This window comes from Bacillota bacterium, from assembly GCA_018333655.1.
Taxonomy (GTDB): domain Bacteria; phylum Bacillota; class UBA994; order UBA994; family UBA994; genus BS524.
Map to the genome: position 1 here is coordinate 1 of JAGXTJ010000023.1, position 114246 is coordinate 114246.

The 114246-nt window shown below is 54.1% G+C and carries 127 protein-coding genes and 1 pseudogene (1 of these 128 only partly in view); 123 read left to right on the plus strand and 5 right to left on the minus strand.

Features of this window, described 5'->3' with window-relative positions; translation table 11 throughout:
- Positions 1 to 142 precede the first annotated feature (142 nt).
- The 13 genes from KGZ92_04375 (at position 143) to KGZ92_04435 (ending at position 13734) form a co-directional block, all read left to right on the plus strand.
- Positions 143 to 886: a prolipoprotein diacylglyceryl transferase gene (locus tag KGZ92_04375; GenBank protein ID MBS3888520.1), complete on the plus strand. Its 744-nt coding sequence runs from the start codon at positions 143 to 145 to the stop codon at positions 884 to 886.
- Between the two features lie 53 nt (positions 887 to 939).
- Positions 940 to 1494, plus strand: coding sequence for an outer spore coat protein CotE (gene cotE, locus KGZ92_04380; protein MBS3888521.1), 555 nt, complete (start codon positions 940 to 942; stop codon positions 1492 to 1494).
- A gap of 111 nt (positions 1495 to 1605) precedes the next feature.
- A complete protein-coding gene (locus KGZ92_04385; GenBank protein ID MBS3888522.1) occupies positions 1606 to 2958 on the plus strand; it encodes a YheC/YheD family protein in 1353 nt (450 codons plus the stop codon).
- A 13-nt stretch (positions 2959 to 2971) separates the two neighbouring features.
- Complete coding sequence (locus KGZ92_04390) at positions 2972 to 4375, plus strand: hypothetical protein (protein MBS3888523.1); 1404 nt, start codon at positions 2972 to 2974, stop codon at positions 4373 to 4375.
- A gap of 69 nt (positions 4376 to 4444) precedes the next feature.
- Positions 4445 to 5512, plus strand: a complete 1068-nt coding sequence (locus KGZ92_04395) for a YheC/YheD family protein (GenBank protein ID MBS3888524.1) — start codon at positions 4445 to 4447, stop codon at positions 5510 to 5512.
- Positions 5505 to 6842, plus strand: a complete 1338-nt coding sequence (locus tag KGZ92_04400; protein ID MBS3888525.1) for a YheC/YheD family protein — start codon at positions 5505 to 5507, stop codon at positions 6840 to 6842. Before KGZ92_04395 ends, KGZ92_04400 begins: the two co-directional genes overlap by 8 nt.
- Before the next feature lie 12 nt (positions 6843 to 6854).
- Positions 6855 to 8180 carry a YheC/YheD family protein gene (locus tag KGZ92_04405; protein ID MBS3888526.1) on the plus strand — a complete coding sequence of 442 codons (1326 nt, stop codon included), beginning with the start codon at positions 6855 to 6857 and terminating at the stop codon, positions 8178 to 8180.
- Positions 8167 to 8613, plus strand: a complete 447-nt coding sequence (locus KGZ92_04410; protein MBS3888527.1) for a hypothetical protein — start codon at positions 8167 to 8169, stop codon at positions 8611 to 8613. The genes KGZ92_04405 and KGZ92_04410 overlap by 14 nt, the downstream gene beginning before the upstream one ends.
- 85 nt (positions 8614 to 8698) lie before the next feature.
- Positions 8699 to 9814, plus strand: coding sequence for a hypothetical protein (locus KGZ92_04415; GenBank protein ID MBS3888528.1), 1116 nt, complete (start codon positions 8699 to 8701; stop codon positions 9812 to 9814).
- Between the two features lie 47 nt (positions 9815 to 9861).
- Positions 9862 to 10545, plus strand: coding sequence for a DUF421 domain-containing protein (locus tag KGZ92_04420; GenBank protein ID MBS3888529.1), 684 nt, complete (start codon positions 9862 to 9864; stop codon positions 10543 to 10545).
- 166 nt (positions 10546 to 10711) lie between these two features.
- Positions 10712 to 11725, plus strand: coding sequence for a hypothetical protein (locus KGZ92_04425; protein ID MBS3888530.1), 1014 nt, complete (start codon positions 10712 to 10714; stop codon positions 11723 to 11725).
- Positions 11667 to 12773 (plus strand): CoA protein activase, encoded by a 1107-nt coding sequence (locus KGZ92_04430; protein MBS3888531.1) that lies wholly within the window; start codon positions 11667 to 11669, stop codon positions 12771 to 12773. Before KGZ92_04425 ends, KGZ92_04430 begins: the two co-directional genes overlap by 59 nt.
- Positions 12763 to 13734, plus strand: a complete 972-nt coding sequence (locus KGZ92_04435; protein ID MBS3888532.1) for a 2-hydroxyglutaryl-CoA dehydratase — start codon at positions 12763 to 12765, stop codon at positions 13732 to 13734. Before KGZ92_04430 ends, KGZ92_04435 begins: the two co-directional genes overlap by 11 nt.
- Here KGZ92_04435 and KGZ92_04440 read toward each other — a convergent pair whose 3' ends face one another.
- Positions 13735 to 14373, minus strand: coding sequence for an HAD family hydrolase (locus tag KGZ92_04440; protein ID MBS3888533.1), 639 nt, complete (start codon positions 14371 to 14373; stop codon positions 13735 to 13737).
- Between the two features lie 114 nt (positions 14374 to 14487).
- On the opposite strand from KGZ92_04440, the gene KGZ92_04445 reads away from it, so the two are divergent.
- The 36 genes from KGZ92_04445 (at position 14488) to pyrR (ending at position 46321) form a co-directional block, all read left to right on the plus strand.
- Complete coding sequence (locus KGZ92_04445; protein MBS3888534.1) at positions 14488 to 14664, plus strand: protein sspF; 177 nt, start codon at positions 14488 to 14490, stop codon at positions 14662 to 14664.
- Positions 14665 to 14827: 163 nt separating this feature from the next.
- Complete coding sequence (locus KGZ92_04450) at positions 14828 to 15976, plus strand: molybdopterin molybdotransferase MoeA (protein ID MBS3888535.1); 1149 nt, start codon at positions 14828 to 14830, stop codon at positions 15974 to 15976.
- The gene (locus KGZ92_04455; GenBank protein ID MBS3888536.1) at positions 15973 to 17871 is read left to right on the plus strand and encodes a molybdopterin biosynthesis protein; all 1899 of its coding nucleotides are present in this window, start codon (positions 15973 to 15975) and stop codon (positions 17869 to 17871) included. Before KGZ92_04450 ends, KGZ92_04455 begins: the two co-directional genes overlap by 4 nt.
- The gene (moaA, locus tag KGZ92_04460; GenBank protein ID MBS3888537.1) at positions 17861 to 18799 is read left to right on the plus strand and encodes a GTP 3',8-cyclase MoaA; all 939 of its coding nucleotides are present in this window, start codon (positions 17861 to 17863) and stop codon (positions 18797 to 18799) included. Before KGZ92_04455 ends, moaA begins: the two co-directional genes overlap by 11 nt.
- 6 nt (positions 18800 to 18805) lie before the next feature.
- Positions 18806 to 19297 (plus strand): cyclic pyranopterin monophosphate synthase MoaC, encoded by a 492-nt coding sequence (gene moaC / locus KGZ92_04465; GenBank protein ID MBS3888538.1) that lies wholly within the window; start codon positions 18806 to 18808, stop codon positions 19295 to 19297.
- Positions 19282 to 20226 carry a molybdenum cofactor biosynthesis protein gene (locus tag KGZ92_04470; protein MBS3888539.1) on the plus strand — a complete coding sequence of 315 codons (945 nt, stop codon included), beginning with the start codon at positions 19282 to 19284 and terminating at the stop codon, positions 20224 to 20226. Before moaC ends, KGZ92_04470 begins: the two co-directional genes overlap by 16 nt.
- A gap of 245 nt (positions 20227 to 20471) precedes the next feature.
- A complete protein-coding gene (gene mraZ / locus KGZ92_04475) occupies positions 20472 to 20900 on the plus strand; it encodes a division/cell wall cluster transcriptional repressor MraZ (GenBank protein MBS3888540.1) in 429 nt (142 codons plus the stop codon).
- Positions 20901 to 20915: 15 nt separating this feature from the next.
- The gene (rsmH, locus tag KGZ92_04480; GenBank protein ID MBS3888541.1) at positions 20916 to 21854 is read left to right on the plus strand and encodes a 16S rRNA (cytosine(1402)-N(4))-methyltransferase RsmH; all 939 of its coding nucleotides are present in this window, start codon (positions 20916 to 20918) and stop codon (positions 21852 to 21854) included.
- Positions 21855 to 21873: 19 nt separating this feature from the next.
- Complete coding sequence (locus KGZ92_04485) at positions 21874 to 22245, plus strand: septum formation initiator family protein (GenBank protein ID MBS3888542.1); 372 nt, start codon at positions 21874 to 21876, stop codon at positions 22243 to 22245.
- Positions 22246 to 22268: 23 nt separating this feature from the next.
- Entirely contained in the window at positions 22269 to 24347 is a 2079-nt protein-coding gene (locus KGZ92_04490; GenBank protein MBS3888543.1) for a PASTA domain-containing protein, read from the plus strand.
- A gap of 17 nt (positions 24348 to 24364) precedes the next feature.
- Entirely contained in the window at positions 24365 to 25840 is a 1476-nt protein-coding gene (locus KGZ92_04495) for a UDP-N-acetylmuramoyl-L-alanyl-D-glutamate--2,6-diaminopimelate ligase (GenBank protein ID MBS3888544.1), read from the plus strand.
- A complete protein-coding gene (locus KGZ92_04500) occupies positions 25833 to 27191 on the plus strand; it encodes a UDP-N-acetylmuramoyl-tripeptide--D-alanyl-D-alanine ligase (GenBank protein ID MBS3888545.1) in 1359 nt (452 codons plus the stop codon). Before KGZ92_04495 ends, KGZ92_04500 begins: the two co-directional genes overlap by 8 nt.
- Positions 27184 to 28173 (plus strand): phospho-N-acetylmuramoyl-pentapeptide-transferase, encoded by a 990-nt coding sequence (gene mraY / locus KGZ92_04505; protein MBS3888546.1) that lies wholly within the window; start codon positions 27184 to 27186, stop codon positions 28171 to 28173. The genes KGZ92_04500 and mraY overlap by 8 nt, the downstream gene beginning before the upstream one ends.
- Positions 28174 to 28175: 2 nt before the next feature.
- A complete protein-coding gene (gene ftsW / locus KGZ92_04510) occupies positions 28176 to 29273 on the plus strand; it encodes a putative lipid II flippase FtsW (GenBank protein MBS3888547.1) in 1098 nt (365 codons plus the stop codon).
- 8 nt (positions 29274 to 29281) lie between these two features.
- Positions 29282 to 30373, plus strand: a complete 1092-nt coding sequence (gene murG, locus KGZ92_04515; protein ID MBS3888548.1) for an undecaprenyldiphospho-muramoylpentapeptide beta-N-acetylglucosaminyltransferase — start codon at positions 29282 to 29284, stop codon at positions 30371 to 30373.
- Positions 30374 to 30459: 86 nt separating this feature from the next.
- Positions 30460 to 31716, plus strand: a complete 1257-nt coding sequence (murA, locus tag KGZ92_04520; GenBank protein ID MBS3888549.1) for a UDP-N-acetylglucosamine 1-carboxyvinyltransferase — start codon at positions 30460 to 30462, stop codon at positions 31714 to 31716.
- Positions 31717 to 31729: 13 nt separating this feature from the next.
- Positions 31730 to 32434 (plus strand): FtsQ-type POTRA domain-containing protein, encoded by a 705-nt coding sequence (locus tag KGZ92_04525; GenBank protein MBS3888550.1) that lies wholly within the window; start codon positions 31730 to 31732, stop codon positions 32432 to 32434.
- Positions 32435 to 32437: 3 nt separating this feature from the next.
- Positions 32438 to 33154: a DUF881 domain-containing protein gene (locus tag KGZ92_04530; GenBank protein MBS3888551.1), complete on the plus strand. Its 717-nt coding sequence runs from the start codon at positions 32438 to 32440 to the stop codon at positions 33152 to 33154.
- A 4-nt stretch (positions 33155 to 33158) separates the two neighbouring features.
- Positions 33159 to 33491: a small basic family protein gene (locus tag KGZ92_04535; GenBank protein MBS3888552.1), complete on the plus strand. Its 333-nt coding sequence runs from the start codon at positions 33159 to 33161 to the stop codon at positions 33489 to 33491.
- Positions 33492 to 33526: 35 nt separating this feature from the next.
- The gene (ftsA, locus tag KGZ92_04540; GenBank protein ID MBS3888553.1) at positions 33527 to 34735 is read left to right on the plus strand and encodes a cell division protein FtsA; all 1209 of its coding nucleotides are present in this window, start codon (positions 33527 to 33529) and stop codon (positions 34733 to 34735) included.
- 18 nt (positions 34736 to 34753) lie between these two features.
- Entirely contained in the window at positions 34754 to 35812 is a 1059-nt protein-coding gene (ftsZ, locus tag KGZ92_04545) for a cell division protein FtsZ (GenBank protein MBS3888554.1), read from the plus strand.
- A 70-nt stretch (positions 35813 to 35882) separates the two neighbouring features.
- Entirely contained in the window at positions 35883 to 36752 is an 870-nt protein-coding gene (locus KGZ92_04550; protein ID MBS3888555.1) for a sigma-E processing peptidase SpoIIGA, read from the plus strand.
- 13 nt (positions 36753 to 36765) lie between these two features.
- Positions 36766 to 37503 carry an RNA polymerase sporulation sigma factor SigE gene (gene sigE / locus KGZ92_04555; protein ID MBS3888556.1) on the plus strand — a complete coding sequence of 246 codons (738 nt, stop codon included), beginning with the start codon at positions 36766 to 36768 and terminating at the stop codon, positions 37501 to 37503.
- 45 nt (positions 37504 to 37548) lie between these two features.
- Positions 37549 to 38376 carry an RNA polymerase sporulation sigma factor SigG gene (sigG, locus tag KGZ92_04560; protein MBS3888557.1) on the plus strand — a complete coding sequence of 276 codons (828 nt, stop codon included), beginning with the start codon at positions 37549 to 37551 and terminating at the stop codon, positions 38374 to 38376.
- Positions 38373 to 38912 (plus strand): stage II sporulation protein R, encoded by a 540-nt coding sequence (locus KGZ92_04565; GenBank protein MBS3888558.1) that lies wholly within the window; start codon positions 38373 to 38375, stop codon positions 38910 to 38912. Before sigG ends, KGZ92_04565 begins: the two co-directional genes overlap by 4 nt.
- A 59-nt stretch (positions 38913 to 38971) precedes the next feature.
- Positions 38972 to 39241 carry a YlmC/YmxH family sporulation protein gene (locus KGZ92_04570; protein ID MBS3888559.1) on the plus strand — a complete coding sequence of 90 codons (270 nt, stop codon included), beginning with the start codon at positions 38972 to 38974 and terminating at the stop codon, positions 39239 to 39241.
- A gap of 57 nt (positions 39242 to 39298) precedes the next feature.
- Positions 39299 to 39760 (plus strand): transcriptional regulator NrdR, encoded by a 462-nt coding sequence (gene nrdR / locus KGZ92_04575; GenBank protein MBS3888560.1) that lies wholly within the window; start codon positions 39299 to 39301, stop codon positions 39758 to 39760.
- A complete protein-coding gene (locus KGZ92_04580) occupies positions 39757 to 41043 on the plus strand; it encodes a hypothetical protein (GenBank protein MBS3888561.1) in 1287 nt (428 codons plus the stop codon). The genes nrdR and KGZ92_04580 overlap by 4 nt, the downstream gene beginning before the upstream one ends.
- An 86-nt stretch (positions 41044 to 41129) precedes the next feature.
- Positions 41130 to 42374 carry a hypothetical protein gene (locus KGZ92_04585; protein MBS3888562.1) on the plus strand — a complete coding sequence of 415 codons (1245 nt, stop codon included), beginning with the start codon at positions 41130 to 41132 and terminating at the stop codon, positions 42372 to 42374.
- Positions 42371 to 43027 carry a YggS family pyridoxal phosphate-dependent enzyme gene (locus KGZ92_04590; protein ID MBS3888563.1) on the plus strand — a complete coding sequence of 219 codons (657 nt, stop codon included), beginning with the start codon at positions 42371 to 42373 and terminating at the stop codon, positions 43025 to 43027. Before KGZ92_04585 ends, KGZ92_04590 begins: the two co-directional genes overlap by 4 nt.
- Positions 43028 to 43044: 17 nt before the next feature.
- A complete protein-coding gene (locus tag KGZ92_04595; protein MBS3888564.1) occupies positions 43045 to 43509 on the plus strand; it encodes a cell division protein SepF in 465 nt (154 codons plus the stop codon).
- Positions 43510 to 43545: 36 nt separating this feature from the next.
- Positions 43546 to 44007, plus strand: coding sequence for a DivIVA domain-containing protein (locus KGZ92_04600; GenBank protein ID MBS3888565.1), 462 nt, complete (start codon positions 43546 to 43548; stop codon positions 44005 to 44007).
- A gap of 69 nt (positions 44008 to 44076) precedes the next feature.
- Positions 44077 to 44367: a hypothetical protein gene (locus KGZ92_04605; GenBank protein ID MBS3888566.1), complete on the plus strand. Its 291-nt coding sequence runs from the start codon at positions 44077 to 44079 to the stop codon at positions 44365 to 44367.
- A 37-nt stretch (positions 44368 to 44404) separates the two neighbouring features.
- A complete protein-coding gene (gene lspA / locus KGZ92_04610; protein ID MBS3888567.1) occupies positions 44405 to 44842 on the plus strand; it encodes a signal peptidase II in 438 nt (145 codons plus the stop codon).
- Positions 44839 to 45756 carry an RluA family pseudouridine synthase gene (locus tag KGZ92_04615; protein ID MBS3888568.1) on the plus strand — a complete coding sequence of 306 codons (918 nt, stop codon included), beginning with the start codon at positions 44839 to 44841 and terminating at the stop codon, positions 45754 to 45756. Before lspA ends, KGZ92_04615 begins: the two co-directional genes overlap by 4 nt.
- 22 nt (positions 45757 to 45778) lie before the next feature.
- Complete coding sequence (gene pyrR, locus KGZ92_04620; GenBank protein MBS3888569.1) at positions 45779 to 46321, plus strand: bifunctional pyr operon transcriptional regulator/uracil phosphoribosyltransferase PyrR; 543 nt, start codon at positions 45779 to 45781, stop codon at positions 46319 to 46321.
- On the opposite strand, the gene KGZ92_04625 is transcribed toward pyrR, so the two are convergent.
- On the minus strand, positions 46318 to 48048 hold the full coding sequence (locus KGZ92_04625) for an NFACT family protein (GenBank protein ID MBS3888570.1): 1731 nt from the start codon (positions 48046 to 48048) through the stop codon (positions 46318 to 46320). The genes pyrR and KGZ92_04625 overlap by 4 nt on opposite strands.
- Before the next feature lie 95 nt (positions 48049 to 48143).
- On the opposite strand from KGZ92_04625, the pseudogene KGZ92_04630 reads away from it, so the two are divergent.
- The 14 genes and pseudogenes from KGZ92_04630 (at position 48144) to rpe (ending at position 62941) form a co-directional block, all read left to right on the plus strand.
- Positions 48144 to 50783, plus strand: a pseudogene (locus KGZ92_04630) (cation-translocating P-type ATPase).
- A gap of 62 nt (positions 50784 to 50845) precedes the next feature.
- Complete coding sequence (locus KGZ92_04635) at positions 50846 to 51727, plus strand: YicC family protein (protein ID MBS3888571.1); 882 nt, start codon at positions 50846 to 50848, stop codon at positions 51725 to 51727.
- A 24-nt stretch (positions 51728 to 51751) separates the two neighbouring features.
- A complete protein-coding gene (locus KGZ92_04640) occupies positions 51752 to 52051 on the plus strand; it encodes a DUF370 domain-containing protein (GenBank protein MBS3888572.1) in 300 nt (99 codons plus the stop codon).
- Positions 52052 to 52067: 16 nt separating this feature from the next.
- Positions 52068 to 52262, plus strand: a complete 195-nt coding sequence (locus KGZ92_04645; GenBank protein ID MBS3888573.1) for a DNA-directed RNA polymerase subunit omega — start codon at positions 52068 to 52070, stop codon at positions 52260 to 52262.
- 36 nt (positions 52263 to 52298) lie between these two features.
- A complete protein-coding gene (gene priA, locus KGZ92_04650) occupies positions 52299 to 54284 on the plus strand; it encodes a primosomal protein N' (protein ID MBS3888574.1) in 1986 nt (661 codons plus the stop codon).
- Between the two features lie 12 nt (positions 54285 to 54296).
- Positions 54297 to 54776 carry a peptide deformylase gene (gene def, locus KGZ92_04655; GenBank protein ID MBS3888575.1) on the plus strand — a complete coding sequence of 160 codons (480 nt, stop codon included), beginning with the start codon at positions 54297 to 54299 and terminating at the stop codon, positions 54774 to 54776.
- On the plus strand, positions 54769 to 55707 hold the full coding sequence (fmt, locus tag KGZ92_04660; protein ID MBS3888576.1) for a methionyl-tRNA formyltransferase: 939 nt from the start codon (positions 54769 to 54771) through the stop codon (positions 55705 to 55707). Before def ends, fmt begins: the two co-directional genes overlap by 8 nt.
- 14 nt (positions 55708 to 55721) lie before the next feature.
- On the plus strand, positions 55722 to 56411 hold the full coding sequence (locus KGZ92_04665) for a zinc metallopeptidase (protein MBS3888577.1): 690 nt from the start codon (positions 55722 to 55724) through the stop codon (positions 56409 to 56411).
- Positions 56412 to 56413: 2 nt separating this feature from the next.
- A complete protein-coding gene (rsmB, locus tag KGZ92_04670; GenBank protein ID MBS3888578.1) occupies positions 56414 to 57715 on the plus strand; it encodes a 16S rRNA (cytosine(967)-C(5))-methyltransferase RsmB in 1302 nt (433 codons plus the stop codon).
- 18 nt (positions 57716 to 57733) lie between these two features.
- Positions 57734 to 58765 carry a 23S rRNA (adenine(2503)-C(2))-methyltransferase RlmN gene (gene rlmN, locus KGZ92_04675; GenBank protein ID MBS3888579.1) on the plus strand — a complete coding sequence of 344 codons (1032 nt, stop codon included), beginning with the start codon at positions 57734 to 57736 and terminating at the stop codon, positions 58763 to 58765.
- A 19-nt stretch (positions 58766 to 58784) separates the two neighbouring features.
- The gene (locus KGZ92_04680; protein ID MBS3888580.1) at positions 58785 to 59540 is read left to right on the plus strand and encodes a Stp1/IreP family PP2C-type Ser/Thr phosphatase; all 756 of its coding nucleotides are present in this window, start codon (positions 58785 to 58787) and stop codon (positions 59538 to 59540) included.
- Positions 59530 to 61401, plus strand: coding sequence for a Stk1 family PASTA domain-containing Ser/Thr kinase (pknB, locus tag KGZ92_04685; GenBank protein MBS3888581.1), 1872 nt, complete (start codon positions 59530 to 59532; stop codon positions 61399 to 61401). The genes KGZ92_04680 and pknB overlap by 11 nt, the downstream gene beginning before the upstream one ends.
- 14 nt (positions 61402 to 61415) lie before the next feature.
- On the plus strand, positions 61416 to 62294 hold the full coding sequence (gene rsgA / locus KGZ92_04690) for a ribosome small subunit-dependent GTPase A (protein MBS3888582.1): 879 nt from the start codon (positions 61416 to 61418) through the stop codon (positions 62292 to 62294).
- Positions 62291 to 62941, plus strand: a complete 651-nt coding sequence (gene rpe / locus KGZ92_04695) for a ribulose-phosphate 3-epimerase (protein ID MBS3888583.1) — start codon at positions 62291 to 62293, stop codon at positions 62939 to 62941. Before rsgA ends, rpe begins: the two co-directional genes overlap by 4 nt.
- A 39-nt stretch (positions 62942 to 62980) precedes the next feature.
- Here rpe and rpmB read toward each other — a convergent pair whose 3' ends face one another.
- Complete coding sequence (gene rpmB, locus KGZ92_04700) at positions 62981 to 63181, minus strand: 50S ribosomal protein L28 (protein MBS3888584.1); 201 nt, start codon at positions 63179 to 63181, stop codon at positions 62981 to 62983.
- 156 nt (positions 63182 to 63337) lie between these two features.
- Between rpmB and KGZ92_04705 the strand changes: the two genes are divergently transcribed.
- From KGZ92_04705 to coaD, 7 genes are all read left to right on the plus strand, one after another.
- Positions 63338 to 63703, plus strand: a complete 366-nt coding sequence (locus tag KGZ92_04705; protein ID MBS3888585.1) for an Asp23/Gls24 family envelope stress response protein — start codon at positions 63338 to 63340, stop codon at positions 63701 to 63703.
- An 18-nt stretch (positions 63704 to 63721) separates the two neighbouring features.
- Positions 63722 to 65374 (plus strand): DAK2 domain-containing protein, encoded by a 1653-nt coding sequence (locus KGZ92_04710; protein MBS3888586.1) that lies wholly within the window; start codon positions 63722 to 63724, stop codon positions 65372 to 65374.
- A gap of 1 nt (position 65375) precedes the next feature.
- Entirely contained in the window at positions 65376 to 66026 is a 651-nt protein-coding gene (sdaAB, locus tag KGZ92_04715; GenBank protein MBS3888587.1) for an L-serine ammonia-lyase, iron-sulfur-dependent subunit beta, read from the plus strand.
- Between the two features lie 10 nt (positions 66027 to 66036).
- A complete protein-coding gene (gene sdaAA / locus KGZ92_04720) occupies positions 66037 to 66891 on the plus strand; it encodes an L-serine ammonia-lyase, iron-sulfur-dependent, subunit alpha (GenBank protein MBS3888588.1) in 855 nt (284 codons plus the stop codon).
- Between the two features lie 103 nt (positions 66892 to 66994).
- Positions 66995 to 67222: an alpha/beta-type small acid-soluble spore protein gene (locus KGZ92_04725; protein MBS3888589.1), complete on the plus strand. Its 228-nt coding sequence runs from the start codon at positions 66995 to 66997 to the stop codon at positions 67220 to 67222.
- A gap of 256 nt (positions 67223 to 67478) precedes the next feature.
- Positions 67479 to 68039 (plus strand): 16S rRNA (guanine(966)-N(2))-methyltransferase RsmD, encoded by a 561-nt coding sequence (gene rsmD / locus KGZ92_04730; protein ID MBS3888590.1) that lies wholly within the window; start codon positions 67479 to 67481, stop codon positions 68037 to 68039.
- Positions 68039 to 68527, plus strand: coding sequence for a pantetheine-phosphate adenylyltransferase (coaD, locus tag KGZ92_04735; GenBank protein ID MBS3888591.1), 489 nt, complete (start codon positions 68039 to 68041; stop codon positions 68525 to 68527). The genes rsmD and coaD overlap by 1 nt, the downstream gene beginning before the upstream one ends.
- Here coaD and ylbJ read toward each other — a convergent pair.
- Entirely contained in the window at positions 68502 to 69743 is a 1242-nt protein-coding gene (gene ylbJ, locus KGZ92_04740; protein ID MBS3888592.1) for a sporulation integral membrane protein YlbJ, read from the minus strand. The two genes, coaD and ylbJ, sit on opposite strands and share 26 nt — an antisense overlap.
- A 157-nt stretch (positions 69744 to 69900) precedes the next feature.
- On the opposite strand from ylbJ, the gene KGZ92_04745 reads away from it, so the two are divergent.
- The 26 genes from KGZ92_04745 to KGZ92_04870 all read left to right on the plus strand — a co-directional run bounded on the left by KGZ92_04745 (position 69901) and on the right by KGZ92_04870 (position 88811).
- On the plus strand, positions 69901 to 71100 hold the full coding sequence (locus KGZ92_04745) for an acetate kinase (GenBank protein MBS3888593.1): 1200 nt from the start codon (positions 69901 to 69903) through the stop codon (positions 71098 to 71100).
- Between the two features lie 47 nt (positions 71101 to 71147).
- Positions 71148 to 71720: a DUF177 domain-containing protein gene (locus KGZ92_04750; protein MBS3888594.1), complete on the plus strand. Its 573-nt coding sequence runs from the start codon at positions 71148 to 71150 to the stop codon at positions 71718 to 71720.
- Positions 71677 to 71853, plus strand: a complete 177-nt coding sequence (gene rpmF / locus KGZ92_04755) for a 50S ribosomal protein L32 (protein MBS3888595.1) — start codon at positions 71677 to 71679, stop codon at positions 71851 to 71853. The genes KGZ92_04750 and rpmF overlap by 44 nt, the downstream gene beginning before the upstream one ends.
- A 125-nt stretch (positions 71854 to 71978) precedes the next feature.
- Positions 71979 to 72968, plus strand: a complete 990-nt coding sequence (gene plsX / locus KGZ92_04760) for a phosphate acyltransferase PlsX (GenBank protein ID MBS3888596.1) — start codon at positions 71979 to 71981, stop codon at positions 72966 to 72968.
- Between the two features lie 30 nt (positions 72969 to 72998).
- Positions 72999 to 73853 carry a DegV family protein gene (locus tag KGZ92_04765; protein ID MBS3888597.1) on the plus strand — a complete coding sequence of 285 codons (855 nt, stop codon included), beginning with the start codon at positions 72999 to 73001 and terminating at the stop codon, positions 73851 to 73853.
- 16 nt (positions 73854 to 73869) lie between these two features.
- On the plus strand, positions 73870 to 74103 hold the full coding sequence (gene acpP / locus KGZ92_04770; protein ID MBS3888598.1) for an acyl carrier protein: 234 nt from the start codon (positions 73870 to 73872) through the stop codon (positions 74101 to 74103).
- Positions 74104 to 74114: 11 nt separating this feature from the next.
- Positions 74115 to 74792: a ribonuclease III gene (gene rnc, locus KGZ92_04775; GenBank protein MBS3888599.1), complete on the plus strand. Its 678-nt coding sequence runs from the start codon at positions 74115 to 74117 to the stop codon at positions 74790 to 74792.
- Between the two features lie 59 nt (positions 74793 to 74851).
- Positions 74852 to 75112 carry a stage V sporulation protein S gene (locus tag KGZ92_04780; protein ID MBS3888600.1) on the plus strand — a complete coding sequence of 87 codons (261 nt, stop codon included), beginning with the start codon at positions 74852 to 74854 and terminating at the stop codon, positions 75110 to 75112.
- A gap of 179 nt (positions 75113 to 75291) precedes the next feature.
- A complete protein-coding gene (gene smc / locus KGZ92_04785; protein MBS3888601.1) occupies positions 75292 to 78816 on the plus strand; it encodes a chromosome segregation protein SMC in 3525 nt (1174 codons plus the stop codon).
- 32 nt (positions 78817 to 78848) lie between these two features.
- Positions 78849 to 79757, plus strand: a complete 909-nt coding sequence (gene ftsY, locus KGZ92_04790) for a signal recognition particle-docking protein FtsY (protein ID MBS3888602.1) — start codon at positions 78849 to 78851, stop codon at positions 79755 to 79757.
- 88 nt (positions 79758 to 79845) lie between these two features.
- Positions 79846 to 80163: a YlxM family DNA-binding protein gene (locus tag KGZ92_04795; GenBank protein MBS3888603.1), complete on the plus strand. Its 318-nt coding sequence runs from the start codon at positions 79846 to 79848 to the stop codon at positions 80161 to 80163.
- Positions 80164 to 80169: 6 nt separating this feature from the next.
- A complete protein-coding gene (gene ffh / locus KGZ92_04800; protein MBS3888604.1) occupies positions 80170 to 81507 on the plus strand; it encodes a signal recognition particle protein in 1338 nt (445 codons plus the stop codon).
- A gap of 87 nt (positions 81508 to 81594) precedes the next feature.
- Entirely contained in the window at positions 81595 to 81846 is a 252-nt protein-coding gene (gene rpsP / locus KGZ92_04805; protein ID MBS3888605.1) for a 30S ribosomal protein S16, read from the plus strand.
- A 15-nt stretch (positions 81847 to 81861) separates the two neighbouring features.
- Entirely contained in the window at positions 81862 to 82086 is a 225-nt protein-coding gene (locus KGZ92_04810; GenBank protein MBS3888606.1) for a KH domain-containing protein, read from the plus strand.
- Positions 82087 to 82110: 24 nt separating this feature from the next.
- Entirely contained in the window at positions 82111 to 82632 is a 522-nt protein-coding gene (rimM, locus tag KGZ92_04815) for a 16S rRNA processing protein RimM (GenBank protein MBS3888607.1), read from the plus strand.
- Positions 82629 to 83390 carry a tRNA (guanosine(37)-N1)-methyltransferase TrmD gene (gene trmD / locus KGZ92_04820; protein ID MBS3888608.1) on the plus strand — a complete coding sequence of 254 codons (762 nt, stop codon included), beginning with the start codon at positions 82629 to 82631 and terminating at the stop codon, positions 83388 to 83390. Before rimM ends, trmD begins: the two co-directional genes overlap by 4 nt.
- Entirely contained in the window at positions 83390 to 83734 is a 345-nt protein-coding gene (rplS, locus tag KGZ92_04825) for a 50S ribosomal protein L19 (protein MBS3888609.1), read from the plus strand. The genes trmD and rplS overlap by 1 nt, the downstream gene beginning before the upstream one ends.
- A 58-nt stretch (positions 83735 to 83792) precedes the next feature.
- Positions 83793 to 84320, plus strand: a complete 528-nt coding sequence (lepB, locus tag KGZ92_04830; protein ID MBS3888610.1) for a signal peptidase I — start codon at positions 83793 to 83795, stop codon at positions 84318 to 84320.
- A gap of 11 nt (positions 84321 to 84331) precedes the next feature.
- Positions 84332 to 85189, plus strand: coding sequence for a ribosome biogenesis GTPase YlqF (ylqF, locus tag KGZ92_04835; protein ID MBS3888611.1), 858 nt, complete (start codon positions 84332 to 84334; stop codon positions 85187 to 85189).
- On the plus strand, positions 85182 to 85823 hold the full coding sequence (locus KGZ92_04840; protein MBS3888612.1) for a ribonuclease HII: 642 nt from the start codon (positions 85182 to 85184) through the stop codon (positions 85821 to 85823). The genes ylqF and KGZ92_04840 overlap by 8 nt, the downstream gene beginning before the upstream one ends.
- An 83-nt stretch (positions 85824 to 85906) precedes the next feature.
- Positions 85907 to 86161 carry a toxin HicA gene (locus KGZ92_04845; GenBank protein MBS3888613.1) on the plus strand — a complete coding sequence of 85 codons (255 nt, stop codon included), beginning with the start codon at positions 85907 to 85909 and terminating at the stop codon, positions 86159 to 86161.
- Positions 86148 to 86552: a type II toxin-antitoxin system HicB family antitoxin gene (locus KGZ92_04850; GenBank protein ID MBS3888614.1), complete on the plus strand. Its 405-nt coding sequence runs from the start codon at positions 86148 to 86150 to the stop codon at positions 86550 to 86552. Before KGZ92_04845 ends, KGZ92_04850 begins: the two co-directional genes overlap by 14 nt.
- Positions 86553 to 86660: 108 nt before the next feature.
- A complete protein-coding gene (locus KGZ92_04855; GenBank protein ID MBS3888615.1) occupies positions 86661 to 86855 on the plus strand; it encodes a hypothetical protein in 195 nt (64 codons plus the stop codon).
- A 94-nt stretch (positions 86856 to 86949) separates the two neighbouring features.
- Positions 86950 to 88077: a M20/M25/M40 family metallo-hydrolase gene (locus KGZ92_04860; GenBank protein MBS3888616.1), complete on the plus strand. Its 1128-nt coding sequence runs from the start codon at positions 86950 to 86952 to the stop codon at positions 88075 to 88077.
- 3 nt (positions 88078 to 88080) lie between these two features.
- Positions 88081 to 88410 carry a nucleotidyltransferase domain-containing protein gene (locus KGZ92_04865; protein ID MBS3888617.1) on the plus strand — a complete coding sequence of 110 codons (330 nt, stop codon included), beginning with the start codon at positions 88081 to 88083 and terminating at the stop codon, positions 88408 to 88410.
- Complete coding sequence (locus tag KGZ92_04870; protein ID MBS3888618.1) at positions 88398 to 88811, plus strand: HI0074 family nucleotidyltransferase substrate-binding subunit; 414 nt, start codon at positions 88398 to 88400, stop codon at positions 88809 to 88811. Before KGZ92_04865 ends, KGZ92_04870 begins: the two co-directional genes overlap by 13 nt.
- A gap of 427 nt (positions 88812 to 89238) precedes the next feature.
- On the opposite strand, the gene KGZ92_04875 is transcribed toward KGZ92_04870, so the two are convergent.
- A complete protein-coding gene (locus KGZ92_04875; GenBank protein MBS3888619.1) occupies positions 89239 to 91077 on the minus strand; it encodes a methyl-accepting chemotaxis protein in 1839 nt (612 codons plus the stop codon).
- Positions 91078 to 91259: 182 nt separating this feature from the next.
- On the opposite strand from KGZ92_04875, the gene KGZ92_04880 reads away from it, so the two are divergent.
- The 27 genes from KGZ92_04880 to KGZ92_05010 all read left to right on the plus strand — a co-directional run.
- Entirely contained in the window at positions 91260 to 92414 is a 1155-nt protein-coding gene (locus KGZ92_04880) for a chemotaxis protein CheW (protein ID MBS3888620.1), read from the plus strand.
- Positions 92411 to 94357 (plus strand): chemotaxis protein CheA, encoded by a 1947-nt coding sequence (locus KGZ92_04885; GenBank protein ID MBS3888621.1) that lies wholly within the window; start codon positions 92411 to 92413, stop codon positions 94355 to 94357. Before KGZ92_04880 ends, KGZ92_04885 begins: the two co-directional genes overlap by 4 nt.
- Before the next feature lie 2 nt (positions 94358 to 94359).
- Complete coding sequence (locus KGZ92_04890) at positions 94360 to 95385, plus strand: chemotaxis response regulator protein-glutamate methylesterase (GenBank protein ID MBS3888622.1); 1026 nt, start codon at positions 94360 to 94362, stop codon at positions 95383 to 95385.
- An 11-nt stretch (positions 95386 to 95396) separates the two neighbouring features.
- Positions 95397 to 95681: a flagellar biosynthesis anti-sigma factor FlgM gene (flgM, locus tag KGZ92_04895; protein ID MBS3888623.1), complete on the plus strand. Its 285-nt coding sequence runs from the start codon at positions 95397 to 95399 to the stop codon at positions 95679 to 95681.
- Complete coding sequence (locus KGZ92_04900; protein ID MBS3888624.1) at positions 95678 to 96016, plus strand: hypothetical protein; 339 nt, start codon at positions 95678 to 95680, stop codon at positions 96014 to 96016. The genes flgM and KGZ92_04900 overlap by 4 nt, the downstream gene beginning before the upstream one ends.
- 12 nt (positions 96017 to 96028) lie before the next feature.
- On the plus strand, positions 96029 to 97444 hold the full coding sequence (gene flgK, locus KGZ92_04905; GenBank protein ID MBS3888625.1) for a flagellar hook-associated protein FlgK: 1416 nt from the start codon (positions 96029 to 96031) through the stop codon (positions 97442 to 97444).
- Positions 97445 to 97446: 2 nt separating this feature from the next.
- Positions 97447 to 98367, plus strand: coding sequence for a flagellar hook-associated protein FlgL (gene flgL, locus KGZ92_04910; GenBank protein MBS3888626.1), 921 nt, complete (start codon positions 97447 to 97449; stop codon positions 98365 to 98367).
- Positions 98368 to 98376: 9 nt separating this feature from the next.
- Positions 98377 to 98805 (plus strand): flagellar assembly protein FliW, encoded by a 429-nt coding sequence (fliW, locus tag KGZ92_04915; GenBank protein MBS3888627.1) that lies wholly within the window; start codon positions 98377 to 98379, stop codon positions 98803 to 98805.
- On the plus strand, positions 98799 to 99053 hold the full coding sequence (csrA, locus tag KGZ92_04920) for a carbon storage regulator CsrA (protein ID MBS3888628.1): 255 nt from the start codon (positions 98799 to 98801) through the stop codon (positions 99051 to 99053). The genes fliW and csrA overlap by 7 nt, the downstream gene beginning before the upstream one ends.
- A gap of 75 nt (positions 99054 to 99128) precedes the next feature.
- Positions 99129 to 100646, plus strand: coding sequence for a flagellin (locus tag KGZ92_04925; GenBank protein ID MBS3888629.1), 1518 nt, complete (start codon positions 99129 to 99131; stop codon positions 100644 to 100646).
- 567 nt (positions 100647 to 101213) lie between these two features.
- Positions 101214 to 102755, plus strand: coding sequence for a flagellar filament capping protein FliD (gene fliD, locus KGZ92_04930; protein MBS3888630.1), 1542 nt, complete (start codon positions 101214 to 101216; stop codon positions 102753 to 102755).
- A gap of 38 nt (positions 102756 to 102793) precedes the next feature.
- Positions 102794 to 103171, plus strand: a complete 378-nt coding sequence (fliS, locus tag KGZ92_04935; protein ID MBS3888631.1) for a flagellar export chaperone FliS — start codon at positions 102794 to 102796, stop codon at positions 103169 to 103171.
- A complete protein-coding gene (locus tag KGZ92_04940; GenBank protein ID MBS3888632.1) occupies positions 103161 to 103616 on the plus strand; it encodes a hypothetical protein in 456 nt (151 codons plus the stop codon). Before fliS ends, KGZ92_04940 begins: the two co-directional genes overlap by 11 nt.
- 15 nt (positions 103617 to 103631) lie before the next feature.
- Positions 103632 to 104003, plus strand: a complete 372-nt coding sequence (locus KGZ92_04945; protein ID MBS3888633.1) for a flagellar protein FlaG — start codon at positions 103632 to 103634, stop codon at positions 104001 to 104003.
- Positions 104004 to 104123: 120 nt separating this feature from the next.
- Positions 104124 to 104480: a flagellar basal body rod protein FlgB gene (flgB, locus tag KGZ92_04950; GenBank protein MBS3888634.1), complete on the plus strand. Its 357-nt coding sequence runs from the start codon at positions 104124 to 104126 to the stop codon at positions 104478 to 104480.
- Positions 104481 to 104482: 2 nt separating this feature from the next.
- On the plus strand, positions 104483 to 104923 hold the full coding sequence (gene flgC / locus KGZ92_04955; protein ID MBS3888635.1) for a flagellar basal body rod protein FlgC: 441 nt from the start codon (positions 104483 to 104485) through the stop codon (positions 104921 to 104923).
- Between the two features lie 9 nt (positions 104924 to 104932).
- Complete coding sequence (fliE, locus tag KGZ92_04960) at positions 104933 to 105235, plus strand: flagellar hook-basal body complex protein FliE (protein MBS3888636.1); 303 nt, start codon at positions 104933 to 104935, stop codon at positions 105233 to 105235.
- 13 nt (positions 105236 to 105248) lie between these two features.
- A complete protein-coding gene (fliF, locus tag KGZ92_04965; protein ID MBS3888637.1) occupies positions 105249 to 106784 on the plus strand; it encodes a flagellar M-ring protein FliF in 1536 nt (511 codons plus the stop codon).
- Between the two features lie 12 nt (positions 106785 to 106796).
- Positions 106797 to 107807, plus strand: coding sequence for a flagellar motor switch protein FliG (gene fliG / locus KGZ92_04970; protein ID MBS3888638.1), 1011 nt, complete (start codon positions 106797 to 106799; stop codon positions 107805 to 107807).
- Positions 107791 to 108489, plus strand: a complete 699-nt coding sequence (locus KGZ92_04975) for a hypothetical protein (protein ID MBS3888639.1) — start codon at positions 107791 to 107793, stop codon at positions 108487 to 108489. Before fliG ends, KGZ92_04975 begins: the two co-directional genes overlap by 17 nt.
- Positions 108486 to 109802: a flagellar protein export ATPase FliI gene (gene fliI / locus KGZ92_04980; GenBank protein ID MBS3888640.1), complete on the plus strand. Its 1317-nt coding sequence runs from the start codon at positions 108486 to 108488 to the stop codon at positions 109800 to 109802. The genes KGZ92_04975 and fliI overlap by 4 nt, the downstream gene beginning before the upstream one ends.
- Positions 109803 to 109806: 4 nt before the next feature.
- Complete coding sequence (locus KGZ92_04985) at positions 109807 to 110238, plus strand: hypothetical protein (protein MBS3888641.1); 432 nt, start codon at positions 109807 to 109809, stop codon at positions 110236 to 110238.
- Positions 110235 to 111662, plus strand: coding sequence for a hypothetical protein (locus KGZ92_04990; GenBank protein ID MBS3888642.1), 1428 nt, complete (start codon positions 110235 to 110237; stop codon positions 111660 to 111662). The genes KGZ92_04985 and KGZ92_04990 overlap by 4 nt, the downstream gene beginning before the upstream one ends.
- Positions 111663 to 111667: 5 nt before the next feature.
- Complete coding sequence (locus KGZ92_04995; protein MBS3888643.1) at positions 111668 to 112084, plus strand: flagellar hook capping protein; 417 nt, start codon at positions 111668 to 111670, stop codon at positions 112082 to 112084.
- A gap of 1 nt (position 112085) precedes the next feature.
- Complete coding sequence (locus tag KGZ92_05000) at positions 112086 to 113330, plus strand: flagellar hook protein FlgE (protein ID MBS3888644.1); 1245 nt, start codon at positions 112086 to 112088, stop codon at positions 113328 to 113330.
- 11 nt (positions 113331 to 113341) lie between these two features.
- The gene (locus KGZ92_05005; protein MBS3888645.1) at positions 113342 to 114136 is read left to right on the plus strand and encodes a motility protein A; all 795 of its coding nucleotides are present in this window, start codon (positions 113342 to 113344) and stop codon (positions 114134 to 114136) included.
- Positions 114129 to 114246, plus strand: partial view of an OmpA family protein gene (locus KGZ92_05010; GenBank protein MBS3888646.1) — the beginning only. Its footprint extends 593 nt past the window's final position; only the first 118 of its 711 coding nucleotides appear in the window; its start codon is at positions 114129 to 114131; the stop codon falls past the right edge of the window. Before KGZ92_05005 ends, KGZ92_05010 begins: the two co-directional genes overlap by 8 nt.

The following is a 114246-nucleotide window of genomic DNA, read 5'->3' on the forward strand; positions in this document are numbered from 1 at the left end:
CATACTCTGTGTACTCTGTGGTTAATAAACGTACCTTCTCTCTTGTCTCTTGCCTCTCGCCTCTTGCCTCTTGCCTCTTGTCTTATGTGCGGTAATCGTATAGCATGAGCATGAAAAAGTAGAGAGTGAGATGATGGGTGCTATGAATCCCATAGCTTTTGAGGTGCTCGGCGTGAGCATTCGGTGGTACGGAATTTTTATTACGGCGGGGATGCTTCTCGGCATAGCCCTAGCCTTGCGCGAGGTGCGGCGTCAAGGGGAGAATGAGAGCTGGTATCTCGATATGCTCCTTTTAGCCATTCCAGCTGGGCTACTTGGGGCTAGACTCTACTATGTAATCTTTAACTTTAGCAGCTATGAAACGTGGGCGGCAGCACTAAACTTTCGCGAGGGAGGGCTGGCCATCCACGGCGGGGTTATGGGCGCTGCCCTTGTCGCCTTTCTCTATGTGCGTTACAGAAAGGTTGACTTCTGGCAGTGGGCGGACATCGCCGCCCCTAGCCTCATCTTAGCGCAAGCCATCGGCAGGTGGGGTAATTTCTTTAATGAGGAGGCGTACGGCATTCCCACGCGCTTGCCCTGGGCGATGTACATCGCCAATGAATACCGGCATCCGGCTTTTCTCTACGAATCGCTGTGGAATATCGCGGTGTTCGTTTTGCTGCTTTGGATGTCGCGCCGGAGAAGCTTTAGAGGACAAATCGCCACTCTCTACGTCACCTTGTATTCTGTAGGCCGACTGTGGATCGAACAAATTAGGGCAGACAGCCTCATGCTCGGGCCTTTCAAGGTTGCACAACTAGTGAGCGTGCTTTTGATTGTACTCGGCGCTTACTGCTATGTTCGCCTGAAGCGGCAGCAGTACGGGCAGAGCAAGGCTCTGTAACAAGTTGCTACCCTCCTTCATACTATGGTCTAACCGAAGGGGGTGAATAGTTTATGTGGAACCGCCAAGATTCTTTAGGGCTTCGGGACATCATTGCTCGTACCACCTGTGCCAAAGGGCAAAAACGCTTCAAACAGACGTTCTCCATACATACGACTCATGTTCCCGACACGGTTCTTGGCTACCGGATAACCAACCACAGCTTTGTGGCCTTGCCCGAGCGCAACTACGTGGTCATTACGGGTCAGTACGATGGGCATGTTTGGTATGCGTATGATCGTGGTAATCAGACGTATGTGGACAAGAAGACCATCTGCTACACCGAACACGTGCCGGTAGTTGACTTAGAAGGCGTGCGTCTCCTTGTAGGAGAGCACGTGCAGGCTGCGGTCGTCAAAGAACCTCGCATTACGGATGCCCATTTGCGGCGTGGGGTAGTCGAAGTGACGGCCATGCTGGAGTACTACGCCGAAATAGTCGGCGAAGCGAAGTTGTGGGTTAAGGTCTTCGAGCCGCCAGATTGTGTGGACGACAAGAAGCACGTTGATTTCACCGAAACCGAAGAGGAAGAATTTGATGACTTCCCTGAGGATGAAGAAGATTTCTAGAGCCATCAAGCCATAGTCTGGGAGCCGCCTGCGTAGGCGGTTTTTTTTGCACACTTCATCCGTTCTCCTTCATATGTTGGAGTGACCCGCTAGTTGGAACGGAGGTTGAGAGTGCTTGTAAGAGTAGAATTGGCGGCGCTTCTTGAGGACGTAGGCGGTAGTATTATGCGAATGCCTTGGAGTCTGATGAGGGATCTGGGCGTTAGTGAATCTACACTAGAAGTCTGTTTGGGCCAGTCGATGGCGCAGGCACAGGTGGAAAGACTCTCTGCGGAAGATGATGACAGACGAGTCTATCTTAGCAAACCACTCCTAATGTCCCTACATCTTAATGAGTGTATGCGTCTTGGTTTCTGGCGAGAGCAAGGCAGCAATAGGCTGCGCTTAGGCCCCGTGCTAGGTATACTGGTTGGACTTCACAGTGACAAAATGCTGGGCTTACGCGAGAAAAATATCAGGGACTTCGCCCGCTTGGCCAGGCAAAGAGGTGCCCTGACCTATGCCTTCGGAGCAAGCGATATCGACTGGCAGCGGTCTTGCATCACCGGGTGGGTTTTTAATCGCCATAAGCTAGTGAGGATGGAGTGTCCGCTACCCGATGTTGTTTACGACAAAGTGTCTAGCCGCCGGGTGGAGAATTCGGGCGCCGTAATCGAGATGAAGGATAGGCTGCGCGAGTATCCTCGCCTTAAGTACTACAACCTAGCCTTCTTCAACAAATGGGACGTGCATTGTCTGCTCGCGGCGCACCCACTGCTTAGTAAGTTCTTGCCGAGTACGGCGGAGCTTACGCCTGAACGGCTACTAGAGTACCTGGGGCGATACAGAGCGGTTTTTGTTAAGCCTACAGAGGGCTCGCTAGGAAGCGGCATTCTCCGTATTGGCAGGGTTGGTACTCTCTACTCTTACCGTTTTACGCGCCTAAATCGTCCTGACCTGCAGGGGGTTTGTTACAGCAGTGACAAGGTTGTGCGCTTAATTAAGAAGCTGATGCAGCAAGGGCAGTACGTGGTACAAAGAGGACTTCGGCTAGCTCGCGTGAATGGCGGGCCCTTTGACTGCAGGGTGCTGCTGCAAAAAAACCTGCGTAACAAATGGGTTGTAGAAAGTATAGTTGCGCGGGTTGCTGAGCCTGGCAATATAATTTCGAACATGTCAGATGGAGCGTACTTACTGCATCCGCGGCAGGCGCTACTCTTATCTTTTGGGCCACAGGGTAACTCGTCGATGCTTATCCGCACTATGAGAAGGATAGCTAGAGCCACAGCTCTAGCTATAGAGAAGGGGATGGGCATGGAATTTGCGGAGATGGGCGTAGATCTAGCCTTTGACACGAACGGTAGACTGTGGATACTAGAGGCCAATTCGCGGCCCGGTCGCCAAACCAATGACCTTAGAGAGCGACATGTCTCGAGTTCAGTTGTAAGGTTTGTCGGATATCTTTGCAGCCGCGGCAGGCTGTAAAGGAGGGGTGATTATGTCAGTCGTCATCCTTCATCCTGATCCTAGTAGGTTGGCCTACTTGCGGCAACTTCTGCCCGAAGTGGATGTGCAGAAGAGCCTGGTCCCTAGTATAGTTCCCAAGCTCGTCATTCGATGGGGGGTCAGTGACGTAGCTGACCCCACGGGAGCAGTAGTCATTAATAGGGCTCAGTCTATGGCGCTCGTTTCTCGCGCCACGGAAGTTTGGCGGCAGAGTATGTTGAGGCTAGCTACTGGCACTAGTTTTCGCCGTTACCGGATCTACTTGTTTGATCTCTTGCCTGTCTTAGTTTATAGGCAAGAGATTGGCAGTCGAACCATTGTAGAAGTTAATCCCGAAGGGTCTAAAGAGATACGTGATGCTATCGCCTTGGCAGTGAGGGCTTTGCATGTACTGGGCCTAGACTTTGCTGTCGTGGAAATTCATCGCTCTAGTCAAGGGCGTTTGGGAGTGCGTACGGTCGATGTGGCACCTAAGATGACTAAGCGACTGGCAAATGCTCTGGTCTCCCATGTTCGCCAGCGCTTGCGTGAGGTAGACCTCAGGCAGACCATGGTGGTCTTTCAAAAAGCCAACCCGGCCTACTTGGACAAAGTGGTGAGCATCGGGGCTGACCCTGAGTTTATGCTGCGCGACTCTACCACCATGACCATGATCATGGCTTCTAAGTTCTTTCCGCGCGAGGGTTCGGTAGGATGTGATTCACTTTTCATAAGAGGTCGTGAATCAGGCTACCCCTTGGCAGAACTGAGGCCTGCGCCAAGCTACTCTCCCCTGCAGCTCCTAACGAACATTCGTATCGCAATGGAGTTAGCCTTGCGTCTCGCTCCTTTCCATAATGTAGAGTGGTGTGCTGGGAGTCTGCCCTTTGGCAAGTTCCCCATCGGAGGGCATATTCACTTCGCTGGGGTGGTGATGAGTGGCCAGCTCTTAAGAGCCCTCGATACCTATCTCTCAGTGCCCTTGCTTATGATTGAGAACATTAGAACAGCTATCGTGCGGAGAGCCAAATTTGGCTACCTCGGTGATTATAGGTTGAAAGAGCATGGCGGTTTTGAGTACCGTACTCCCGCAAGCTGGCTGGTAGCCCCCGACATTGCCTTGGCAACGCTGTGCTTAGCGAAAGTGGTCGTCAGTGAGTACCATCTTCTCAAGCGCGATGTCTTCTCCCAAGCAGAAGCACGTACCGCCTTCTCAGCGGGTGACCGCAAGTACTTTGCAGGTGTCTTTAGCCAGTTATGGCAGGACCTTAAAGCGACATCCACATACAGACTCTATGAGAGTGAATTGCAGAATCTTGAAGATAAGATCAGTGTGGGGTGGACTTGGTCCGAAAGAGCGGATATACGGCGGGCATGGGGCCTGCGTGTGCCGCGGACGCGATTCTTCAGGAATTAAGAGAGAGAGGTGAGTAGGGTGCGTTCCGTCGCAGTAGGAATAATGTCCTTTCGCAACCGTACAGGGGGGATGCCTTTTGCCGAGACAGGGTACTTTCGCCAATCACTCCAGGCCGCAAAGAAGCTGTCAATGCGGGCGTTTGTCTTTTGTCCCCTCGATATCGACTGGCGTAGCCGCAGTATCTACGGCTACGTATATGACGACGCTGCCGGAGCCTGGCAGGCTAAACACTTTCCTTTTCCTGACGTGGTGTACGACCGACTATTCCCGCCGCGCGGCAGGCTGGCGAACCTTTTGTTTGCCGCCGCTAAGCGCTTACGAACCCAAGGCCAGGTACAGATGTTCGGCCGAGCCTTCCGAGGCAAGTGGGAGGTGTACAGCGCGCTGGCTAAACATGATGATGTAAAAGAACATCTTCCTGAGACAAGGCCCCTTCACAAACTTGCTGATTTAGACCTGCTTCTACGTAAACATGGCTATGTGTTCGTCAAGCCTGACATGGGTAGTCAAGGCGCGGGCGTGGTGTCCATTAGAGCCACAACCAATGGTTACCGTTGTCGCGGCAGAAACCACCGCAACGTTCCATACGCAGTAAACACACATTCCCTAGCCCATGTTCTGGCGGTAGCTAAGTCCGCCAGTATGCGCCGGCGGCTATTGGTGCAACAAGGGCTTGAGCTTAGTTTCTTACAGGGACGTACCTTTGATGTGAGGGCAGTTGTGCAAAAGGACCACGAAGGAAAGTGGCAGTTGACGGGCGCGGCGGTGAGAATCGGCCGCCCGGGTAGCGTGACCTCAAACTTGCATGGTGGTGGTCATGCTGCGCGCCCGGAGGCGCTGCTTAAACGTGCGTTTCCCGCAAGTTACAGCGAGATTATGGAAACATTAGTCCGGCTTGCCCTGAGAATACCTGCCGTCATTGACCAAGAGCTAGGCCGATACGGCGAGCTAGGACTAGACTTTGGGGTGGACAATAACGGCAAAATTTGGCTTATTGAGGCTAATAGTAAGCCTGGCCGCACCGTCTTTTTACGCACAGGGGACTATGCCTTACGAAGAACTAGCATCGCGCGGCCCATGCAGTACTCGCGGTATCTCGCTCTGCAAAAACGAAGTGGTGGTGAAGAAGTTGTTTGAGCTATCTCACAGTGGCAGTGTGCTGTATATAACTAGTGACGAGGCCAGTAAATGGAGTTTGGTGCATGGTCAAGAAGTCTCTGTCAGGTTTGGCTGTTGTGTGGCGCCTGCCGCCCTACATGTAGAGGAACATAGGCAACGGCAGCGCATGAGTGTGTTGCTTAGGGCACGACTTCATTTTCCCTCTGCCTACAGGGGTAATTTGCTCTACCATGCCGAGCGGAAGGAAGTGCAAATTGGGCCTCTGATTGGTTTTTTGACGATGCCGCAGGGAGGTAAGTCTGGAGCGTGGGATAGTAACCTCTACAGTGGCTTGCAGGCGGCCGCTCGCCATGTAGATGCTTTCACCTATGCCTTTAGCCCTAGAGATGTAGACTGGTCGTCGCGCTTGGTGCGTGGCCATTACAGGGGTAGGGGCGCTGTTAAGCAGCTTATCGTTCCCCTGGCAGATGTGATCTATAATCGGGTGTCAAATCGCAGCCAAGAGCGAACCGCCCTTTATCGACACTTTTTGAAACGCGTGGCGGACAATAAGCATCCTTACTTGTTCAACCCCCACTTCTTTAATAAATGGCAAGTGCATCGTTGGCTTTCTTCTGATGGAGAGGTGCGTCAATATCTTCCCGAGACGCGTTTGTTAGGTGGAGTGCGCGACATGGAGCGGATAGTGTCTCGCCATGGGCATGCCTATGTCAAACCTTTGGGCGGAAGCCAAGGCAAAGGCATTGTCCGCGTCGCAGGTCTTAAGGAAGGCGGTTATGCCGTTCATTATCGCACTGGTGCCAGCAATGTGCTGCATTATCACGCTAATTTTGCCGAGGCAGCGTCAGAGGTTCTGGCTGCTAAAGAGCGGCGAGGCTACCTCGTTCAGCAGGGCTTGACTTTAGCCAAGTATCGCGGCAGCACCTTTGATGTCAGGGTAACCATGCACAAGCAGGGTAGTGGAGAATGGGAGGTAGTGGGGCCTGCGGCAAAAGTTGCAGTAACAGGGGCAGTCACTACGCATGTACATAATGGCGGTAGGGTCTACCCGCTAAAGAAAGTGTTGCGCGAGGTTTTTCCGCAGCATGAAGCAGATATCTTTCTTCGCCTAGTCGTGGCCAGCAAGAAAATTGCCGTGGCGCTAGAGCGCGCCTGCAAACTGCGCTTAGGGGAATTAGGCCTAGACCTCGGTATAACACCAAGGGGGGAGGTTTATCTCTTTGAGGTGAACGCGCGGCCTGGGCGCATGGTGTTTGCTCCCGGCTGGGCCAGAAAAGATGGTAGGCACTCCTTGCGCTGTCTCACTGCGTTTGCGCACTACGCAGCCGGCTTTGGCGAAGTAGATTAGGGGGTGCAGAAATTGCTACTAGTGAAATTGTCGGCACATGCGCCACAACAGCAAGGGGATAGCAGGACTGTCAAAGGCGGAATGAGTGTTCTGCGCGGAACGCTGTGCACTAAGTTAGGTCACTCTGTACTACACCTGAGCCCTGAGGCTATCAAGGGGCTGGGGCTAGAGATGGGGCGAGAGGTGGCTTTGTGGCGTGATGGAAACGGTTACAGATTAGGGCCTTACATTGGCATTATGACTGTGAGGCGCCCGCAGGCGCAGCCGGGGTTTGCTGGAATCGGTGGCAGGCGAGATAATTTCGTGGGGTTATCGCGTATGGGGCAGAAAATGGGTGCTGTTGTCTTTGTTTTTGCGGCCGAGGATGTAGATTATCAGGCCCAGAGAATTACGGGCTTCTGCCTAGAGGGTAGCGGACAATGGACTCGCGTGAGTCTGCCTTGGCCTGACGTCATCTACAACCGGGTTCCTGATCGCCAATCGGAAGAAAAGGCAGCGGTAGCGCTACTTAAGAAGAGATTTGTCGCAGCAGGGGGGGCTCTCTTCAATTCCGGGTTTTTTCATAAGTGGCAGATCACTGAGGCCCTCATTCGTCAAGGGGCAGTAAAGCACTACCTCCCTGAAACGAAATTGCTAGAGACAGCCCGCGATTTTCTTAGCATGTTGGCAGAACATAGTCTGCTCTACCTTAAGCCTGTCAGCAGCTTTGCCGGACAGGGAATCCTCCAAGTTAGCCGCTTGCCTCACCGGTTGCTTTTGCGCTACCGCGCGGGAGATGAGGTGAAAGAGGAGCACTATGGGAATGTAGAAAGCCTCTTAAGAGCAGTAAAGCAGCATAAAATACCTGGCCAGTACCTAGTCCAGCAGGGCTTGGCGCTAGCGAAGTATCGTGGGGCAATATTTGACGCACGTGCCCTGGTACAAAAGACGAGTGAGGGCGACTGGGATCTAACTGGTGTCGGCATACGGGTAGCGAGCCGCGGGGGGATAACAACTCATGTGCCCTGTGGTGGCCATATTGCCTCCTTAGAAAATGTGCTGCAAGAAGTCTATGGCGAGACAGAAGTGAAGTCGAGTGGTGTCTGGCTGCGGGTTAAAAATCTCGCGCTAGCGATTGCACCGGCCATAGAAAAAAGCCTTGGGCAGACTCTAGGGGAGATGTCCATGGATATCGGCATCACCTCTGCCGGGCACTGCTACTTCTTAGAAGCAAATGCCAAGCCTATGAAGTTCGATGAACCCCACATTTGGCGCCGTTCTTTGCGTAGACGCGTCGAGTACTGCAGGTTCCTGGCGGGATGGCGGGGCGACGAGGTACACAGCTATGCGGGTAACTAAGGTATCTTCTGCGCGCTGGGAGAGGATAAAAACGCGGGTGATAGAGTTTGTGGCCACCCACAAAGACCGACACATCACCAAAGAGGCGAGCAGCAAGCTCAAGAATCTGAGCGGACTAGACCTTGAACAACCGGGCACCTTGGTCTTACTGGTAACAGCGCATAAACGCTTGCTGGGAGTGTTGGCTTGTCAGACCTATGGCGAGGTTTTTTCTATAGCCGTGGTGAGGAGGGGCGAGAGAAGCCGAGGCGTCGGAAAGCTGCTGCTCGGTAATGCCCTAAACACCTTAGGCAAGATGCATGTAGAAATTGCTTCAGATAATGTCCCGAGCATAAAACTGGCCTTCGCCTGCGGGCTACTTGGCTACGGGGCCTTTGTCAGAGATAACGGGCAGGTGGTGCTGCGCTTAAAGACTTTTGAGGAGCTCGCCTAAAACGGGCTCCTTTTGTTAGCAGTAATAGGTTGGCGGTATGGGTGAATAGAGTATACAGGAGCATGAGGTAGGGAGAGGACTTTTGATGAGTATTCTCGTGGCGCACCTAGCTGAGATCATGGCCTGTTACGGTTTGCACGGCAACCCCGTGACTGTTGACAATCAGTTGTGTATCAGCACCAAGGATGGTCTATTGGCGGTGCACATTCACTCTGGCGACAAGGAGGAAGTAGCATGGGCTGGAAGATGCCTCTCTGAACTCCGCCATCGGGGAGTAAGGGGCCTTGGCGCTATCCAGAGGACTTTAAGCGAGCACTTTTCTGTAGAAATTAACAAGGTAAAGCTCTACCTGACTGAGTATACCCCTGGAGGGGCATGTGACAGCAGTAGTATCTTTGAGGTGAGGGCCATTGGACGCCTGCTAGGACAAGTACACAGGGCTTCAGAGGAAATACTCTACTTGTCTGCCTGCCCGGCCATTCGCGTGGCACCCCTTTGGCGGGATGCCGCACGTGAGCGGGTGGCCTACTGGGGGCTAGCGGCACATCGCTATCGCAAGGGGGAGCGTGGCGAGGCCGTCAGAGAACTGCTGCGGCAGGCCGAAGAAGCTCTCAGTCGCGCTGACGAACTGGCCTTGCGGCACGACGGGGTGAGAGTTATTTCTTTTGCGGGGCTTTCTTACGGTCAATTTGTCTACATGAATGCGGAACATCAAGTGTATCTTAATCAGTCTCATGCCTGTAATACGGACTGGGCCTATACCTCTGTCGGGAGCTTGCTCCTAGATGGGAGCTTCGCCCATGACAGGGGCTTGCACTTCTTGGCGGCCTACCTCGCGGTTCACCCCTTGAGTGAAGTCGAATGGCAGCTCCTCTTAGCCTACCTACTCTACCCGCACGAATGGGCCACAGCCCTAGATGAGTTGGTGAGAGGGCGTCCCGCTCTTAATAGCCGGGAAGCTATAGTGGATTTGCGGCGGAAGAACGAATGGATGGACTGGCTCAATGAAGAAGGTAGCGCCTTACGGAGGGGAGTGCAGCAAAATCCACCTGCACTACTATCTTTGCCACCACTAGAGAGTGTGGAAAAGAGTGCCATTGTGCCTGCGCTAGAAGTTCCCCTAGAGGTAGAAAAGCCAGTTTCTCGTCCCGAAGGCAAAATCACATGGAAAAGATTTCCGAGTAGTCCGCGACGCTCATAGTCATTCGCAGAGCAGGGCAGGGTAGTATAGAGGTGAGCTAAGTGCTTATGCAAATTGCCCTGCGCACTGTTTTTTTCTATGTCGCTGTAGTCATAGTGCTACGCATTATGGGGAAGCGCGAACTAGGCCATTTGTCGCCCTTTGATTTAGTGGTGTCTATTATGATTGCCGAGTTAGCGGCGCTTCCCATCGAGAATACGGACAAGCCCCTACTAGAGGGAGTCATTCCGCTTGTGGTGCTGCTTCTACTAGAGGTGCTTCTTTCCTACGCTGCTCTAAAGTCGGAAACAGTTCGCGGCATCGTCAACGGCAAGCCAAGCATGGTCATTATTAAGGGTAAAATTATGGAGAGAGAAATGCGCAAGCTGCGCTACAACCTCAATGACTTGCTCGTGGGTCTGCGCAGTCAGGGGATCGTGGACCTGGCGGAGGTGGATTATGCCATTCTTGAGCCTTCAGGCACTTTGAGCGTCATACCCATAGTAGATAAAAGACCCGTGACCCCGGCTGACCTCAAGCTAGAACTCCCTCGCGAAGAGTTGCCCTTGGTGCTCATTACAGACGGTAGAATTCACTGGGTGAGTGTAAAGAAGGGTGGCTATGACGAGGGGTCTTTTCGCGCTTTACTTCACTCCCAGGGTATTCACTCAGAACAAGCAGTACTCTTTGCCTACCTTGATGGGCGGGGTAACTTGCAAATTCAGCTCAAGGACGCACATAGACAATCATAGGCGTAGCGAAACAATGCGTTCATGACGGGGAAATAAGGCAAAAACTTAATATTTTCTACCTGCGAGTCGTAATATCTTGCTGCTACAATGAACCGATTGGGTTACTGAATGTAGAGCACCAAGGCGGTGCATACTACAATGCACTCTGTTATTGGGAGGTAGATTGATGATCGTTATTGGCATACCGCGGGCCTTGCTCTACTATATTTACTTTCCTCTATGGCGGCGTTTTTTCTCTGAGCTTGGGGTTAAGGTGGTTCTTTCTGCTCCCACCAGTGAGGAATTTCTGACCGCAGGTGCACGAGCGGTGGTCGACGAAGTTTGTGCCCCAGTGAAGATCGCCATGGGGCATATCTTATCGCTAGCTCCCCATGTCGACTATGTTCTCGTTCCGCGTTTCGTAAGCGTAGAGCCGCGTGCCTACATTTGTCCGAAATTAATGGGCCTGCCAGATATGATTCGCCATAACGGACTAAAGATGCCCCCTGTACTCGCCCCGGATATTGACTTGAGTCGTGGCTACCTAGGGTTACTGCGGGTTCTTACGGAAGTAAGCCGTGTTCTTGGCAAGGGGTGGTGGCCGAGTGCCCGCGCTTTCTACCAGGCACTCTCTGAGGTGAAGAGGACTAGGCGCAAGCTTATGACAGGGCTGACGCCTGAGGAGGCCTTTCATGGCACAATGCGGCGACGTAAACCAGGGCGGCGCATGCGTATCGCCGTTCTCGGTCATCCATACAGCATTTATGACCCCCTGCTGAGCATGAATATTATCGACAGATTGCGCTCCCACGGCATTGATGTAGTCACAGCAGAGATGCTGCCAGAAGAACACATTGCCCTTGGCCTGCGAAGACTCAAGAAGAAGCTGTTCTGGACGCAGAGCAAAATGGTGCTAGGGGCAGGGCTCTACTTTCTGCATGACGACGACGATGTAGAAGGGATTATCGTCCTAAGCTCTTTTGGTTGTGGCTTAGAGTCATTAGTAGCCGACATGTTAGAGCGCTTCGCCCGCCGTAAAGAGTTTCCGTTGCTGCACCTTACCGTAGATGAACATAGTGCTGAAGCTGGTTTAGTTACGCGGCTAGAGGCTTTCGTTGAAACAGTGCGAGGGAGGATAAGGCATGCGCGTTACCTTTCCCCACATGGGGACGCTGAGTTTAGCAATGCGAGCGCTCCTTGAAAACTTGGGACTTCAGGTGGTGATGCCTCCCCCTATTACTAGCCGTACTTTGGCACTGGGGGCGAAGTATTCGCCAGAGTGTGTTTGTCTGCCTTTCAAAGTGAACGTCGGGAATTACATAGAGGCCATAGAGTTAGGGGCGGACACCGTGGTCATGGCGGGCGGCATTGGACCATGTCGCTTTGGCTACTATGCAGAGTTACAGCGCGAAATATTGGCGGACCTTGGCCTCTCGGCCAACATGATCGTACTCGAGCCGCCCCAAGGCATGGTGACGGAGCTTTGGCGTAAAATCTCAAGCTTAACCCGGGGCCATTCATTTATGTCCGTGGCGCAAGTCTTTTACTTTGCTTGGCGTCTTGCCAAGGGGCTCGACGGCATCGAAAAGACTCTTCACCAGGTGCGCGCCCTCGAGAAAACTAGGGGTTCTTGCGACATAATCTGGAACGAGGCACAGAACAGCATTGGCCAAACGCGAACCCTACGAGGACTATGGGCTGCCGAAAGACTGATCAAAGAGCGCATCGCGGCCTTGCCAAAAAAAACCTGTGTGCACCCTCTGCGCGTAGGGCTGGTCGGCGAAATCTACATGCTGCTAGAGCCGAAGGTCAACCTAGGTCTCGCCGAGCGCCTCGGCTACCTAGGGGTAGAGGTTCACCGTAGTATGTCTGTGAGTGACTGGGTGACACAGCACCTGGTGCCAGATCCTAGAGCGCAAGTTTTGGTCCGAAAAATTAGGCAGGCGGCAAAGCCGTACTTGCGCGGCCATGTGGGGGGACATGGCCTTGAGACGATAGGCCATAGTGTTCTCTACGCCGAAGAAGGAATGGATGGCATCATTCAAGTCTTGCCTCTGACCTGCATGCCTGAAATCGTAGCGCAGAGTATCTTGCCTACGATTAGTGAGAAATATGGCATCCCTATCCTCACCCTCGTGTTGGATGAGCATGCCGGCGAGGGAGGCTTGCAGACACGACTGGAAGCATTTGTCGATATGTTGCGCGCACGCCAAAGACGAGGGAGGGCGATAACTAGTCATGGGAACTAATGTGTACCTAGGGGTTGATGTCGGGTCGGTCAGCACCAAGCTAGTAGCTATCGATAGCAAGGGTCAAGTTCTCGGGCACTGCTACTTAGAGACTCAGGGGCAACCGATCGCCGCCATTCAGAAAGGCCTCGATTTAATTAAACATGCACTCACTGGAAGTAACACAGTGGCGGGAGTAGCGACTACCGGTAGCGGCAGAGTAATTGCCGCGGCCCTGCTAGGTGCAGATGTAGTAAAAAACGAGATTACGGCACATGCCACAGCTACTTTGCGGGTGCTACCCGAGGCTCGCGCCATTATTGAAATTGGTGGGCAAGATTCTAAAATGATACTGATTAATCATGGAGTGGTCACCGACTTTGCGATGAACACGGTATGTGCTGCTGGGACCGGGTCTTTCTTGGACCGACAAGCGCATCGTCTCGGCTTGCCTGTAGGGTCCTTGGGAGAACTTGCCTTGCAAGCCAAAACACCCACCCGCATTGCCGGTAGGTGTGCCGTTTTTGCTGAGTCCGACATGATCCACAAACAGCAAGCCGGTCACAACCTCGCTGACATTGTGGCCGGGCTGTGTGAAGCCTTAGTACGTAATTACCTGAACAATGTGGGCAAGGGAAAAACAGTAAAGGGGCCGGTCTCTTTCCAGGGCGGCGTGGCGGCTAATATCGGTATCCGCAAGGCCTTGGAGGCGGCCCTAGAGCTGGCCGTGGTCGTCCCCGAACACTACAAAGTAATGGGAGCCTTAGGAGCGGCTTACTTGGCAGTGGAGACGATTGGCAAGTCTGCTTTTCGCGGGTTCGGTGTGGCAGGAGCCCATTGTCTCGCCTCTTCAGAACCCTGTCTCGGTTGCGGCAATGCCTGCGAGGTGGTGCGGTTTGCTATGGAAGGCCGAGTTTTGGCACACTGGGGAGACCGTTGTGGCAAGTACAGTCAAAAACAACTTTCGTCAGCTGGGTCTTGATTAAATTGGGGCAATGACACTCTTGAGCTCGGCGAAGGTTGCGATAGTGAAGTCGGCACGAGCAAGTTCCGTGGTCTGGCCAGTGCCAAACAAGCACCCGACAGTAAAGAGGGAGTTAGCCTGACCTGCCAGCATGTCGTGAAAGCGGTCACCCACCATGTAGCCTCCCGTAATGTGGTGACGTTCTTTGACGAGAGCTACTAAGTCGACTTTTGTCAGGCCATGGAACTGTCCCGCGCAGTAGCGGGCATCAAAAAGTTCAACTAAGCCTAAATGGTGAGTTACTGACTCAAGGTAGTTGGGGGCGCAGTTTGAACAGATATATGTTTTGTAGCCTAAGCTCCGCACATGGGAAAGTGTCTCGCGTACACCTGGGAAGGGCTGGGCTTGCGACTCTACTAGCAGGCGCAGCTCTGCTTTTTCCATCAATTGATCGGCATGCTCTGCGTGATGACGATGTTCTGAGGGCAGGAGCATTTCCCAGATTTCGTGTAGTGGGTAGCCGAGGGTATTAGCGAGGACCGCATCGCTCGGCACGGTAAGCGCAAGCTCGATAAGCACCTCGCGAAAAGCCGGAATGGCAACTTGTCGTGCATCCCATAGTGTTCCATCAAGATCAAAAATAACAGCTTTAACCAATTTATCATCCCCTTCTCACCTATATTTTGCATCGAGAATGCTTACATAGCAATACGCTCTTTGTTCAAAACTATAAGTGCCGGCAATTGTTTGCGGCGAAGGGGTGGTAGTGCATTGGCACGTGGACGCAAAGTAATGTCTGAACAGCTGAAGCTGAAGTTGGCAGAGGAGCTTGGCTTTGCCGATACTGTGCGCTCCCGCGGATGGGGTGCGGTGTCGACCAAGGAGACAGGCGATATGGTAAGACTGGCTATCGCCAAGGCGGAGCAACAGATGAAAGGTTTTCGTTAGACTGGAGCCATCCTTTCAAGGATGGCTTCTCAATTTGAAATGTTCCAGTTCGTGGCGAGAACGGCAGGATTCAAGAGTCTGCTGTAGAAAGACATTATGTCAGATGCGGAAGGGGCGGATAGACATTCTTAAAAAAATATGGCGCATTGAAGACGCTATGGATTTGGTCAAAAAACATATCACCATCTCTGATAAAAGCGTATTGACCCCCCTAACGGAGCTTGTTGGCAGCATCATCGGCGAGGATGTGTACGCGCCCTGCCCTGTGCCTCACTTTAGGCGCTCTACTATGGACGGCTATGCTGTAGTTGCTGCGGACACCCATGGGGCGAGCGAGTCGTTGCCGGCCATGCTGCACCTTAGTGATTCCAAGTTACCCATGTGTGAGCGCGTATACACCGGCGACCTTGTTCGCGAGGCTTTTGACGCGGTGATGATGCTTGAGTATGCAGAGGAGCTTCTCGATGGCACCGTTCTTCTGTCACGCCCTATCGCCGCGGGAGACAACATTATGGGCGTGGGCGAGGACATAGCGGCAAACAGTCTGGCCCTTGGTCAAGGGGGACAAGCGACCTCGCACGATGTTGGTGTCTTGGCGGCCCTCGGTAAGACTGGCGTTAAGACGCGTGATTTTCGTGTCGGCATTATCTCGACCGGCAACGAGATAGTCCCTTATGAGTGCCTTCCGCAGGTAGGACAGATGAGGGACATCAATTCGCCTCTCTTGACGAGTCTCTTTCAGACAGCAGGTTTCAGGGTGCAGTACTATGGTATTTTTCGTGATGATGAAGTGTCGTTGACGAAAGCTCTGGCCATGGCCTTGGAACAAACAGATGCCGTCGTGCTTTCTGGCGGTAGTTCTGCTGGGGCACTCGATTTTACGGAGCGAGCCGTGAACAACCTCGGTCTGCCGGGCGTGCTTGTGCATGGGCTGGCAGTGAAACCTGGTAAACCAACAATTCTTGGCGCAGTACGAGGCAGACTCGTGGTGGGCCTGCCAGGCCACCCTCTGTCTTGCGCCGTCATGGCGCACATGGTAGCGCTGCCCTTGTTGCGCTTTGCGGCGGGGGCCAAGGCCTCGATGCCTATGTACGCGAGTGTCGTGCTTGCGCGACCCCTGGCCAGCTTGCCCGGACGCAGGGACTTTATCCCCTGTCGCCTCTCTGGTCAAGAAGCATGGCCACAACAGTCAAAGTCAGCGGCCATTCAAGTTCTGGCTGCTTCGCAAGGTTTGCTGGTGGTGCCTGAGGAGTGTGAAGGATACAGTGCCGGCACAACGGTCAATGTGCGGCTTTGGGGAGGTTCAGTGTGAGACAGCGCTACTTAAATAGTGTTTCCAAGGAAGTTGCCTTGAAGATGTGGCTGGAGTCATTCCCCTTGAGAGCGTTAGAAGGCGAAGTGGTGGCGACGAACAAGTCGCTTGGCCGCGTCACGGCGCGTCCCGTGCGCGCGGTGCAGTCATCACCGCACTATGCCGCCTCGGCTATGGACGGGATTGCCGTCTTGGCGAGGGACACCGTTCATGCGGCTCCTCTGCGACCCGTAAGGCTCGAAATAGGCCTCAACTGCTCTGTCGTTGATACAGGCGACCCCCTGCCGCAGGGTAGCGACGCGGTCATTATGATTGAGAATGTAGTGATCGAGGGCACTAGTTGCTACATAGAGCAGAGCGTAGCGCCCTTCACTAATGTGCGCCCTGTGGGCGAAGACATTGTAGCGGGGGAGATACTGCTGCCACGTTTTCGGCACATCACGCCCGTGGACATGGGTGCGCTCTTGGCAGCAGGTGTGGGCGAGGTGGCCGTCTTGGCTAAGCCGCGCGTGACAATCATACCCACAGGGGATGAAATGGTGCCGCCCGGTAGTGTCCTCAAGCAAGGGGATATAGTTGAATATAATTCCGCCATCATTAGCGGCGAAGTAGAGCTTTGGGGAGGCCAACCTATAGTTTTAGCACCTGTTGCTGATGATGCGAAACTCCTCAGTAAGGCTGTAGAAGAGGCCGCCACTCATAGCGATATCATCCTCATTATCGCCGGTTCTTCCACTGGCCGGGGAGATTTTACGGTAGAGGTCTTAGAAAAAATAGGGACTGTCTTGGTGCACGGGGTGGCCATGCGGCCAGGTAAGCCGGTAATTTTAGCCAAAGTGGGTAGTGCGCCGGTAGTGGGACTGCCTGGATACCCTGTGTCCATGCACCTTTGTCTCGAGACCTTTGTCAAGCCCCTGCTTTTTTCCTACAACCGCCAGCCCCTGCCCTCGTCTGTACAAGTAGAGGGAGTTTTGACCCGTCGCCTAGTATCGCCTTTCGGTGTCGAAGAGCAGGTTAGGGTTCAGGCAGGATGCGTGGGGGGGCAGGTCATTGTCACGCCGCTAGGGCGTGGCGCGGGCGTTGTTTCCTCATTGATGCGTGCCGATGGCTTGGTCACTGTGCCTGCTCAGTCGGAGGGCTTGGCCGAGGGGGAAGTGGTGAGTGTTACTCTTAGGAGACCGCCCGCGACTATCAATGATACCTTGGTATGTATCGGTAGCCACGACCTAGCCCTCGACGTGCTGGCGGATATACTGCGCGTTTCAGAAGATATGCACTTGCAGACGAGCCATGTGGGAAGCATGGGTGGGCTACTTTCTCTAAAACGCAATTTTGCCCATCTTGCTACTACTCATCTCCTAGATGAAACTAGCGGCAAGTACAATATTGACGTTGTCAGGCGACTCTTTCCGGATGAGGACATGGTTATTGTAAATCTCGTGGAGCGGTGGCAGGGTTTCATTCATCGCTGGGAGCGAGCCATTAGTGGCTGGCAGGACCTCACCAAGGGCAGGTTTGTCAATCGCCAGAGGGGTGCAGGTACTCGCGCCTTGCTAGACTACCACCTAAAGCTACAAGGCATAGAGCCCCGCGATATCGAAGGCTACGGCCGCGAAGAGAGCACTCACCTTGCTGTGGCCTGTGCGGTGGATGCAGGTAGCGCCGACGTAGGTCTAGGTATTTTATCAGCGGCAGAGAATTTTGGGCTGTCATTTACGCCACTGTGCTTGGAGCAGTTTGATATCGTTTTACGGCGCGATTCCCTCTCTGACCCTCGCGTTGTGGCACTGTTAAGGGTAGTTCGCTCGCCCGAGTTTGCTGCCCGTGTCGGAGAGCTTGGTGGGTATGAAACCAAAATGAGCGGAGAGGTAGTGTGGTCGACGCATGCGAGATAAGGCGGGGCGCGTTATAGACTACCTCAGGCTCTCTATCACCGAGGAATGCGATTTGCGCTGTCGTTACTGCCAGCCAGAGGGAGAAATTACTTACCCTGCGGAGCTTACTCTTGACGACTTTCTCTTCGTTATTCGGGTGGCCAGCACGCTTGGCATCAGGAGGGTGCGCCTTACGGGTGGCGAGCCTCTGCGCAGGGCGGGCTTGCCAGATTTTATCCAAAGCGTCGCGGCTATCCCTGGCATTGACGATGTTTCTCTGACCACAAACGGGGTCTTGTTGGCGGAAATGGCGACAGTTCTCAAAGACAAAGGGCTCAATCGGGTCAATATCAGCCTAGATTCGCTACAGCCGGAGCGCTATGCTTACATGACGCGCGGTGGTGTGCTGCACAAGGTTTTGGCGGGTGTTACGGCCGCTCTTTCGGCTAAACTCACGCCCGTCAAAATTAACTGTGTCGTTATCCGTGGCTTTAACGACGACGAAGTCGAGGCTTTTGCTGCACTCACTTGGCGACAAGACATCGCCGTGCGCTTCCTTGAGCTGATGTCCTTTGGCGAAGGCAGTAACTTTGCCCCCGAGGCCTTAGTTCCGATACAAGAGATAAAGAAGAGACTAGGGCCCCTCATAGCGGCAGAAGAGGTTGGGGCAGGGCCGGCAAAGGTTTTTCGTTTCCCCGGCGCGCAGGGGACACTAGGCTTTATAAGTGGTACCAGCGAGTATTTTTGTCGCGGCTGCAATAGATTACGCATTACGGCGCAGGGTAAGGTCCGCTCATGTCTCTTTGCCGATGCCGAGGGTGACATTAGAGAATTAATCGTCACCAGACGAGAAGAAGCGCTGCGCAGGGCCTTAGAGCAGGCGGTAACCACCAAGCCAGAGCGAGAAAAAAGCATCGACAATCGCCGCATGGCAGAGATAGGGGGCTAGACTTAGTTGTTAACGCATATCGATGAGGCAGGAAGAGCCTCCATGGTAGATGTATCGGCCAAGGCCGCCACTAGGCGTGTCGCTACAGCCCGCGCTTCGGTGTGTATGAGAAAAGAGACGATGGCGCTTATCTTAAGCGGGCAAGTTCCCAAGGGAGATGTCTTAGCTGCCCTGCGTCTAGCAGGTATCATGGCGGCCAAAAAGACTCCCGAGCTGATTTTTCTTTGCCATCCCCTGCGCATTTCGACGGTTAGGGTAGAGGCGCGTGAGGCGTCCCCCTGCGAACTAGAAATTATATCTGAAGTAGTGGCCTTTGATAGTACTGGGGTCGAAATGGAAGCCTTGACCGCGGTAACAGTGGCAGCGCTTACCGTGGTTGATATGTGCAAGGCGGTTGATAAAGGCTTAATAATACAAAATGTTCATTTGCTATCAAAATTTGGTGGCAAAAGTGGGGACTTTGTCTGGGGAGGTGAAAATCCATGCGCGGAAAGATAGAGGCAGTTTCCACTAGCCCAAGTAAAGGTATGCGCAAAGTTCCGCAACCTGTAGCTACGTTGTTGGCAGGACAGGGCGTGGCAGGAGATGCCCATGCTGGTTTTTCGCATCGGCAGGTTAGTCTCTTGGCAGTGGAGAGTATTCGCAAGATGCAGGCTATGGGAGTAGCCGTAACAGCGGGAGACTTTGCGGAGAACATTACCCTCAGTGCCATAGACTTGTCGCGGGTGTCCGTAGGCACTCGACTGACTCTAGGCGGCTCCGCCGTACTCTCTATCACGCAACTAGGAAAAGAATGTCATGAACGTTGTGCCATTTATTATCAAGCGGGTGACTGTGTGATGCCCCGCGAGGGGGTTTTCGCCGAGGTGCTACGTGGCGGTCAAGTCATGCCCGGTGATTCGGTAATCGTGTGGCCGAAGCTACAAGTCTTAGTGATTACTCTAAGCGATCGGTGCGCACGAGGGGAGACACAAGACGAGAGTGGCCCCGCTATAGCGAACGAGCTCACCCTGCTAGGTGCCACAGTGCAAGCAACTCTTCTCGCCGATGATTACGATCAACTTGTGCAGCAATTGCGATCCGCTTGTGACTGCGGCGACTTCGATGTCGTGCTTACCACAGGGGGGACAGGGCTCGCCCCGCGCGACATAACTCCTGAAGCAACATTAGCGGTGGTAGAGCGTGAGGTGCCCGGCATGGCAGAAGCCATGCGAGCTCTTAGCCTTAGTAAAACCCCCATGGCTATGCTCAGCCGGGCCGTAGTCGGGGTGCGCAAGAGGACCATGATCATCAATCTACCCGGGAGTAAGAAGGGGGCACTAGAGTGCCTCGGCATTGTGCTCCCCGTCTTGCCTCATGCGCAAGAAGTGATGCGCGGCCATAGCCTAGACTGTGGCCGTAGCCACAGTACTCGACTGTGGCCGTAGCCACAGTACTCGACTGTGGCCGTAGCCACAGTACTCGACTGTGGCCGTAGCCACAGTACTCGACTGTGGCCGTAGCCACAGTCTAGTAGACTGATAAACAAACGCAGACTTGCGGCGCGGACCTAAGGGTTCGCGCTTTTTTTGTAAAAAGAAAAAAATATTTTCGCCGCAGAGAAGGAACAGCACCTTGAGGGGAGAATAATAGTGGGTGAAAGTGGTGCATTGTGGTGGAAGGGGGCAAGACAGTGTTTTTAGGGCAACATGAACATAGCGTTGACGACAAAGGCAGGCTGTTCTTGCCCGCTAAATTTCGCGAACGTTTGGGCTCTCCCTTTGTGGTGACGAAAGGTTTAGATGGCTGTCTCTTTATCTATCCCTTGCGAGAATGGGAAGTTATCTCGCAGCGTTTGCAAGAAATGACGACTTCCCGCAGTGATGCACGGGCGTTCACGCGGCTCTTCTTCTCTGGTGCCGCCGAGCTCGATTTCGACAAACAAGGACGCATTAATATCCCAGAACCACTGCGGCAACATGCCATGCTAGCTAAAGATGCTGTAGTCATCGGAGCCGGACGGAGAGTTGAAGTGTGGAGTGCCGCCTCTTGGCAGGACTACTCTAGTAATGCACTCAAAAACTACGAACAAGTGGCGGAAGAACTGGAGACCATACTCTAAAGGACGGTGGGGAGCATTAACGCGCATGTACCTGTTCTACTGGAGGAGTCCGTAAGGGCTCTCGACCTACGTAAAGGCGAGGTAGTGCTAGATTGTACCTTTGGCCGTGGTGGTCACACGCGGCGTTTTCTTGAGGCAGTTGGGCCTACTGGCTTGGTGTTGGGCCTTGATGTAGATAGTGCCGCCCTCTTAGCCGCTAAGGAGATTACAGCCCCAAATTTTCGTTTCGTGGCCCTGAATTTTCGCAACTTAGATATAGCCCTGCGCACAGCTGGTATAGAAGAAGTGGACAAGGTGTTTTTTGACCTCGGTGTCTCTAGCCCTCAGTTAGACGAGGCGGCACGGGGTTTCTCTTACAGGACAGAGGCGCCTCTAGATATGCGCCTAGACAAGGATCTCGTGACGAGTGCAGAAGAGCTCTTGCAGCAGAGTAGCGAAGGGGAGCTAGCACAAATTCTTTGGGATTTTGGGGAGGAACGCTGGGCCAAACGAATTGCTTCCTTTATTGTGCTGGCGCGAGCCAAGGCTCCCATCAAGACGACCCTAGAGTTAGTGGAGATTATTAAGGCGGCTGTGCCCAAGGCGGTGCGGCAAGCCGAAGATCAGCATCCGGCCCGCCGTACTTTTCAGGCTCTGCGCATTGCCGTAAACGACGAGTTAGGTGCCCTCAAAGAAGGTTTAGAAAAAGGCCTGGTGGCGCTTAAAAATGGCGGAAGACTCGGCTGCATTGCCTTTCACTCTCTCGAGGACCGCATAGTGAAGCAATTTATGATTCACCATGCACGTGAGTGTCTGTGTCCGCAGGGCCTACCGCAGTGCGTGTGTAATCACCGACCACAAGTCAAGTTAATTACTAAGAAGCCCCTGGTGCCTACGCCAGACGAAGTGCGTGACAACCCCCGCAGTCGCAGTGCGCACTTGCGAGTGATCGAGAAATTGCCTAGGTTCTATTAAGCTGAGGGAGTGAATAACTGTGATACCAGCAAGAAAGCCTCTGCCTCTTGCTCCAGAACCCATATTAGAGAGAAGACGGCTTCCCGCCAAGAGGAGCAAAACTTCTCTCCTGCCGCGCTTTGTCAGGCGTGCCGCCTTGACACTGGCGATATGCGGCTTGTTGTTTGGCTACTCAGTGCATCGCCACGCGCAAATCGCTAGTTCGGAGCGAGATATCGCTCATTTGACAGCAGAGATCGCTGAAATGGAAGCTCAGAATGCCAAGCTGCAGATAGAGGTGCTGGCATTATCATCCCTACCGCGCCTTGAGCGCGTGGCACGCCAAGAGCTAGGCATGATGAACCCCCAAGGCAGGCAGATTATTTTGGTCGGAGTGACTGGTGGCAACTAGGTGCGACAAAGGGGGGCGAATGAGTGTCTACTCCCATGGGTATGAAGCTTAGGGTAGCTAATTTGTTAGTGCTTTTCATCCTAGGCTGCGTGGTCTTGGTCTTGCGACTTGGTTTTCTGCAGTTTGTTCGTGGGCCCGAATTAGAGAGGTGGGCCATGGCACAATGGAGCAGGGATGTGGCTGTCTCACCTAGCCGCGGCGTTATCTATGATCGCAACCTGAGACCTCTTGCCGTCAGTGCTAATGCTGACACCTTGGTCGCACTCCCTGCCAAAATTGAGAATCCGGATGAAACTGCTGCCAAATTGGCTGCAGTTCTTGGTATTTCTCCGGAAGTGATTCATCGCGGCATTACGCGGCGTCTTGACCAAGTGTATATCGCGCGCCAGATCTCCCGCGAGCAGGCGGCGGCGGTGCGGGCTCTAAATTTGCCCGGCATTGACTTCAAAATTGAAACAGATCGCTACTATCCAAATGCTAATTTGGCTAGTCACCTACTAGGCTTTGTGGGTATAGATAACCAGGGGCTGGGTGGGCTGGAGCATAAGTATGATGCCACCCTGCGCGGTACTCCGGGTGAAGTTAGAAATCCTGCCGATGGCCGAAGAAACCCCCTGCAAAACGTAAGCCCTGAATATGTGCCGCCAGTGCCCGGCCAGAGCATCGTCCTGACCATTGATGAAGTCATACAACATATAGTGGAAAGAGAACTTGATGCTGCCATGACGCGTCACCAGGCCACCGCGGCTCTCGCTGTGGCCATGAATCCCCAAACGGGTGAAATCCTCGCCATGGCCAATCGCCCCGACTTTGACCCTAATGCCTTTAACCGCTACACTGAGGCCTTGTGGCGTAACACCGCCGTCAGTGACAGCTTTGAGCCTGGTTCCACTTTCAAGGTTGTCACGGCCGCAGCTGCCTTGAACGAGGGCGTTGTGAACGAGGAAGACCGTTTTTTTTGTACGGGCTCTGTTTCTGTAGCGGGCGTTAGGCTCGGTTGTTGGCGGGCTGGCGGGCATGGCAGTCAGAATTTCGCCGAGGTGTTTTGGCAGTCTTGCAACCCAGGTTTTGTCGATGTCGGCATGAAGCTAGGCCGAGAAACTCTCCAGGCCTACATCGACAAATTTGGCTTCGGCAGACGCACCGGCATTGATCTGCCTGGGGAAGCGCCTGGCGTTATGTTTCGGCGGATGGGGCCGGTCGAACTAGCGACGACAAGTTTCGGCCAAGGTCCTGCAGTGACCGCCTTGCAGCAAGTAGTGGCGCTCTCGGCCGCTGTCAATGGGGGCATAGTATATCGTCCCCGCCTTGTTAAGGAGATTAGAGACCAACAAGGTGTTGTGGTGCAAACGTTTCCTAAGGAAGTTGTAGGGCAAGCTATAACTGCCGATACTTCGGCGAGAGTACGCACGCTGCTCGAAGGAGCGGTGCTCTATGGGTCAGGACGAAATGCCTTTATAGAGGGCCAAAGAGTAGGCGGCAAGACCGGTACAGCCCAGATGGTTAGGGCGGGCGGGGGCTACTATGATGGCAGATACATCGCCTCATTCATCGGCATGGCACCCGCAGACGACCCCTCGATAGCCTTGCTAGTGATTGTAAGGGATCCACAGGGGCCCTATGGTTACTATGGTAGCCAAGTTGCCGCACCCGCTTTTCGGGCTATGATGGTTGATATTTTGCGCTACCTGAACGTAGAGCCCCACAGTGGGGGTTCGGTTTTGGCCGAGCCTGCTCTCGTTACGGTGCCAGAGCTACGGGGTCTTAGTACTACGGCTGCTCTTGCCCATCTCCGCGACCTTGGGTTAAACTTACGTATGGAGAAGGTGGGCGATCGTGTCATTTCGCAAACGCCTACGCCGGGGGCCGCAGTTTCTGTGGGGACAACGGTCATCGTTGAACTAGGAACCGCACAAGATCCCCTGGGGCGAATCGTCGTTCCTGATGTGCGCGGTCTCTCCATGCGCGACGCCAGCCTTAAAATGTCCGCTGCGGGACTACGTATTGTGGTGACTGGGACGGGGCTGGCCGTAACTCAAGACCCACTTCCTGGAGAAGAAGTCGATATATCTACCATCGTAAGAGTCACTTTTCGCCCGTGAGAGAAGGAGTGGACAAGGTGCAATTTGACAGCCTGCTACAGGGGATTACAGCTATAGCACGCGAAGGCGATGCCGAGGTTGTGGGTGTCACCGACGTGTTACAACAAGTGCGCCCGGGGTACCTGTTTGTCGCCATCAAGGGGAAGCGGGTCGACGGGCATGATTTAGTAGCAGAGGCTCTGTCGCGCGGCGCAGTGGCAATTGTGTGCTCGCGGGGGGTGTCTTTGCCCATAGGCATCGCCTCTGCACAGGTTCCCGATACTAGGGTCGCCCTAGCTCATCTCGTTTCTAATTTTTATGGAACACCCGCCGCCAAGATGCGCATGGTAGGTGTTACTGGTACTAATGGTAAGACCACTACCTCTTTTCTTATACAGTCCATTTTGCGTGAGGCCGGCTTCAAGGTAGGGTTACTCGGCACCGTGCATGTAGACAATGGCGACTATGTAGAACCCGCGACCTTGACTACCCCCGATGCGCCTCTTCTGTATGCGAGCTTGGCGCGCATGGTCGAAAACGGGGTGGACCATGCCGTCATGGAGGTTTCTTCGCACTCGCTCGTACTCGGCCGTGTAGAGGCCATAGAGTACGACACGGCGGTATTTCTCAACCTCACCCAAGATCATCTTGATCTGCATGGAACTATGGAGGCGTACTTTGAGGCCAAGGCAGGGTTGTTTACACATCTAGGTAAGGTCGCCAAGAAAGCCCCCAAAACCGCGGTCATCAATCTAGATGACGCGTATGGTCAGCGCTTAGTAGGCCTGTGCGATAGCAAGGTGCTCACCTATGCCCTAGACCAAGCGGCTGACTTTTTTGCACGTGATGTGCGTGGGGACGCCAGCGGCGCCTCCTTTTGCCTGGTGACGCCTTCTGGCGAGTGCGAGGTAACCATTTCTACCCCAGGCCGGCATAGTATATATAATGCGCTGGCCGCAGCCGGAGCTGCATGGGCCGAAGGAGTCGAGCTGGCAGCTATAGCGCGGGGGCTGGCTCGGCCGACTGTGCCTGGCCGCATGGAGCGTGTGGACGCGGGGCAGCCTTTTGACGTCTTCATAGACTATGCCCATACTCCTGATGGTCTAGATAACGTCTTGCGGGCGGCGAGATCGTTCACGCGCCATCGTCTGATCGTAGTGTTTGGTTGTGGTGGGGATCGTGACCGAGGCAAGAGGCCTCTCATGGGTGAGATTGCGGCTCGTCTGGCCGACCTCGTTATTCTTACCTCAGATAATCCGCGTCGGGAAGAACCGACCTCTATTTTGCAGGAGATATTGTCTGGCATTACAGAGACCGACGCTCGCGAGAGAGTACTGGTGGAAGTTTCTCGGGCGGAAGCCATTCGTAAGGCCATTTTTATGGCCCGTCAAGGTGATGTTGTCCTTCTGGCGGGCAAGGGCCACGAGAACTACCAGATTTTTCGGGATGAAACCATTCACTTTGATGATCGCGAAGTGGCAAGCTTGGCCCTAGGAGAGATGAGCGATGCCTAAGTTATCTCTGTTGGCGCTCTGCGCGGCTGTCGATGGGGTTCTCATCGGCAGGGACTGCGAGCTCTCGGGAGCCGTGGCGGATCACAGGCAAGTTAAACCCGGCAACGTGTTCTTTGCCTTGCCAGGGGCGCGCCATGACGGGCATGACTATGTGGCAGAGGCCGTAAAACTTGGCGCAGCCGCGGCCATCGTCTCGCGCGGTGGTGAATACCCTTGCCCTGTAGTCATGGTGCCTGATACCAGAGAGGCGCTAGGTAGGATGGCCAGAGAGCACCTAGCCAGTAGCAGTGCCAAGGTGGTGGCCATCACAGGCAGTGTCGGCAAGACGAGTGTCAAAGAATTAACTGCAGCGGCTCTCGCTGGGACGATGAAGGTGTACCGTAGCCCGGGCAATTTTAATACCGAAGTAGGCCTGCCACTTAGCGTTCTCAATCATGTCGATGAAGAAGTCTTGGTGCTCGAGATGGGGATGCGCGGTTTGGGGCAGATTGCTGCCTTGACCGCAATTGCGCCCCCTGATGTCGTAATCATGACTAATGTCGGTGAAGCTCATATTGAACTTTTGGGTTCACGCGCGAACATTGCTCGTGCCAAGGGAGAAATTCTGCTCGGTATGAATGTAGGTGGCACCGCTATCTTGAATCGCGATGACGACTTCTATGACTTTCACCTGCTTTTGGCCACAGGACCGGTGCTTTCCGTAGGTTCTCATAAGGAAGCCGACTTGCGGCTTACCGAAGTGGTGATGGATGAAAAAGGGAATAGCCACTACACTCTCTGTAGCGGTACGGAAGCCTGGCAAGTACACACCCCCTGGCCAGGGCGTCACAATGCACAGAACTCAGCCATGGCCATTGCCGCCGCTGTTGTACTGGGCGTGGACATCGCGCAGGCCATAAAAGGGCTAGAAGCCTGTCAGATCGCCAGTCAGAGACTTGAAATACTCGTTGTGCCCCGTGGCTACACCCTCATCGACGATACCTACAATGCCAGCCCGTCCTCTGTGGTGGCGGCACTTTGCACCCTAGACGAATATGCTGGAGTGCGACGCAAAATTGCTGTGCTAGGCAGCATGTTTGAACTCGGCGAACGCTCGGCGGCCGCGCATCAAGAGGTGGGGGAAGTGGCAGCTAGGGTATGTGACCTAGTGCTGACTTTGGGCCGGGAGGCCGAAGAAGTAGCGCGGGTGGCAGAAGCTAGGGGCGTTCGCAGTATACACTGCGAAAGTGTTGCGCAAGTACTTCTGGTCTTGCAAAAAGAACTACAGCCTGGCGACGTAGTCTTAGTCAAGGGTTCGCGGGGCATGCAGATGGAGCGCATTGCTGACCTGTGCCGCAGAGGAGATGTTTAAGTTGCCGTACGAATTCTTACTAGCCTTTGCTCTGGCGCTTATCATGTCCTTAGCTCTCGGTAAGTTGGGCATACCACTCTTGCACCGGCTAAAGTTTGGCCAAGTGGTACGGAGCGACGGGCCTTCCTCGCATGCAACCAAACGAGGTACCCCCACCATGGGTGGAGTCATTTTCTTAATACCAGCCCTGCTCGTCACTTGGTGGTGGGGGGGGGCTGTTAGGCTTAGTTTTACCATGCTCGTAGTGATCGCCGTGTTTACTCTAGGCTTTGCGCTGGTCGGTCTGGCCGATGATGCTCTAAAAGTTGTATTCCGTCGCAGTCTTGGCTTGCTGGCTAGGCAAAAATTGTACTGGCAGACGGTTCTCACCGCGGCAGCAGCGCTCGTGCTCTACTCTGTCGGCCATAGCACTGTTCTAGTTATGCCCTTTGTGGGGTGGCGATTTGAGCTTGGCCTATTCTACTGGGCTTTTCTGCTCTTCATTGGGCTGGCCTTTAGCAATGCGGTCAATCTCACCGATGGTATCGATGGCTTGGCAGGGGGGACAATGATGTTCGCGTCGTTGGCCTACGTGGTCATTGGTCTGGTGACTGGGGTCCTTCCGGTGGTCATTTTTTCCTTGGCGCTTATGGGCGGCCTGCTAGGTTTCCTCTACTACAACCGTCATCCGGCGCGCGTGTTCATGGGCGATGTTGGTTCATTGGGACTCGGGGGGGCGTTTGTGTCCATGGGTGTGCTTACCGGGACTGAATTGCTGCTGCCCATTATTGGAGCGGTCTATGTGTGGAGCACCTTTTCCGTGACTTTACAGGTGGCCTTTTTTCGACTCACGGGGGGTAGAAGATTTTTTCGCATGGCGCCGTTTCATCACTCACTAGAGTTGCGGGGTTGGTCGGAGAGACGCATCGTCTTGGTTTACTATGCAGCCAGCGCTGTCTGTGCTTTGGCGGGAATTTTAGGATTGGCGGGAATGGGGGGATAAAATTGCGTGGCAAGAGCGCACCAGACTATGCACTGCTCATCTTCATACTCGCCCTAGTTACGGCCGGCGTGGTCATGGTATATAGCGCGAGCTTTCCCCTTTCATTAACGAGGCATGGACATGGCTGGTTTTTCGCCCTTCGGCAGATGCTGTGGGCGATTGCCGGAATAGTAGCCTTAACTATAGCAAGCTACATCAACTACAGGAAGTGGCAGCAGGCCTCGACAGTGCTGTTGTTGGCGACGATCCTGCTACTACTAGCTTTGTATGTGCCTGGGGTAGGTTTCTCGGTACAAGGATCCACGCGTTGGATAAACCTCGGTCTATTCAACTTGCAACCTTCGGAAATCGCCAAAGTAACTATGGTGATGTGGGTCGCGGCCTTTTTGGCCCGGAAAGCAGACAGGTTGCGGAGTTTCACTAAGGGAACCATGCCCGTGCTTCTGGTCACAGGCCTTGTGGCCGGGCTAATCTTTGACCAGCCGGACTTAGGCACGGCGGTGGCGATAGTCCTCGTAATGTGCTTGGTGCTCTTTGCGGGTGGCTTGCCTTGGGGACAAATAATCTCTTTAGGCGTTCTAGGTATCGGCTTGCTCGCTGTCGGCATCAAGACAGCGGATTACCGCCTCGAACGTTTTATGTCCTTTCTTAACCCCTGGCAAGATCCTTTGGATACTGGCTACCACATCATTCAGTCCCTCTATGCCATTGGCTTGGGCGGGGTCTTTGGCAGAGGGCTTGGCGAGAGTATTCAAAAAAGGTTTTTCCTGCCGGAGCCTCATAATGACTTTATATTCGCCATCATCAGCGAGGAATGGGGTTTTATAGGCGGGGCAGTCATAATTGCCTTGTTTGGCGCGGTAGCGTGGCGTGGGCTGAGAATTGCTGCTCGCGCGCCCGATAAATTTAGCGGTCTACTGGCAACGGGACTAACGTCCATGATTGTATCGCAAGCATTTATTAATATGGGGGTCGTTACGGGGTTGATGCCAGTAACTGGTATTACCTTGCCCTTTATTAGCTATGGGGGTAGTTCTCTCCTCATGGTCATGGGTTCCGCAGGGGTTCTGCTCAACATTTCAAGATTTTGCCGCGAATGAGGTATGAAATGAAGATTAGGGTCATTTTTTCCGGTGGTGGAACGGGGGGACATGTCTATCCCGCCATTTCTCTGGCGCACGAGGTTTTAAGGCGGCATCCTGGCGCCGAAGTGCTCTTTGTCGGAGCTAAGCGAGGCTTAGAAAACCAAATCGTGCCGCGCGAGGGTTTTCGGCTCATGACTTTAGAGACAACCTCTTTGCCGCGTCGGCTCTCTTTGGAGCAGCTACGTACCGTGTACCGCGCCTTGCGCGGGGTAGTACAGGCGCGCCGCATACTCCGTGATTTTTCTCCTGACCTTGTGGTGGGCACGGGGGGCTACGCCGCATTTCCGCTGCTTATGGCCGCCGCACTAGCCGACTACCCAACCCTTATTCACGAGCAGAATGCTTATCCGAGCTTGACGAATCGTCTACTATCTCGCTTTGTGGACAAGGTTGCCGTCAGCCATCGTGAAGCCGGGTCGTTCTTTCCCTCACACAAGGTGGCAGTAACGGGCAATCCTCTGCGCCCCGAGATTCTAAGTGCCGATAGAGAGAGTGCCCGCTTGCGCCTTAATATCGCGCCAGAGGATAAGGTGTTGGTCGCCGTCGGCGGCAGTGGGGGAGCAAAAGTGCTCAGTGAAACCCTCAGCGCTTGCTACAAGGAATTTGCGCTCAAAAAAATCCGGGTCTTTCACGTTACTGGTAGGCGCGACTATGAAGCCATTAGCCGAGTGGCGCGTGAATATCTCGGGCCCTACTTGACGCTTATCGAGTATGCGACGAATTTGCCGGAGCTTCTCGCCGCCGCAGACTTGGTAATCTCACGCCCGGGCGGAACGACAGCGGAGCTCGCCTATCTAGGAAAACCAAGCATCCTCATCCCCGCTCCGATAGCCGCGGAGAACCACCAGTATCATAACGCGAAGGTGTTCAGTGAGGCAGGGGCTGCTATTCTCATCCCCGAACACACTTTGACTCCCCATCTTCTTAGCGAGAAAGTAAGCGAAGTTCTGTTTAACGAAGCAGTGCTTTCGCAGATGTCACGAAAGGCCTATACGCTCTCTTTCCCTAGTGCGACCATGACTATATGCGATTTGCTAGACGGGCTAATCAGCTAGCTCGGCAAGTAGCAATGCCATGCTCCCCGGCATAGGATGGTGCAACGATATGGATTGCACCGCTCTGCGAAAGGAGTGAAAGAAGCTTGGAGCGTTATGTCATCTCTGGCGGGAAACCTCTGCGTGGCGTGATCGACATTACCGGGGCCAAGAACGCCGCCCTCCCCATTATTGCCGCCTGCTTACTCACGGAGGAGGCGGTACTTCTCCGCAACATGCCGTCGCTAACGGACATTGGTGTCATGCAAGGTATCTTACATAGTCTAGGTGTCAACAGCCAACTCACTGCCGGGGACTTCTTTGTTCATCCCAATGTAGTAAAGAGCCACATCATCCCCGAAAACCTGATGCAAGAAATGCGTTCGTCGGTGATCATCGTGGGGCCCTTGCTGGCCCGCTACGGCAAGGTAAGCGCTTCCTATCCTGGGGGTTGTGCCATTGGGGCTCGTCCCATCGACTTGCATATCATGGGGCTAAGGGCGCTGGGGGCTACCATTGTCGAGGAGGGGAGGGGGTCTCTGACGGTCACGGCCAAGAAACTACGAGGGGCTCGTGTGAAGTTAACATCACCAAGTGTGGGTGCCACCGAGAACATTATGATGGCGGCAAGTTTGGCCATAGGTGACACCATCATTGAAAACGCGGCTAAAGAGCCCGAGGTAGTCGACCTGCAAAATTTCTTAAATGCCATGGGTGGTAAAGTTTCGGGGGCGGGAACCGATTGCATACATATCTCCGGAGTCAGCTCCCTCAGCGGTACAGAGTACACTATTATGTCGGATCGCATTGTGGCTGGTACATATCTCTTGGCAGCGCTCATGACAGAAGGAGAGATAACGGTACGTTCTGTTGTGCCCGAGCACCTAGAGCCCTTGTTAGTAGTGCTGCGTGCCATGGGTGCCGAGCTCTCTCTGACCGCAAGTGAAGTGAAATGTAGAGTAAGGGGTAGGCCACAGGCTGTAGGCGAAATCGTCACCTCTCCCCATCCTGGGTTCCCTACGGATCTGCAGGCTCCGATGCTCGCGGCATTGTGCCTGGCAGAAGGTACATCCGTCCTCACCGAAGGGGTATTTGAGAGCAGGTTTGGGCATGTCGAAGAGCTAAACCGCATGGGTGCCTGTGTTGCCGTGGACGGGAGTCAAGCAGTTATTAAAGGGGTAGCGCGATTAACAGGCGCGGTAGTAAAGGCCACAGACCTAAGGGCGGGGGCAGCACTTACCTTAGCGGGACTTTCGGCTAGAGGCACAACCGTGGTAGAAGATATTTACCACATAGACCGCGGGTATGTAGCCATAGAGGAGAGTCTAGCACGTCTTGGCGGTCAGATCAGACGCGAGAAGTAGAGGGGGAGTTTTCATGGTGAGAGGAGCGTTTCTCATATTTCTCGTGCTCCTTTTTTGCTGGCAAATGGTACAAGCTCCCTGGTTCTTCAGCCTAGAGCAGGTCGAAGTCAAGGGTGTAGAGACCTTGACTGCGCGACATGTGGAGGAGTTGGCAGGCGTATGGCGGGGGGCTAATCTCCTGCGGCTCAATCTAAGTGAAGTTGTCGAGCGATTGTTAGCGCACCCGCAAATTGCCGCAGCTTCTGTGCGGCGCATCTGGCCAAATAAACTAGAAATTTCTGTCGAAGAGAACATTGGCCTAGCGGTCATCCCCTATCATGATGGCTTTGTCGAGATCGATGGCCTTGGCCGCGTAATTTCTATAGTACATGACTTTAGTCGTGTCAATTTGCCGATTATCACGGGGGTACCGCTCACACAGGCCTATCTTGGCGACACAATTATACATCCGCTGTTCGCAGTAGCTCATCAGGTAGTGCTAAATTTGCCAGGCAGTGTAAGGCCAAGTATTTCCGAAATACATGTCACCGCCAATGGTTTTGTTAACATGACCACGACAGCGGGTGTGTTGATTCGATTAGGCAGTAATGCCCATACACAGTCACGTCTTGCATTGCTTCCTGCCGTGCTTTATGCTTATAAAGAGAGGGGATTGTCGCGAGAAACGACGGCCTACATCGATATGACAGGTGAGGTCCCCGTATATAAAGGACGGTAATAAATGAAAGGTCGCTCTCATGTCGCCCTCACCGCTGTTTGCCTCTTGCTGGGCTGGCTTCTAGCACTGCAGATTCGCAGCACCGGAAATTTCGCCACTGTTGTCCCTGACCTGCGTACTTCGGAAATGCGGGTGCTGCTGATGGACGCCATGCGCCAAAATCAGAATCTTCAAGTAGAACTTGATGGCCTGCGCGAGCAGCTCAGGGGATACGAAGTTGCTGCCACCAGAGGTGAAGGCGTGCTCGAGCAGTTGCACAGTAATTTAGAGAATGCTCGCGTCTTGGCCGGCATTACCGCCGTCATGGGACAGGGCATATCCGTGACCATTAATGATAGTCAGCGTTTAGCAGCAGCAACTGATGACCCGGCCGTTTTTATTGTCCATGATGAAGATATTTTAAAAATAGTTAATGTGTTGCGGGCTGCCGGAGCGGAAGCTATCTCTGTCAACGGACAGCGACTCTTGGCGACTAGTGAAATTCACTGTGCCGGACCTTCAGTGTCCGTGAACAACACCCGCATTGCCGCTCCTTTTGTAGTGACTGCCATTGGCGATAATAAAGCTTTAGAAAGCGCCTTACGCATGCGCGGTGGTATTATTGAAACACTCAGCTACTTTGGCATCGAGATAGAGTTGAGGCTGCATGAAAAAGTAACGGTGCCTGGGTTTACGCAGCCGCTACGGTTCGAATGGGCAGAGCCTGTATTGGGGAGATAGGATAATGTTACTAGCTACAGTCGGTTTAATGATGGGACTCCTGCTCGGGTTTGTCAGCGGCGTGAGAATTCCCCCACACTTAGCTCCCTATACCGCGGTAGCTCTTCTTGCGGCCGCAGACTCGCTCCTCGGGGGTTTAAGGTCTTCGCTGTCTGGCACCTTTGACGACACAATTTTTGTAAGTGGGTTGCTTAGCAATGCCCTGCTGGCAGCACTGCTCGCCTTCGTTGGGGATAGAATGGGCATTAATCTTTACCTGGCCGCAGTGGTGGCGTTTGGAGTGCGGATTTTTCAAAATCTCGCCATCATACGCAGGATGCTCCTGTTGCGAGTGTGATAGAATGAATGAGTATAGAGAAGGGCGGTGGACGAGTGCGGAAAGAACTGATTGCGAGTTTGGATGTCGGGACAGCCAACACTCGCTGTGTCATTGCCGAAATTAATCAGCGCGGTGAAGTGCAAATTCTCGGCATGTGTAGCCGCCCTTCGGCAGGTATGCGCAAAGGGCTGATAGTTGATGTTGAGGCCAGTGCAGCTTCCGTCAGAGAGGTGGTAGCATTTGCAGAGCGCATGGCGGGGGGCACTACAGCCTCTCTTTTTGTGGCTCTCTCTCCACTACACGCGGTGCTGCAGCCCTCTAAAGGCATGGTGGCAGTACTAGGCGCTGACCACGAGGTCTGTCAAGAAGATATCGATCGAGTTATGCAGGCAACTAGGCTGGTCAATCTGCCACCCAACAGAGAAATCGTAGACATGGTGGCGCTGCAGTACATAGTAGATGGATACGGCGGTCTAAAAGATCCGGTGAACATGATAGGCATGCGCTTAGAGCTAGAGGCTATGTTGGTGGTAGGTAACTTAACTGCCCTGTCTAATCTTAGGCGCAGCGTAGAGCGCGCGGGCTATGCTGTGGAAGGTTTCGTGCTCAAGCCTCTCGCCCTGGGAGAGTTGCTCTTAAGCGAGGACGAACGCGAGCTAGGTGTCGAGCTGGTTGATGTCGGTGCCGCGGTAACCGAGATGGCGTATTTTGAAGAAGGAGCTTTGCGCTCGATCGCCGCAGTCCCCCTTGGCGGCGCTTATGTGAGCAACGACCTGACTCTAGGGCTGCGTGTAAGCACCAAGACGGCGGAGCGCCTCAAGACGGAAGTTGACTGGTTTACCCAACCCCCGGACAGAGCCATAGATTTAGCTAGTTTTGGGCATGTAGAGGCTAGAAAAGTCACGGCGGGTGAGATTATCGATGTTATGGAGCCCCGTTATGAAGAGATATTTAACATGGTGCGGCAGCAGTCTCGTGAGATGAACGGCAGCGATGTACCTAATGGCGGCTATGTGGTCACTGGTGGCACTGCCAAGCACAAGTCCTTTCTCGCCCTACTGAGACGAATTTTGGGAAATCGTGTAAGGGTAAGCCTTGAAACCTACGGTGCCGTCGATGACCCAGGCTACAATGCCGCGGTGGCAGTGTTGACATATGTTCTTAATCGGCGCGGCGGACAAGCTAGTGTCAACAAACAACAGAAGAGCGGGCGCGGAATTATGGACAAGGTAAAAGGTTTTTTCCAAGATTTTTGGGAGTAGTATGGGGGGCGAGAGAGAGTGTTAGAGTGGGATAACGATTATAATCAACCTGCTAAAATTAAAGTTATAGGTGTCGGTGGCGGCGGCAGTAATGGCGTCAACCGCATGATTGAGGCCGGACTTAAAGGGGCAGAATTTATTGCCGTAAATACCGATGCACAGGCTTTGAGTGCATCGCTGGCTACTCACAAGTTGCAGATTGGAGAAAAACTCACCCGTGGGCTGGGTGCAGGTGCTAATCCCGAGGTGGGTACTAAGGCGGCTGAAGAAAGTCGCGAAGTGCTGGCTAAGGCCCTTAAGGGGGCGGACATGATTTTCGTGACCGCTGGCATGGGCGGTGGCACAGGTACTGGTGCCGCACCGATTGTGGCCGAGGTGGCGCGAGATTTGGGTGCCTTAACCGTGGGTGTAGTCACAAAACCATTCGGGTTTGAGGGCAAACGACGCATGACACAGGCCGAGCGTGGTATTGCCGCACTGCGTGAAAAAGTAGATACAATTATCGTTATCCCCAACGACCGCTTGCTACAGGTAGCGGATAAAAATACGACATTTATGGAAGCTTTCCGCATGGCCGATGATGTGCTCAGGCAAGGTGTACAAGGCATCTCTGACGTCATGATGGTTCCTGGCATCATCAATGTTGACTTTGCCGATATCAAAGCCATTATGTCTAATGCTGGCTCAGCCTTGATGGGTATTGGTAAGGCCGTTGGCGAGGGCCGCTGCATTGCCGCCACCAAGATGGCGATATCAAGCCCTCTGCTCGAAACATCCATAGACGGTGCTAAGGGCGTTTTGCTAGCTATTACAGGAGGGCCTTCCCTCAGCCTGTTTGAGGTTGATGAGGCCGGTAAAATTATACAACAGGCCGTAGACGTAGATTCTAACTTTATCCTCGGCGCGGTGATAGACGAAACGATGGGCGAAGAAGTGAGGGTTACCGTTATCGCCACTGGCTTTGAAGGGCGCAAACCTAAGGAGCATGTGTTTGATGGCATCACCATTTCTCCGCTTGATGACAATCAACTAGACATCCCAACTTTTGTACGCCGAAAACGCAGCTTTGATAAATAATTATCTACGAAAAATGACATTTTTCAACACCCCTAGCTCATTATAATCATCATGAGCGGGGGTGTTTGTCTTGGTCATATACCTTGACTCACTGTGGTTACTGAATTGGGCCATGAATTGGTGGCTGCTGTGGGCTACCGCTAAAACTCTGCGTCGGCAGGCACCTCGCGCCCGACTAATGTGGGCAGCTTCTCTTGGGGCGATGTCCTCCCTACTTTGGCTATTGCTCCCAGGGCCAACTTGGGTGCTGTTCTCACTGAAGGTAGTAGTCGCCATAGCGATGGTTAACTGCTGCTTTACCCCGAGGGGACTTAGGCAGTGCCTAGAGCATACAGGCGTGTTCCTGCTTATCTCGGCTCTCTGTGCTGGTCTTACCCTAGGCATGGCCCTTTTTGGAGTAGGGGGGGTGAGCGAAGCGCTGCCTAGTATGGGCTGGTACATTGTGGTAGGCGGACCGATCTTGATGACCCTGCCTGTGCAGCGACTGTGGGCGAACTTGGGGCGGCAATTCCGTCACAGTGAACAGAGCGCGCGCTTTGAGTTTGTTTTACAGGGGATTTCGGTTTCGCTCCTCGGCCTACTCGACACGGGCAATGTTTTGCTCGAGCCACTGAGCTACCGTCCGGTGGTGGTGGTCGATGCAGAAGCCATATCAGATTTGCTGCCCGAAGAGCTGCTGTCGCTCGTGTATCAATGGGATAAATTGGGCGAAACCTTGCTTGACTCATTGCCAGACTGGCTGGCCTCTAGGCTCACTCTCATACCCTATACCGCGGTGGCAGGGGGAGGAATGATGGTCGGTATTCGTCCGGATTCATGCTCTATTCTAGTCAAGGGCAGCTGGCACCCTGTGGACGCCGTAATCGGGTTTGCCCCTCTCGAATTTGCTGCAGGAGAAAAGTTCGCTTTACTACCTGCGGAAGTCTGGCCGATGGATTAAGAAGGGAGAATGAATGATGATCCGCACCAATCTCTGGCGTTTGCGCTTTTGGCTCGTCTTCCTCCGGGTACTACGCCTCTTAGGGGTGCCATGGGTGCCTCGAGCTGTTCATTTTGTCGGTAGCTCCGAAGCCCTGCCGCCCCCCCTCACGGAAGAAGAGGAGCATTACCTTATCGAGGGCTTAAAGAGCGGTGACTTTGCTGTCAAGTCGGTGTTAATTGAACGCAACCTGAGACTAGTAGTCTACATTGCGCGCAAGTTTGAGAACACCGGCCTGCCCATTGAGGACTTGGTTTCCATAGGTTCAATTGGGCTCATCAAAGCTGTCAATACCTTTAATCCCGCCCGTAATATCAAGCTCGCCACCTATGCCTCTCGGTGCATTGAAAACGAGATACTGATGTACTTGCGACGCAACCAAAAGAACAAAGTTGAAGTCTCACTTGACGAGCCTTTAAATATTGACTGGGACGGCAACGAACTGCTGCTCTCTGATGTCATCCCGGTAGAAAATAGCGAGGTTCATCGGGCGCTAGAAGCGGAAGTGGACCGGCGTATGCTGCAAAGCGCCATGTCTAAACTGAGCGCGAGGGAGCAGAGGATTATAGAACTGCGTTTTGGTCTCCATGATGGGCGGGAGCGCACTCAGAAAGAAGTGGCAGACCTACTCTGCATCTCACAGTCCTACATATCTCGTCTCGAAAAACGAATTCTAAATCGTTTGAAGCGAGAATTTAGGAAAATGGAGTAATTACCCCCCTTTTCTTGTTATCCCCTGTATTAAAGTGGCACAAAGATGGTGATAATTCATCATGAGTGGCATGAAGGGGGAAACACAGTGAACCGAGTGGAGATATGTGGCGTAAACACCTCGAAACTACAAGTACTTGGCAATGCCAAAATGCGCGACTTGTTCATTGCTATACAGCAAGGCGACGAAGCCGCCCGCGAAAAACTTATTATGGGCAATCTGCGCCTGGTGCTAAGTGTCATACAGCGTTTCAACAACCGTGGGGAACTAGTCGATGATCTGTTCCAAGTCGGGTGCATAGGACTTATGAAAGCTATCGATAATTTCGATCTCAAACATAATGTCAAATTCTCTACCTATGCCGTACCGATGATCATTGGGGAAATTCGCCGCTACTTGCGCGACAACAATCCCATACGTGTAAGTCGCTCGCTGCGCGACATCGCCTACAAGGCGCTACAGGTGCGCGACGCCCTAGTCACCAGGAATGGTAGAGAGCCAACAGTTAGTGAGATAGCCGAAGAGCTACACTTGCCTCGTGAAGAAGTTGTGTTTGCGCTCGACGCCATACAAGAACCAGTGTCTTTGTTTGACCCTATCTACCAAGAGGGTGGCGACCCCATATACATTATGGACCAAATCAAGAGTGAAAAAGATAATGATGCCTACTGGTTAGAAGGTATCGCCATTAAAGAAGCGCTCTTTAGACTCAGTGATCGAGAAAGGCACATCGTCAACCTGCGGTTTTTTGCTGGCAAAACGCAGATGGAAGTGGCGGACGAGATAGGAATATCTCAGGCGCAGGTCTCGCGCTTAGAGAAAGCGGCCTTGGTCCAGATGAAAAAGCTCATTGCCGATCGCGGTGAAAAGTGATGTGGCAAAAAGTGGTCGCAACCTTGCTCCTACTGTTAATGATACTCGGACCGCGTGGCGGCGCCACCATGCGCAGTAGAGAGATTATTCGCCTCCATGTGCATGCCCACAGCGATACCGAAGAAGAGCAGCGACTGAAACTAGCAGTAAGGGATGCCTTGCTGGGTGAAATTAACCGCCTAGTAAGTGAGGCGGAAACACCTTCTCAGGCGGAGAAACTAATCGAGAGGGCCTTGCCTGGCCTCACATCCCTGCTACAGAGCACCCTACAAAAAGAGAAGTCGCCCCATGTTGGGCAGGTAAAATGGGGGGTGTTTCTCTTCCCTAGCAGGGTCTACGGCCAACTGGCCTTGCCTGCCGGACGTTACCGCGCTTTGAATGTCCACATTGGCGAGGGAAATGGTAGAAACTGGTGGTGCGTGATGTATCCTCCCCTCTGCTTCGTCAACGGTGTAGTCGGACAATCGACGGAGAGGCGCTTCGATTCGGCCCTGCGAAACCTCGTGCAAAGTCTCTGGCGCCGTCTGCGCAACTAGGAGTAGCATTAACACCCCTTCTTCCTCATATAACACTATGAAGGAGAGGGGGTGTGCTTGTGCTGCGAGTTTCGGACTTGCGCGAGAAAGAGATTGTGAACATTCTCGATGGAAGGCGCATCGGCTTTATTGGCGACCTAGATGTTGATGTTCAGGAAGGGAGAATCCGTGCCCTCATAGTGCTGGGGCAAGGGAAGCTGCTCGGTTTGTTCGGACGCGACGATAATGTGTATATCGCCTGGGACAAAATTGTGAAGATAGGCCTTGATGTGATTTTGGTGGATATGCCTAGTCTGGAGACACCGTGTTTAGAGGATGAATTGTCATGAACACCCAAGATGTAGTACCATAGAGACAAGAGGTATCTATGGATTGGGGTGGAACGGGTGAAATGCCCCCAGTGTGACTGCGTAGACAGTCGGGTAGTTGATAGTAGGCCGACCGCTGAAGACAGCACCATTCGTCGCCGGCGCGAGTGCCCAGCATGCCTGCGCCGCTTCACTACTTACGAGAGGCTGGAAGAACAACCTATAGTGGTCATCAAGAAAGATGGTAGCCGGCAATTATTTAGTAGGAGCAAAATTCTCTCTGGCCTTCTTAAGGCCTGTGAGAAACGCCCTGTGCCCCTCGACGTTTTGGAGGCCGCTGTCCTAGACATCGAGGCGAAACTCGCGAATGAAATGCCCTCCGAAATTCCGTCCGCGCGTATAGGCGAGTTAGTCATGGAACGACTGCAGAACATAGATGAAGTGGCCTATGTGCGCTTCGCCTCCGTGTATCGCCAGTTTACAGATATCAATAATTTTCTCGGTGAACTCGAAAAGTTGCTCAAGGTGCGAGGACAATGAAAGAGGTGTCTAAAGCACTGCTAGAAGGTAAAATTCGCGACCTCCTTTTGGAGAATGTGATGGCCACGCCTTGGCATGATGCTCTGCGCCAGGGTCTAGTTTACGTGCACTCGCTCACGCCAGACTTTCGTTCCCTGCTTTTCGTTCCGGAGTTCCGCACCCTGCAGGCCAAAGATGAAGCTTCGTACATCCTAGGGCTTGTCCACGCTGGCAAGTTAGCTTCTTGGCAGGCAGCCGAGCTTGCGCTACCGCATTTTGTCACAGATATTGGCCTTCCCTGCTTGCAGCTTTACGGCCCAAAGCGCTTGGCGGCAGTGTTTCGGCAGCTTTTCGCCCTTTGGTCTCTCCCGCCGCAGAGCACTATCTCGCTCAACTTAGGCGACGACTTAGACCGTGACTCCCTAGTCGTTATGGAGACAGTGCTCGACGTTCTCGATCAGGGGGCAACTTTTCTGGAGCCCCAGGTCATCATGCGCGTGCGCAGGGGGGTGAATCTCGAACGCGAGAGCGGTGGGTATAAAATTCTGCATAAAGCGCTAGACATGGCTCGCTCTCGGGCGGGTATGGCCTTTGCGCTCATGGATTCTCCCCGCAACAGCTCCTTTATGGGTCTTATGGCCTTTTCGAAATATGGCTTGCGCTTAGAGCCGGCACGACTTGACTTCTATCAAGGTACGAGGGGACAAACGATAGGGGGACAGGTTTCTCTCAACTTAAGTAAAACACTCATCCACGGCGTATCCGGCTTAAAAGAGAACCTCGCCATCGCCGCGAGAATCCTGGCTACTAATCTCGAGCTTACGGCGCGCGAAGGAGGCCTCGTAAAGATGGGGGATACTCCTCTCATCATCAACTTGGGCGGCCTCCACTACTATCCCGTGTCGCATGAGCTATTTGACATGCTAGGGCTTATTAGCGAGCAGGTAGCAAGTTTGCGACGTGAGTTTGATCTTAATATTATGCTGGCGGCTACTGGGGAGGACGTGCCTTTTGCCTCGGGTGACGACAGGGGTGTTAGTAAGCATAAGATTTCGGCCTTGGTAGCAAGCATGGAGCAGTACTTGCCAGCGGGGCATTGTTTGCGACTCCCCGCCGGTCTCCACTTGAGTATAGAAGACCTCTACGAGCAACTTTGTGAGGCTATCGACAAGGGGATTAGCTTTCTGCGATTCATAATCGAGGATGTAAGGTGCTCACACTGTCACTTAGCAGTAAGGGCTCTGGGGCCTTGTCCGCAGTGTGGCAGCGAGAGCAGAAGGCAAGTTGTGGACCGTGGTGGATAAAGGGCGGCAGCAAGTGAACTTTTGCCGCCATCTGGCAGGATTTCGCGCTAGACATAACGAATAAGATGCCGAAAGGGGGGAGTAGCTTGGAGGCGGTACGGAGCAAGAAAAAACGGAAGCACCGACGCTGGCGAGTTTTTAAGCGTATTCTCCTCATGGCGTTTGTCGGCGTTCTATTGTACGGGGTTTATGGCTTGGGTAGGCTGGTCTACCAGAGGGTCTTCTTCCCTCCGGTGCGCTATGAACAAGCGCAGGCAGTAGATAGTGCCATTTTTGCGGGCGACGCTCTCATGCTGCGCGAGGAGTTAGCGCTCGTAACCGGGCGGGCTGGTGTTTTAAACATGTTAGTTGACCATGGCGCGAGAGTCCACGCGGGGCAAAGCCTATTTGAGATCGTGGATAAAAGCCTCTTGTCTTCGATTGACACAGAAATCGCCCGAGAGGCCGCAGATAGGCCAGGCGAGGCTGCTCCGGAAGCGGTCATCGTCGAGCGACGCCAGCAGCTGACCGAGGCTCTCTCTATCGTCCGCAGTCTATCCAGCGAGGTTGCCCTAAGCTTGCGCGACAATGAAACTACTGAGATGGCGCGAGCCATGCGTGAACTGAGGCGGGCTACAGAGAACGCCCGCCGTCGGCAAGATGAGTATGCGTTTGCTACACGGTCTGAGACCCTAGAGGAGGAGCGCAGAGCTTCGCTACTAGCGCAACGTCAGCAGGCTGTCCATGTGGTAAGGGCGAACATCCCTGGCTACTTAAGTTATGCCCCAGACGAAAGGGTCGGCTCGCTTAAGGTGTCAGAATACATGTCTGTAACCATAGACATGGTTAGGCAAGAGAAAAGCGTCTTAAGGGCAAGGGCAAATGGTGAAAGAGTGCCTGCGGGGCAGGCCGTTGGTGTAGTGATTGACCCCGCTCAGGCCATGTTAATCTTTGAGGCGCCAGAAACTTTAGCTCTGCCCAAAGCGGTGGACATTGCTTTTGGCGAAACAGTGGTCATGGCAGAGGCTCTGCCGCGCATGTTAACTGGGGTAGAGGGCAAGGTCCTCGTCCCTCTGCGCCTTACAAATCCTCCCTTTGCGGCACTAGAACAGCGTACTGTAAATGTAGTGGTGCGTCCCCGCGGTGAGCCCATCAGCAGTATTCCGTCAAGTTCCTTAGTGGTTGGGGCTGAGACAGTCGTCTTTGTCAAAACGGAGAACGGTGAACACGTAGCGCGAACGGTGAGAGTCGTGGCGACAAAGGGGGATAGAACCCACGTGACGGGACTTATTCCCCTAGAGACTGTAGTAGTCAACCCAGGGCGATTGCCGCCCAAAGCGGGAACGCCATGAGCAACACGGCGCGAGAGCTAATTGCTGCCGTACAGGCCTATCCAGGCGTCACCTTGGTCGCTGTGAGCAAGGCCGTCGGCCTGCCGGAAATTAAACTCGCTTACGAGATGGGCATTAGTAATTTTGGTGAGAATCGCGTTCAAGATGCACTTCCCAAAATAGAGCAGTGCATTTTGCCGTTAACCTGGCATTTCATTGGCCGCGTACAGACGAATAAACTGCGCAAAATAGTAGGCTCCTTTTCCTTAGTTCACTCCTTGTGCAGCCTGCGGGTGGCCGAAGAGATGAGCAAAGTGGCGCAAGCTGAGGGCAAGGTCTTCACCTGTCTTATTCAGGTCGATACTACAGACGAAGAAACAAAGCAGGGTCTCCGGCCTGACGAGGTAGGGCCGTTTATAGACTCTCTTGCTGGTATGAAAGCTGTAGCGATTAAAGGTCTAATGACGATGGGGCCAAACACCGCGGACAAAGAGATGATCAGACAGTCCTTTCGCCAAGTACGGCAGCTCTACGATGAACTAAGCCGAGAGAAATGGCCTGCTGTGGAAATGCGCCACCTATCCATGGGCATGAGCAGCGATTACCGCCTAGCTTTAGACGCAGGCTCCAATATGGTGAGAATTGGCACGGCCATTTTTGCCAACATCAAATGACGAAGGGAAGCGGGCTTATGAGAGAAAAGTCCAGATGGAGAAAATTCCTAGATTTCTTTGGTTTCGATAGTGACGATGACGAGGAGGAAGACACGCGGCGAGAACCACTCCTCCCCGAGGATGCTGTCAGTGATTTGCACTCCCAGCGTCGCCCGCAGCAAGTAGTCGACCTTGCCAAACGCCAGCAGATGAGGGTTGTCGTCGTGCAGCCGAGTAGTTTTGATGATGTGCCCAATATTGTTGAGCATGTCAAGGCACGCCGCCCGGTAATCATCAACCTCGACATTTGCGATCAAAAGGGGCGGCAGCGCATCCTGGACTTCATGTCGGGAGCGACTTATGGCAGCGGCGGTCGCATGCAAAAGATTAGCGAGGCAATTTTTCTTTCCGCGCCCTCAACTGTGCAGATTGACAACATCACGGGTGAAATTTATGACGACGGACTGGCAAGTCATCGACCCAGTCAGAAAAAAGGCAATTGATAAAGGACTGCATAACAACTAAGGGGGACTGAGTTTATGCCATTAAAGCCTCAAGATATCAGCAAGAAAGAGTTTAAGAAGGCGATTCGTGGTTACAACGTCGAAGAGGTAGATGATTTTCTCGATCAATTTACCCGCGATTACGAGGCTACTTTGCGCGAACTTGCTACGCAGCGCGAGCAAGTACAAAAGGTAGAGGATAAACTTAGCCATTACTACAAACTTGAACAGACCCTCCACGGGGCCTTGATGGTGGCACAAGAGACAGCCGAAGAGGTTAAGAACTCGGCCCGCAAAGAGGCGCAGCTTATTGTTAAAGAGGCGGAAGTTCGTGCGGAAAGAATGGTTGAAGAAGCCATCTCCAAGTCACGTAAAATGGCCTCTGAGTACACTGAAGTACAAAAACAGTCCGAGATTTTTCGGGGCAGGCTCCGGGCACTGCTACAAGCACAGCTAGAGATGCTCGGTTCTACAGATTGGGATAAACTCTCGCAGTAGAAAGCCCGACTGCATGGTCGTTCTTGGTGAGGGGCACATTAGCCTTAGACCAAGGGAGGCGATGCAGCCATGGACCGTAAGGTCGATACAACGCGCGAGCGCAAATTTGCGGCGTTCTGCGACTATTTAGAGCGGATACGATTTAACGATTATGTGGACATGACCAACAATCCGTGGCGACTTCTGTGGGTCAACTTTATCGCGGGGGCCGCGCGCGGCGTGGGCTTCGCGTTTGGCGGCAGCTTGCTGGCGGCCTTCTTGGTCTACTTGTTATCGCAAATCGCCATATTGAACCTGCCACTCATCAGTGAGTTCATTGCTGAGATAGTCCGCTTGGTAAGTAAAAATTTAGAGCCTTAGCTTGTACATAAGAGAATTTTGCGGAGGTCACTTCTTGATAGCTGCCTTTTTGTTGTCGCTCGGAATCCTGCTACTCGACCAAGTGAGCAAGCACTTGGTCGTCTTAAATTTGTCCTACGGCGAATCTCTGCCTATCTGGCCTGGGTTCTTGGCCTTGACGCATGTGCATAATTTCGGAGCCGCCTTTGGGCTTTTTGCTGGACAGCGTTGGCTCTTCTTTGTGGCGGTTTTCGTAACCATGGCCGTGTTATTCATGTGGCGCAAAGACATCCTGCGGGCAGGACCCTTGGCATTGTGGTCCTGTGCGCTGCTTTTAGGTGGTGCCCTAGGTAACTTCCTCGACCGCCTCAGGCTAGGTTTTGTCGTCGATTTCATTGATCTTGGGTTCTGGCCGGTCTTTAATGTGGCTGACTCGGCCATAGTAGTGGGCGCTCTTACGCTTGCCATTGTAACCATACGGGCGGAATTTAAATGAGCGAGCACTCATACCTCGTCTCTCCTCATGACGCGGGCTTGCGTTTAGACGTAGCGGTAAGTCGCTTTTTTCCTGCTCTTACGCGCAGTCAGGCCGCGCGCCTTATCGAGGCGCAACAGGTGACTGTGGACGATGAGCCGCAAAAAGCCAATTATAGAATTAGACCCGGGCAGCGTTTAGCCGTTGTCATTCCCGCTCCCGTTCCCTGTGAGGCCCTTCCCGAAGACATCCCTCTCACAGTCGTTTACGAGGACAGCGATGTAGTTGTCATCAACAAGGCAGCAGGGCTGGTGGTGCACCCAGCCGCGGGTAACTGGCGTGGCACGCTAGTAAATGCCTTGCTCCACCATGTCGATGGTCTTTCGGGCATTGGTGGTGAAGTGCGGCCTGGTATTGTGCATCGTTTGGATAAAGATACGTCGGGCCTACTAGTCGTGGCTAAGAATGATTACAGCCATGCGCATCTTGTTGGCCAGCTGGCCTCACGCACCATGGGACGAGAGTACTTGGCGTTGCTACACGGGCGACTGCGACAGGAACAGGGCACAGTTGATCTTCCTATCGGCCGTCATCCTTTGCGGCGCAAAGAAATGGCCGTACGCGCCGAGGGGCGTACAGCCAGAACTCACTATGAAGTCATAGAGCTTTTTGACAAGTATACCCTGGTGAGATGTAAGCTTGACACCGGGCGTACCCACCAAATTCGCGTACATATGGCTCATATCGGTCACGCCATAGTCGGTGACCCCGTCTATGGGCCCAAGCGCTCGGCCTTCGGCCTCTCTGGCCAATTGCTGCATGCCGAGAAACTAGTACTCGCGCATCCGCGCACCGATTTGAAAATGACCTTTGTTTGTGAGCTGCCGCGACTTTTCGCAGATACTCTCGCGAGATTGCGCGCGGGACAGTGCTAGTAAAATTTGGGGGGCTGAAGGCATGGAATATAGAACGAAGGCGCAGCTTATGGATGAGAAAGCCATGGCCAGGGCCATTACCCGCATTGCCCATGAAATCATTGAGAGGAACAAAGGGGTGGAAAACCTACTGCTCCTAGGTGTTAGGCGGAGGGGAGTGCCCTTGGCTAATCGCTTACGAGAGGCCATCTTGCGCATTGAGGGGGCGGAGGTAGAAGTCGGGGTTATCGATATCACGCTATACCGCGACGACCTTTCTACTGCGCATGCCGAGCCTGCCGTAGAGGCATCTTCCTTGCCGTGTGTTACCGGCAAAACAGTGGTGCTGGTCGATGATGTGCTGTTTACCGGACGGACAGTGCGGGCTGCCCTCGATGCCATTGTTGACAAGGGGAGACCAAGTAGCATTCAGCTGGCCGTGCTCATAGATAGAGGGCATCGTGAGCTGCCCATACGAGCCGATTTCGTGGGGAAGAATGTGCCAACTTCCCGCCGCGAACTAATTGCCGTAGAAGTTATGGAGTATGACGGGTGCAATCAGGTGCTTATACTAGAGCAAAACTAGACTTCGCTGTTAGTTTCAGGCAAGGTTGGCGTTCGCACGATAACGGTGCGCTGATTTTCGTAGTGCACAAAACCTGGTCGCCCACCGGCAGGGCGTTTTACATGGCGCCGTTCGGTAAAGTCGACAGGCACATTAGCGGAATGGCGCTGGCTGCTGTAGTAGGCGGCCAACTGAGCCGCAAAGAGTATGGTTTGGTCGCTTAGAGCAGGTGAATAGGTAACAATGACATGGCTCCCCGGCGCTTTTTGTACATGTAACCATAGATCCTTAGGGCCAGCGGCCTTGACCATAGCATCGTTCTGCAAGTTATTGCGACCTACCAAGATGGTAGAGCCATCAGGTGCGACAAATTTTAGCGGTCCGCGACTTAGGGCGGGCTGTTTTGCTTTGCCGCGCGTTTGCGGTAGTACGCCTATGTCTTGTAACTCTCGCGCGATTTCTTGCAGGGTCGGCAAGTCCTCAGCTAGTGCGAGGGCAGAAAGCAGCGAAGCAAAGTAGTCTATCTCTTGCTGGCACTGTGCCAAGCGCAGTAGGCTATGCTTCTCTGTGCCTTCTGCGCGGGTATACCGCTTAAAATACTGCTTGGCGTTATCCACTATGCTGAGTTTGGGATCTATAGGCACAAGTACCTCGGGGAGGTCGGGGTTGTAGTAATCTACTACAGTGGCGGTGTTTCCTGCTTTACGACAATCTGCCACATTGGCGTAGAGAAGTTGACCAAAAAGCTTGAAGGGCTCTCGTTCGCGGCTTTTCACAAGGTCTTTTTCGAGGGCCTCTTCTCTTCGCCTAAGCTTAGTGAGATGAAGCTGTACTTCTTTAGTTAGCTTGAGGCAGAGCACCCGCGGCGGGTCATCGTGACCGATGGCCAGTAGCGCCTTGACGACTAGGTTATTTATCCCGAGGACAGTTTCAGAGGGGACCGTCAGCTGAGTGAGGGGATGGATGTGAAAATGAGTTTTCTCCCCGCGGTACAGGTAGCCTTGTTGCACCTCGCCGCTCTGGCAACGGCAGGCTAGAGCGCGTACAACTTGGGCTAGTCTTTGCCACTCCTCTAAGGTGAGATCCGCGGCCGTAGAGCTTGCCAGTGACAGATCTCTGGCGATAGCAGTGGCTAGTGGCATCGATAGGCCGTTTACAATGCTGCACATCAGTTGCGGCACTGTAGAATCGCTAGTAGGTATGGCGGCCAGAATGGTCTCTGCTTGAAGGGTTAGGGGGGATACTTTGCCTTGCGAGGGAGGTGTTTCATACCTTAGACCAGGCAGGATGGGCCGCAGTACAGCCTTGCCCCAGGGAATTCGCTTGACGGCGTCAAGGATGATGCCGTTCGCATGTAAAATTAGATTGCTATGGCGTCCCGTAAGTTCTAATGATAGGTGGTAGGTCTTCTGCTCCCCTAAATCATCGCGCCCTAGAAAAGAGAGAGTGACCACGCGCTCGAAGTCCTCCATGCGAATAGACAAAAGGCGGCTGCCCTCAATAAATTTGCGCAGCATTAAGCAAAAATGCGGGGGGCTCTCTGGGTTCTCGAACTGCTCTGTGGTTACGAATAAGCCAGGAAAGCGGGGGTCAATAGAGAGTACTAAGCGCTGTTTCTTCTTTGTTTCACCAAGCAGCAGGGTCAATTTGTAGGTGTCAGGTTGGTGCACCTTTGCGACGCGTGACTCCGCAAAGTCTCTGTGGAGTTCGCTAATTAAAGCATTAAGAAAAAAACCGTCCCAGCTCAAGCATAGACCTCCTTTCGACTCTCTTATCTTAACCTGTTCATTTTCTGCGCACAAGGTACATAGAGTTAAGAGGTAAAGGGGGTTATCATGTGCCTCGCCAGAGTAGCTATCATTGTTTGGAGTACGAGGAAGTCTTGCTCCGCTTGCGCTCGCGCCTAGAGGGGCTAGACATGCATGAAGCGGCTTCGCGGCTGAAAGCATATGGGCTGAACCGTCTCGCCGCTAAAAAGCGGCCAAGCCTTATCATTATGTACTTCGCACAGTTTAAAGACCTTATGACGGTCATCTTGCTGGCGGCCACCCTTGTCTCGGGGTTGCTCGGGGAATACGCCGATGCCATAACTATCATCGCGATAGTCCTGCTTAACTCAGGTCTTGGGTTGTTTCATGAGCTTAGGGCGGAGAAAGCTCTTTTAGCACTGCGCAAGCTAGAAGTCCCCATGGCCACAGTACGTCGCCAAGGGCAGGAGCAAGCCATTCCGGGCGAGAACCTGGTGCCTGGTGATATCGTGGTGCTAAAGGCAGGCGATAGGGTCCCTGCAGACATTAGGCTGGGGCAGGCTTACTCCTGTGAGATAGACGAAGCCAGTCTTACGGGTGAATCTGTGCCTGTGCGCAAGGTGGCCAGGGCTATGCTTGCTGAGGCTCCGCTTTCTGAGCGGCATTCCTCTGCTCACTTCGGAACCTTAGTGACGAAAGGATACGCCATAGGAGTCGTTACGGCGACAGGCATGAGCACGGAAGTAGGTCGCGTTGCCGCGCACCTTGAAGTAGAAGAAAAGCCTACACCACTGCAAATCAAATTCCGACAATTGGGTACCTACCTTGTCGTGGCCTGCCTCGCAGTCTGCGCTCTAGTAGTTGTGCTAGGGGTGATGCGCGATGAGCCCCTGCATCGCATGTTCCTCGCGGGGGTAAGTCTAGCTGTTGCCGCCATCCCGGAAGGGCTCTCGACACTAGTGACCATCGTACTGGCACTAGGCGTTCATCGCATTGCCAAAGTAAACGCGGTGGTGCGACGCCTGCCGGCCGTGGAGACTATGGGCAGTACGACCGTGATTTGTTCTGACAAGACAGGAACTCTCACTCTAAACAAGATGACGGTGAGAGAAGTGTTAGCGGGCGGAACATTGTACAACCTCGCCAGCCTAGAGCAACAGCTAGCAGTGAGATTAGATTCGCCCCTGTGGCTGGCCTTAAAGATTGGCTCCCTCTGTAGTACCAGCAAGCTCATACCAGGTGATCCACCCACTGTGGTGGGCGACCCCACCGAAGGGGCCATACTAATGGCCGCAGCCCGGGCTAAAGTGATACCCAAGGAGTCAGTGCGTAGCACCCTGCCTTTTTGCGCGGAACGAAAAGCCATGAGTGTCATTGTCAGCGACTTGGGTGCGAAAAATTGGGTCTACACTAAGGGCGCGCCAGAAAGCATATTACGCATGTGTAGTTACGTGGTAGAGGGTGAAAAGCGCCTTAGAATAGAGAGCTCGCACAAGGAAGCCCTAGAGCGTCGCCAAGCGGAGTTTGCCGCGCGGGGTCTTAGGGTGCTTGCCGTAGCTTATCGTGAGTATAGTGGGCCACTACAGAATGAGAATGTGCGAGAACTAGAGAGCAACCTCACCTTCGTAGGACTGATTGCCATGCATGACCCCCCCCGACCAGAAGTCTTACCGGCGATCAAACTCTGCCGCTTAGCCGGTATTCGAGTCATTATGATAACTGGCGATCATGCCTTAACAGCTTTGGCTATTGCAGAGGAAATTGGGCTGCCCCATGCGCGGGGCGAGGTGGTAGCAGGCGCACAGATTGACGCCATGACTGATGCCGAGCTCTGGGAAGCAGTCATGCATGCCAATGTCTTCGCGCGAGTATCGCCTCTTTGTAAGTTGCGCATTGTGAAAACGCTGCAGCGGCAGGGTCATATTGTGGCCATGACGGGTGACGGTATCAACGACGCCCCCGCCCTGCGCGAGGCTGACATCGGCATTAGCATGGGGCTGTGCGGCACCGAGGTAGCCCGCGAAGCGTCGCAACTGGTACTACAGGATGACAACTTTGCCACTATTGTCAAGGCCATGCAAGAAGGGCGTGGAATTTACGATAATATCCGCAAGTTCCTCCGCTACCTGCTGACCTGCAATGTGGGGGAGTTAGTGTCGGTCGTTTTTACCATGGCCATAGGCCTGCCCATACCGCTACAGCCTATGCAAATACTTTGGATTAACTTGGTGACGGATGGGCTGCCTGCCTTAGCTCTCGGAGTCGACACGACGGATAAGAACATTATGCTGCGGCCACCCCGGCCCAAGGATGAAGGCGTCTTCGGCAGGGGGCTCTGGCGCAAAATAGTGGCGCGCGGTCTTCTCATCGGCCTGTCGACCTTTTTTGTCTTTGCCATAGGTCTCTTCGCCACCAATAGCCTCGAGGCCTCCCAGACCATGGCCTTTGCCACCTTGGTGATGTGCCAGCTACTGCATGTCTTTGACTGTCGTTCGGAAACTGTTGGTATCGCCGAAAAAGGAATCACCACCAATCCCTTTCTTCTAGTTTCGGTGGGCCTCTCGGTGGCGCTCCTGATGTTGTCCATCTACTTTCCTCCCCTCAGTAAGGCCCTAGGAAATGTGCCCTTGTGGCGGGGAGAGTGGGCGATAGTTCTTTTAGCTGCCGGATGCCCCACCGTCTTTATTGGTCTACGCCGGCTCCTCCTGTATCGGACAGGGAGGAAACGCCCTTGATATTCTAGGCGGAGAAGGTATACTATACAGAGAAGCACATGCAAGAACCGCCGGAGGTTGTGATGAGTATACGCAGTATGACTGGCTTTGGTCGCAGTAGTGGCCTCACCCAATTCGGGCAGGTCACGGTCGAGGTAAAGAGCGTCAATCACCGCTACCTTGACCTTTCCCCCCGTATCGCCAGGGAGCTTGCTTTCTTGGAAGAGGACATAAAGGCTGTTCTGCGGGAATTTGTGACTCGGGGCCGTGTTGACGTCACTGTGAAACTGGCCGCGAAGACACAGATGAACAGAGGGGCGAGCTTTAATTTAGAGCAAATGGCCGAGTACCGCCACAAGCTGCTCGAAATAGCAGAACGGTTTTCGCTACGGCCAGAGGTGACCCTAGAACAGCTCTTAGCGCTGCCTGGTGTAGTCATCGAGCCAGAGCCCCTGGCCGATAGCGGCGAAACCGGTGAAGAGATTAAGCGCCTGGTCAGACAGGCAGCACAGGCGCTTTGTGATTCGCGCACTCTAGAGGGCGAACGGCTTGCTGCCGACATCAGTATGCGCGTCGCAGAGATCACAAACTGGGTTCTGCATATACATGACCGTTCTTTATCGTCCGTAGAGGTGTATCGCCAGCGGTTGCACGACAATATTAAGCGACTGGCCAGTGATGTTTTGGTCGACCCGAGTAGACTAGAAGTAGAGGTGGCCCTCTTTGCTGAACGTGCCAGCATCACTGAGGAAGTGGTGCGACTTCGTGCGCATCTTCTAAATTTTCATAGTTTCTTAGCCTCAAAACAGGCCATCGGCCGTAAGATGGACTTTTATCTGCAGGAAATGAATAGAGAAGTAAATACTATTGGCAGTAAATCAGCCGACGTTGCCATCAGTCAGCTCGTTGTTGACATTAAGAGCGAACTAGAGAAGGTGCGGGAGCAAGTACAGAATCTAGAATGATCCACAGGCGAAGGGAGTATGCACATGGAAATGCGTCTTGTAAATATTGGTTTTGGCAATATCGTCTCCGCAAATCGTATAGTAGCTATTGTCAGCCCAGAATCGGCCCCCATTAAACGCATCATTCAAGAGGCCAGAGACCGTGCCATGCTGGTCGATGCTACTTATGGCCGACGCACTCGCGCCGTAATTATCACCGACAGCGGTCACGTCATCCTCTCGGCCGTGCAGCCCGAGACCGTAGCGCATCGCCTAGTCGGAAAAGACCATAAATTTGAGCCAGAACCTGAGGACAAAGAAGAGAAGTTAGAACTAGACCAGTAGGGGGAAAGTACCAATGATGATTTGGCCTTCAGTAGATAAGCTCCTTAAGAGAGTAGATAGCAAGTATACCTTGGTCATTGCGGCCTCGAAGCGTGCACGTGAGTTAGCGCAGAATACCAAGTACAATGCTGGCAAGCCCGTGACTGTGGCCTTGCAAGAGATCGACCAAGGTATTATTACTTACTTGCGATTAAAACAGGGGGAAAAGTAGCATGGCAGAGGTCATGCTCTTTTTTTAAGTCGACTGATGTATGTACAAGTAATCTGTAATATAGGCGCTCTCTCTCGGCGCACGCTCACTTATCGCGGCGACGCCCCCCTAGGTAGTCTCGTGGCGGTCGAGGTAGGTAGTCGCAAAGCCACGGCTATCGTCATTGCCCATAGTGCGGCCACTGAAGTCGATGAAGCTACGGTGAAAGAAGTGAGCGAAGTTCTCTATGGGGGCTATGCATGGCTTTCGGGTGACTTAATCGATTTGGCAGGGGTTATCGCGGACTACTATCTGTGTTCCTTGGGGGCAGTGCTTGAGCTCATGCTGCCTGTCCCCTTTGCGTGCAAAGAGATTAGTGGACTAAAGAGACCCCCCAAGGACAAGCCGCTGCTGCTGGCAAAAAACCTCGTACGGCAGCAGCCGCTTCTGCTGACCGAGGCGCAAAGTGCAGCTGTAGAAAGCATTAAGGCGGCGATAGTGGGCGGTAGCAAGAAACCGTACCTGCTTTACGGGGTTACCGGTAGCGGCAAGACGGAGGTCTACCTGCAGGCGATCTCACTCGTAGTGGCGCGCCACCAGCAAGCAATTTACTTGGTGCCCGAGATCTCCCTTACGCCGCAGACTATAGCTGCCGTTGTCTCGCGCTTCGGCGAAAAGGTCGGGGTACTGCATAGTGCCCTTTCGGCGGGGGAGCGGGCGAGAACTTGGCAGAATATAGCCGCAGGAAAAATACAGATAGTGGTGGGAGCACGTTCCGCTGTTTTCGCCCCCATACGAAATTTAGGCCTCATCATCATGGACGAAGAGCATGAGACTAGTTATCGTCATGAGGGCGGGCTCAATTTTCATGCCAGAGTGGTGGCCCAACTGCGGGTGCGGCGGGCAGGGGGGCTACTCCTCTTAGGCAGTGCCACACCGTCGCTCGAGGTTTACACTTCGGCAATGCAAGGAAAATCAGAACTACTTCGCCTCGCCAGCCGACCTAGGGGAAGTTTCTTGCCCGAAGTGAAGCTCGTTGATATGCGCGAGGAGCTGCGGGCTGGTGTCAAAGGGCTTATTTCCACTCCGCTCAGGCTAGCCATGGCCGAAAGACTGGCCTTAGGCGAGCAGGCCTTGCTGCTATTTAATCGCCGCGGCTACGCTCAGTTTTCACTATGCCAAGACTGCGGCTTTATCCATTTGTGTCCGCATTGCGACATCAGCCTGCGCCTGCATGCCGGTGCGAGTGTCTTAAAATGTCATTACTGCGGACTGAGTAAGGTAGCTTCACCCCTCTGCCCTAAGTGTGGTAGTAGGCAGATGTTAAGCCGAGGCGCAGGTACGGAAAAGCTCGAGCAAGAAGTGCGGGAGCTTTTTCCAAATTATGGGGTCACACGTTTAGACAGAGACACAACTTCGCAGAAAGGCTCCCATGAAAGGCTACTAACTGAGTTCGGCTCACTTAACTCGCAAATTCTCCTGGGCACGCGCATGATTGCCAAAGGGCTAGACTTCCCGAGTGTCACTGTCGTGGGGGTGATAGATGCCGACAGCGGTATTTTCTTCCCTGACTTTCGTGCCGTGGAAGAGAGTTTTCATCTCTTGATGCAAGTTGCCGGGCGCTCCGGTCGCGGACACCTCCCGGGCACTGTGTATGTGCAAGCTTATAATCCCGACCATTATTGTTTGCGGCTGGCAAGCCAGCATGACTACGAGGGCTTTACGCGCGTGGAAAGTAAGCTCAGGCGTAAGCTATCGTATCCTCCTTTTGGGGGGCTCATCACGCTGCGATTTCGTAGCCGAGATCTCTTAAGGTTGCGCGAGGCCACGCGGTCGATAGCGGAATTACTCGCGCAAGATAAGAGCTTAACCATTCTAGGCCCCGTCGCAGAATCACCCGAGAAAGTGAGCGATGTTTTCCGCTATCAGATCAGCATAAAGGGCTCGAGCAGGCAATATCTGCAAAAGTATTTACGTGAGAAGCGTGATGAGGTAGAGGCCCTCTGTGTAGCACGCACCCACTGGTATGTTATAATTGAATAGAGAGGTGATTACATGGCGATTCGCATAGTGAGAGAAAAGGGCGACGAGCTACTAGGTATCAAGGCCAAGGAAGTGAGTCGGTTCGATCACACCTTAGTACGACTCATTGACGATATGTTTGCTACCATGCATCACTACCATGGCATTGGGCTGGCAGCCCCCCAAATTGGCATCTCGAAACGCATTATTGTGGTAGAGGTTGATGATGACAAAATGGCGCTCATCAATCCTGTGATAGTCGAGGCCGCTGGTGAAGAAGCTGATGTCGAGGGTTGTTTGAGTTGGCCCGGGCATTACGGCGAAGTGGTACGCAAAACACATATTACCGTAGTGGCGCGTACCGCCCTAGGCGAAGAAGTTAAAGTGCAGGCAGAAGGCCTACTGGCGCGATGCCTACAGCATGAGATTGATCACTTAAACGGGGTATTGTTTTGCGATATTGCCCGCCGCCTGCTTGACAAAAGCGAGATGAGTGACGGGTCAGATGAGTAAACGGATTGTCTACATGGGTAGCCCGTCCTTTGCCGTGCCACCCCTCCTGGCCTTAGTGCAAAATAATTACAGCATTGCCGCGGTTTTTACCCAGCCGGATATGCCTGCGGGGCGCGGTCGCGCTCTAACGCCGCCGCCGGTCAAGTTGGCGGCCGAAAAGCTCGGGCTACCCATTGTGCAAGCCAGGTCTCTTAAGGATAAAGAGGTAGAGGAGCGCCTGGCGAGGCTTGCCCCCGACCTTATTGTCGTAGTGGCTTACGCCGCTTTTTTGCCACTCGCGGTGCGCAAGATACCGCCTTGTGGCTGTCTCAATATACACGCTTCACTGCTGCCTCGCTACCGCGGTGGTGCCCCCATACACTGGGCCATTGTAAATGGCGAGCGTGACACGGGCGTAACCATTATGCGCATGGCGAGCGGCCTCGATGCTGGTGACATTATTAAACAAGCACAGCTCCCCATTAGTGAAGAGGCTACCACGGGCGAGGTAACCGAGCTTCTTTCCACCCTAGGAGCGGGGCTACTACTAGATGTGTTGTCACTTCCTGATTTGGGAGAATCGCTCCGCCGGCCACAAGAGCACGCCCTGGCTACTTATGCCCGTAACATTAAGAAAGAAGATGGCTACGTAGATTGGCAGCTCGACGCGACAAGAATCCATAATCTGATTCGGGGCCTTAATCCCTGGCCACTAGCCTATACTTATTTTGAGGGGCAGTACTTGCGTGTTTTGCGTTCACAAGTAGTTCATGCTAAGTTGTCTTTGCGCCCCGGCGAGGTGAGCAGCGCGCACGATGGTCTCTACGTCGGCACGGGAGATAAAGCCCTGCTGCTACTGCAAGTTCAACTAGCTGGTAAGCGAGTCATGACGGGCGCAGAGTTTAGTCGTGGCTACCTACAAGGCCGAAACGCCATGTTTCATTCTATCTAGAGGAGGTTGATCCCATGTTTTTTCTAAATACACCCGCGGGCCTAGCTCTAATGGTAGTAGCAATGATTCTCGCCTTCTTTTCACAAATTAAGATGAAAAGCGCTTACCAGAAATACAGCAATATGCGCGTTAAATCTGGTCGTACAGGTGCTGATGTAGCGCGCGAGATCTTGCGCCAGGCAGGGCTAACTGACGTGCGCGTGGAACCCGTAGGCGGCACCTTGACGGATCACTACGACCCGCGTTCGCGCACCGTCCGTCTCTCGCAAGGTGTTTACAATGGTTCGAGCGTAGCAGCCTTAGGCGTAGCCGCGCATGAGACAGGGCATGCCCTGCAGCATCAAGAAAACTATGGGCCGCTAGCACTGCGCAGTGCCATCTTGCCACTGGCTGGTTTCGGCTCTAACGCCGCTTTTCCGCTTTTTATTGCGGGCCTGTTCTTTAACAATGTGCTCTTTATGGATCTAGGCATCTTGCTTTTTGCGGGCGCGGTACTCTTTCAAATTGTCACTCTGCCAGTGGAGTTTAATGCCAGCACACGTGCTGTCGACTCCCTGAGCGCCGGAGGCTATGTAACGCGTGAGGAAGAGGAGCCTGTTAAAGACATGCTGCGGGCGGCTGGCTACACCTACTTGGCTGCTACAGCTGTGGCCTTGGCCAATCTACTGCGCTTAGTTCTCCTACGCGGGAGCAGAAGGGACTAAGAGTGGCGAATGCGCGTTTGCAGGCTTTGCGGGTGCTGATGTCGGTCGAGAACGACAAGGCCTACGCTAACCTAGCCCTTGTTGCTAGCAGCAATGATGAAGCGGTAAGCGGTGCCGATAAGGCACTGCTTATTCAGCTTGTGTACGGTACACTAAGCTGCCAACTTGCCCTAGATTACCAGCTGGACGCTTTGCTCACTAGGCCATTGGCCTCGTTGCCAGTTAGCATACGCAATATCTTGCGGCTAGGTGCCTACCAGATTATGTACTTAAATCGTGTTCCCGACCGAGCGGCAGTAGACGAAGCAGTCAAGCTCGCGCACGCCTTCGGCCATCGCGGTACAGCGGGCTTAGTTAATGCGGTGCTGCGACGTTTATCTCTCCGCAAGGACAATTTGTCCTGGCCCGATGAAAAGATAGACGAGGCCAGCTACTTGAGCACGCGTTACGCCCATCCTCTCTTCTTGGTCAAAAGATACTTGTCTAGGCTCGGTCGTAGCGAGACAGAAGCGCTTCTTTCGGCCAACAATGAGCCGCCGCGTTTTAGCATCCGGACTAATACCATGCGTACATCGGTGGCCGAGCTGAAGGCTAATTTGGAGCATATGGGTATAACCTCCGCCGAGGGCCGCTTTGTTCCTGAGATTCTTTATCCCACACCGACACCTTCTTTTCAGGGTGATCTTTTTCGCCGTGGGCACTACCAGGTGCAGGGTGAGGCCTCGGCCATGTGCGCTCACTTGCTCTCGGTGGAGCCAGGGCAGCGGGTGGTCGATTTGTGTGCTGCCCCAGGCGGCAAGACAACGCATATTGCCGCTCTTATGCAGGACAAAGGGCAGGTCGTGGCGTTTGACCACAATGCCAAGCGACTTCGCCTCGTCGAAGAGAACGCCCGGCGTTTAGGGCTTAGCTCTATCGTGGCCTATGATTTGCCGGTAGAGAGAGCCCATGAAGTCGTCAGCACAGCTGAGCGTGTGTTGCTTGATGCGCCTTGTTCGGGCTTTGGAGTGCTGCGGCATAAGCCCGACATTCGCCAACACCGCCAAGAATATGATATCTTTAACTTGTCAGCTCTGCAGCGGCGCTTAATTATCTGTGCCGCCGACTTAGTTGCCCCCAAGGGCATTTTAGTATACAGTGTCTGCACCACTGAACCTGAAGAGACGGAGGATGTGGTGAACTATCTGCTCGCAGAGCGCCCAGATTTTAGGCCGCACAACTCCCTGCCTGGGCAGTATTTTTGGCCGCATCGTGACGGCATTGATGGCTTTTTTATGGTCGCGCTTAAGCGGGCTGAGGATTAAAAAGGGGGTACTAGGTTCATGTCACACGATTTTATCTCCATGACGGAAGGCGAGCGCTTAGCTTGGCTAGAAAGTCTCGGACAACCTAAGTTTAGACTGAAGCAAATTGAAGAGTGGGTTTATACCCATGCTGTCACCTCGTTCAGTGATATGGCGAATTTGCCCAAAGCACTGCGTGAAGATTTGGAGGCTGCTGATGTGCCCGTGGTCGCGCCGCGCGTCGTAGCCGAGCACAAGGGCACATCAGCCACAAAACTAGCCCTGCTTCTCGCTGATGGGCAGGTCACAGAGTCGGTAATTATGCACTATCGCCATGGTGTGTCGCTTTGCGTTTCGTCCCAAGTTGGCTGCAAAATGGCCTGTACTTTTTGTGCAACCGGCGAAAAAGGTTTTCGTCGCCATTTGACACGTTTTGAAATGGTGGCACAGTTAATTTTAGCGAACAATCGTTTGCGAGAGAGTAACGAAAAAATTACTCATATTGTGATGATGGGCATGGGGGAACCGCTCGACAACTACGAGGAAACACTTGGCTTCATCAAGGCAGCCTGTGGTCCCCTCTTTGGCATTAGCCCAAGGCGCGTTACCGTCTCTACTTGCGGGTTGGTCCCACAAATGGAGCGCCTAGCTCACGAAGAGTTGCCCCTAAACTTGAGTGTGAGTCTGCACGCCCCAAATGATGAGTTGCGAGCAACGCTTATGCCGACGGCAAAAATCTTTACTATCAACAAAATACTGGCCGCCATGCACTACTATGCCGAAACCACAGGCCGCAGGGTGAGCATTGAATACACTCTCATCAAGGGCATTAATGATCGCGAGCGGGATGCCGAGGAGTTAGTCAGTAAGATTAAAGGTGGCAAATTCCATGTTAATCTCATTCCCGTGAACCCATTTCTTGGCTCGTCCCTCGAGCGTCCCTCTCTGCCGCGTACCAAGAAATTTCAACAGATACTTGTGGATGCTGGCATAACTGCCACCATCAGACGCGAACTAGGCAGTGAAATCAGTGCCGCCTGCGGGCAATTGAAAGGCAGTATTGTACCTTAATTAGTGGGGTGAGCGAGAGTTGTGGGTTGTTTTTAGTGAAACTAACAGAGGTAAAGTGCGACCGAAAAACCAGGATGCTTTGATCAGGGAACGTTTTTCTCTGCCTGAAGGCGAGGCCTGCCTGTGTGCTGTGGCCGACGGTATGGGGGGGCACCTCGCGGGAGACGTGGCGTCCCGTATTGCTGTAGAAGAGCTTTCCCTTGGTGTGGCCGAAACAATACACCGGCTTCCGCCTAGCGAGGTTTTGTCTTTAGCAGTCACACGCGCGAATAGCAAGGTGCTACTTCTGGCGCAGTCTGACCCTAGCTGCGCTGGCATGGGTACCACACTGACCGCCGCCCTGTTGTTTGGTCAAGTGGCCTTTGTATGCCATGTAGGTGATAGCCGAGCCTATACCTATCATGGCGGCAGACTCACTCGTCTGACCGATGACCATTCGTATGTCGAGGAGCTACTGCGCAAAGGTGAGCTCAGCCTTGACGACGCTGAAAAGCATCCGAAACGCAATATTCTCACGCGAGCGCTAGGGGTGCAGGCCGAGTTGTTGATGGATTGCCAAGAGTTCGACCTAGGTGACGTCGAGATGTTGCTCCTGTGCACCGATGGCTTGACTAAGCTACTAAGCGATCACGAAATCCAAGGTATTATAGCAGCCCACCCTGACCGAGCAGAGGTCTTGCGGGCTTTGCTTGATATGGCCCTAGAGCGGGGTGCGCCCGACAATGTGACGGCTCTCGTAATCAGTCGTGGCGGGGGTGTCATTCGTGGCGAATAGAGTGCTCGGCGGGCGCTACATTTTGGGCGAGAGACTAGGAGGCGGGGGCACCGCCTTTGTCTACAAGGGACGCGACTCCCTCTTAAATCGCACGGTGGCCATAAAAGTTCTCAACACACAGTTAACCGCTGATGGCGACTTTGTCGCTAAATTTCGCCGCGAAGCGCAAGCTGCGGCCAGTCTTTCAAATCCCTACATTGTCGGTGTCTACGACGTCGGCCAGGACGATGATGTTTACTACATCGTCCTGGAGTATGTCGAGGGCAAAACCCTGAAAGAATTTATCGCCGCAGAGGGCCCCTTTACGCTAGAAATCGTTGTCGATATTGCCATGCAAATTGCCGAGGCTTTGCGGCACGCCCATCAACATGGGGTAGTGCACCGCGACATTAAGCCCCACAATATTCTGATTACGCGAGATGGACAAGCGAAAGTTACCGACTTCGGTATTGCGAGGGCTACGACAACCTCTACCCTCACGCAGAGTGGTTCGCTTATGGGTTCGGTGCATTACATGAGCCCGGAACAGGCTCGGGGTGGCTACACGAATGAGCGCTCCGACATTTACTCCCTAGGCGTCGTCATATATGAAATGCTCACCGGGGTAGTGCCCTTTACGGGGGACAATGTGGTTTCCATCGGGCTCAAGCACTTGCAAGAGAACCCTCGGCCTATTAAGGAGCAGAGGCCAGAAGTTTCACCCGGTCTCGAAAAGATTGTCGCCAAGGCGATGTGCAAAGAGCAGGGCAAGCGCTACCAATCAATCACCGAGATGATTCGAGATCTAGCGGATATGTCAGGGATAAGTGGTGTCAACATCGAGGGCGGTAAAAACCCGCGCCGTGGCAAGGAATTAGCTGACAAGCAGAGTGAACTTGACGACACCTACATTCCCAGTTTGAAGGTGGATAGTATGAGCCCCAAGCAGAGAAAGAAATGGCCCCTTTTGGCCGTTCTCACCATCTTGATGGTTGTTACCATGTTAGTCGTCGGTGGCTACCTGCTCTATGTCTTTTGGCCGCGGCCAGAGGTTTTGGTTCCCAATGTCGTTAATAAGACCTTGGCCGAGGCAGAGAGAGAGCTGCGCGCCGCGGGGCTCAATTCGACTATCGGTGTGGCGGAGTGGAATCCCTTAATTCCGGCCAATGTGGTCATTCGCCAGCAGCCACCCGCGGGACGCCCCGTGCGTGCGGGCCGCATGGTTGAGATTATCCCTAGCCGCGGTCCAGAGCTAGTAGAAGTGCCAAAGCTCGTGGGTCTTTCCTTGCTCGAAGCGCAGATCGCCGTGTCCGCCCATGGCTTTACCCTGGGGCAGCAAGATACTGAGCATCACGACACTGCTCCCCCCGAACAAGTGATTATGCAAAATCCTCGCCCTGGCTTCCTTACGCAGCGTGGCGTGCCCATCGACATTGTGGTCAGCCTAGGCAAGGCCATCACGGACGTGCAGACCCCACTTCTTATCGGTCTATCAGAGGCCGAAGTTGCCACAGCCTTGCGCGAGGCTGGCTTGACTGTGCGAACACCTATCCTGCAAGATTTTCATGACACGGTGCCCCCAGGCCATGTCATATCGCAATCGCCTGCACCGGGCACACTGATCGCCCTAGGGGGCGAAATCGGCATTGTGGTGAGTAGGGGTAGGCAGGCACGAATCACCGTAGTTATCCCAGCTCGTGAGCTCAACGACAATACGCGCGTAGAGATTACGGTAGAGGATAGGGAAGGCCGGCGAGTCGCCTACGAGGGAGTGCATAGTAGTGCCGATGGCGAGGTAAGAATCCCAGTCACAGGCCTTGCCCCCATGCGCCTTATTGTGCGCTTGAACGGTAGGATAGATCGAGAAGAGATTGTCAATTAGGGGGCACGCATTACTTGCAGGGACGAATCATTAGGCTCTTGGCGGGATTTTACTTCGTGCAGCTAGGCGACCGTGAAGTGCGCTGTCGGGCCAGAGGAAAGCTCAGGTTGCAGAGCGAAAACCCATGTGTGGGCGACTATGTTAAAATTAGCTTGCTTAGTGATGGCGAAGGCGTCGTCGACCAAGTTCTGCCGCGCAGGAATGTCTTGGAACGGCCCTTTGTCGCCAATATCACACAAGTGGTGGTAGTTTGTGCAGCCACTAGGCCCCTGCCCAATCTTGTTTTGCTGGATAGAATTTTAGTCGCGGCAGAGTTCTTGGGCGTTTCTGGTGTGGTGGTCATCAACAAATGTGATCTCGATTCGGGTGACCAGGTCAAGCGCCTATACACCCAGGCAGGCTACCCTGTGGTTTCTCTCTCCCTCGTTGCAGAGGGCTGTGTCCGCCCTCTGCTCCCCGCTTTGCGTGGGCATACTTCGGTTTTGGCAGGGCAGTCAGGGGTGGGTAAATCGAGCCTGATTAAACACCTTTGTCCCGAGCGCGAAGTCTTGGTTGGCGAAGTGAACCTGCGCAAAGGTTTTGGCAGACATACGACACGTCTCGTTGAACTCATTTACATGCCAGAGTGGGAAGCCTACGTGGTTGACACCCCCGGCTTCAGTAAGTTTGATCTGCCAGTTGAGCTATCGAGCCTGGCTCTGTCCGACTATTTTCTTGAGATGCGGGGACTACGGATGCACTGCAAATTCGGCCACGACTGTAGACACCAAGACGAACCAGGCTGCCGTGTAGGGCAAGAAGTTCAGGCGGGGACTATATCCGCGGAGCGCTACCAAAGTTACATCATGCTGCTAGGGGAATTGAAAGAGCGCGAGAGGAGTCAGTATAAGTGACCATTGTCTCACCTTCCGTACTTGCGGCCGACCTCTTATTCTTGCGAGAAGAATTTGAGAGTGTGGTACAGGCCGGCTTAACATCGGTGCATTTAGATATAATGGATGGGCATTTTGTGCCCAATCTTTCGTATGGTCTGAACATGGTTCATGCTGTAAAGCGTTTCGGCCAACTTAAATTTGATGTTCACCTGATGGTGACTGAACCGGAGCGTTATGTAGTTGAGCTGGCAGCGCTACGCCCGGAGTTTATTACTGTCCATTACGAGGCCACGAACCACTTGCATCGGCTTATCTACCGCATCAAGGAGCTAGGGTGTAAGGCAGGGGTATCGCTTAACCCTTCTACCTCTCCAGAGGTTTTAAAATACGTCTGGCCCGACCTTGATGGAGTGTTGATCATGACAGTCAACCCTGGGTTTGGCGGGCAGCAATTTATCAGCACCATGTTGCCAAAAATTGCGGCAGTAAAAGAGGTAACTAGTGACATAGAGCGTCCCTTCTTTATTCAAGTCGATGGGGGCATCAATCTAGAGACGGGCATGGCCGCGGCAATAGCTGGGGCGACACATCTGGTGGCCGGGGCAGCTTTCTTCCAAAGTCCCGATCGTGCCGCTTTCGCGCAGGCTTTGCAGTTAGCTCCGTAATAGAAAAGAGCTAACTCATGGAGATGAGTTAGCTCTTTTCTATACGGCGCGGGTTACACGATTTGATTTCAGACAAGTTGTACAGACATTGAGTCGCGTGGGTGTGCCATTGGCAATCACTCTTACTCTCTGCACATTGGGGAAACGAGTGCGCTTGCTGCGTTTCGTTAATTGTGACCCTTTGTAACTCAGTTTATTGCCAGAGGACTTGTTCTTGCCACAAACCTCACATCTAAGCATTTTGACCGCACCTCCTTTTCACGCAAGTAATTCTACCATATGATAAGAGAGGCTGGCAAGGCTGCCTGTAAGTTCACAGAGACTTGGCGAGGCAGGAATAATACGAGTTCAGTCGAATAATAAATAATTGTACGTGGACAAAAGGGAGGAAGCCTTGTGAGCCAGACTATTGTAACTGAGTTCGGCAAGATAATCATCACTGAGGAGGCTGTCTCTACAGTCGCGGGCGTGGCGGCCCTCGAATGTTACGGCCTAGTAGGGATGTGCAGCCGTAGTCGTATTCGTGATGGCTTTATCGAGCTCTTGGGGAAAGAAAATCTTTCTCGGGGCGTCGAAGTACAGATTAAAGACGGCAATGTAATCATAGATCTATTTGTCATTGTAGGCTATGGGACCAAAATTTCTGAGGTTGCGCAAAACATCATGGAGAAAGTAAAATATGTAGTCGAGACCTTTGTTGGTATGCCTGTGGAACACGTGAATGTCAACGTGCAAGGTGTGCGTGTTAACAGCGGCAAGTAGTAGCGAGGAGGAAAGTAGTTGACAGCAAAGCACATCGATGCCGCGCTCCTCAAGCAAATGTTCATTTCCGGCACACGAAACTTGGAAATGAGAAAAGAGCAAGTGGACGCGCTAAACGTATTTCCAGTCCCCGATGGTGATACCGGAACTAACATGAATCTGACTCTGCAAGCGGTTCTAAAATCTCTTGACAAGCCTAACCTTAACACGTGTGGACAGGTAGCACAGGCTGTGGCTTCTGGCTCGCTCATGGGCGCTAGGGGAAACTCCGGCGTTATACTTTCACAGCTGTTTCGTGGCTTTGCTAAATCATTAGAGCGTAAGGACGTTATCACTGGCCTAGAATTTGCGCAGGCCCTCGCCGCAGGAGTAGAAACTGCCTACAAGGCTGTGGGGAGACCGGTCGAAGGTACTATCCTTACCGTAGCCAAAGATGCTGCTAAAATTGCCCAAGCAAAAGCTAGAGGCGAGGCGGACATGGCGAAGCTTATGCGGGCAATTATTGAACAGGCAGAAAAGACGCTGGCCAAGACCCCTGATTTACTACCTGTTCTGAAGCGAGCCGGGGTAGTCGATGCAGGTGGACAGGGCTTAGTCTTCATATACCAGGGGTTCCTGCTTGCTCTTTTAGGGCAGCCACTTACGCTTGACACGGCCGGAGCCGTCGCTGTGGCACCTCCCCCGTCCCGGGTAGAGGCAGAACCGTTTGCGGCCTTAGAGATAGAGTTTCTCTACTGCACGGAATTCTTAATAAATAAATCTAAAATTGACGAAGATAAACTGCGTCCGCAGTTTGAGCCTCTTGGCGACTCCTTGCTAGTCGTGGGCGATAGCGATGTTATCAAAGTACACATGCACACCAATCACCCGGGGCGGGCGATGGAGATCGCACTGCAGTACGGTGTTTTGAGCGACATTAAGATCGAAAATATGATGGAGCAACATGCCGAAACGCAGTGGGTGTCGGAAGCTCTACCAGAGGTCGAGGTCGCGCCCATACCCGGAGAAGGTAAGGGCATCGGCGTAGTTGCCGTGGCTGCAGGAGCTGGTATCGCGACGGTACTCAAAAGTCTAGGCGTCGACGTTATCGTCGAGGGTGGGCAGACCATGAATCCGAGTACGGAAGATTTGGCTGCAGCTGCCAACAGTATAGCCTGCGATAAAGTCATTATCTTGCCAAACAATAAGAACATCATTATGGCGGCTGAGCAAGTCAAGGAATTGACCAAGAAAGAAATCGTCGTGGTAAGAAGTCAGAGCATTCCCCAAGGACTAAGCGCCATGCTGTCTTATGAATCGGTCTCACAGGACCTAGATAGGGTAGCTAAGGCTATGACACGGCGGATGCAGGGAGTTAAGACGGGCCAAGTTACTTACGCCGTCAAGTCTTACCAGAGTGATGTGGGTGAGATTAAAGAGGGAGACATCATCGGCTTGCACGACAAGGGTATCGCCACGGTAGGGCAAGATGCGGCCTTAGTGGCGCTATCTCTTTTAGAAGAAATCGTCACTGATGAGGACGGGGTCATTTCTTTGTTCTATGGCAGCGATGTCCCAGAACCCACTGCTCGTGCGCTAGCCGACATGATCGAAGAGCGATACCCTAACTGTGCACTAGACTTCTTCCCGGGTGGGCAGCCGTTTTACTACTATATTTTTGCGGTAGAGTAAAATGGCCGGACTTCTCGATATTATTGGCCCGGTGATGATTGGGCCCTCTTCTTCTCATACCGCGGGTGCGGCGCGAATCGCCAAATTAGCACTGCGACTACTAGGTGAGCCCGTCAAATCGGCCGAAATCATACTTTATGATTCCTTTGCCCATACTTACCTTGGTCACGGCACGCATCTAGCGGTCCTTGGTGGGCTTCTAGGTTTTGCTCCCGATGACGTTCGGCTGCGCCACGCTGATGCCCTGGCTCGCGAATCCTTCAGCTACACCCTAGCCACAGAGGAGGGCATGGCGCATCCCAATACGGTGCGACTACTGCTAACTGGTAGTAGTCAAGCCGTGGAAGTCGTCGGTGTGTCGCTAGGTGGCGGCAGGGTTACAATAGTAGAGATAGATGGCTTTCCCACGCAAATAGATGGCGCCAGCCATGTAATCATCGTCTTTTCTGCCGATCGTCCGGGGGTTATCACTTTTCTTACCTCCCTTATCGCCGGCGCTGCCGTGAATATTGGCAATATGAATGTTTCACGGCGTGCCAAAGGTGACTCTGTAGTAATGACTATTGAGCTAGATCAGCCGCTTAAGAGAGCCGTCTTGACTGAAATGTTGCAGGGTAGCGGGGTGTACAAAATTGTCCAGATCTCGCCGTGACGGTGCTACGTTGAGTTTTGCCGCGCTTTTGTCGGCAGCGGAGGACGCGACCCTGCCTGAAGTGATACTGGCGAGGGAAGTAGCCAAGGGTAACTTGACGGCTGCGGATATCTGGGAGAGTCTCTCGCAGAGTCTTGTGGTCATGAAAGAAGCTGTAGCCAGTGGTTTAAAGAAGACCGAGCTCTCGCCTAGCGGCTTGTCGGGCGGCGACGCAGCACGGCTCTATCGTTCACCGCACAGTATTTTAGGTGAAGTAGGCAAGAGAGCCGCGGCCTACGCCTTGGCCACTGCCGAGGTGAACGCCAGCATGGGGCGCATAGTCGCGGCACCTACAGCGGGTTCAAGTGGCGTTCTGCCGGGTGTCTTGCTGGCGCTTTCCGAGGTACACCTGATTGATGACGAGCAGTTGGTTAGGGCCTTAGTTGTGGCGGGTGGCATTGGGCAAGTGGTTAGTGCGCGCGCTACTTTGGCCGGGGCCGAAGGCGGGTGCCAGGCTGAATGCGGAGCGGCAGCGGCCATGGCCGCCGGTGCGACTGTTTTTCTCCTAGGTGGTGACACCGAGGCAGTTTTTCACGGCGCGGCTATGGCGATCACTAACCTGCTCGGGTTAGTGTGCGACCCGGTGGCAGGCCTAGTAGAAGTGCCTTGTATTGCTCGAAACGCGGGTGCATCAGCTATAGCGCTGCTCTCTGCGGAACTAGCGCTAAGTGGTATTCGCAGCCTTATACCGCCCGATGAAGTGGTCGATGCCATGCGTGAGGTCGGGCGGCTTCTGCCAGCGTCTCTACGTGAGACGGCTGTTGCTGGGCTGGCCAATACGCCGACAGCGCGAGCGCTCGAAAAAAATCTGTTGGGGCGACAGTAAGCAAGAGGAAAGTAATACCGGGAATACCTCCTTCGCGGTGGAGCATACTATGCTCAGCAGGATCGATTTACACCCTGCAAGTAACCAAAGGAGGTGAATCAAGATGGCAAGAGGTAGTGATACTAGTAGCCAAATTGTAGTCCCCCAAGCCAAGAATGCCATGGAGCAGTTCAAGTATGAGGTAGCTTCAGAGCTTGGCATACAGACCCCAGCAGACGGATATTGGGGAACCATGACCACGCGTGACACCGGCGCCATCGGTGGCCACATGGTACGTAAAATGATCGAAATGGCTGAGCGTTCTCTCGCTGGCCGTGGCAACACGCGCTAAGCTTCCATAAGAGAACATTTTTCGAGAAAGTGGGCGCTTGCCCACTTTCTTCTAATTTCTCCCCACTTCTTGCTTCTTGCTCCTTGCCTCTTGCTCCTTGCCTCTTGCTTCTTGCTTCTTGTCTCCTGCCTCTTGCATCTTGTTTCTTGCCTCTTGCATCTTGTTTCTTGCCTCTTGCTCCTTGTCTCCTCACTCCCGTTCTCTTATACTCAAAGGGTAAGGCGTATTTTTCTAACATAGGGAATCGAGGTGTGCGATGCGCGTTATTGCCGGGACACTTGGTGGACGAGCCATCGGCATGAAGGATAGCCTGCCGATCAGACCCACATCAGATAAGGCGCGCGGCGCCGTTTTCTCGAGCTTGGCCCCCCGCATCGCAGGCGCAAAATTTCTCGACATTTTCGCGGGCACAGGGGCCATGGGCATCGAGGCTATTTCGCGTGGGGCACATCGGGTGACGGCCGTTGAACTGTCTCCGCAGGTGGCTAGGCTAATCAAAGAAAATTTGTTGTCTCTAGGCATAACTAGTGATGAGTTCGAAGTCAAAGTGGGGTCCTTCCAAGCCGTGCTGCCCATTCTGGCTGCAGAAACCTACGACCTAATCTTTGCCGACCCCCCTTATGGGCAAGGTTACCCCGCTGAAGTTCTACGCCTGATTGCGCACCATGACTTGCTTAAAACAGAGGGCTTGTTGGTCATTGAGCACTTTTCTAAGGAGAGTGTGCCGCAAAGGCAAGGCAAGTTGCGTTTGTTTAAGATTAAAACCTATGGCCAAACACAAATGTCCTTCTTCATGGCCGAAAGGGAGTGCACTTAGTGATTAAGGCAGTTTATCCAGGTAGTTTTGATCCGGTTACTAATGGACATTTAGACATTATCGAAAGAGCCTCGCGGGCTTTCGACCTTCTCGTCGTCGCCGTAGTAAGAAACCCTGCCAAAGATGCCATGTTCTCTATCGAGGAGCGAGTAGAACTGCTTAGGCAAGTGACAGCGCACCTGCCTAATGTTTCTGTAGGCCATTTTGAAGGCTTACTCATGGAATACATGTACCTGTTAGATGCCAAGATAGTTATTAAGGGCCTGCGAGCAATTTCAGATTTTGAGTCTGAGTTTCAGATGGCACTCATGAATCGCACCCTAGACAGCTCTATTGAGACCATGTTCATGATGACTAACAGCCGATACTCCTACCTCTCATCTTCTCTGGTTAAAGAAGTCGCACGTCTAGGGGGGGCCATCGATGAGTTAGTTCCTGCAGAAGTAGCTGAGGCGGTGGAAGCTAGGCTTTTACACGCCAGACGCTAATCTTTATTCTCGTGAGGCCAATCACCAGCGCCGAGAATACTACCGCTATCCCTAGGAAGGCTGCCGCTCTTATCCCGGTGAAGTAGAGGCGATGCCAGAAGAAGTAGGGGCTAGGGCTAGGTATGGTGGTGAGAAAGGCCGGAACGGCTAGGTTAATGTTAAAGGCGGCAAAAACATTCCACAATAATATTGTGGCCACAAAGGCCAGTACCGCATGCAACAAGCGTGCGAATAGGTAGGGAGTCAGCCTAATATCGGTGTCGTTGATAATGCTGGCCACTTGGCCATGTACCGATAGGCCGCTCCAGGCAATAACTGCCCCCGCCATGGCCACTCTCTGCTGCAGGGGGGCAAGGGCCGTAGAACACATTTGTGTGCCGATAGTGATTTCAAATATGCCCGCCACGGCGGCAGGCGCGAGGGCAGCGGCTACCCCGAGTGGCGCTAGTAGAAAGGCAATTAGTCTGCCCAGAAAGTCTACTGCCCCCACAATAGTTGCCAACCTTATAAGAACAGAGAAAATTATAATAAACCCCCCGATGGTCAAGAGGCTCTGTACAGAATTGCGAATGGCATCCCCCATTAGCTGACCTAGTGGTCTGCCGTCCCGTTTCCGGGCACGGTGCAGTTCGACGAGAGAATTGACGATGATGTTACCGCTATGATGTGAATCCTTCGTGCGCGGGGCATGGCGGCGATAAAAGCGCATACATACGCCGACCCCTAGGCTCGCTAAGTAATGAGCCAGCGCCATAATGGTGCCTAAGGTAGCATCTCCGAACATGCCTACCGCGACCGCACCAAACATAAATAAAGGGTCAGCCGTGTTGGCGAAGGAGATGAGACGCTCGGCCTCAACTTGCGTACAAGCGTTTTGCCGGCGCAACTTGGCCGTCAGGATAGCGCCGAGTGGGTAGCCCGAGGCTAGCCCCATGGCCATGACAAAGGAGCCCACACCCGGCACATTAAAGAGCGGCCGCATGAGAGGCTCCAGTAGTACTCCCATGGCATTAACCACCCCGAGGCCCATCAGGATCTCTGAGAAAACGAAAAAGGGCAAGAGGGCGGGAAAGACAATCTCCCACCAAACTCGTAGGCCTTTCAAGGCGGCAGAGAAAGTATCCTCAGGAAAAAGTACCATGGCGATGGTGAGTATTACCGCCACGCTGGCCAGTAGAAGTGATCCCCCAACATCTTTGCGTCCTCGCCGTCCCATAGTTTTCGCTCTCCTATCCGTCTCTGCACGTAGTACAATATATGCGTTCTTGGTAAGGCTATTCTGACATAGCCAAGCCCCTCTAATATGCTTGTGAGTCGCGTTTTTTGCCTATATAATGAATGGGGTCTCAAAAAGCCACAAGGAGGTTCTGCCAGTGAAAGTTCTTGTCATCAATTGCGGAAGTTCATCTCTCAAGTATCAAGTGTTTGATATGGCAAACGAAAGTGTTCTCGCCAAAGGCCTCGTAGAGAAAATCGGCCTCGAGGGGAGTTTTCTCAAGCATCGCCGGGGTGAGGAGGACAACAAGCTTATCGAAGCATCCATCGACAATCACGAAGTAGCCATTAACTTGGTTATCGACGCACTGACGAGCACTGAACATGGTGTAGTGAAGACCATGGCCGAGATAGAGGCCGTGGGGCACCGCGTTGTGCATGCTGGCGAAAAATATGCCACCTCTGTACTTATTAACGCCGAAGTGATGCAGGCCCTGCATGAATGCGTGGAACTTGCTCCCTTGCACAATCCGCCCAACATTATGGGCATTGAAGTCTGCAGCAAGCTGATGCCCGCGGCCAAGCATGTGGCTGTCTTTGACACCGCTTTCCATCAGACCATGCCTGAGCATGCCTATCGTTACGCCTTGCCGCATGCCTTTTACGAGAAATACGGCATTCGCCGTTATGGCTTTCACGGTACGTCACATCGTTACGTCTCAGAGCGTGCCGCAGCCATGCTGGGTAAGCCGCTCACCGAACTCAAGCTCATCACTTGCCACCTTGGCAATGGCGCCTCCGTGGCGGCTATCGCGGGGGGTAAATCCGTGGACACCAGTATGGGTTTTACACCTCTAGAAGGTCTCATCATGGGTACGCGCTCGGGTGACTTAGACCCGGCCATCGTAACTTTCCTTATGGAAAAAGAGCAAATGACGCCTGAACAAGCCAGCAACTTTTTTAACAAGAAGTGTGGCATGGTCGCACTTTCTGAGGTAAGTAGCGATTTTCGCGTCATTGAAGATGCCGCGGCGGCGGGTGACCGCAAGTCTAAGCTAGCGCTCGACATGTACTACTACCGCGTGCGTAAGTATGTGGGGGCCTATGCTGCCGCTCTCGGTGGTGTAGATGCCATCGTCTTTACAGCGGGACTTGGTGAAAACTCGCCTGAAGTGCGCGAGGAAGTTTGCCAGCACTTAGGCTTCATGGGCGTAGAAATCGACCCCGCCAAGAACAGGGTGCGCGGTAAAGAAGTCGACCTGAGCACAGCTAAGGCCACAGTCAAGGTTCTCCTTGTGCCAACAAATGAGGAGTTAATCATTGCACGTGACACTAAGATGTTAGTCGGCATACACTAATCGTTTGACAGTAGAGTAACCCCTGTGTATAATCTATGAGGTGATAAGTGATGTGGCTTACCTTTGCTGAGCTCGGTAATATGCACCAGGCCCAAAAATTCGCCGTTACTCTCCCTTTTGAGGTTGTGGAGATGCAGGGCGAGGTTTTTACGCCACTTGTGCCAGCCGTAATCACCCTCGCTCTCACTCGCGCTCTAGACAAAATTGAGGTAACGGGCGAGATCTCTGGCCGGTGGTTAGTCGCGTGTGTGCGCTGTCTCACACCGGCAGAAGCCGTCCTTGAGAACAGTTTCGATGACATGTGGTGGCCGTTTGGTCAAGGTGAAGAGAGCGAAGATTTCTTGGCTTCTGACTTTGTAGACAACGACCGTCAAATGGTTAACCTCGAAACATATGGCACAGAGATAGTCTTGGCACATTTACCTTTGCGAGTCTTGTGTGCTCCTGACTGCCTAGGGATATGTGAATCTTGTGGGCAAAATTTGAATGAAGCCGAATGCAACTGCGCTAAGCGTGACATAGATCCGCGGCTGGCGGTGTTGGGGCGTTTGCTGAATGACAAAGGAGGTGTGTTAGATGGCACTACCAAAGAGAAAAACTTCAAAGTCTCGCCGCGATAAGAGGCGCGCCAATTGGAAGCTAACCTCCCCTGGGATGGTACTATGCCCCCAGTGTCATGAGGCCAAGCTCCCCCATCACATTTGTAAGGCCTGCGGGTTCTACAAAACCAGAAAAGTTTTGGCTGTTAAGTAGCCGCAAACTCCTAAAAAGGCGGAATTTCCGCCTTTTTTTGCATCCCGCTGGCCTGGCGAAATTGTTGCCTAGGAATCTAGGTCTAGAGTATACTGAGGGCAGAATATGACTGTAGAGGTGTAGTTATGCGTATAGCAGTGGATGCTTTGGGTGGCGACCATGCCCCAAGTGAGATTGTTGCCGGAGCCATAGCCGCGGTGCGGGAGAAGAAGGGGCTACAGCTTGCCCTTGTTGGCCCCGAAGACAAGCTTCGCGTAGCCTTGCGCCAAGAAGGCATGTCATCTGCTATAGGCATTGTCCCGGCTGCAGATACAATTGGCAACGACGAGGCGCCGGTTATCGCTTTGCGCCGCAAGCCTAACTCCACCCTCGCTGTAGGTGCGAGACTCATCAAGGATGGACAGGCTGATGCCTTTGTGACGGCGGGGAATACAGGTGCCTTTATGGCTGCGGGGCTTTTAATCGCTGGCCGTATCGCCCATGTGGAAAGGCCCGCCCTAGCACCTCTCCTGCCTACTGTGAAAGGCAATGGGGTGGTCCTGCTAGATGTGGGCGCGACCATGGATGCCAAGGCCGAGAATCTCGCCCAGTACGGCCTGATGGGCTCTATTTATGCCGAACGAGTGCTTGGCAAAGTAAGGCCACGTGTTGCTCTGCTTAATGTCGGCAGCGAAGAGGGGAAGGGCAATCAGGTGAGCAAGGACGCCTTTTCGCTTCTTGCTGCGAGTGGCATAAATTTTGTCGGCAATATGGAGGCGCGAACCCTGCTCAGCGGAGAGTTTGATGTCGTAGTGTGCGACGGTTTTACCGGCAATGTCTTACTCAAAATGATGGAGGGCGTAACCGGAACCATGTTCGAACTCTTGCGCGAGGCCTTCTTGGCAGATTACCGCGGCAAGCTAGGTGCCTTACTGCTTAAACCTAGTTTACGCCAACTGAAGCGTCGCTTCGATTATGCCGAGCATGGTGGGGCACCGCTACTTGGCATCAATGGTGTTTTCGTCAAGTGCCACGGCTCGTCTAGGGCCTTAGCTATAAAGAACGGTATTTTTCAGGCCGAAAAATTCATCACCCAGGAGGTGATCAAAAAAATCACTGGCCTGGCGGAAAAGTAGAATTTCTTTGAATATGAAAGGATGATTGCCATGACACGCCAAAAGATTGCCATTGTTACGGATAGCACCGCTGACATTCCACAAGCATTAGCCCAAGAATTAGGTATCGTGGTTGTTCCTCTTAATGTTATCTTCGGAGAGAGGAGCTATAAAGACGGGGTCGACATCGGCAGTAAAGAATTTTTCGAGATGCTGCCGCAAGCTACCGTGCATCCTCGTACCTCACAGCCTTCGCCGGGAGAATTTGTCGATGTCTACAACAAAGTCCTGGAAGAATCAGCAGAAATAATTTCTATACATATCTCCTCTGGCATGTCTGGCACCTACCAATCTGCTGTTTTGGCAGCAGAAATGGTCGGCAAGGGCAGAGTCACCCTCATAGATAGCCTGAACGCTTCCCTTGGTCTTGGCCTCGCCGTCATTTTAGCGGCGCGGGCACGTAATGAAGGGGCGAGTAGGCCAGAGATCGTCGAAAAAGCCAAGGCCGTATGTGACAAGCTCGCTTACTTTATCTCGGTCGAGAGCTTAGTCTGGCTTGAGCGCAATGGGCGCATTGGCAAGGCGAGTGCCCTGCTTGGGGCCTTGCTCAATGTGCATCCTATCCTGCGTCTTAAGGATGGCGGCATTGTAGCCCATACCAAGGTGAGGGGCAAGATGAGTAAAGTGCTAACTAGCCTAGTAGAGTCAGCGGGTGAGTTTGTGCCCCATGGTTCGCGTGTTCGTGTGGCCATCATGCATGGTAATTGCCCCGAGCGGGCGGCAGACTTAAAGAAATTAGTCGAGGCGGCGTACAAAGTCGAAGAGACAATTACCAATCAAATTGGCCCTGTTGTCGGCGTTCACGTTGGTCCGGGAACCATAGGCTTAGTGGTTGTTCCTTACTAGAAGGGAGAGAGGTAGCATGAAAGACGTTTTTGCCATAGTGCGCCGTATTACCGCGCGAATTTTGCGAGTCGATGAGGCCCGGGTGGAAATGGGCTCTCGGTTTAAACAGGACCTCGCGGCAGACTCCATTAACTTGGTGGAGATAGCCATGGCCATCGAGCAGGAGTTTGACATCACTCTTGAGGACGATGAGGTCACGAATATCACTACAGTTGCCGATGCCGTCAACTACATCCTGAAAAGGCCTTAGGAGAGAAAATCTTGCCAGTAGTAATTGAATTGGCCACGAAGCTTGGGTTTACCCCCCAGGATGAACCACTGCTCAAGCAGGCGCTTACGCATTCTTCCTACATCAATAATCATGCTGGCGTCTCGGACAATGAGCGCCTGGAGTTTCTGGGTGATGCGGTGCTGTCCTTGCTATGTAGCCAAAGTCTTTATGCTAAATTCCCCCACTACGCGGAGGGGCAGCTCAGCAGATTGCGGGCTAACCTTGTCTGCGAGGCCGCTCTAGCAGAGATCGCCAAGCGGTTTGGCCTTGCCAGGTACATCTTGCTCGGCAAAAGTGCTGCTGGTAGTGGAGGCTATGAAAGGCCAAGAATCTTAGCCGGTTGCATAGAGGCACTACTCGGGGTGGCCTTTCTTTCGGGTGGTCTGCCAAGGGCGCGGCAGTTGTTCGACCTATTCTATGGCGACCTAATGACCGAGGTCACCGAGTCGTGGTCGGAGGCTGACGCCAAGAGTGCCCTGCAAGAGCTAGCACCCGAATCTATAAAATATGCCCTGGTGCAAGAGAGTGGCCCCGATCATGATCGCACCTACCAAGTCGAAGTGTTCGTCCGCGGCACGGCCTACGGGCTAGGCGAAGGCAAGAGCAAAAAGCAGGCAGAACAAGCCGCCGCACTCCTCGCTCTACGCAAATTGCGCGGTGAAAAGTAACAACTTGGGCGTTTCCCTCGCATATGAAGTAGAGATAGTTGGCGAGGGAGGAATTGGGCTTGGAGGTCTTGAAAGTATCGGCGCACTCAAATCCAAAATCGGTCGCGGGCGCCTTAGCAGCAGTACTGCGCGAGCGAGGGACGGCAGAACTACAGGCGGTTGGGGCGGGGGCAGTTAATCAGGCAGTGAAGGCGATTGCCATCTGCCGCGGCTATGTGGCCTCCAATGGGGTTAACTTAGTGACTATTCCCGCCTTTGCCGATATCTTCATTGATGGACAGGAACGCACAGCCATGCGTTTTATTGTTCACCCGCGGTAGACTAACGACAGAGTGGACCAACAGAAGGGCGACCGACAGAGGGGGCGTTGCGACAGAGGGGACGGTTCTTTTTGTCGCAGAACATCTGACAAAAAGAACCGTCCCCTCTGTCGCCTAAAGAACCGTCCCCTGTGTCGCATGTCGCAGTTACCTAATGGTAGCGTTGGAGGACGAAAAAGATGAAAATTAAACGCGTCTTGGTGCATGGTTTTAAGTCATTTGCCGACAAAACCGAAGTTGAGTTTGGTGAGGGCCTGACGGCGATCGTCGGGCCTAATGGCAGTGGCAAAAGCAACATTGCGGATGCCGTCAAATGGGTTTTAGGAGAGCAGTCTGCTCGTGCTCTGCGTGGTAGCCGTATGGAAGATGTCATTTTTGGCGGGACGGCCAAACGCAAAAGTATCGGTTTTGCCGAAGTGACCATAATATTCGATAACGAGTCTTTACGCTTGCCCACGCCTTTTACCGAGGTAGCCATTACTCGCCGTGTCTATCGCAATCTCGAAAGCGAATACTTCATCAATAAGAGGCCGTGCCGTCTTAAAGACATTACGGAGCTCTTTCTCGATACGGGCATAGGACGTGACTCCTACTCTTTTGTGGGGCAGGGCAGAATTGAAGAAATGTTGAGCGCCGACCCTCGCAGTCGCCGCGTCATTTTCGAAGAGGCAGCTGGCATTTCGCGTTACAAACTGCGTAAGCGCGAAACGGAGACTAGGCTGGCCGAGACGGCCGCTAATTTACTGCGCATAAAAGATGTAACCGCCGAGCTAGAAGCTCAGCTCGGGCCACTCGCCGCGGAATCCGAGCGGGCCAAGTCCTACCAAGGGCTCGCGGTACGGCGTCGCAGCCTAGAGCAAAGCCTACTAGATTACGAGCTTACATTGAATGAGCGGCAGACTCAAAGCCTTGGGCAGCAAGCAGAGCGCCTGCGCGATGACCTTTTGCGAGGCGAACTCGCGCGCAGTAGTCTACTGGCACAGCAAGCAGCGCAGTCCTTGCTCGACAGCGAAATCCAGGCGCGGCTGCAGGATGGCGAGAGGAGTCTTTACGAGAAGCGCTTGGTCCTGCGACAAAAGGATGAACGCAGGAGCGAAGCCGCCACTCAGCTAGAAAAGCTCGGAGCCCAGCGAAATCTTTTACAGGAGCGCCTACAGGATTCTCGCGTGGAGCAGCAAAAAATTGCGCTACGCCTCGCGCACATGCGCGAAGATGAAGCCGCCGCTACTTCACGCCAGAAAGAAGCTCGCAGTGAGATTGCCGAGCTAGATAGCGCCGAGGACGCCCCTACCTTAGGACGCGAGGCTCTGCTAAAAGAAGCGATGGAAAGCCTATCGTCCACTCTCTTTCAGCACGAGCGCGAGCTCACTGCCCAAACAAAGCAAGTAGTTTTGCTAGAAGAAAGGCTGTCGGCGCATTGTGTCACGCAGCAGGCGCTAAAGACGCAGGGTGAGTTAGAGCTAAAGCGCCATCAGGAGCAAGAAGCCGCCGTGTCCGCCGAGAAGATTCGGCTTGCAGAGCTCGTTCTAGAAGAACAGGCAGTAAAGTCGCACCTCGCTGACTTGCGCCAGAAGCAAAAACAGCTCGAAACAGCGCTGAGCGCGAAACAATCAGAGCTTTTTCGTGCCGAGAACCGTCTTCGCGCCCAGAAGGCGAGTGAAGAGCAGATGGAAGGCCTAAGTCGCGGGGTTAAGTTTATTCTTAAGGCACGCTTGCCGGGCGTACTAGGAGTCGTGGGCGACCTGATTTCCACCTCACCTAAGTTAGAGACGGCTATTGAAGTCGCGCTAGGCGGGGCTGTAGCCGATATTGTCACCTTCACTGAAGGACAAGCCAAAGAGGCCATTAAGCGACTAAAGGACAGCAACCAGGGGCGGGCAACCTTTTATCCTCTCGACTCCCTGCGTCCGCGGTCAGCGCGCGAAGTGCCAACCGGCTTACGAAACCACGAGGCTTTCATGGGCCGGGCCGTTGACCTTGTATCGAGCACGCAGGAACTGCGCCCGCTAGTCGAGCAGCTCCTAGGCAATGTACTCGTGGTAGCTAATCTTGACACAGCATCCTTCGTGGCCAAGGAAACGGGTCATATATGGCGCATTGTCACCCTAGAGGGCGATATTCGCCTGCCTAGCGGATCGCTTACGGGCGGTAGCCGACCTGAACGCCAGGCTTGGCTCCTGGCGCGAAAGAGAGAGAGCGAAGACAGTGCCAAGGACGCCTTGCGCTTACGGCAAGAACTCCAGTTGCTTGAAGGGGAGCAAGCCTCCTGGCAAGCGACCATGGCCCTAGCCTTAGCTCGCGTCGAGAACTTGCGTGCCACAATTGATGGGGCGAAGCGTACTTTGCTCGGCTACGAGTTATCTCAAGCCAAGACCGCCGCCTTAATAGAGCAATATACCAGGGAAAGCGAAGGGGCCCATAAAGCGGAGCAGGCCAATGTTTACGAGCAGGCCGAATGCAGACGTCAAATTGCGTACTTAGAGCAAGCTATTGCTGCAGCCAGAGCGGAGCAGGCCACATTAGCTACGGAGGCAGAGGAGTTAGCGCGGGTAAACGCCGAGTTAGGCCATAAGCGTGTCATCAGAGAACAGCGCCGCATGGAGCTAAGACTCGATTTGGCCAGAACTGAAGCCCAAGTTGCTGGCTTGGCCGCCCGCCTCACCGAACACGAAGGTTTGCTAGCAGACGCTCTCAAGCGCACCACAGAGCTTGCTCTAGAGTGCGCTACCCTAGAGAGCGAAGGTATTCGCCTAGAGAATTTACTTGCCGAACTGAGAGTAGAAATGGGCAATTTTGCGGCGGAGGTAGAGCTTCTCTCCGAGTTAGTTCTGCAGTTACAGCAGGAGCGCCTAGCTATGCAAGCTAGGCACCAAGAAATTGTCGCTGCTTTAGAGAATAATACGCAAGAAAGTAACGCCCTGCGCCTTAAACTACATAATATGGAGTTACGTTTAGAGCGCCTCAAAGTCGAAGCCGAACACCTTCTCGCCAAGCGAGCCGAATATGGGCCGGCGGGTGAAACAGAAGGGGTCAACATCTCGAGTCGCGCGGAGGCGGAGTCGGCCATAGAAGTGCTCGACCAAGAAATACTGGCCCTAGGCCCTGTGCGTCTCTCCTCCATCGAAGAGTTTACCCGCCTTAGCGAACGAGTCACCTTTCTTTCGCAAGAAGAAGAAGACCTTACGCGTTCATCAGAGAGACTTAAAGAAGTCATTGCCAGTCTTGACTCCGTAATGGGGGAGAGATTCTTAACAGGCTTTCAGGAGGTAAAGTCTGCCTTTCAAGACATGGTTAACCGTCTGTTTGGCGGTGCCTCCTCGCGGCTTAGCCTAACCGACAAAGACAAACCCCTTGAGTCGGGCATCGAGATAGATGTGCAACCTGTCGGCAAGCGGCTACAGAATATCAGCCTGCTCTCCGGCGGTGAGCGCACCTTGGTGGCTATCGCCTTAATCTGTGCCGTGCTTAAAGTTAAGCCCACACCTTTCTGTGTGCTAGATGAAACTGATGCCGCCCTTGATGATGCCAATGTGGGCCGCCTTATCGGCGTCCTACGCGAGCTTAGCCTGAGCACGCAGTTCTTGCTTATCACCCATACCAAGGGGACGATGTTAGCAGCCGACATGCTCTACGGCGTGACCATGCCTGAGCAAGGCGTCTCCAAGGTACTGACGGTGCGGGTGTCCGAGTTAGCTTCGTCTTAAGATTACTTGCAGAGGCATGAAGGAGAGAAACTATGGGTTTTTTTCAGCGCATAAAAGAAGGCCTCGAACGCACTCGACAAGGCTTCATGGCCAAACTGACCGAGGTAATTACCGGGCGTAAAATTGACGAAAGTTTGTTCGAGGAAGTAGAAGAACTGTTTCTACTCCACGATGTGGGCGTCCTGGCCACCTCCCACTTGCTAGCGGAATTGCGGAAGCAAGTAAGGGAGCGTAGACTGACCGACGGCCAGGAACTGCGTGGCGTAATGAAAGAAATAGCCGCGCGCGAACTAGGGCAAAAACAGCCCTTGCGCTACGTTCCAGGCACACTTAACGTCTTCTTAGTGGTAGGCGTTAACGGAGTAGGTAAGACGACAACCATTGGCAAGCTAGCCGAACGCTACAAGCAAGAGGGTGCCAAAGTAATGGTAGCGGCCGGAGACACTTTTAGGGCAGCTGCCGCATCACAGCTACAGGTCTGGGCTACGCGGGCTGGTGTGCCAGTGGTTAGCCATGCCGATGGTTCCGACCCCGCCGCGGTCGTTTTTGACGCTCTGCATGCCGCGCGCGCGCGAGGAGTCGACCTACTTATTATCGATACTGCGGGCAGGCTGCACAATAAGTCGAACTTGATGCAGGAACTAGGTAAGATTAAGCGCATCATCGACCGTGAGGCGGCTAACGCCCTGCAGGAGGTGCTCTTAGTCATCGATGCCACCACCGGGCAAAACGCCCTCGTACAGGCGCGGGAATTCGCGCAAATAGTACCCCTTACGGGCATCGTGCTCACCAAGCTCGACGGTACGGCCAAGGGCGGCATCGTCCTTGCCATCGCCAAAGAGCAGAATATCCCCATCAAATTAATCGGCGTGGGTGAAAAAATCGCCGATCTGCGCGATTTTGACCCCGCAGAATTTACGGAAGCGCTTTTTGCCGAGTAAATCACCTTTGCTGTCAAGTATTTTGCCTTGACAAGAGCGAATCTTCTTGGTATCCTAGAGCAGGTCAAGGACTTGAGGTGAGGGGTAAATGGAACATTTCGTACGTGCCAACCTCTTGTTGGACTTTTACGGCCAATTGCTTACCGCGCGTCAGGTTTTGGCGTGCCGCTTGTACTACGAGGAGAACTTCTCCTTGGCAGAAATTGCCGATGAGCTCGCCATCTCTCGCCAAGGCGTGCATGACACCGTGCGCCGCGCTGAGAGACAGCTCGAGCTTTACGAGAGCAAGCTCTCGCTGGTGGCACGTTTTCTTGAACAGCAGCAAGAGTTAAGGCGTTTAAAGGAGCTTGTTCTAAGCGGTCATACAGATGAAGCGCTTTCACTTATAGAAAAACTTACTTACTAGGGGGCTGTGCCATTGTTTGCAGGGCTCGGTGACAAACTTCAAGCCGCCCTTAAGAAGTTGCGCGGCAAAGGAAAGCTGACCGAAAAAGATATTGCCGAGGCCTTGCGCGAAGTACGCATGGCTTTGCTGGAGGCCGACGTGAGCCTCGCCGTAGTCAAGGACTTTGTAGCGGCTATTAAAGGCAGAGCTATCGGGGCAGAAGTGCTCGAAAGCCTCACCCCTGGCCAGCACATCGTCAAGATCGTGCATGATGAGCTTATCTCCTTGCTCGGAGGCACCTCAAATCGGCTCAGTATGGCGCCTAAGCCGCCTACCGTGATCATGCTTGTGGGCTTGCAGGGTGCCGGCAAGACGACCCAGGCGGGCAAGCTCGCCTTACTACTGCGCAAGCAAGGGCGTTTTCCACTGCTGGTAGCCTGCGACGTCTATCGACCGGCGGCCATATTGCAGCTAGAGACTCTGGGCAAGCAGCTAGATATCCCCGTTTTTTCAGTGGCGGGGGAAACGAATGTGGCTGATATCGCGCGCCAAGGCAAAGAATATGCTATGAGGCAAGGGCGCGACTTGGTAATTATAGATACGGCAGGTCGCCTGCATATCGACGAAAGACTTATGCAAGAACTTAAAGATGTGCACCGGGTAGTTTCGCCCCACGAAGTGCTACTGGTCGTCGATGGCATGACTGGGCAAGACGCCGTCAATGTAGCTACGACATTTAACAACGCTCTCGGTATCGACGGCATCATTATGACCAAGCTAGATGGTGACACGCGCGGCGGTGCTGCTCTTTCGGTCAAGGCCGTCACCGGCAAGCCGATTAAGTTTATTGGGGTGGGTGAGAAGCTCGATGCGCTCGAGGTCTTCCACCCGGACCGCATGGCCTCGCGCATACTCGGCATGGGTGACGTGCTGTCCCTAATTGAAAAGGCGGAGCAAGCCTTCGACCAAAAGAAGGCCGAAGAGCTAGAGCGCAAGATGCGTACCCAGGGCTTTACTCTCGAAGACTACCTCGAGCAGATGCAGCAAGTGAAGAAGATGGGCTCGCTAGAACAGCTTATGGGTATGATTCCGGGCTTTTCGGCGGCTAAGCAGGTCAAAGATTTAGAGCTAGGCGAGAAGAAGCTCCAAAGCATCGAAGCCATCATTTGTTCCATGACCATCAAGGAACGCCGCAAGCCAGATATTATCGACGGTAGCAGGCGGAGGCGCATCGCCATGGGCAGTGGCACCTCAGTGCAAGAAGTCAATCGCATGCTCAAAGAGTTCGACCAAGCCCGCAAGCTAGTCAAGAGCCTTACCGAAAAGGGCAAGCGCGGCGGTAAAATGAAGTTTCCCTTTATGTAACATGCAACCTGTTACCTGTAGCAGATAACCTGTTACCTGTAGCAGGTAACAGGGGGTATCAGGGTATTTTGAAAGGGGGTGACACATATGGCAACAAAGATAAGATTAAAGAGAATGGGTGCCAAGAAAGCGCCTTTCTACCGTTTAGTCGTGGCTGATTCCCGCGCTCCCAGAGATGGTCGTTTCGTCGAAGAAATAGGCTACTACAACCCCACGCAGAATCCTCCCGCAGTGAAAGTAGACCATGAGAGGGCTACTTACTGGCTAGGGCAGGGCGTACAAATGTCTGACACGGTGCGCAGCATTTTCAACAAAGCAGGCCTGCTAGAGAAGTCCTAGGCGGGGGTGACTAAATTGCGAGATCTCGTTCTGTTTATCGCCAAGCATTTGGTCGAGCATAAAGACCAAGTCGAAGTGACTATGGAGCAAAGCGCGGAGGGGCTAATCTTTCGCCTGACAGTAGCACCGGAAGACGTGGGCAAAGTTATCGGCAAGCAGGGGCGCATCGCCAAAGCCTTCCGCACCGTGCTTAAGGCCGCCAATAGCGGCGACGAGAAAGTGTTTTTGGAGATCGGCTAAGTAACTGGGGAATTAGGTGAGAAAATGGAATCTCGACTCATTTGTATTGCGGAGATTCTCGGAGTACATGGACTGAAGGGCGACCTTAAAGTCCGGTCCCATTCGGATCACCCCGACAGATTTGCGAACTTGCCGGGGGCGAATTTGTTTTGGCGTGGCAGAGGGGTAGAGAAAGAAATTACCGTTCTCTCCGTCCGGCCTTTCGGGCGCTTCTTTATCCTCGCCTTACAGGGAGTCGACTCGCGTGAGCAAGCAGAAGCTTTTCTTGGCGGGGATATCCTCGTCAAAGAAAGCGAAATCCTGCCTTTGCCATCTGGGAGCTTCTATGTCTACCAGCTGATTGGGCTTACAGTTAACGACGAAAAAGGCAGTTTTCTCGGCACGGTAAAAGAGGTACTTCACCTTGGTAGCAATGATGTCTATGTCGTTAAGACCCCTAGTGGTGACCTTCTTCTACCCGCTTTAAAAAGCGTAGTCCACCATATCGACCTAGAAACGAAGGAAATGCAGGTCACACTGCCTCTCGGGTTGGTGGACGAAAAGTGAGAGTAGATGTACTAACGCTCTTCCCAGAAATGTTCGCGCCGGTAACAGCGGCGAGTATCCTCAAGCATGCCATAGCCAAGGGTGTTCTGCAGGTCTGCCTGACCGATGTGCGCAACTTCGCCTTTTCTAAGCATCGCGTTGTCGACGACACCCCTTTCGGCGGAGGAGCAGGCATGGTCATGAAAGTGGAACCCGTTGTTCTCGCCGTCGAGGATGTGCTAAAGCAGGGCGGTGACATCGAGCCGACGCGCCGCAGGGTGATTATGATGAGCCCCGCAGGGCACACTTTCAATCAAGCTAAGGCTGTCGAGCTGTCGGGGTATAGCCAGCTGGTCCTTATTTGCGGGCATTACGAAGGGATCGACCAGCGTGTGGTCGACCTTGTGGTTGACGAAGAGATATCTATTGGTGACTATGTTTTGACGGGCGGCGAATTGCCGGCTATGGTGCTAGTAGACTGCGTGGCGCGTCTTTTGCCGGGGGTGCTCGGTAGTGAGCTTTCTGCGGCGGAGGAGACTTTTTCGGCAGATGGCTATCTTGAATATCCCCACTACACGCGGCCGCGCGAGTTTCGCGGTTTAGCTGTTCCCGAGGTGCTTTTGTCAGGAGACCATGCCCGCATTGCCAAGTGGCGCCGTGGGCAATCTATCAAGCGAACGATGTGCAGGCGTCCCGAGCTTTTCACTCGGGGTTTGACTAAGCATGATCAACAATGTTTAGGTACCGTCACCAGTGCAGACGGAAAGGAGGGCTATTAATGGAAATTATTAAAGGCTTAGAAATGATGCAGTTGCGTCAAGACTTGCCAAGTTTTAGAGCAGGGGACACCGTTAAGGTTCACGTTAAAGTTGTCGAAGGCGGCAAAGAACGTATTCAGATCTTCGAAGGTATGGTTATTTCTCGCCACGGCGGGAGCGTGCGTGAGACATTCACCGTGCGCCGCATTTCTTACGGCGTGGGTGTAGAAAGAATCTTCCCCGTGCATTCTCCACGCATTGAGCGGATCGAAGTAATGCGCCGTGGGCGTGTACGCCGCGCTAAGTTGTACTATCTCAGACACCTCACCGGTAAAGCTGCCCGTATTCGCGACTTACGCAAGTAAACAGGGGGGGGGCCGATTAGCTTGGTCCCTTTTTCGCTAGGCAGCAAGGAGGCAATACATGACAAGCTCGTGGCGTAGAGAATTATTTGAGTGGGGCAAGGCTTTTGCTCTGGCAGTTATACTGGCACTTATTATCCGCATGTTCTTGGTTGAAGTCTATGTCGTAGATGGTCACTCCATGCAGCCCACCCTCCTTGATCAGGAGCGTGTGCTGGTGAACAAACTTACCTACCGTCTCGGCGGGCCAAGGCCCTCTGATGTCATAGTGTTCCGCTACCCACAGGAACCTTGGCGTGACTTTATTAAACGTGTGGTCGCGGTCGGTGGGCAGACGGTAGAGGTGCGCGACGGACAAGTATTTGTCGATGGCGCGGCGCTGCCAGAACCCTATCTTAAGGCGCCCACGCATGGGGTCTTTGGGCCGGAGGTAGTACCCGAGGGTACAGTCTTTGTGCTGGGGGACAACCGCAACTTCAGTCTTGATTCGCGTGATGCAACGGTCGGTTTTGTGCCCCTCGCCAACGTCAAAGGAAAGGCCATGGCCGTTTTTTGGCCCCTGCCGGCGCTTCGTTTGGTACGGCACTAGAGGAGGTTTGCATGACAATTCACTGGTTTCCCGGCCACATGGCCAAGGCGCGACGCCTGCTCGAAGAGAACCTAGGCCTAGTCGATGCCGTCATTGAGCTTCGGGATGCGCGTATGCCACTCGCCAGTGCTAACCCTCTGCTTTCCGCCATCATGGGCGACAAAGTGCGCCTTATCGCCCTCACTAAGCCCGACCTGGCGGCAGAGGTGGCCACAGAGCGTTTTGTGGCCTACTTTGCACACTTGGGGACACCCGCTATTAAGGTAAATGCCCGCGATGGCCGTGGCACAAAAGAGCTCTTAAAAGAGGTCAAAGCAAAAGTCACCCCTAAACTTCCGCGCGACAAGGCGGGGGGGCAGGCCTTGCGCGGGGTTCGTGTCATGGTGGCGGGCATACCCAATGTGGGTAAGTCCAGCCTTATTAACAGCCTAAGTGGTAGAGCGGCGGCACGTACCGGGGCCTTGCCGGGGCTGACGCAAGCTAAGCAGTGGATCAACCTGCCGGATGGTACGCAGGTGCTCGACACCCCAGGCCTACTCTGGCCCCGTCTTGATGACCCGGCCGTGGCCTTCAAGTTAGCCGTAACCGGCGCTATCAGTTCGGCAGGCTTCGATGTGCTCGACTTAGCTGGCAGCCTAGCCGCTTTCGCGGTAGAAATGTACCCCGAGGCCTTTAAGCGGCACTTCCGATTAGAAGGTACTATGCCCTCTGCCGGGCATGAACTGCTCGAACTCCTAGGGCGTAAGCGAGGATGCCTAATCGGCGGAGGTAAAGTAGACCTTAACCGCATCGCCGATATTTTACTGCGCGAATTCCGCGAAGGCAAAATCGGGCGCTTCACTCTCGACCAAGTACCCGACCATGCCTAGCGACCCCGCCTCGCGCCACAGATGCCAAGAAGAGCAACACAAAGCTCTCCTTTTGTATGAAAGGGAGCTTTGGGCTCAGGGCTACCAGCGTGTACTCGGTATGGACGAAGTCGGGCGTGGTTCCCTGGCCGGCCCCGTTATGGTGGCCGGCGTTATCTTACCCCGAGATGCCAGGCTTATCGGCGTAAATGACTCTAAGCTCCTTACGGCGAAACAGCGTAGTACCTGTGCTGCCGAAATCCGCGCTGTCGCAGTCGACCTAGCTGTAGCAGAGAGAGACCAGCGCTTTATTGACCAATATGGCATAGTAGCCGCAGTAGAGAGTTGTCAGCATGAAATTATCGCGCGGCTTTGTCCTGACTACCTCCTGCTTGACGCCTTTGCCTTGCCTAACGTGCAAGTGCCGCAGCAAGCCTTAGTCAAGGGTGATCAAAAATCTCTCTCTATCGCCGCGGCGAGCATCATCGCCAAAGTAACGCGCGACGCCTACATGGTCGAGATGGACAGAGAGTATCCTCTCTACGGCATGGCCTCGCACAAAGGCTATGGCACAGCAAAACACCGCGCCGCACTAGAGCAGCACGGGGCGAGCGCGCTCCATCGCCATTCTTTTCTAAGGTTTCTCGAGGGCTAATGCCTGTGGTGTAATCGGTTGTATTATTCCTTGACACCGCATGAGCCACCATGGTATGTATTGTCTAGGGGGGTATTCTGCACGTGTCGCAGTGGGAGAAATTATTGTCGCGCATATGTTCCATGCCGCGAGACGTTCGCTTCTCTGAGGTCAAGAAGGTGCTTGAAGGTTACGGCTACATTGGTCGTAGGCCAGGCAGTGGCAGTAGCCACTGGACATTCCGTAAGCAGGGTAGTGCACCTATCACCGTGCCAGTAGATGAGCCCATCAATTTGGCATACGTTAAACTAGTGAAAGCCATGATTGAAAGGGAGGTGCCCTCGAGTGAAGAATCTTGATTACTACATGCGTCAAAACTACAGGGTACAGGTTGTCAGGGATGAAGCGGAGGGAGGGTATGTACTCTCTATCCCAGAACTGCAGGGATGTTTAACTTGTGCGTTTGATGTGGGTGTTGGTATGAGCATGCTTGAGGACGCAAAGAGAGAATGGATTCAAGCGGCCTTGGAAGACGGCTATGAAGTGCCCAAGGCGGACACCAACGATAGCTACTCAGGACAGTTTAAGCTTAGGATACCAAGATCGCTACACAAAGAACTGGCAGAGCGGTCTAAGCATGAAGGGGTCAGCATGAATCAGTATTGCTTATACCTATTATCAAATCATGGGCGAGTGGCTAGGGTGCGTCGGAAATTGTCATCTCTTTCTCGGACGGAGAGGGGCTCATAGGTATATTCACACATAGAGGGGTATAGAGCAGTCACCTTGCACCTCCTTGGTCGAAAACACCTCTTCTCTGCTCTTGGCATACAATGGAGCAGCAAAGGGGGAGAGACTGTGGGAGGACGACGCTGCCGCCCGGCGCGACCGGGCAAACGATGGAACTCACAAGCCTATGACACCGAGTTTTATGCCATGGCAGTAATCGTCGGAGTGCAGGGTGTGCGCCTCTTGGTGCGGCCGACCATAGTGGATGGTATCATTTTTGTGGCCTGTGTCGTAGCCATGGCCCCTTGGGAGCGGTGGCTCTAGGGCTAAGAAAATGGACTTAAGTTCTGCCTTTGGCAGGACTTCTTTGTTTTGTGGTGAAGAAAGGTACAAGGCAGCAGAACGGGAGAGTGCAACCATGGTTAAGGATCACATAGACATGCTAGCTAAAGTTATCGGCCCGCGCGGCTCTGCCACCCAAGGCGAGAAAAAAGCGGCCGATTACGTCGCTGCGAAGCTTTCCGAGTGGGGTTACGAGGTACAAGTGCAGCCATTCCGTGCCCTTACTACTTTTGGTTGGCTCTATATCGTCTTTTATCTCTGGCCCCTAGTAGCGTGGCTTCTCGGTTGGTGGTGGTTTGGCGCTCTTGGCGCTGTGTTGTTCTTTCTCGAGCTAAACACGGTGGCGACCCTGAGCAGGTTACTGCCCACCGGGCAAAGCCAGAATATTATAGCCAAGCACCGCGAGGGCAGTGGGCAGCAAGTAGTCTTGGTCGCCCATCTTGACAGCAGCAAGGCAGGGCTTAATTTTAGTCCACAAATGGTGCCGCACTTTCGCACCTCTTTTTTGGCCATGGTAGCTGCTATGGCCTCTGCCCCGGTCTTACTCGCCCTAGGCCTTGCACTAGGGGGTTTCTGGCATTTCGCCGCCTTAATCCCCTGTCTGTACCTGCTGACTATTTGTGGCACCCTGCTGCACCGCGAACTATGGAACAACTACACCAGAGGTGCTAATGACAATGCCTCGGGGGTGGCTGCCGTGCTGGCCGTGGCCGAGAAAGTAAAAGCAAAACTGCCCGAGGGCGTTGCTTTAACTATTTTGCTCACCGGCTGCGAAGAGTCGGGCACCTATGGCATGGTGCGCTTTCTCGAACAACAGGGTGGGGAATACCGTCAGGCCTGGTTTGTTAACTTAGACAATATCGGCGCGGGCACCTTGCACTACATGTCAGGTGAGGGCATGTTTCCTACTTTTCGCTCCACGCCCGAAATTTTAATGGCCTGCCAAGCTGTAGCCAAGGCTAGACCCGACCTCGATGTCCGCCAAGGCGTCTACAACTTGCTCTCTACCGATGCCTTGCCCGCGCTACAGAGGGGCTACAAAGCCATCAGCCTACTAGCCCTAGACGAAAACGGGCTCCTGCCTAACTGGCATTGGCCGACCGATACAGTAGACAATATAGACGAAAAGACCGTAACCACTGCCGTCGAGTTCTGCCTGGAACTCCTAGAGCAGATTTACCGCCGGCACCATAGGGGGGAGTAAGTAATGATTAGCAAGTGTTTGTCGAGTGGGGCAGAGGGAGGACGTGCGGAACTCTTGTCTGGGGTTAAGGCCGTGGTCTTGTCCTTCCTACAAGGGACGTCCGCTAAAGTTTATTTGTTTGGTTCCTTTGCCAAGAGCGAAGAAAGGCACAGCTCGGACATTGACCTTGCCGTCGACCATGCAGGGCAAGTCTCCCCACACATGTTTGCCACGCTGCGCGAGTTACTGCACGAGTCGTCCATACCTTACCAAGTAGATGTTGTAGACCTCTATCATGTGGCAGAGTCTTTCAGGACCAAAGTCAGGCAGGAGGGAATCCTATGGAGCGAGTAGAAGAACGCCTTAACCAGGCCGTGAAGGCTGTAGCGGCTTTGTCTGAGGTAGTGGTCATTGACCAGGCTAGCGCTATCTGGCGCGACTCCGCGATTAAGCGCTTTGAGCTCGCCTTTGAAGCCACGTGGAAGGCCGCCAAGTTGGTCTTGCTCGTGCGTGAAGGCATCGAGGTCAGTAGCCCAAAAGGCGTGATCCGGTCATGTCGCGAAGTAGGCTGCCTCAGTGACGCACTTGCGACTGAGGCCCTCCTCATGGCTGACGACCGTAATTTAGCTGTTCACACCTATAACGAGGAACTCGCAGAGCAAATTTATGGCAGACTAAAGAGCCATCTCACCGTGCTGCGTGCTTGGGTGGCTTCATTATCTGTAGGGGATAACGAGAAGCAGACTGGAGGGTAGAGGCAAGAAACAGGAAGCAAGAAACAGGAAGCAAGAAACAGGAAGCAAGAAACAGGAAACAAGAAGCAAGAAGCAAGAAACAAGAAGCAAGAAACAGGAAATAAGAAACAGGAGGCAAGAAACAGGAGGCAAGAAACAGGAGGCAAGAAACAGGAAGCAAGAAACAGGAAGCAAGAAACAGGAAATAAGAAACAGGAGGCAAGAAACAGGAAGCAAGAAACAGGAAGCAAGAAATAGGAGGCAAGAAACAGGAAGCAAGAGAGGAACAAGGAGTTTGGTTGCGCGGCCGCACGTTTTCCATCTCTCTCTTTTCCACGCCTCTGTGTCCTCTGTGGTTGAAATCGTCTCCTAAATCCTTATGGTAAAAAAAGACCCTCCCCGTTTATCGTGGGGAGGGTCTTTTTGCTAGAGGTAAGGTGAGCTTAGTTTAGGTGCGGAACTTGCTCGCTGCGGTGTAAAGTGACTTGGCGAGCTCGCCTAGTTGCTGCCCTGCGGTGGCGCTCTCTTGGGAAGAGGCGGCGACTTCTTCGGTGATGGCGCCCAGATTTTCCATAGAGGCCGAGACTTCGTTGGCGGCTGCCGCCTGTTCTTCACCCGCTGCGGAGATGCCCTCGACCATGAGCGCGATATTGTTTATCTGCGCCACGATGTTCTCTAGGGCCTCTTGCGCGCTCTTGGCTCCCGCGGCGCCCTGCGTGCTGATAGTTACTGCGCCGTCTATCTGCCCCTGTATAGAGGCGATGAGCTTGGTAATCTCCTTAGTCGACTGCCTGCTTTGCTCAGCTAGGCTACGCACCGCGTCGGCCACGACGGCAAAGCCTCGGCCGTGCTCGCCCGCCCGCGCGGCCTCGATAGCGGCGTTTAGTGCCAGTAAGTTCGTTTGGTCCGAGATATCGTCAATGGCAGAGACAATGCCACCGATTTGCTTGGAAACAGTAGAAAGCGCTAAGACGCTTTCTTGCACCGTCTTTAAGGAATTTATGGAGTTACCTACCCTGGCGGTTCCCTCGGCGGCAGCGGTGCGAGCATTAGAGCTGGCAGCCGTGGCGCTCTGGGCATTAGCGGCAATTTCCTCGGTAGCGGCGGCCAATTGCTCGAGCGTGCGCGAGATTTCTTGGGTAATTCCTGCTTGGCTGTCGTTACCAGCGGCGACTTCTTTAATGCTGCCGCTAATAAGGCCCGATTTGTCTGCCAAGGCAAAGGAAGCAGCCTGTGCTCCTGAAATCATGGTGCGCAGGTCGCCAATCATCTGGGCGAAAGCGCGCGAGAGATCGCCTAGTTCGTCTGTATCATTACCGGCTGTGTAGGCATAAGTCAGGTCACCGCCAGCCACGGCCTGCACTCCCTTGACGACGGGTACTAGGCGCGAAGTGAGACGCGAAGCATAAACCCAGGCCCCGATGCTAGCAGCAGCAATGAGAAACGGGAAGGCAATCGCCATAAACCAAACTACTGACATGGCGTCGGCGCGTATCTCCCTTACGCCAACCTCGGCCACCACCACTAGGTTTGGCCCTGGCACCAACTCCATTTTACCAAAGACATCTAGTCCCTGGTAGTTTATGTAACGGCCAAAGAACTTGCCCTCGGCTCCTGGCGCAAAGCGTTCTAGCGCTGGGGCGGAGGCCTGCAAGGCTAGAGGAGCCTGTTCTACAAAGCGGCTGGCAGTGACAAACAAACCCTCGCGATTGACGAGGTAGCGCTCGCCGGTATGTTCAAAATGGCTCAGGGGCAGGTAGGGATCAGTGGCCAGCGGGGTGGCAATGGTTACTGCTCCGACGATGGCATTCCTTTGGTTGCGCACCGGCGCGGCAAAAACCCAGACTAACGAGCCATCAATAGCAGATTTGCGAATGGCACTCGAGGGCACCCCCCTGAGGGCACCCTGTACATGCTCCTGGGCTGAGAGGTCAAGCACGGCGTTAGCCGTGTTCAGGTTAGACACGCCCTGCGCATCGGTCAGGGTAATCGAGGCCACATTGGCCAAGTCTGCCCGCGTGCGGGTCAGTAAGTCGAATATAGCGGTATTGTTTCCCGTGAGAAGCGTAGGCGACATGGCCAACTTAGTAGCATGAGAAAGCAGTGCGTCATGCCTTACTCTCAAAGTATTTATCAAACCCTCGTGCTTCCCCGCGAGAATTGCCTGCGCCGCTTCGTCCATGGTGTAGACATTGCGCAGTACAGTAGCCACCCCAAAGCCCACAAGAGGCAGTGTGCATACCAGTATCATGACGAAAACAAGCTTTGCCCGTAGTGTCTTTAGCATAAATTCTCTCCCCTACCTGCATATTAACTACCATTAGAATAATTTGCGCCATCACTATTGTCAATCAGGCGCACTCGTAAACGGTCAAATTGGCAACACTTTATTTTTGCTACTAAATACTTGCCACTTAAAGCCGATTAGACAATAATAGAAGCAAAGATAAGTGCAATTGGAGGTCGGTTATGAGTCAGGATTTGCAGCTTGTAATTTTTGCCTTGGATAGAGAGTACTACGGCATTGAAACGCGGCTAGTCACCGAGATTTCGCGCCTTGAGGCGCTGACTTTTGTACCGCGCACCGCCAAGCACATCGCCGGTGTAGTCAACTTGCGGGGGAAGATTACCCCCGTCATTTGTCTGCGCGCGCGGCTCGGCCTGCCGCCGCGCGTTGACAGCAAGGAGACGCGCATAATCTTTGTCGAAGTCGAGGAAGTATTGGTCGGCCTAGTTGTCGATGCCGTGCTTGAAGTAAGTGATATCGCCGCCGCGCTCATTACCGCGCCGCCGGCGGTTATTTCTGCCCCCTTTGTGCTCGGGGTGTGCCACTACAAGCAGCAAAATGCCGAGCATTCGGCGCGAGTAACCCTAGATGCCCTCGTGCAGCAAGAGAAAAACGCCATTGCCCTGCGCCTCTCGGAGATGCAGGGGCAAGTTAAGCTGCTGGCAGAACTACCGCTCTGGCAGACAGCTGCCAATGCTCTGGCCACGGCAGAGCTGTTTACGCGCCGCATCCAACTGCGCGCTATTGAGAACATCGCCATTACCGACCTCACTGGCCACAGCCTAGTGAACACCGCGCACAAGCCGTTGGACTTGTCAAAACTCAAGTATGTCCACAAGTCGCTTACTGGCGCGCCCGCGCATGAAATAGTCGTTTCGGCTGTTGACGGCGGCATTATCCTGGCGGTATCTGAGCCTCTGCGCAGCCCGCAGGGACAGGTAGTTGGCGTCATTTTGATGACCACAGATTTGTCTAAGGACCAGAGCCTTGAGTTTGCCCCCTTTGGTCAGACGGGCGAGCGCTACTTAGTAGACCGCAACGGGCACTTTATTACCAAAAGCCGTTTTATGGAAAACGCAGTGCTTCTAAGGCAGGCTGCCTCTGCGCCCGCCCTTGACTTGTTTGTCGATAAATCCCTGCCGAGCTTTTTTGGGCGGTATTTAAACTATCGCCAGCACGAAGTCTATGGCGCCATGAACTACTTGGCGGCTCTCGATGTGGTCGTCGTAGCAGAGCAAGAGGTAGTAGAGACGACAGGGGAGATACTGGTGGTCTTGCTTGACCCCGCCCGACTATTTACCCAAGAACTAACGGCCAGGCAAGGGGTGATTTCATGAAAAGTAATGAATATCTACAGTTATTTTTAGACGAAACAGAGGAGATGGTCGACCGTTTAGCGACTAATCTTGTCTCCTTAGAGAAAAAACCTTCCGACCATGAGCTCATCTCCGTCGTCTTTCGCGACGCGCACACCATTAAAGGCTCCGCCGGAGCCATGGGCTACACCCAGATGGCGAGCATTGCGCACCATATGGAGAGTGTGCTGAGCCTTTTGCGTGAGAAAGAGCTTGCCCCCACGGCGCTAGTTTTTACGGCCCTGCTTGGCGCTCTCGACTTACTCAAAAATATTAAGCAAGATATTTATCGCTCGGGTAGCGAGGGGCAGTACAATCTCGCGCCGGTTATTGCTGAGCTAGGTTCTTTTGGCAGCAACGCACAAGTCGCGAGCGCCACCGACGCCTTGCCACCCGCCGCCAGCGCGGCGCAGAGCGCAGGTACCAACTCGGCTGCGGCTCTGGAGTACAAAGTAGAAGTGACGCTTCGCCCTGATGCCCCCATGAAGGGGGTGCGGGTGTTTCTCTTGCTACAGATCTTGCGCGGCCTAGGGTCGGTGCTAAACTGTGACCCGGCTGAAGAACAGCTCTTAAATGAAAAGTTTGAGCAGCGCTTTGCCGTGGTGCTGTCTACCGAGCGGCACAGCGATGAAGTCCTAGCCATGCTTGGCAATGACGGTGATGTTGAAGATGTACGAGTTGCCCCTGTAGCGGCCAAGAAAGTTGAAGCCGAGGGCTCTGACAAGGCAACTGTCACTAAGGCCGATACTCGTCAGCACTCGGTGCGGGTCGATGTGCGCAAGCTTGAGGCCCTAATGAACTTAGTGGGTGAGCTGGTTATAGAGCGCAATCGCCTGGCCAATGTCGCTACGCACCTAGAGCGACAAAACAAAGAGGATGAAAATGTGCGTACCCTGATGGCTGTTTCTAGTCAACTAGGGCGCATCACGGGCGACTTACAGCGCGAAATAATGAAGGTACGCATGGTGCCCATCGCCCAGCTCTTTGGCACCTTCCCGCGCTTGGTGCGCGACTTGGCCCAGAACTTAGAAAAAAATATTGAGCTAGAGCTCGAAGGCACCGATACCGAGCTAGATCGCACCATCGTCGAAGAGGTGAGAGACCCTCTTATCCATTTAGTGCGTAATTCCGTCGATCACGGTGTCGAGACCCCCAGCGAACGCCAAAAAAAGGGCAAACCACCCACGGGGCGAGTGCTGCTCAGCGCCCGCCACGAGGACAACCAGGTGGTTATCTCTGTTAAGGATGATGGCGGCGGCATAGATGCGGCCAAAGTGGCGCGCAAAGCGGTGGCCATGGGGCTACTCACAGAAAGCGACCTAGCGGGGCTTAGCGAAGCGCAAAAGCAGCGTCTCATTTTGCTGCCCGGCTTAAGCACCGCCGCCGCCGTTAGCAATGTCTCGGGGCGCGGCGTGGGCATGGACATAGTGCGTAGTCAAATTGAAAAGCTCGGCGGCAGTGTCGACATTGCCAGCACCCTAGGGCAGGGCACCGAGTTTACTATTCGCCTGCCCCTCACCTTGGCTATCTTCCGCGCTTTGTTAGTGAGCGCCAATAATTTAGACTACGCCCTGCCTATCGCCACCGTTATCGAGACACGCAAGCTAAACCCCGCCGATTTACGCGTGGTTAAGGGGCGTGAATGCTTGGTGTTGCGCGAGCAAATTGTGCCCGTGGTCGCCTTGCATACCCTTTTCGCTCTGCCCGCCCCGCAGAAAAAACCGCAGAGCTTAGTCGTAGCGGCGAGTGGAGCCACTAAAGTTGGGCTACTCGTTGACCGATTACTAGGTGAACAAGAAGTAGTGCTTAAACCCCTAGGCCCCTTTTTCGCCCAGAACAAAGAGTTGGCTGGTGCCACCATCTTGGGCGATGGGCGGGTAGTGCCCATTCTCGACATCAATGGCCTACTGGGGTTGATGTCCTAGCTATGAGTAACGAGAAGAAAGTACGCGTACTTGTTGTCGATGACTCACCCTTTATGCGGCAGCTCATTGGCAATATCATCGGTGGCAGTGCCGACCTTGAGGTCGTGGGCATTGCCCGCGATGGCAAAGAAGCCGTAGAAAAATGCCGCGATTTACGGCCAGACGTTTTGACCCTAGACATAGAGATGCCGGTAATGACCGGTCTCGAAGCCCTAGCCGTCATTATGCGCGAAACGCCGACCCCCGTGGTCATGGTCAGCAGCCTTACTAAGGCCGGCGCGAAAGAGACCCTGCAAGCGCTAGAAATAGGCGCGATTGACTTTATTGCTAAGCCAGAGCGCGCCGCCAATACCTTCGATTTAGCGGCCACCATCTTGCCGAAACTCCGCGCCGCAGCAGGCGTGGTGTGGCCTCGGGCAGCGCGTCGCCTCGAAGTAGGCGTACCTGCGCCGCGCACCTACGACCTAGTACTTATCGGTTGCTCTACCGGGGGTCCGGCCGCCCTGCAGCACATCGTGCCCGCCTTGCCCGCGAATAGCTCCCTGCCAGTGGTAATCGCGCAGCATATTCCGGGTACCTTTACGGGGCCCATGGCGCAGCGGCTAGGGCAGCTGGGCAAGGTCAAAGTGGTAGAGGCGCAAGACGGCATGCCGCTTACAGGCGGGGTAGTCTACATCGCCCCGGGCGGGCTTCATACAGTGGTGCGTAAAGATCGCCTGCGCTGCTACTTGCAGGTTCTACCTGCCGAACATGTAGCGACACCCTTTCGCCCAAGTGTCGACGTACTCTTTAAGAGTGCCGAGGAATATGGCAGCAGTGTCTTGGCCGTAATCCTTACGGGCATGGGGCAGGATGGCTTAGAAGGTGCTAAGGTGCTGCACCGCGCAGGCGCCCATATACTGGCCGAATCCGAAGAGTCCGCCATCATTTACGGCATGCCCCGCGCGGTAGCCGAAGCCAACTTAGCACACGGAGTGCTTAGTCTACGTCAAATTACGGAGTTTTTGCAAAAAGCCATGCAAAGATAGAGGTGTGCCCAGTGAAAGTAAACCCCAAGCTCGATTTGTACTTGCGAAGTGTAGAGACGCGCCCGGCCCCTAAGCGCGATGTCGCCGCCGCGCCAGAGGTGCAGGGTGACAGCATTGCCATTTCGACCACCGCGCGGCTCTTGCAGGCCGCCCTAGAGACGGAGGAGCCCTATGCCGCCGCTAAAGTAGCACGAATCAAAGGAGCAATAGAGCAGGGCGGGTATGAAGTAGACATAGGGCGCTTGGCAGCAAGCCTAGCTGATGAAATGGCTGCCGGGCGGGGGCGGAGCAGATGAGAGAGGGCCTCTCTCTATTACATGCAAACCTAGAAAAGCAGCGGCAAGCCATGCAGGGCGACGACTTAGTGGCCATGTCGGCGCTAGTGGCAGAACAGCAAAGCCTGTGGTCAGCCCTGCTAGAGAGCACAGCGGGGCTTACCACTTTGTCACCCGAGGAAGCGCAGCTCCTAGGGGAGCTTAAAGACCTAGTGGCTAGCAATCAGCTTTTGGCGCAGCAGAGCCTGCATTTTGCGCGGCGTGTGCTCGGCGCACTGACGGGGGAGACCCCCTACGGCGCACAACCCCTCGCTGCCCCGACTTGGAGCGGCAAAGCTCTAGATAGACGCGCTTAAGGAGGTCTTACCATGGCATCGACATTCTTTGGCTTTAGCATTGCCAGGCGCGGCATGAGCGCCCATCAGGCGGCGCTCAGCGTTACCGCCCACAATATCGCCAATGCCTCTACCGCTGGCTTCTCGCGCCAGCAGGCCGTCTTTCACGCCACCACCCCCTCTGGGGCGGCCACCGGCAACCGTGCCGCTGGCGCAGGGCAGGTGGGCACCGGGGTGCATATCGCCGAAATTCGCCGCGTGCGCGATGGCTTCTTAGATTTTCAGCTGCGGCAGCAGCTCAGCAAGCAGACCGCCTGGCAGGAGCGCCACGAGGCTCTATCTACCGTCGAGATGATACTGATGGAGCCTAGTGAAACTGGGCTTAGCAATGTTTTTGACCGTTTTTGGGGCGCCTGGCAGGAGCTCGCTAAAAACCCCACTTCTGGTGCAGTGCGAGCCGCTGTAGTCGAGACGGCCTCTACCCTGGCCTCGTCGCTCAACAGCCTCGCCGCGCAGTCCGAAGTGCTCTTGTCTGACCTTAATGTTAAGGCCGAAATCGCCGTGGTAGACATTAACTCTTTGTCCTCGCAGCTAGCCGTCTTAAATGAGCAAATCGTTACTAACTTGGGTGCGGGCTTAAACCCAAACGATCTACTTGACCGCCGCGATATCTTGCTCGACGAGCTTTCTAAAATAGTAGATTTTCGCGCCTTAGAGCAGCCTAATGGCGCTATCAATGTGGCCGTGGGTGGCAGACACCTGGTGCAAGAGAGCAGGGCGATAGCGCTGACTAGTGGTCTCGTCAACGGCGAAATGGTAGCTACCTGGCCAGATGGACAGAGGCTAGCCTTCAGCGATGGTAAACTCGCTGGCATAGCTGCCGCTCGCACCTTTATTGCCACTGACTTTTTAGGCCGTTTAAATACCTTGGCCTCCGAACTGCATGAGAGCGTTAACAGGGCGCATGCCAATGGGCGGTCGCTTGACTCTGCGAACCCACTACTAGGGGCAAACTTTTTCGAGTTGCCCGCCACCGCCACCGGGCAGGAGGCGCGTCATATTCGCGTCGACCGCGACATAGTGGCCAACCACAACCTGCTACGCGCGGCGGGGCCTGCTCCGGCGGGGCTCTCTGACGGCAGCAATGCGCTAGCCATCGCCCGTCTGCGCAATGCCCTTATGCCGAGCGGCACGGCCTCGCTCGAGGGCTACTTTGCCGGCATCGTCACCGACCTTGGCGTCGAGACCCAGCAGGCAGAACGCATCATGCTAAACCAAGAGTCGCTCATGAGTCAGCTACAAAACCGCCGCGAAGAAGCGGCCGGGGTTTCGATAGACGAGGAGCTCGCCTACATGGTGCAGTTTCAGCATGGCTACCAAGCCTCGGCGCGCCTCTTGGCTACCCTCGACGAAATATTGCAGACCATAATTAACTTAGGGAGGCAGTAGCCATGCGCATTTCCAACGCCACCCTGCGCAATAATGTGATGCGTAACCTACATAGTAGCCTGCGCGAAATGAACGAGGCACAGCGGCAAATGGCCTCTGGCCGCACCGTACAAGTGCCCTCCGACAACCCCATCGTGGCGGGGCGTCTCTTAAATATTAATGCCACCATGGCCGAAAGCGCGCAGTTTCAAACCAATGTGCAGGACGGCATCGCCTGGCTTAATATGACAGACGTCACCCTTGACGCCGTGGGCGAGGCGCTGCACCGCGCCAGAGAGCTAGCCATCGCCGGAGCGAGCTCCACCTTGCCCCCCGATGTGCGCGCCTACAACGCCACCGAGGTCGACCAGCTGCTGCGCCATGTCGTCTCACTGGCGAACTCCTCTTTTGACGGTAGCCGTCATTTGTTTGGCGGCACGCACCATGGCGGCATACCCTTTGCCTCTAGCGAGGCACCAGATGGTACTTTGCAGCTGCCTACTGTTGTGCCCGGCGCACCCGAGGGTAGGGGCGCCATCAGCTACGAAGTGCTGCGCAATATTGAGATGCAGGTCAATATCCCCGGGGCGGAGCTCTTTCAAGACGGCGCTAACAGTGTTTTTGGCGCCCTAACTATGGCGCGCGACGCACTGCGGGCCACTCCCACGGCGGATGTACAGGTCTCCTTAACGGCCCTGCAAGATGCGCTTAGCGCAGTGCTTGACGCCCGCGCTACGGTGGGGGCACGCCAAAACAGGCTCGACATGATGGATGCGCGCTACAACGACGAGCGCACCACTCTAAGCGAGCTTAGATCTAAACTGGGCGATGTCGACATGGCCGAGGCCATTATGAATTTTAATGTGCGCGAGAGCGTCTACCAAGCCGCCCTAGGCGCCGCCGCGCGCGTCATGCAGCCCACCTTGCTGGACTTTTTGCGCTAGAAGATGCTGATGCAAATCGTAAGTAGCCGCCTAGGTGAGCTAGAAGTATCTGCTGACGAAGTTATTAATTTTAGCGACGGCTTCCCAGGCTTGCCAAGCTGGCAGGCCGCCGTGCTACGCCAAACGCAGGTCGCGCCCTACCTGCTGTGGCTGCAGTTTGTGCACGACAGCGAGGCCGCTTTTTTATTGGTCGACCTAGCTATAGCTTTGCCCGACTACGACCTCGCCCTAGCCCGTACCGCCGCCGAGTTAGGCGAGCAGGCGCAGGTCTACGCCATCGTCTCCGTGCCAGGCGGCACCTTAATCCGCGCCACCGCCAATCTTTTAGCGCCCGTCGTCATCACCTTCACCCCCGCGCTAGCAGGCCGGCAAGTAATATTGCACGACAGTGGCTACCCTCTGCGACACACCCTCTTTATTGAGGACGAGCCATGTTAGTCCTAGCGCGCAAAGTGGGCGAGAAGCTACGCATCGGCGACCATATCGAGGTGGTGGTAGTCGAGGTCAAGGGCGACACCGTGCGCCTAGGCATTAAAGCCCCGCGCGGGGTGGCTATCTACCGCCAAGAGCTCTACGAGGCCATACAGCGCGAAAACGTGGCGGCTAGTCAGCTGCCGGCGAATCTATCTCTAAAACAAAATGAGAATTTACCCCTAAAGTACCCACCACCCCTGCCGATAGAGTAGACGAGGGGCCCGGCGCGCGACGAGCCAAAACTCAAGCGGCAAGGAAGCCGCCGAGAAAATCAAGGAGGAATAGAAATGAGAATTAACGCCAATATGTCCGCCCTTAACACCCATCGTCAACTGAGCGCCAACCAAGCTAGCACCGGCCGCTCGGTAGAAAGGCTATCTTCGGGTCTCCGCATCAACCGTGCCGGCGACGACGCCGCAGGCTTGGCCATCAGCGAAAAAATGCGCGGCCAAATCCGTGGTTTGTCACAAGCCTCGCGCAACGCGCAAGACGGCATCTCCATGATTCAAACTGCCGAAGGCGCGCTGAACGAGACACATGCCATTCTGCAAAGAATGCGTGAGCTTGCTGTTCAGTCGGCGACAGATACCAATACTACTGACGACCGCCACAAGATTCAGTCTGAAGTAGACGAACTCGCCAGAGAAATCACCCGTATCTCTAACACGACGGAGTTCAACACCCAAAATCTTTTGGCCGGCGGCCTTAACAACAGATTCCACATTGGCTCAAACGCCAACCAATTCATGGATTTGTCGGTCGTGGCAATGGATGCGCAATCTCTAGGCGTTGCTGGTTCTGTTTCGGTTTTGTCTGGTGCGTTTGGCGCCCGTAATTCTGGCATTACTAGCGTGACGAACATTGGGCGGAACTTGGCCGAGCGCCATGATTACAACATTGATGTGGTTCGGAGGGCGGCAACTGGGTCGGCTATAACAGCTAGCCCCAGCACCCCGGCCCCACCCGCCCTTGCTGCTGCTCCCGCTGATCTCGTTGTTACTGGATTTAACCGCACTTCTGATACGGCTTATTTGTTGCGTGTAGCTGGAGTAAATGCGACACCCGGCGACAATCACGTTACAAGCTTGGAGTTCTCTCGCGATGGTGGTGCGACATGGGGAACGGCAGGAGTGGGAGGAACAGCCGCGAACATAGTATTTACGTTTGATGGCATTACCCTCAACACTAGTGATGGTGCTGGTATAAGCCATGCTGTCGGCAACACTTATAGTTTCACAGCCACCGTAGCCAGTGCGACTTTGCAGTTGCAGGCTGGAGAAACAAATATTGGCAGTGCAGTAACTGTGCGCGCAGGCATGACTAGTGCTGAGCTTGGTAATGAAGTGACAGGGCAAACGCTTACTGCGAACTTTAATTTTAACGACCTTTTCGTCGCGACTACAGGGCCTTTTGGTACAGATAATTTTATCATTAGCCAGGGACAATCTAGTGCGGCGGTCACTTCTGGGGGAGTAGTCTCAACAGAAGCCGTTGCGAGGGCAGGTATTCTTGTTAACACGCAAGTTACTGCAAATAATGCGATTACCGTTATTGACAATGCACTTACTTCGGTCTCTACCGAGCGCTCTAAATTGGGTGCTATCCAAAATCGCCTCGACCACACCATCGCTAACCTAGGCACCTCGGCTGAGAATTTAACCGCCGCCGAGTCCCGCATTCGCGACGTTGACATGGCAGAAGAGATGATGGAGTTCACCAAGAACAATATCCTCTCCCAGGCTGCCCAGGCCATGCTCGCGCAGGCTAACCAGCTGCCCCAAGGCGTGCTGCAGCTCCTCCGTTAGTTCGCCCTTCGTCGCTAAGTCACACCTCGTAATTACTCGCCTCCACCTCGGTGGAGGCTTTTTTCTTACCACAGAGGAGTTGGGAGACGATTTTAACCACAGAGGACACAGAGGCGTGGAAAAGAGAGGAACAAGGTGTGGGTGTAGCTTGCATTTAGGTCCTTGTTTCTCTCTTGCTTTTCTCTGTGACCTCTGTGGTTGATAAACGGTCCTCCCCACTCTAACTTCTTCCTTCCAACCTCCAACCTCTAATTCAGGTTCTCTGTGGTTGATAAACGTTCCTTCCCCGTGGCGAGGGCTTGGGAAACGGTTGCGCGGCAGAGGGGACGCTGCGACAGCGGGAGCGCTGTCGCCTTCCTGTCGCCTCTCTTCCGCCTCTCCACCTCTTCTAACCTCTCACCTCCAACCTCCAGTTTCCCGCCTCTAGTTTCCTGCTTCCAGTTGCTTACTTCTGATTTCTTGTTTCTGACTTCTATTTTCTTGCTTCTATTTTCTTGTTCCTCCTAAAGTCCCCCCCTCTACTCGCCGACTACTTAAGCGAGACTATGTAGTAAGTGGGGGCTTAGCATGAACGAAATTCGCACTGGCATGCGCTTTGGGGGCCTGGCCACGGGGCTTGACACCACCACCATGGTGCGCGACCTCGTGCGGGCGGAGCGCATACGCGTAGACAGGCTTACGCAGAACCGCACGCAGCTTGAGTGGCGGCGCGAGGACATGCGCACGCTCAACACCCAACTAACCACTTTGCGCAACCGCGCCTTTGATATGACGCTGCAAGGTAGCTACCGCCGTTTTACCGCCACCACCACCAACGACCGCGCGGTAACTGCGGCACCCACTGGCGCTGCCTCGGCCATGGGTTTTGAGTTTACGGCCATTAACCGCTTGGCCTCCTCAGCCACGGCCACCTCGGCGGGTAGCATTGTGGTGGCACCGCATACACGCATAGACCCTACTGTTCCCCTTAGTCAACTGATCTCCGCCGGGCAAATTGATGGCGCCCCGCTCGCCGGGGCGACCAGCCTTACGGTCACTCTCTTTAACCACAACCAAGCCGGCACAAGGGTGAGCGAGACTTTAACAATAAATACTGCGACAGATAGCTTAAATACCGTACTAAACAGCATCAACTCCTCGGCCACCCTAGGGCTGCAGGCCTTTTACGACGAGTTTTCGGGGCGGGTGAGCCTGACCTCGCGCTTTACGGGTAATAACAATGCCGCCGGCGCAGATATAGGCTTTGAAGGCGGGCATGCCTCGTTCTTTACACAGACCTTGCGCCTAAGCCCCGTGCAAGACGGGCAGAACGCGCAGTTTACGCTCAATGGCCTAGCGACCGAGCGCGCCGGCAATACCTTTACCCTGAATGGGGTGGCCTTTACTTTGCGCAACACCCTGCCCGCGGGGGAGAGGGCCACGGTTACGGTGGCCACAGATCGTCAGAGCGTAGTTAAAAATATCAGCGACTTTGTCACTTTGTACAATGAAACGCTCGACCGCTTTAACACGCAACTAACAGCCCCACGTCACCGCGAATTTCTGCCCTTGACCGACGAGCAAAAGAAAGAAATGGGCGACGACGAAGTGACGCGGTGGCAAGAGCGCGCCCGCAGTGGCTTGCTCCGCGGTGATGACCTGCTAGAGCGCGTCGTAGGGCGCATGAGGCGCGATTTTACCGAACCTGTGGCTGACGCGACTCTGACTCTGCGTCAAATGACCGCCATTGGCATTACCACTAGGCACCACACCGAGCGCGGCAGGCTGCACCTAGACGAAAATGTGCTGCAGCGAGAGCTTGAAAAAGATGCGGGTGCCGTAGAGGCCCTGTTCAGGGGGATAGCCACGCGCCTGCGCACCGCGCTAGACAGTGGCGTGCGCGAAATTAATTTACAGGCCGGTGGCACCTCCGGCTTTAACTTGGCTGATAACAGTGTCATTGGCCAGCAAATGCGGCGCCTAGATGAGCGCATCGGGCGCGAAAACGACCGCATCGCGCGGGTGGAAGAGCGCCACTGGCGGCAGTTTACAGCCCTTGAACGCGCTATGGACCGTATGAATTCGCAGAGCGCGTGGTTGTCGCAGCAGTTTGCCGCTCCTAGCCAGTAGTAGGCTGCACGCGCAGAGCAATGTAAGGAGGAATACACATGGCCATGCCTAACCCCTACCAAGTTTACCAGCAACAAAGCGTAATGACGGCCTCACCCGGAGACTTAACTTTGATGCTCTTTAATGGTTGCCTTAAGTTTATGGGGCGCGCCGAGCTAGCCCTAGAGAAGAAGGACTTAGCGGGGGCGCACGAGGCCTTGCTGCGCGCGCAAGACATCATTGCCGAGCTTATGTCTAGCCTCGACATGCAGTACGAGCTTTCGGGTAATCTACTGGCCCTCTATGAATTTATTTACCGCCACCTTGTGCAGGCCAATATTAAGAAGGACCCGTCGCTTATTGCCGAAGCTGTGGCCTTGGTGGCAGAGCTGCGCGACGCCTGGGCGGAGGCTGTGCAGGTGACCCGTGCCCGCTAAAAAAGAGGCCGCTGGTTTTCTTGACCTGAGCGCCCTTTTGGGCGAAGAAAAACAAGCCGCGGCAGAATTTATACGCCTGACAGGGGCCATGTATGACCTCTTGCTCACGGGCGAGTACGAAGCCCTAGAGGCTCTGCTTAATGAAAGACAGTCCTTTATCTCGCGCACGGACGAGCTTAAGGCAAGGGCCGATTTACTTTACTTAGAGCTTCGCGGCGGTCTCTCTAGCGAGGGCTTGGCAGTTTTTTACGCGCGAAAGGATGAAGTTGCTAAGCTGTGGCAGGAGGCGCGCCAACAGGACAAAGTAGTGGCCGAAAAAATGCATGCCCTGTTGCTAGAGCTACGGCAAAAGCTCTCGGATGTCAGCAGCTCCAAAAAAGGTCTCATGGCCTACGCGGCCAGCAGCCGTCCCGACATTGCTCGCGCACTAGACGATAAATTTTGAGGGGAAGGGATTTAGGTGAAAGTACAAGGCACTGAGCCAGTGGTAATGGCCAAGGTAGTGGATTTGACCGCGCGCCAAGAAGTAAAGGATACTCGTCGTACCGCCATTGACATGAGCCTGCATTCGGAGCCGCAAGGCGGCGCTCCCGCCGAAGCGTTGCCCCGTGACCTCACTAGCGACGAGGTTGTCGACCGTTTAAACATGGCCATGCGGGCCCTTTCGACCCGGTTGAAGTTCCAAAAGCATGAGGGTAGTGGCCAATTTATGGTGCGCGTCATCAATGAGCAGACGGATGAAGTTATTAGAGAGATACCCGCCGAGCGCCTGCTCGATCTCTTGGTGCATTTGCGCCGTATGGTGGGGGTTTTGGTTGATGAAAGGGCCTAAAACGCGCCTTACCCCGTTAGTTCCGCATTTTTTAATGGGGAACTAATTTTTTTTGCAGGAACAGGCGTTCTCCTTGTCGAAATATGTCTGCATAGCGCGATAAGGGGAGGTTGTTGCCGTTTGACTGTAAATATCAACGAATTGCTACATAGAAGTCTTGATGTCGCGGCCTTGCGTCAGCGCACTATTGCTAACAATGTAGCTAATGCCAACACACCTGGCTTTAAGCGCAGCTTTGTCAGTTTTGAGGAGCATGTACAGAGTGCTATCGCCCGCCGCAGCCTGTCGGAGCACGATTTGCAGCCACGCCTACATCAAGACCGCTCTACCAGTATGCGCGAGGATGGCAACAATGTCAGCGTGGAGCATGAGATGGTGCTGATGGCGGCTAACACTGTGCAGTACCAAGCTTTAGCCCAGCAGCTCAGCGAAAGGTTTTCGCTCTTGCGCTATGTCATTAACGATGGGAGGCGCTGATAATGCGAATTTTTGCCAGTATGGCCACCAGTGCCTCGGCGCTAGCTGCCGAAAAACTGCGGATGGACATGGTGTCCAAGAATGTCGCCAATATGAATACCACTCGCACGCCCGAGGGCGGGCCTTACCAGCGGCGTAAAGTCATCTTCTCTGAGTTAGTCGAGGGCGCGGCGCGTAACCGCTTTGTGCGCCTGCCTACGCGTGGGGCGAGCCGTGGGGTGATGGTGTCGCAAGTGGTGGTAGACGATGCCCCGCCGCGCATGGTACATGACCCAAGTCACCCTGACGCTAATGCCGAGGGCTTTGTGGCTATGCCCGAAATCAACTTGGTTAATGAGATGGTCGACCTTATTACGGCCACGCGTGCCTATGAGACCAATGTGCAGGTGCTAAACGCCAGCAAGTCGATGCAGCTACGCGCTTTAGAAATAGGAAGAGGGTAGGTGGAGTAGATGATTAGAGCCATTCCCCCCATAGCTCCCTTGCAGCAGCTTGGCGCAGCCCCGCAGGTGGCCAACAGTGACCGGGCAGCGGGGGGTAGTTTCGCGGCACAGCTCAACGAAGCACTAAATGAAGTTAATGCCCTGCAGCTTAAGGCCGATGACATGGCTACGAAGCTTGCCTTAGGGCAGATTGACGATGTGCATCAAGTCACCATCGCCATGGAGAAGGCGGCACTGTCACTGCAGTTAGCAGTGCAAGTGCGCAACAAAATGGTGGAAGCCTACCAAGAAATTTCTCGTATGCAAGTCTAGGGGGAGATAGCTGGTGGCTACAGGACAAAATCTGCTTAATTGGTGGACAGGGCAGGACCCTCGTCGGCGCACCATGTGGGTGGTGCTGGGGCTAGCTATCGTGGTGGCAGGCTCGTCGATGCTCTTCTACACGACGCGCGTTGACTTTGCACCACTCTTTACTGGCATTGAAGCTGAGCAGGCGCACTCGATTGTGGAGTCACTGCGGCAGCAACAAGTTAACTACCAGCTCGCCGATGGCGGAACCTCGATCTTGGTGCCGCGCGAGCAACTGCATGAACTGCGCATACGAATTGCGGGCGAGGGGCTGTACAACAGCGGTCTTGGTTTTGAGCTGTTTGACGAGGCTCGCCTCGGCTTAACGGACTTCGAGCGCCGTATTAACTACCAGCGCGCCCTGCAAGAAGAACTGCGCCGCACCATTGCCGCCTACCCGGAGGTAGACCAGGTGCGAGTGCACCTAGTAATCCCGGAACGCACCGTCTTTGTGCAGCAGGCTGAGGAGTCTAGTGCCTCGGTCACGCTTAAATTGCGGCCCTTTAGCACTCTGTCGCAGGAGCAGGTAAAGGGCATGGTCTACCTAGTGGCCCTAAGTGTGCCGCGGCTTAAGCCCGAAAACGTGACCATTGTCGATGTGGGCGGGCGTATACTTACGCAGGGCCTTAACTTAGGCGAGGGCCAAGTCAGCCCCACGGTAGCTAGGCAGGGTGAATTACAGCGCGGCTTTGAAAGAGAGATAGAGGTCAAGCTTCTCGGCATGCTAGAGCGCATCTATGGACCCGGGCAGGCGGTGGCCGTGGTGACCGCCGACCTTAATTTTGACCAGCAATCGGTGACCCAGATTGTCTTTGACAGCGCGGGGCAGGTAGTGCGGAGCGAACAGGTGCGCGAAGAGACCTTCACCGGCCCTGCGGGGCAAGTGGGCGGGGTGGCCGGCTCGGCCTCTAATGTACCAACTTACCCGACCGGCAGCGGCCAGGAAGGCACCTCTACTTACAGCAATGTAGAGACCACGCGTCAGTTTGAAATAGGCACGACCGAAACAACGACGGTAATCGCCCCTGGGCAGGTGCAGCGCCTTTCTGCCGCCGTAACCGTTAATGCCGAGCTGTCGGAGGCGCAGCGCACGGAGCTTGGCAACATGGTGCGGGCGGCCATTGGCTACGATGAAGAGCGCGGTGATTCCATATTGATTTCGGCTTTAAACTTCAGCCTCGCCCATGTGGAGGAGGCACGTCTCGAAATGGCTGAATTCGCCAGACAAGAGCAGCTGCGTCAGTACATAGAGTGGGGCATGATGGGCGCGGGTGGCTTGCTCGGGTTTATATTGTTACTTGTAGTGATGGGCCGCATGAGGAAGGCGTCACAGTTTGAGGTGGCTAAGACCCAGGCTGTGAACTTAGTGCCGCTCGAGCAGGCCTTAGCCGAGGCCGCCGCGGCCAAGACCATTATTGAGTCTGATGAAGCCTTGAACAAAGTTAAAGAAATTGCCAAGCAGCAGCCCGAAGAGGTGGCCTTGCTGATTAAGGCATGGTTCAATGAAGGATAGAGGGGGATTTTCTTGCCAAGGGAAAAGCGCGCCAGTGGGCTACGGAAAATCGCCGCCCTACTGATATCTTTGGGCCCGGAGGCCTCGGCCAAGGTGCTGAAGTTGCTGCCGGACGAGGACATAGAGGTTATAACCGCCGAGGTGGCCAATACGAGCCGTATCGAGCCTGAGTTTAAGGCCCAGGTTTTATCTGAATTTATGGACGTACACCAGGCGCATTCATACTTGCTCGAGGGCGGCGTCAAGTACGCCCGCGAAATGCTAGACCGTGCCCTAGGTCCGTCCAAATCGACAGAGATTATGCGCCGCCTGACGCAATCTACGGCCCTCAAGCCCTTTACTTTTGCCCGCAAGATAGACCCCAAGCAACTAGGTGGAGCCATTGCCGAGGAGCACCCGCAGACGATTGCCCTAGTTATGGCCTACCTAGAACCGGAGCAGTCCTCCATCATTATGTCGATGCTGGCTCCTGAAGTCCGTGCCGAAGTAGCCAAGCGCATCGCCACCATGGAGCGCGTCTCGCCCGAGGTAATAAACGAACTCGAAGGCGTTTTGTCGAGCAAGTTTTCGGCCTTTTCGCAGCAAGACTTTTTTGTGGCGGGCGGCATGAAAGCCCTGGTGAATATTCTTAACCGCGTGGATCGCGCCTCAGAGAAGCTTATTTTTGAGCATCTGGAGCGCGAAGACCCCGCCCTAGCCGAAGAAATTCGCAAGCGTCTCTTTGTGTTTGAAGATATTATTGTGCTCGACGACAGCGCCATTCAAAGAGTCATCCGCGAGATTGAAAACCGCGAACTGGCCATGGCCCTTAAGGGGGCTGGCAGCGAGGTCAACCAGCGCATTATGAAAAACATGTCAAAACGCGCCGCGGAAATGCTTAAGGAAGACCTCGACTTTTTGGGCCCCATTCGTTTGCGCGACGTGGAAGAAGCGCAGGCGCGCATCGTGGCTGTTATTCGCAAGCTAGACGAGGCGGGAGAAATAGTCATAGCGCGAGGTGGGGAAGATGCCATCATTGTATAAAAATGCAGTGGTACACGATAACCAGGGGCGCACTATTCCGGTCTCGCATGTAACCATGCCGGCTCCGCAGCTCGACCAAGAGGGGCTCCAAGAGGCCCGCCTCGCCGAATTGCTTAAGGCAGCACGCGAGGAGGATAAGCGCAAACTAGACGAACTGCTGCTCGCCCATAAAGAGGAGCTAAACACCCTGATGGAGGCCGAACGAAAGAGAGTCTACGAAGTAGCTAAGCGGAGTGGCTATGACGCTGGCCTGGCCTTGGCACAAGTTGAGGCCGAGCAGTTGATGGCCGAAGTACGGCACTGCTACCATCAATTAGAAGTTGACCGCAAGGTTTTTGTCGAGTCCTGCCAGCAAGAAATTTCGGCGCTCATACTTGGTGTCACCGAGCATCTCTTGCGGCAGGAATTAACGGCCTCCTCGGCCGCACTGCCTGGACTAGTGGCCTCGGCCATTAGCGAACTCGTGGTGCGCCGACAAGTCGTGGTCTTTGTGCACCCTAGCCGTGTGGCCGAGGTGAACGAGGTTTTCACCCAGTGGCCCTTGCCGCTAGATGGGCAAGCGCTGTTAGTGAGGGGCGACCCTACCCTAGACAAAGCCTCGTTTCGTGCCGAGGACGACTTGGGAGCTGTGCTGGTCGACTTGCCGGTGCTTACGGCTAAGCTCAAGCTAGCACTGACATGAACAATTTTTCTTACGATTTTACCGGTTCTCTCGTGCGCACCAAGGCTAATGTCACTTGGCAGGCCAGAGGCCGCGTGACCGAGGTCGTTGGTCTTACCGTAGAGGCGAGGGGCTTTCGCGCCTCTATCGGCGAACTCTGCCGCATTGGGCAGGGGGAGGAGGCCATCGAGGCCGAGGTAGTCGGCTTTAGTGGGGACAAGCTTTACTTATTTCCGTTTCGTTCTCTTTATGGTATCTCGCCGGGCAGTGTAGTCGAGCCTTTGCGGCAAAAATTGGTTGTGCACTGCGGCGAGCATATGCTCGGCCGGGTGATTGATGGGCTGGGGCGTCCCCTGGCGGGGATAAGTTCTATGCCTTTAGGCCAGGCCTACCCCTTAGACCAAGCGCCGCCTAACCCTATGAGCCGTACGCGTATCGAAGATGTACTCGAGACAGGTGTTAAGGCCATTGATTTATTTCTCACTGCGGGGCATGGGCAGCGCCTGGGGATTTTTGCCGGCAGCGGTGTCGGTAAGAGCACCATCCTCGGCATGATTGCGCGTGGCAGTACCGCCGACTGCAATGTTATCGCCTTAGTGGGGGAGCGCGGCCGCGAAGTGCGCGACTTCCTCGAGAAAGACCTTGGCCCCGAGGGGCTACGACGTTCTGTGGTGGTGGTGGCCACCAGCGACCAGTCGGCACTGCTACGCATCAAGGCGGCGCTTACGGCAACTGCGGTGGCCGAGTACTTTCGCGACCAGGGGAAGAATGTCATGCTCCTTATGGATTCGGTCACGCGTTTTGCCATGTCACAGCGCGAAATCGGCCTCGCCATTGGCGAGCCGCCCACCACGCGCGGCTACCCGCCCTCCGTTTTTGCCCTGCTACCCAAGCTCTTAGAGCGTTCGGGCACCGGCGAGCGCGGCGCCATCACCGCCCTGTACACCGTCTTGGTGGAGGGGGATGACATGAATGAGCCCATTGCAGATACGGTCAGAGGCATTTTAGACGGGCATATCGTGCTGTCGCGCCACTTGGCGGAGCGTAACCACTACCCTTCGATCGATGTGTTGCAGAGTGTGAGCCGTTTGGCGACGGAATTGGCGGCGACAGAACATTTGAAGTTAGTGTCCGAGTGCCGCTCGCTGCTGGCGGTGTACAAGCAGAACGAAGATTTGATTAATATTGGCGCCTACATCAAGGGTTCTAGCCGCGAAATAGACGAGAGTATCGACAAGGCACCCCGCATTATGGCGGTGCTCGCGCAAGGTATTGACGAACGCTACTCGCTCGAGGAAGCATTGTCTGAGCTACGAAAAGTTATGGCGAGGTGAAAGTATGGCAAAGCGCTACCGACTGGCCCAAGTTCTAGAGCTAAAAAAGCAACTGGAGCAACAGCAAATGCTGGTGTTATCTCGCGCCGAAAAAGCGCGGCAAACGCAGGAGCAGCACCTTGATGAACTGGTCACCTGTCTCGAAGGGCAGATTGACTTGTGTCTTTCACCCGAATTTATAGAGCACAGAAGTATGTACTTTGCCTGCAAGCACAGCGAAGTGAAGGCCGCACACGCAGATCTCTGCGAGCTGACCGAGGCGCGCGAGGAAGCTCGCCTAGATCTTGTTTCCGCGGCCATGGAGCGCCGTAAGATTGAGCTTCACCATGAACAATTCGTGGCCACTTTGCGCTACGAGACAGAGGCGCGCGAGCGTGCGCACGCCGATGAAGTGGGGTCGCAAATATACCTGCGGCAAAGGGTGGCAGCGCGATGAGAGTAGAGCCTTTGAAGGTCACTGCAGTCGCGGTCTCCCCATCTTCGCTCACCGAGCTCGGACTCGAGAAGGGCAAGGAGGGTGTTTCGTTTGCGCAAACTTTGGAGAGCGTGGTCGGCCATCTTGCTAAAACTGCCGTCGCCGTGGAGCCAGAAGAGCCACGCGAGACCGCCAGTGCTGCTAGCCTAACCTACTCTCCAGACTATTGTCTGCAAATGATTTTACAAGCAGAACTAGCCGCAGGGGGAGTAAACCCGCTGCCCGCAGTGCCACAAACGCAAGCGCAAGCTACACAAGCTCAAGATGCCTCAGCTGCCATTGTGGAACAGGCCACGCTTACTGTAGTAGAGCCTGCTAAGGGCGAAAGTTACGTAATCGACTCGTTTGCTAATCCTATCGAGCCGTGGCCAAGGGAGGGTGCTCGTTTTATACCACCAGAGTGGCGACGAACGGCCTCGCTTCCGGTAGACACGATTTTGCCGCCTGGCTTAGCCCCTCGCCCGCATACAGAGCTGTCGCTGCCGCAAGTGACGCCGGCAAGCGTAGAGCTGCCTATCGCCTCAGACGTTTTACTGCAGCCCAAGGTGGCAGAGCAAGCTAATTTCTCTGCAGTAGCGAAAAGTGAAACGATACCACTGCCTGCTGAACCAACTCTTTCAGCGCTCCACACGGGCTTTGCGGCGCAGACAGGTACGCCTATGCTTGTGGCCGAGCAAGTACCTTTGGCCAGAGTAGAAGTGCAGAGCGCCCCAGAGGTTTCGCTACACCCCAAGGTGGCAGAGCAAGCTAATCTCTCTGCAGTAGCGAAAAGTGAACCGCTACCACTGCCCGCTGCCCAGGTGGTCGTAGCACCAAGTAATGATTCTGTCGCGCAACCAAGTGCGCAGGTACCAGTGGCAGAATATGTAGCGTCCGCGCCCGTAGTTCCCGCACCCGTAGTGCCAGCGCGTGAGGGGTTTAGAATAACAAGACCCGCACTACAGACAGCACCTGATACCAATATCTCGGATTTAAGCGGTACTAACGCTACCACTAGTGCCCCCACCCCGCCCACACCAAGAGAAGTAGTGGCCCCGGCGTTTGTGCAGCGACTGAATATGGAGATTATTTCTTTCGCCGCGCATCCCACCCGCCCCGAGTTGACTCTTGAAATTACTCCGCCTGAATATGGCAAAGTAATCGTCAGCGCGGAAAGAGAAAGGGGAGGGCAGGTCGTAGTGCGCTTGGTAGCCGAGACGCCACAAGCTAAGATGGCCTTAATTGAGCAACTGCCAAAGAGTACGCCAAGCCTAGAGGTGCGGGTGTACACAGCCGATGAATACAGAGAACAACATGAGGCAAAGCACCGCGAACAGAGCCGCGAGCGCCAAGAGCAACCAGAGCGGCAAGGCAGGCGAGAGGACAGAGTGGAGTTTAAGATATAGGGGGTTTGGCCGTGAAAGTCGAAGCAACAGGGGCACAGGAGCAAGTAAGGACATCGACCGCATTGCGACCGGGGGGGGAGCTAGGCAAGGATGCCTTCCTAAAGATTTTGCTCGCCCAGATTCAAAATCAAGACCCGCTTAAGCCGACGGATAGCACGGCCATGGTGGCGCAACTGGCGCAGTTTAGTACCCTAGAGCAACTGCAAAATCTTAATACCAAACTAGACCAACTGGTAGAGGGGCAGCTCCTTGGCGATTTTAGCTCCGTCATTGGCAAGACCATCGCCTACTTGGGTGAAAATGATGAGCCTAAAGTCGGTCTAGCTGAGTCGCTGCTCTGGCGCGGCAGAGAGAGCCTGCTACGGATAAATGGAGAACTGGTGCCCTTAAACAGGCTACTAGAAATAGGAGGAGGTAAGTAGGATGTTACGCTCTTTATTTGCGGCCATCTCTGGCATTCGTGGCCAGCAGGCCAAGCTCGATACTATCGGCAACAATATCGCTAATGCCAGTACCACTGGCTTTAAGGCCAGTAGGGTGAGGTTTCAAGACATGCTGAGCCAGACATTGCGTGTGGCTAGCGGGCCTACGAACGGTAGGTCAGGCACTAATCCCTCGCAGGTCGGCCTCGGTATGTCGGTGGCTGGCATAGATACCCTGCACACCCAGGGGTCACTACAGGCCACCGGTCGCCTCACCGACCTCGCCGTGCAGGGCAGCGGCTTCTTTGCCATGTCTGATGGCCAACGCACCCTCTTTACACGGGACGGCGCGTTTTCTATATCTAAAGATAACCAATTGGTCAATGCCTCTACCGGCATGACGGTCATGGGCTGGCGAGCCGATGCCGCGGGGGCAGTCAATAGCCAGGGAGCTATTTCGCCGCTCTCCATCCCCCTCGGTGCGCAGGTGCTTACCCAGGCGACAACCCGCGTCGACTTTACCGGTAATCTGTCGAGTGAGGCACCAGCCGGCACCACGCACAGTACAACAGCTACCATCTACAATTCACTGGGAGCGCCACTCGACGTGCAGATTACTTTTACGCGCAGTACGGGGGTCAATTCTTGGGATTTTGCCGTAGCATGGCCCGCAGGTTCGCCACACAATGCCGTGACTATCACCGGAGGTACAGGCGCGGTGGCTTTTGATACCTTTGGCCGTCTTATTCCTGCTGTTCCTGCCCTTGCCCCAGTAAGTTTCACTATTCCGTTGTCAGAGCCGATGAGCTTTAATTTAGACTTCGCCGCCTTTAGCATGGTTGCTGGCCCGAGCACCGCCCTGGTGCGCTCGCAAGATGGTTTGTTCCCCGGCGAATTAGCCACCTTTAGCATTGGCCGCGATGGCGTTATTACTGGTACTTTTACCAATGGCGCGGTACGCGACTTAGGCCAAATAGCTATTGCCCATTTTGCCTCCCCCGAGGGATTGATGAAAACCGGTAGCAATCTCTACGAAGCTTCTTCTAGCTCCGGTGAAGCTATTATTGGTGGTGCCGGTATCGACGGGCGCGGCACAGTGGAAACAGGCACGCTCGAGATGTCAAATGTCGACCTCGCCTCAGAGTTTACCGAGATGATAACGACTAGCCGCGCCTTCCAAGCCAATTCACGCGTGGTCACGACCTCGGACGAAATGCTCCAGGAACTAATTCAGCTCAAACGATAGAGGTGTAATAAATGCAGAAATCGGGCCTAATTACTAATATTGGCATTCTGGCTGGTATCGTGGCCATTGTGCTGGCCATTGTTATGGGTGGGGATGCCTCGCAGTTTATCGATATCCCCTCCGTGCTGATAACAATTGTCGGCTCCTTTTCTGCGCTCTCCATCAACTATGGTTGGGGGGATGTCACCTCTTCCTTCACGGAGATGCGCCAGTTATTTCGCGAAAAAACGCCTGACCCTGTGGAGACGATTGAGCAGTTTACCGCTCTGGCTACTAGGGCGCGACGCGAAGGGTTGCTCGTCTTAGAGGACGAAATACCCAAGATGGACCCCTTCTTGGGCAAGGGCCTGCAGATGGTCATCGACGGCATGGACAGCAGCGCGGTGACGAGTGTGCTTGAAATTGAGATGTCGCAAGTGGAGTCGCGCCATTCTATGGCCTCTAACTTGCTCGGCACCTGGGCGAACCTCGCGCCGGGTTTCGGCATGATTGGTACATTAATCGGGCTGATTCAAATGTTGGCCGCGCTTGATGACCCCGATGCTATCGGCCCGGCCATGGCAGTCGCCTTGATCACGACGCTTTACGGGGCCATAATGGCGAACTGGGTCTTTACGCCTTTAGCCGGTAAAGTCATGGTCAAAAGCAAGCAGGTGATGCTCTACCGCGAGATGATACTCGAGGGTCTGACTTCGCTGCAGGCTGGTGTCAACCCGCGCGTTATAGAGCAGAGGCTGCGCTCCTTTATTGCCCCCCCTAGTCGCAAGGCGGAAATGAAGGGCAAGCAGGCGGCCGCCGATGACTAGACGAAGAAGAGGCGGGTCTACAGTGGCTGCAGCCAGCTGGCTGACGACTTACTCGGACTTGGTCACACTGCTCCTATGTTTCTTTGTGCTTCTGTATAGTTTTTCCGCTA

Bases quoted from the DNA above. Each gene is read 5' to 3' on its own strand.
- KGZ92_04390 (MBS3888523.1), top strand. From the start codon at position 2,972: ATGTCAGTCGTCATCCTTCATCCTGATCCTAGTAGGTTGGCCTACTTG.
- KGZ92_04470 (MBS3888539.1), top strand. From the start codon at position 19,282: ATGCGCGGAAAGATAGAGGCAGTTTCCACTAGCCCAAGTAAAGGTATG.
- KGZ92_04615 (MBS3888568.1), top strand. From the start codon at position 44,839: ATGAGCGAGCACTCATACCTCGTCTCTCCTCATGACGCGGGCTTGCGT.
- KGZ92_04765 (MBS3888597.1), top strand. From the start codon at position 72,999: ATGACACGCCAAAAGATTGCCATTGTTACGGATAGCACCGCTGACATT.
- sigG (MBS3888557.1), top strand. From the start codon at position 37,549: ATGGTGATAATTCATCATGAGTGGCATGAAGGGGGAAACACAGTGAAC.
- KGZ92_04500 (MBS3888545.1), top strand. From the start codon at position 25,833: ATGCCTAAGTTATCTCTGTTGGCGCTCTGCGCGGCTGTCGATGGGGTT.
- KGZ92_04860 (MBS3888616.1), top strand. From the start codon at position 86,950: ATGGTTAAGGATCACATAGACATGCTAGCTAAAGTTATCGGCCCGCGC.
- pyrR (MBS3888569.1), top strand. From the start codon at position 45,779: ATGGAATATAGAACGAAGGCGCAGCTTATGGATGAGAAAGCCATGGCC.
- KGZ92_04890 (MBS3888622.1), top strand. From the start codon at position 94,360: ATGAGTAACGAGAAGAAAGTACGCGTACTTGTTGTCGATGACTCACCC.
- rpsP (MBS3888605.1), top strand. From the start codon at position 81,595: ATGGCAACAAAGATAAGATTAAAGAGAATGGGTGCCAAGAAAGCGCCT.
- priA (MBS3888574.1), top strand. From the start codon at position 52,299: ATGTATGTACAAGTAATCTGTAATATAGGCGCTCTCTCTCGGCGCACG.
- KGZ92_04430 (MBS3888531.1), top strand. From the start codon at position 11,667: ATGCGCGTTACCTTTCCCCACATGGGGACGCTGAGTTTAGCAATGCGA.
- flgK (MBS3888625.1), top strand. From the start codon at position 96,029: ATGGCATCGACATTCTTTGGCTTTAGCATTGCCAGGCGCGGCATGAGC.
- sdaAB (MBS3888587.1), top strand. From the start codon at position 65,376: ATGGCCGGACTTCTCGATATTATTGGCCCGGTGATGATTGGGCCCTCT.
- rplS (MBS3888609.1), top strand. From the start codon at position 83,390: ATGGAAATTATTAAAGGCTTAGAAATGATGCAGTTGCGTCAAGACTTG.
- KGZ92_04795 (MBS3888603.1), top strand. From the start codon at position 79,846: ATGGAACATTTCGTACGTGCCAACCTCTTGTTGGACTTTTACGGCCAA.
- KGZ92_04640 (MBS3888572.1), top strand. From the start codon at position 51,752: ATGGAAATGCGTCTTGTAAATATTGGTTTTGGCAATATCGTCTCCGCA.
- fliW (MBS3888627.1), top strand. From the start codon at position 98,377: ATGCAAATCGTAAGTAGCCGCCTAGGTGAGCTAGAAGTATCTGCTGAC.
- ftsY (MBS3888602.1), top strand. From the start codon at position 78,849: ATGGGTTTTTTTCAGCGCATAAAAGAAGGCCTCGAACGCACTCGACAA.
- csrA (MBS3888628.1), top strand. From the start codon at position 98,799: ATGTTAGTCCTAGCGCGCAAAGTGGGCGAGAAGCTACGCATCGGCGAC.
- KGZ92_05000 (MBS3888644.1), top strand. From the start codon at position 112,086: ATGTTACGCTCTTTATTTGCGGCCATCTCTGGCATTCGTGGCCAGCAG.
- cotE (MBS3888521.1), top strand. From the start codon at position 940: ATGTGGAACCGCCAAGATTCTTTAGGGCTTCGGGACATCATTGCTCGT.
- rpmF (MBS3888595.1), top strand. From the start codon at position 71,677: ATGGCACTACCAAAGAGAAAAACTTCAAAGTCTCGCCGCGATAAGAGG.
- murG (MBS3888548.1), top strand. From the start codon at position 29,282: ATGAAGATTAGGGTCATTTTTTCCGGTGGTGGAACGGGGGGACATGTC.
- KGZ92_04985 (MBS3888641.1), top strand. From the start codon at position 109,807: ATGGCAAAGCGCTACCGACTGGCCCAAGTTCTAGAGCTAAAAAAGCAA.
- fmt (MBS3888576.1), top strand. From the start codon at position 54,769: ATGAGTAAACGGATTGTCTACATGGGTAGCCCGTCCTTTGCCGTGCCA.
- rsmD (MBS3888590.1), top strand. From the start codon at position 67,479: ATGCGCGTTATTGCCGGGACACTTGGTGGACGAGCCATCGGCATGAAG.
- mraY (MBS3888546.1), top strand. From the start codon at position 27,184: ATGTTTAAGTTGCCGTACGAATTCTTACTAGCCTTTGCTCTGGCGCTT.
- KGZ92_04840 (MBS3888612.1), top strand. From the start codon at position 85,182: ATGCCTAGCGACCCCGCCTCGCGCCACAGATGCCAAGAAGAGCAACAC.
- KGZ92_04590 (MBS3888563.1), top strand. From the start codon at position 42,371: ATGAGCAACACGGCGCGAGAGCTAATTGCTGCCGTACAGGCCTATCCA.
- KGZ92_04395 (MBS3888524.1), top strand. From the start codon at position 4,445: ATGCCTTTTGCCGAGACAGGGTACTTTCGCCAATCACTCCAGGCCGCA.
- KGZ92_04990 (MBS3888642.1), top strand. From the start codon at position 110,235: ATGAGAGTAGAGCCTTTGAAGGTCACTGCAGTCGCGGTCTCCCCATCT.
- KGZ92_04885 (MBS3888621.1), top strand. From the start codon at position 92,411: ATGAAAAGTAATGAATATCTACAGTTATTTTTAGACGAAACAGAGGAG.
- KGZ92_04535 (MBS3888552.1), top strand. From the start codon at position 33,159: ATGTTACTAGCTACAGTCGGTTTAATGATGGGACTCCTGCTCGGGTTT.
- flgC (MBS3888635.1), top strand. From the start codon at position 104,483: ATGCGAATTTTTGCCAGTATGGCCACCAGTGCCTCGGCGCTAGCTGCC.
- KGZ92_04605 (MBS3888566.1), top strand. From the start codon at position 44,077: ATGGACCGTAAGGTCGATACAACGCGCGAGCGCAAATTTGCGGCGTTC.
- KGZ92_04645 (MBS3888573.1), top strand. From the start codon at position 52,068: ATGATTTGGCCTTCAGTAGATAAGCTCCTTAAGAGAGTAGATAGCAAG.
- KGZ92_04420 (MBS3888529.1), top strand. From the start codon at position 9,862: ATGCAAATTGCCCTGCGCACTGTTTTTTTCTATGTCGCTGTAGTCATA.
- KGZ92_04880 (MBS3888620.1), top strand. From the start codon at position 91,260: ATGAGTCAGGATTTGCAGCTTGTAATTTTTGCCTTGGATAGAGAGTAC.
- KGZ92_04425 (MBS3888530.1), top strand. From the start codon at position 10,712: ATGATCGTTATTGGCATACCGCGGGCCTTGCTCTACTATATTTACTTT.
- KGZ92_04580 (MBS3888561.1), top strand. From the start codon at position 39,757: ATGAAAGAGGTGTCTAAAGCACTGCTAGAAGGTAAAATTCGCGACCTC.
- KGZ92_04635 (MBS3888571.1), top strand. From the start codon at position 50,846: ATGAGTATACGCAGTATGACTGGCTTTGGTCGCAGTAGTGGCCTCACC.
- smc (MBS3888601.1), top strand. From the start codon at position 75,292: ATGAAAATTAAACGCGTCTTGGTGCATGGTTTTAAGTCATTTGCCGAC.
- sigE (MBS3888556.1), top strand. From the start codon at position 36,766: ATGATGATCCGCACCAATCTCTGGCGTTTGCGCTTTTGGCTCGTCTTC.
- moaA (MBS3888537.1), top strand. From the start codon at position 17,861: ATGCGAGATAAGGCGGGGCGCGTTATAGACTACCTCAGGCTCTCTATC.
- rpmB (MBS3888584.1), bottom strand. From the start codon at position 63,181: ATGCTTAGATGTGAGGTTTGTGGCAAGAACAAGTCCTCTGGCAATAAA.
- KGZ92_04925 (MBS3888629.1), top strand. From the start codon at position 99,129: ATGAGAATTAACGCCAATATGTCCGCCCTTAACACCCATCGTCAACTG.
- KGZ92_04900 (MBS3888624.1), top strand. From the start codon at position 95,678: ATGAGAGAGGGCCTCTCTCTATTACATGCAAACCTAGAAAAGCAGCGG.
- fliE (MBS3888636.1), top strand. From the start codon at position 104,933: ATGATTAGAGCCATTCCCCCCATAGCTCCCTTGCAGCAGCTTGGCGCA.
- fliS (MBS3888631.1), top strand. From the start codon at position 102,794: ATGGCCATGCCTAACCCCTACCAAGTTTACCAGCAACAAAGCGTAATG.
- KGZ92_04665 (MBS3888577.1), top strand. From the start codon at position 55,722: ATGTTTTTTCTAAATACACCCGCGGGCCTAGCTCTAATGGTAGTAGCA.
- ylqF (MBS3888611.1), top strand. From the start codon at position 84,332: ATGACAATTCACTGGTTTCCCGGCCACATGGCCAAGGCGCGACGCCTG.
- KGZ92_04525 (MBS3888550.1), top strand. From the start codon at position 31,730: ATGGTGAGAGGAGCGTTTCTCATATTTCTCGTGCTCCTTTTTTGCTGG.
- flgL (MBS3888626.1), top strand. From the start codon at position 97,447: ATGCGCATTTCCAACGCCACCCTGCGCAATAATGTGATGCGTAACCTA.
- KGZ92_04530 (MBS3888551.1), top strand. From the start codon at position 32,438: ATGAAAGGTCGCTCTCATGTCGCCCTCACCGCTGTTTGCCTCTTGCTG.
- acpP (MBS3888598.1), top strand. From the start codon at position 73,870: ATGAAAGACGTTTTTGCCATAGTGCGCCGTATTACCGCGCGAATTTTG.
- KGZ92_04435 (MBS3888532.1), top strand. From the start codon at position 12,763: ATGGGAACTAATGTGTACCTAGGGGTTGATGTCGGGTCGGTCAGCACC.
- plsX (MBS3888596.1), top strand. From the start codon at position 71,979: ATGCGTATAGCAGTGGATGCTTTGGGTGGCGACCATGCCCCAAGTGAG.
- KGZ92_04975 (MBS3888639.1), top strand. From the start codon at position 107,791: ATGCCATCATTGTATAAAAATGCAGTGGTACACGATAACCAGGGGCGC.
- KGZ92_04375 (MBS3888520.1), top strand. From the start codon at position 143: ATGAATCCCATAGCTTTTGAGGTGCTCGGCGTGAGCATTCGGTGGTAC.
- lepB (MBS3888610.1), top strand. From the start codon at position 83,793: ATGACAAGCTCGTGGCGTAGAGAATTATTTGAGTGGGGCAAGGCTTTT.
- KGZ92_04870 (MBS3888618.1), top strand. From the start codon at position 88,398: ATGGAGCGAGTAGAAGAACGCCTTAACCAGGCCGTGAAGGCTGTAGCG.
- fliD (MBS3888630.1), top strand. From the start codon at position 101,214: ATGAACGAAATTCGCACTGGCATGCGCTTTGGGGGCCTGGCCACGGGG.
- rlmN (MBS3888579.1), top strand. From the start codon at position 57,734: ATGTCACACGATTTTATCTCCATGACGGAAGGCGAGCGCTTAGCTTGG.
- KGZ92_05005 (MBS3888645.1), top strand. From the start codon at position 113,342: ATGCAGAAATCGGGCCTAATTACTAATATTGGCATTCTGGCTGGTATC.
- KGZ92_04875 (MBS3888619.1), bottom strand. From the start codon at position 91,077: ATGCTAAAGACACTACGGGCAAAGCTTGTTTTCGTCATGATACTGGTA.
- KGZ92_04725 (MBS3888589.1), top strand. From the start codon at position 66,995: ATGGCAAGAGGTAGTGATACTAGTAGCCAAATTGTAGTCCCCCAAGCC.
- ylbJ (MBS3888592.1), bottom strand. From the start codon at position 69,743: ATGGGACGGCGAGGACGCAAAGATGTTGGGGGATCACTTCTACTGGCC.
- KGZ92_04600 (MBS3888565.1), top strand. From the start codon at position 43,546: ATGCCATTAAAGCCTCAAGATATCAGCAAGAAAGAGTTTAAGAAGGCG.
- KGZ92_04595 (MBS3888564.1), top strand. From the start codon at position 43,045: ATGAGAGAAAAGTCCAGATGGAGAAAATTCCTAGATTTCTTTGGTTTC.
- KGZ92_04865 (MBS3888617.1), top strand. From the start codon at position 88,081: ATGATTAGCAAGTGTTTGTCGAGTGGGGCAGAGGGAGGACGTGCGGAA.
- fliI (MBS3888640.1), top strand. From the start codon at position 108,486: ATGAACAATTTTTCTTACGATTTTACCGGTTCTCTCGTGCGCACCAAG.
- KGZ92_04410 (MBS3888527.1), top strand. From the start codon at position 8,167: ATGCGGGTAACTAAGGTATCTTCTGCGCGCTGGGAGAGGATAAAAACG.
- rimM (MBS3888607.1), top strand. From the start codon at position 82,111: ATGGAATCTCGACTCATTTGTATTGCGGAGATTCTCGGAGTACATGGA.
- KGZ92_04415 (MBS3888528.1), top strand. From the start codon at position 8,699: ATGAGTATTCTCGTGGCGCACCTAGCTGAGATCATGGCCTGTTACGGT.
- def (MBS3888575.1), top strand. From the start codon at position 54,297: ATGGCGATTCGCATAGTGAGAGAAAAGGGCGACGAGCTACTAGGTATC.